The 115,343-nt window shown below is 60.8% G+C and carries 96 protein-coding genes, 2 tRNA genes and 1 riboswitch (1 of these 99 running past the window's edge); of the genes, 78 read left to right on the top strand and 20 right to left on the bottom strand.

Going from position 1 to position 115,343, the window contains the following annotated elements; genetic code table 11:
• On the bottom strand, nt 1–365 hold the 5' portion of the coding sequence (locus tag DWW12_RS00495; RefSeq protein ID WP_233505654.1) for a transcriptional regulator. 292 nt of this gene lie to the left of the window's left edge; only the first 365 of its 657 coding nucleotides appear in the window; the start codon lies at nt 363–365; its stop codon lies off the left edge, out of view.
• A gap of 351 nt (nt 366–716) precedes the next feature.
• Here DWW12_RS00495 and DWW12_RS00490 point away from each other — a divergent pair, with 351 nt between their 5' ends.
• From DWW12_RS00490 to xdh, 5 genes are all read left to right on the top strand, one after another.
• Nucleotides 717–2,111, top strand: a complete 1,395-nt coding sequence (locus DWW12_RS00490; protein WP_117854487.1) for a uracil-xanthine permease family protein — start codon at nt 717–719, stop codon at nt 2,109–2,111.
• Nucleotides 2,112–2,306: 195 nt separating this feature from the next.
• Nucleotides 2,307–3,662 (top strand): putative aminohydrolase SsnA, encoded by a 1,356-nt coding sequence (gene ssnA, locus DWW12_RS00485; protein ID WP_117854486.1) that lies wholly within the window; start codon nt 2,307–2,309, stop codon nt 3,660–3,662.
• A 149-nt stretch (nt 3,663–3,811) separates the two neighbouring features.
• Nucleotides 3,812–6,811 (top strand): putative selenate reductase subunit YgfK, encoded by a 3,000-nt coding sequence (gene ygfK, locus DWW12_RS00480; RefSeq protein WP_117854484.1) that lies wholly within the window; start codon nt 3,812–3,814, stop codon nt 6,809–6,811.
• Nucleotides 6,812–6,822: 11 nt separating this feature from the next.
• Complete coding sequence (locus DWW12_RS00475; RefSeq protein ID WP_055252516.1) at nt 6,823–7,302, top strand: 4Fe-4S binding protein; 480 nt, start codon at nt 6,823–6,825, stop codon at nt 7,300–7,302.
• A 12-nt stretch (nt 7,303–7,314) separates the two neighbouring features.
• Nucleotides 7,315–10,092 (top strand): selenium-dependent xanthine dehydrogenase, encoded by a 2,778-nt coding sequence (xdh, locus tag DWW12_RS00470; protein WP_117854482.1) that lies wholly within the window; start codon nt 7,315–7,317, stop codon nt 10,090–10,092.
• 375 nt (nt 10,093–10,467) lie between these two features.
• Here xdh and DWW12_RS00465 read toward each other — a convergent pair whose 3' ends face one another.
• Together DWW12_RS00465 and DWW12_RS00460 are read right to left on the bottom strand one after the other, a co-directional pair.
• The gene (locus tag DWW12_RS00465) at nt 10,468–11,679 is read right to left on the bottom strand and encodes an IS3 family transposase (RefSeq protein ID WP_158564331.1); all 1,212 of its coding nucleotides are present in this window, start codon (nt 11,677–11,679) and stop codon (nt 10,468–10,470) included.
• 171 nt (nt 11,680–11,850) lie between these two features.
• Nucleotides 11,851–12,849, bottom strand: a complete 999-nt coding sequence (locus DWW12_RS00460) for a hypothetical protein (protein WP_117854479.1) — start codon at nt 12,847–12,849, stop codon at nt 11,851–11,853.
• A gap of 650 nt (nt 12,850–13,499) precedes the next feature.
• Between DWW12_RS00460 and DWW12_RS00455 the strand changes: the two genes are divergently transcribed.
• The 10 genes from DWW12_RS00455 to DWW12_RS00410 all read left to right on the top strand — a co-directional run bounded on the left by DWW12_RS00455 (nt 13,500) and on the right by DWW12_RS00410 (nt 29,752).
• A complete protein-coding gene (locus DWW12_RS00455; protein WP_117655018.1) occupies nt 13,500–14,141 on the top strand; it encodes an SIMPL domain-containing protein in 642 nt (213 codons plus the stop codon).
• A gap of 359 nt (nt 14,142–14,500) precedes the next feature.
• The gene (locus DWW12_RS00450; RefSeq protein WP_158564329.1) at nt 14,501–15,160 is read left to right on the top strand and encodes a 3'-5' exonuclease; all 660 of its coding nucleotides are present in this window, start codon (nt 14,501–14,503) and stop codon (nt 15,158–15,160) included.
• 325 nt (nt 15,161–15,485) lie between these two features.
• Nucleotides 15,486–17,972, top strand: coding sequence for a hypothetical protein (locus DWW12_RS00445; RefSeq protein ID WP_117854476.1), 2,487 nt, complete (start codon nt 15,486–15,488; stop codon nt 17,970–17,972).
• A 218-nt stretch (nt 17,973–18,190) separates the two neighbouring features.
• Nucleotides 18,191–20,266 (top strand): class I SAM-dependent DNA methyltransferase, encoded by a 2,076-nt coding sequence (locus tag DWW12_RS00440; RefSeq protein WP_117854474.1) that lies wholly within the window; start codon nt 18,191–18,193, stop codon nt 20,264–20,266.
• Entirely contained in the window at nt 20,263–20,715 is a 453-nt protein-coding gene (locus DWW12_RS00435) for a hypothetical protein (RefSeq protein ID WP_117854473.1), read from the top strand. Before DWW12_RS00440 ends, DWW12_RS00435 begins: the two co-directional genes overlap by 4 nt.
• A gap of 5 nt (nt 20,716–20,720) precedes the next feature.
• A complete protein-coding gene (locus tag DWW12_RS00430; RefSeq protein ID WP_233544182.1) occupies nt 20,721–21,572 on the top strand; it encodes a restriction endonuclease subunit S in 852 nt (283 codons plus the stop codon).
• 2 nt (nt 21,573–21,574) lie between these two features.
• Complete coding sequence (locus tag DWW12_RS00425; RefSeq protein ID WP_117655013.1) at nt 21,575–25,000, top strand: DEAD/DEAH box helicase family protein; 3,426 nt, start codon at nt 21,575–21,577, stop codon at nt 24,998–25,000.
• Nucleotides 25,001–26,380, top strand: a complete 1,380-nt coding sequence (locus DWW12_RS00420) for an ISL3 family transposase (protein WP_117854470.1) — start codon at nt 25,001–25,003, stop codon at nt 26,378–26,380.
• Nucleotides 26,377–27,081, top strand: a complete 705-nt coding sequence (locus DWW12_RS00415) for a hypothetical protein (RefSeq protein ID WP_117854468.1) — start codon at nt 26,377–26,379, stop codon at nt 27,079–27,081. Before DWW12_RS00420 ends, DWW12_RS00415 begins: the two co-directional genes overlap by 4 nt.
• A gap of 547 nt (nt 27,082–27,628) precedes the next feature.
• Nucleotides 27,629–29,752 (top strand): DUF262 domain-containing protein, encoded by a 2,124-nt coding sequence (locus tag DWW12_RS00410; protein ID WP_117778538.1) that lies wholly within the window; start codon nt 27,629–27,631, stop codon nt 29,750–29,752.
• A gap of 66 nt (nt 29,753–29,818) precedes the next feature.
• Here DWW12_RS00410 and DWW12_RS00405 read toward each other — a convergent pair whose 3' ends face one another.
• Entirely contained in the window at nt 29,819–30,241 is a 423-nt protein-coding gene (locus DWW12_RS00405; protein ID WP_117655009.1) for a hypothetical protein, read from the bottom strand.
• An 8-nt stretch (nt 30,242–30,249) separates the two neighbouring features.
• Nucleotides 30,250–30,340: riboswitch (SAM riboswitch) on the bottom strand.
• Nucleotides 30,341–30,608: 268 nt separating this feature from the next.
• Here DWW12_RS00405 and DWW12_RS00400 point away from each other — a divergent pair.
• Nucleotides 30,609–31,931 carry an ATP-binding protein gene (locus DWW12_RS00400; protein ID WP_117854467.1) on the top strand — a complete coding sequence of 441 codons (1,323 nt, stop codon included), beginning with the start codon at nt 30,609–30,611 and terminating at the stop codon, nt 31,929–31,931.
• A gap of 37 nt (nt 31,932–31,968) precedes the next feature.
• On the opposite strand, the gene DWW12_RS00395 is transcribed toward DWW12_RS00400, so the two are convergent.
• Together DWW12_RS00395 and DWW12_RS00390 are read right to left on the bottom strand one after the other, a co-directional pair.
• Nucleotides 31,969–32,955: a hypothetical protein gene (locus DWW12_RS00395; protein ID WP_117655007.1), complete on the bottom strand. Its 987-nt coding sequence runs from the start codon at nt 32,953–32,955 to the stop codon at nt 31,969–31,971.
• A 123-nt stretch (nt 32,956–33,078) separates the two neighbouring features.
• The gene (locus DWW12_RS00390) at nt 33,079–33,732 is read right to left on the bottom strand and encodes a transcriptional regulator (RefSeq protein ID WP_117583047.1); all 654 of its coding nucleotides are present in this window, start codon (nt 33,730–33,732) and stop codon (nt 33,079–33,081) included.
• A gap of 277 nt (nt 33,733–34,009) precedes the next feature.
• Here DWW12_RS00390 and dpaL point away from each other — a divergent pair, with 277 nt between their 5' ends.
• The 6 genes from dpaL (at nt 34,010) to hydA (ending at nt 41,385) form a co-directional block, all read left to right on the top strand.
• Complete coding sequence (gene dpaL / locus DWW12_RS00385; RefSeq protein WP_055252227.1) at nt 34,010–35,224, top strand: diaminopropionate ammonia-lyase; 1,215 nt, start codon at nt 34,010–34,012, stop codon at nt 35,222–35,224.
• A gap of 237 nt (nt 35,225–35,461) precedes the next feature.
• Entirely contained in the window at nt 35,462–36,847 is a 1,386-nt protein-coding gene (locus tag DWW12_RS00380; protein ID WP_117854466.1) for a YgeY family selenium metabolism-linked hydrolase, read from the top strand.
• 201 nt (nt 36,848–37,048) lie between these two features.
• The gene (gene ygeW, locus DWW12_RS00375) at nt 37,049–38,251 is read left to right on the top strand and encodes a knotted carbamoyltransferase YgeW (protein ID WP_055252229.1); all 1,203 of its coding nucleotides are present in this window, start codon (nt 37,049–37,051) and stop codon (nt 38,249–38,251) included.
• A gap of 14 nt (nt 38,252–38,265) precedes the next feature.
• The gene (gene arcC / locus DWW12_RS00370; RefSeq protein ID WP_117746609.1) at nt 38,266–39,216 is read left to right on the top strand and encodes a carbamate kinase; all 951 of its coding nucleotides are present in this window, start codon (nt 38,266–38,268) and stop codon (nt 39,214–39,216) included.
• Between the two features lie 177 nt (nt 39,217–39,393).
• On the top strand, nt 39,394–40,008 hold the full coding sequence (locus DWW12_RS00365) for a nucleotidyltransferase family protein (RefSeq protein ID WP_117854464.1): 615 nt from the start codon (nt 39,394–39,396) through the stop codon (nt 40,006–40,008).
• A 9-nt stretch (nt 40,009–40,017) separates the two neighbouring features.
• Nucleotides 40,018–41,385: a dihydropyrimidinase gene (gene hydA, locus DWW12_RS00360; protein WP_117854463.1), complete on the top strand. Its 1,368-nt coding sequence runs from the start codon at nt 40,018–40,020 to the stop codon at nt 41,383–41,385.
• Between the two features lie 79 nt (nt 41,386–41,464).
• On the opposite strand, the gene yqeC is transcribed toward hydA, so the two are convergent.
• Nucleotides 41,465–42,202: a selenium cofactor biosynthesis protein YqeC gene (gene yqeC, locus DWW12_RS00355; protein ID WP_117854461.1), complete on the bottom strand. Its 738-nt coding sequence runs from the start codon at nt 42,200–42,202 to the stop codon at nt 41,465–41,467.
• A gap of 102 nt (nt 42,203–42,304) precedes the next feature.
• Between yqeC and yqeB the strand changes: the two genes are divergently transcribed.
• From yqeB to DWW12_RS00235, 24 genes are all read left to right on the top strand, one after another.
• Complete coding sequence (gene yqeB / locus DWW12_RS00350) at nt 42,305–43,099, top strand: selenium-dependent molybdenum cofactor biosynthesis protein YqeB (protein ID WP_117854459.1); 795 nt, start codon at nt 42,305–42,307, stop codon at nt 43,097–43,099.
• A gap of 9 nt (nt 43,100–43,108) precedes the next feature.
• The gene (locus DWW12_RS00345; protein WP_117854458.1) at nt 43,109–44,152 is read left to right on the top strand and encodes an XdhC family protein; all 1,044 of its coding nucleotides are present in this window, start codon (nt 43,109–43,111) and stop codon (nt 44,150–44,152) included.
• Between the two features lie 127 nt (nt 44,153–44,279).
• A complete protein-coding gene (locus tag DWW12_RS00340) occupies nt 44,280–45,593 on the top strand; it encodes a uracil-xanthine permease family protein (protein WP_158558584.1) in 1,314 nt (437 codons plus the stop codon).
• Between the two features lie 321 nt (nt 45,594–45,914).
• The gene (gene rplE, locus DWW12_RS00335; protein ID WP_006235260.1) at nt 45,915–46,472 is read left to right on the top strand and encodes a 50S ribosomal protein L5; all 558 of its coding nucleotides are present in this window, start codon (nt 45,915–45,917) and stop codon (nt 46,470–46,472) included.
• 79 nt (nt 46,473–46,551) lie between these two features.
• Nucleotides 46,552–46,737 (top strand): type Z 30S ribosomal protein S14, encoded by a 186-nt coding sequence (locus DWW12_RS00330; protein WP_022094280.1) that lies wholly within the window; start codon nt 46,552–46,554, stop codon nt 46,735–46,737.
• Nucleotides 46,738–46,856: 119 nt separating this feature from the next.
• The gene (gene rpsH, locus DWW12_RS00325) at nt 46,857–47,255 is read left to right on the top strand and encodes a 30S ribosomal protein S8 (protein ID WP_006235262.1); all 399 of its coding nucleotides are present in this window, start codon (nt 46,857–46,859) and stop codon (nt 47,253–47,255) included.
• A 33-nt stretch (nt 47,256–47,288) separates the two neighbouring features.
• On the top strand, nt 47,289–47,825 hold the full coding sequence (gene rplF, locus DWW12_RS00320) for a 50S ribosomal protein L6 (RefSeq protein WP_117564182.1): 537 nt from the start codon (nt 47,289–47,291) through the stop codon (nt 47,823–47,825).
• Nucleotides 47,826–47,900: 75 nt separating this feature from the next.
• Nucleotides 47,901–48,269: a 50S ribosomal protein L18 gene (gene rplR / locus DWW12_RS00315; protein WP_006235264.1), complete on the top strand. Its 369-nt coding sequence runs from the start codon at nt 47,901–47,903 to the stop codon at nt 48,267–48,269.
• A 14-nt stretch (nt 48,270–48,283) separates the two neighbouring features.
• Nucleotides 48,284–48,808: a 30S ribosomal protein S5 gene (gene rpsE / locus DWW12_RS00310; protein WP_055252236.1), complete on the top strand. Its 525-nt coding sequence runs from the start codon at nt 48,284–48,286 to the stop codon at nt 48,806–48,808.
• 2 nt (nt 48,809–48,810) lie between these two features.
• On the top strand, nt 48,811–48,993 hold the full coding sequence (rpmD, locus tag DWW12_RS00305; RefSeq protein WP_006235266.1) for a 50S ribosomal protein L30: 183 nt from the start codon (nt 48,811–48,813) through the stop codon (nt 48,991–48,993).
• A gap of 3 nt (nt 48,994–48,996) precedes the next feature.
• Entirely contained in the window at nt 48,997–49,446 is a 450-nt protein-coding gene (gene rplO, locus DWW12_RS00300) for a 50S ribosomal protein L15 (protein WP_117854456.1), read from the top strand.
• A complete protein-coding gene (gene secY, locus DWW12_RS00295) occupies nt 49,440–50,726 on the top strand; it encodes a preprotein translocase subunit SecY (RefSeq protein ID WP_035137447.1) in 1,287 nt (428 codons plus the stop codon). The genes rplO and secY overlap by 7 nt, the downstream gene beginning before the upstream one ends.
• Nucleotides 50,727–50,744: 18 nt before the next feature.
• On the top strand, nt 50,745–51,371 hold the full coding sequence (locus tag DWW12_RS00290) for an adenylate kinase (protein WP_006235269.1): 627 nt from the start codon (nt 50,745–50,747) through the stop codon (nt 51,369–51,371).
• A complete protein-coding gene (gene map, locus DWW12_RS00285; protein WP_117854455.1) occupies nt 51,368–52,156 on the top strand; it encodes a type I methionyl aminopeptidase in 789 nt (262 codons plus the stop codon). Before DWW12_RS00290 ends, map begins: the two co-directional genes overlap by 4 nt.
• 104 nt (nt 52,157–52,260) lie before the next feature.
• Nucleotides 52,261–52,479 (top strand): translation initiation factor IF-1, encoded by a 219-nt coding sequence (gene infA, locus DWW12_RS00280; protein WP_035137443.1) that lies wholly within the window; start codon nt 52,261–52,263, stop codon nt 52,477–52,479.
• Nucleotides 52,480–52,629: 150 nt separating this feature from the next.
• Nucleotides 52,630–52,743 carry a 50S ribosomal protein L36 gene (gene rpmJ, locus DWW12_RS00275; protein ID WP_006363204.1) on the top strand — a complete coding sequence of 38 codons (114 nt, stop codon included), beginning with the start codon at nt 52,630–52,632 and terminating at the stop codon, nt 52,741–52,743.
• A gap of 14 nt (nt 52,744–52,757) precedes the next feature.
• A complete protein-coding gene (gene rpsM / locus DWW12_RS00270; RefSeq protein WP_022094275.1) occupies nt 52,758–53,132 on the top strand; it encodes a 30S ribosomal protein S13 in 375 nt (124 codons plus the stop codon).
• Between the two features lie 14 nt (nt 53,133–53,146).
• Nucleotides 53,147–53,551, top strand: a complete 405-nt coding sequence (gene rpsK, locus DWW12_RS00265; RefSeq protein ID WP_006235274.1) for a 30S ribosomal protein S11 — start codon at nt 53,147–53,149, stop codon at nt 53,549–53,551.
• A gap of 19 nt (nt 53,552–53,570) precedes the next feature.
• A complete protein-coding gene (gene rpsD, locus DWW12_RS00260; protein ID WP_006235275.1) occupies nt 53,571–54,167 on the top strand; it encodes a 30S ribosomal protein S4 in 597 nt (198 codons plus the stop codon).
• A gap of 32 nt (nt 54,168–54,199) precedes the next feature.
• The gene (locus DWW12_RS00255; protein ID WP_117854453.1) at nt 54,200–55,141 is read left to right on the top strand and encodes a DNA-directed RNA polymerase subunit alpha; all 942 of its coding nucleotides are present in this window, start codon (nt 54,200–54,202) and stop codon (nt 55,139–55,141) included.
• Nucleotides 55,142–55,171: 30 nt separating this feature from the next.
• Nucleotides 55,172–55,639 (top strand): 50S ribosomal protein L17, encoded by a 468-nt coding sequence (rplQ, locus tag DWW12_RS00250; protein WP_006235277.1) that lies wholly within the window; start codon nt 55,172–55,174, stop codon nt 55,637–55,639.
• A gap of 93 nt (nt 55,640–55,732) precedes the next feature.
• A complete protein-coding gene (gene truA, locus DWW12_RS00245) occupies nt 55,733–56,557 on the top strand; it encodes a tRNA pseudouridine(38-40) synthase TruA (protein WP_117854451.1) in 825 nt (274 codons plus the stop codon).
• 160 nt (nt 56,558–56,717) lie between these two features.
• On the top strand, nt 56,718–57,758 hold the full coding sequence (locus DWW12_RS00240) for a glycosyltransferase (RefSeq protein ID WP_199570606.1): 1,041 nt from the start codon (nt 56,718–56,720) through the stop codon (nt 57,756–57,758).
• 132 nt (nt 57,759–57,890) lie between these two features.
• Complete coding sequence (locus DWW12_RS00235) at nt 57,891–58,328, top strand: arginine repressor (protein WP_006235280.1); 438 nt, start codon at nt 57,891–57,893, stop codon at nt 58,326–58,328.
• A gap of 184 nt (nt 58,329–58,512) precedes the next feature.
• On the opposite strand, the gene DWW12_RS00230 is transcribed toward DWW12_RS00235, so the two are convergent.
• A complete protein-coding gene (locus DWW12_RS00230; protein ID WP_117854450.1) occupies nt 58,513–60,729 on the bottom strand; it encodes a transglycosylase domain-containing protein in 2,217 nt (738 codons plus the stop codon).
• 162 nt (nt 60,730–60,891) lie between these two features.
• On the opposite strand from DWW12_RS00230, the gene DWW12_RS00225 reads away from it, so the two are divergent.
• From DWW12_RS00225 to DWW12_RS00210, 4 genes are all read left to right on the top strand, one after another.
• Nucleotides 60,892–62,868, top strand: a complete 1,977-nt coding sequence (locus DWW12_RS00225; RefSeq protein WP_158564325.1) for a U32 family peptidase — start codon at nt 60,892–60,894, stop codon at nt 62,866–62,868.
• Nucleotides 62,869–62,965: 97 nt separating this feature from the next.
• Entirely contained in the window at nt 62,966–64,177 is a 1,212-nt protein-coding gene (tyrS, locus tag DWW12_RS00220; protein WP_199570604.1) for a tyrosine--tRNA ligase, read from the top strand.
• A gap of 342 nt (nt 64,178–64,519) precedes the next feature.
• The gene (locus DWW12_RS00215; protein WP_117854447.1) at nt 64,520–66,340 is read left to right on the top strand and encodes an adenine deaminase; all 1,821 of its coding nucleotides are present in this window, start codon (nt 64,520–64,522) and stop codon (nt 66,338–66,340) included.
• A 205-nt stretch (nt 66,341–66,545) separates the two neighbouring features.
• The gene (locus DWW12_RS00210; protein WP_006235286.1) at nt 66,546–67,340 is read left to right on the top strand and encodes a Cof-type HAD-IIB family hydrolase; all 795 of its coding nucleotides are present in this window, start codon (nt 66,546–66,548) and stop codon (nt 67,338–67,340) included.
• Nucleotides 67,341–67,459: 119 nt separating this feature from the next.
• Here DWW12_RS00210 and DWW12_RS00205 read toward each other — a convergent pair whose 3' ends face one another.
• The 6 genes from DWW12_RS00205 to DWW12_RS00180 form a co-directional block, all read right to left on the bottom strand.
• Nucleotides 67,460–68,302 (bottom strand): Cof-type HAD-IIB family hydrolase, encoded by an 843-nt coding sequence (locus DWW12_RS00205; protein ID WP_117854445.1) that lies wholly within the window; start codon nt 68,300–68,302, stop codon nt 67,460–67,462.
• A gap of 86 nt (nt 68,303–68,388) precedes the next feature.
• On the bottom strand, nt 68,389–69,807 hold the full coding sequence (locus tag DWW12_RS00200) for a citrate synthase (protein ID WP_117854444.1): 1,419 nt from the start codon (nt 69,805–69,807) through the stop codon (nt 68,389–68,391).
• A 74-nt stretch (nt 69,808–69,881) separates the two neighbouring features.
• A complete protein-coding gene (locus DWW12_RS00195; protein ID WP_006235289.1) occupies nt 69,882–70,169 on the bottom strand; it encodes an ACT domain-containing protein in 288 nt (95 codons plus the stop codon).
• A 396-nt stretch (nt 70,170–70,565) separates the two neighbouring features.
• On the bottom strand, nt 70,566–71,273 hold the full coding sequence (locus DWW12_RS00190) for a site-specific integrase (RefSeq protein WP_255360342.1): 708 nt from the start codon (nt 71,271–71,273) through the stop codon (nt 70,566–70,568).
• Nucleotides 71,274–71,291: 18 nt separating this feature from the next.
• Entirely contained in the window at nt 71,292–71,543 is a 252-nt protein-coding gene (locus DWW12_RS00185; RefSeq protein ID WP_006235292.1) for a helix-turn-helix transcriptional regulator, read from the bottom strand.
• Between the two features lie 9 nt (nt 71,544–71,552).
• Complete coding sequence (locus DWW12_RS00180; protein ID WP_006235293.1) at nt 71,553–72,065, bottom strand: DUF2975 domain-containing protein; 513 nt, start codon at nt 72,063–72,065, stop codon at nt 71,553–71,555.
• A 551-nt stretch (nt 72,066–72,616) separates the two neighbouring features.
• Here DWW12_RS00180 and DWW12_RS00170 point away from each other — a divergent pair.
• The 16 genes from DWW12_RS00170 (at nt 72,617) to DWW12_RS00095 (ending at nt 92,794) form a co-directional block, all read left to right on the top strand.
• On the top strand, nt 72,617–74,839 hold the full coding sequence (locus DWW12_RS00170) for a hypothetical protein (RefSeq protein ID WP_117854440.1): 2,223 nt from the start codon (nt 72,617–72,619) through the stop codon (nt 74,837–74,839).
• Between the two features lie 5 nt (nt 74,840–74,844).
• Nucleotides 74,845–75,585, top strand: a complete 741-nt coding sequence (locus DWW12_RS00165) for an ATP-binding cassette domain-containing protein (RefSeq protein WP_117769450.1) — start codon at nt 74,845–74,847, stop codon at nt 75,583–75,585.
• A gap of 154 nt (nt 75,586–75,739) precedes the next feature.
• A complete protein-coding gene (locus DWW12_RS00160) occupies nt 75,740–77,554 on the top strand; it encodes an ATP-binding cassette domain-containing protein (RefSeq protein WP_117854438.1) in 1,815 nt (604 codons plus the stop codon).
• A gap of 1 nt (nt 77,555) precedes the next feature.
• On the top strand, nt 77,556–77,900 hold the full coding sequence (locus DWW12_RS00155; RefSeq protein WP_117854437.1) for a hypothetical protein: 345 nt from the start codon (nt 77,556–77,558) through the stop codon (nt 77,898–77,900).
• Between the two features lie 367 nt (nt 77,901–78,267).
• A complete protein-coding gene (gene rpmE / locus DWW12_RS00150; protein ID WP_006235303.1) occupies nt 78,268–78,693 on the top strand; it encodes a 50S ribosomal protein L31 in 426 nt (141 codons plus the stop codon).
• A gap of 307 nt (nt 78,694–79,000) precedes the next feature.
• Nucleotides 79,001–81,808: a preprotein translocase subunit SecA gene (gene secA / locus DWW12_RS00145; protein ID WP_117854435.1), complete on the top strand. Its 2,808-nt coding sequence runs from the start codon at nt 79,001–79,003 to the stop codon at nt 81,806–81,808.
• Nucleotides 81,808–82,956: a peptide chain release factor 2 gene (gene prfB / locus DWW12_RS00140; RefSeq protein WP_117854434.1), complete on the top strand. Its 1,149-nt coding sequence runs from the start codon at nt 81,808–81,810 to the stop codon at nt 82,954–82,956. Before secA ends, prfB begins: the two co-directional genes overlap by 1 nt.
• A gap of 166 nt (nt 82,957–83,122) precedes the next feature.
• Nucleotides 83,123–84,013: a YitT family protein gene (locus DWW12_RS00135; protein WP_117854432.1), complete on the top strand. Its 891-nt coding sequence runs from the start codon at nt 83,123–83,125 to the stop codon at nt 84,011–84,013.
• A gap of 207 nt (nt 84,014–84,220) precedes the next feature.
• Nucleotides 84,221–85,051 (top strand): transketolase, encoded by an 831-nt coding sequence (locus DWW12_RS00130; RefSeq protein WP_117854430.1) that lies wholly within the window; start codon nt 84,221–84,223, stop codon nt 85,049–85,051.
• A gap of 1 nt (nt 85,052) precedes the next feature.
• The gene (locus DWW12_RS00125; protein WP_006235309.1) at nt 85,053–85,994 is read left to right on the top strand and encodes a transketolase family protein; all 942 of its coding nucleotides are present in this window, start codon (nt 85,053–85,055) and stop codon (nt 85,992–85,994) included.
• Nucleotides 85,995–86,444: 450 nt separating this feature from the next.
• Complete coding sequence (gene ftsE, locus DWW12_RS00120; protein WP_117759469.1) at nt 86,445–87,665, top strand: cell division ATP-binding protein FtsE; 1,221 nt, start codon at nt 86,445–86,447, stop codon at nt 87,663–87,665.
• A complete protein-coding gene (ftsX, locus tag DWW12_RS00115; RefSeq protein ID WP_089572231.1) occupies nt 87,652–88,572 on the top strand; it encodes a permease-like cell division protein FtsX in 921 nt (306 codons plus the stop codon). Before ftsE ends, ftsX begins: the two co-directional genes overlap by 14 nt.
• Nucleotides 88,573–88,707: 135 nt before the next feature.
• The gene (locus DWW12_RS00110) at nt 88,708–90,843 is read left to right on the top strand and encodes a ribonuclease R family protein (protein ID WP_117854428.1); all 2,136 of its coding nucleotides are present in this window, start codon (nt 88,708–88,710) and stop codon (nt 90,841–90,843) included.
• A 177-nt stretch (nt 90,844–91,020) separates the two neighbouring features.
• Nucleotides 91,021–91,626 (top strand): recombinase family protein, encoded by a 606-nt coding sequence (locus DWW12_RS00105; protein ID WP_117773343.1) that lies wholly within the window; start codon nt 91,021–91,023, stop codon nt 91,624–91,626.
• A gap of 104 nt (nt 91,627–91,730) precedes the next feature.
• The gene (locus tag DWW12_RS00100) at nt 91,731–92,312 is read left to right on the top strand and encodes a VanZ family protein (RefSeq protein WP_158556474.1); all 582 of its coding nucleotides are present in this window, start codon (nt 91,731–91,733) and stop codon (nt 92,310–92,312) included.
• 122 nt (nt 92,313–92,434) lie between these two features.
• A complete protein-coding gene (locus tag DWW12_RS00095; protein WP_117854425.1) occupies nt 92,435–92,794 on the top strand; it encodes an arsenate reductase family protein in 360 nt (119 codons plus the stop codon).
• A gap of 72 nt (nt 92,795–92,866) precedes the next feature.
• Here DWW12_RS00095 and DWW12_RS00090 read toward each other — a convergent pair whose 3' ends face one another.
• Nucleotides 92,867–93,277 (bottom strand): hypothetical protein, encoded by a 411-nt coding sequence (locus DWW12_RS00090; protein WP_117763185.1) that lies wholly within the window; start codon nt 93,275–93,277, stop codon nt 92,867–92,869.
• A gap of 276 nt (nt 93,278–93,553) precedes the next feature.
• On the opposite strand from DWW12_RS00090, the gene DWW12_RS00085 reads away from it, so the two are divergent.
• The 6 genes from DWW12_RS00085 to DWW12_RS00060 all read left to right on the top strand — a co-directional run bounded on the left by DWW12_RS00085 (nt 93,554) and on the right by DWW12_RS00060 (nt 96,086).
• Nucleotides 93,554–93,627, top strand: a tRNA-Gln gene (locus tag DWW12_RS00085).
• A 17-nt stretch (nt 93,628–93,644) separates the two neighbouring features.
• A tRNA-Glu gene (locus tag DWW12_RS00080) sits at nt 93,645–93,721 on the top strand.
• A gap of 97 nt (nt 93,722–93,818) precedes the next feature.
• Nucleotides 93,819–94,736 carry a hypothetical protein gene (locus DWW12_RS00075; protein ID WP_117854423.1) on the top strand — a complete coding sequence of 306 codons (918 nt, stop codon included), beginning with the start codon at nt 93,819–93,821 and terminating at the stop codon, nt 94,734–94,736.
• Nucleotides 94,726–95,196 carry an SsrA-binding protein SmpB gene (gene smpB / locus DWW12_RS00070; protein WP_006235325.1) on the top strand — a complete coding sequence of 157 codons (471 nt, stop codon included), beginning with the start codon at nt 94,726–94,728 and terminating at the stop codon, nt 95,194–95,196. The genes DWW12_RS00075 and smpB overlap by 11 nt, the downstream gene beginning before the upstream one ends.
• Before the next feature lie 153 nt (nt 95,197–95,349).
• Nucleotides 95,350–95,853 carry a flavin reductase family protein gene (locus DWW12_RS00065; protein ID WP_117854422.1) on the top strand — a complete coding sequence of 168 codons (504 nt, stop codon included), beginning with the start codon at nt 95,350–95,352 and terminating at the stop codon, nt 95,851–95,853.
• Nucleotides 95,854–95,942: 89 nt separating this feature from the next.
• Nucleotides 95,943–96,086 carry a rubredoxin-like domain-containing protein gene (locus DWW12_RS00060; RefSeq protein WP_055251878.1) on the top strand — a complete coding sequence of 48 codons (144 nt, stop codon included), beginning with the start codon at nt 95,943–95,945 and terminating at the stop codon, nt 96,084–96,086.
• Nucleotides 96,087–96,475: 389 nt separating this feature from the next.
• Here the strand turns inward: DWW12_RS00060 and DWW12_RS00055 are convergent, their stop codons facing one another.
• On the bottom strand, nt 96,476–97,732 hold the full coding sequence (locus DWW12_RS00055) for an Nramp family divalent metal transporter (protein WP_117854420.1): 1,257 nt from the start codon (nt 97,730–97,732) through the stop codon (nt 96,476–96,478).
• A 523-nt stretch (nt 97,733–98,255) separates the two neighbouring features.
• On the opposite strand from DWW12_RS00055, the gene gltB reads away from it, so the two are divergent.
• From gltB to DWW12_RS00030, 5 genes are all read left to right on the top strand, one after another.
• Nucleotides 98,256–102,944, top strand: a complete 4,689-nt coding sequence (gene gltB / locus DWW12_RS00050; protein WP_117854419.1) for a glutamate synthase large subunit — start codon at nt 98,256–98,258, stop codon at nt 102,942–102,944.
• Nucleotides 102,865–104,349, top strand: coding sequence for a glutamate synthase subunit beta (locus DWW12_RS00045; RefSeq protein WP_233544180.1), 1,485 nt, complete (start codon nt 102,865–102,867; stop codon nt 104,347–104,349). The genes gltB and DWW12_RS00045 overlap by 80 nt, the downstream gene beginning before the upstream one ends.
• A gap of 370 nt (nt 104,350–104,719) precedes the next feature.
• Nucleotides 104,720–105,427 (top strand): hypothetical protein, encoded by a 708-nt coding sequence (locus DWW12_RS00040; protein WP_117797457.1) that lies wholly within the window; start codon nt 104,720–104,722, stop codon nt 105,425–105,427.
• A gap of 266 nt (nt 105,428–105,693) precedes the next feature.
• Nucleotides 105,694–106,782, top strand: coding sequence for a hypothetical protein (locus DWW12_RS00035; protein WP_124786025.1), 1,089 nt, complete (start codon nt 105,694–105,696; stop codon nt 106,780–106,782).
• Between the two features lie 296 nt (nt 106,783–107,078).
• Nucleotides 107,079–108,449 (top strand): amidohydrolase family protein, encoded by a 1,371-nt coding sequence (locus DWW12_RS00030; RefSeq protein ID WP_233544178.1) that lies wholly within the window; start codon nt 107,079–107,081, stop codon nt 108,447–108,449.
• 133 nt (nt 108,450–108,582) lie between these two features.
• Here DWW12_RS00030 and DWW12_RS00025 read toward each other — a convergent pair whose 3' ends face one another.
• The 4 genes from DWW12_RS00025 to DWW12_RS00010 all read right to left on the bottom strand — a co-directional run bounded on the left by DWW12_RS00025 (nt 108,583) and on the right by DWW12_RS00010 (nt 112,227).
• Nucleotides 108,583–109,056, bottom strand: a complete 474-nt coding sequence (locus tag DWW12_RS00025) for a hypothetical protein (protein WP_117716904.1) — start codon at nt 109,054–109,056, stop codon at nt 108,583–108,585.
• A gap of 146 nt (nt 109,057–109,202) precedes the next feature.
• Nucleotides 109,203–109,475, bottom strand: coding sequence for a metal-sensing transcriptional repressor (locus DWW12_RS00020; RefSeq protein WP_055285698.1), 273 nt, complete (start codon nt 109,473–109,475; stop codon nt 109,203–109,205).
• Between the two features lie 43 nt (nt 109,476–109,518).
• Nucleotides 109,519–109,740 carry a heavy-metal-associated domain-containing protein gene (locus DWW12_RS00015; protein WP_055310331.1) on the bottom strand — a complete coding sequence of 74 codons (222 nt, stop codon included), beginning with the start codon at nt 109,738–109,740 and terminating at the stop codon, nt 109,519–109,521.
• Between the two features lie 147 nt (nt 109,741–109,887).
• A complete protein-coding gene (locus tag DWW12_RS00010) occupies nt 109,888–112,227 on the bottom strand; it encodes a cation-translocating P-type ATPase (RefSeq protein WP_117854414.1) in 2,340 nt (779 codons plus the stop codon).
• Nucleotides 112,228–112,787: 560 nt separating this feature from the next.
• Between DWW12_RS00010 and DWW12_RS00005 the strand changes: the two genes are divergently transcribed.
• Nucleotides 112,788–114,998, top strand: a complete 2,211-nt coding sequence (locus tag DWW12_RS00005; protein WP_117854413.1) for a DEAD/DEAH box helicase — start codon at nt 112,788–112,790, stop codon at nt 114,996–114,998.
• Nucleotides 114,999–115,343: the final 345 nt, after the last annotated feature.

Raw genomic sequence — 115,343 nt, 5'->3', positions numbered from 1 at the left:
AGCTGCTGCGCCATGGCGTTGATGGAGCGTACGGTCGAGAGGTCGGTGTTGACGCAGAGCATACCGACGATCTCGTCATCCTCGCGGATAAAGAACGTCGCGGACTCCAACGTCTTGCCGCCGGCACCGCGCCCCTCGTAGCCCGTAATAAACGGCAGGTCGCGATACTTGGGGTCGTGCATGATCTTGAGCGCCAGATCGGTGGCGGGACCGCCGATCTTACGGCCGCTCACGATGCCGTTGCGAATATCGACGATGGCGTGGTCGGGATCCGAGAAATCGTGCAGCACGATTTCGCTGTTCTTACCGAGTATCTGCTCCAGGAAATCGACCATCGGCAAAAAGCGGCGTACGGTCTCGTTCACGGGCAACTCCTTTGGGTGAAATCGGAAGGTTCATAACAATTTTTTCTCATGGTAACACGCTACTCTTCATCTCGTATATCCGCAGGTACATTGCGTAATACAGACGAACGGTAGGAATTTGGCGGTAAACGGTTGACCAAAAGAAAAGTTAGATGTTATTTTGACCAGACACTTTCCTGACCTGCGGAAATGCATTATCTCAGCTGAAGAATAGTCTGATAACAAAAAATTATTATTGAGAATGAGAATCATCTTTAATACGATATGCAACGAAGGCACAACCTCAACCCCGCACTGCGTCACAATAGAGCGTTAGATGCGAAAACAACTATTTCGAGGATTGGTGGTCAAATGACCCAGGAGACGGTTAAGAACGGCACTGAAGCCCTGTTCACTCGTGAAGGCATGCCTCCCGTTAAAGAAATGATCCCGTGTGCCCTTCAGCACGTACTGGCTTCGTTTGCCGGTATCATCACCCCGGCTGTCATCATGGCCGGCGTCTATGGCTTTAATAGCCAGCAGAGTACCGACATCATCCAGGTCGCGCTCATTCTTTCGGCGATCGATACAGCCCTTCAGGCCTTCGCTCCCTTCCGTCGCATCGGCGGCGGTCTGCCCATCGTCATGGGCGTTTCGTTCGCGTTCCTGCCGGCCCTGCAGGCCATGGGTGCCTCGGGCTTTAGCTTTGGTGCGCTGCTGGGCGGCGAGATTGTCGGCGGCGCCGTCGCGGTCCTCTTTGGTCTGGCTTACAGCAAGATTAAGTGGCTGTTCCCGCCCGTCGTGACCGGTACGGTCATCTTCTCCATTGGCGTCTCTCTCTATCCCACGGCCGTCAAGTATATGGCCGGTGGCATGGGTATGCCGCTGTGGGGCACTCCGCAGGCCTGGTGCGTCGCTCTTATCACCTTCGCCGTGGTCTTTGCGCTCGCCAACTTTGGCAAGGGCACGCTCAAGCTGGGGTCCGTGTTCTTTGGCATGATCGTTGGCATGATCGTTTCGATCCCCTTTGGCATGATCGACTTCTCCAGCGTCGCCACCGCTCAGGTCTTCGCCCTTCCCAAGCTCATGCCCTACGCGCTCGAGTTTGATCCCGAGGTCTGCATTACCCTCGCCGTCGTGTTCCCCATGGTTGCCATCCAGGTTATCGGTGACGTCTCCGCCGCCTGCCTGGGCTCCATCGACCGTATGCCCACCGAGCGCGAGCTCTCCGGCGCTATCGTGTCCCAGGGCCTCACCTCTATGGTCGGCGGCCTGCTGGGCGGTCTTCCCACCAGCGCCCTTGGCCAGAACGTGGGCATCATCTGCTCCAACAAGGTCGTCAACAAGTGGGTCTTTGTGATCATCGCGGCCGTCTTTGCCATCGCCGGCCTGTTCCCGCAGCTCTCTGCCGTCCTTTCCGCTATCCCGCAGCCCGTCATCGGCGGCGCGACCGTCGGCGTCTTTGGCACCATCACCATGAACGGCGTGCGCATGTTCACCCGCGAGGGCCTCACGCAGCGCACTACCACCATCGTCGGTACCTCCGTCGTCTTTGGCCTGGGTATCTGGATGGCCAGCGGCTGCCTTGCCGGCGAGGGTATGCCCACCTGGGTGTCCACCGTCATCGGCTCCAATGCCGTAACCCCCACCGCCATCATGGCCATTGTCCTTAACCTGATCCTTCCGCAGGCGCCGGTCGTGGCTCAGCACATCGATGCTGCCAAGGACGCTGCCGTGGATCTGGTCTTGCCCGAGAGCAAGAAGTAGCCAATTCGGTGCTATTCGTCGGCGGACGCATCGCCTCGTCCGCCGACGTCATGCGGCGCCAAGCCGCACTTCAAAGGGTTTGTCCCTTTGGTGAAGCGTTGACGGGAGAGGGCCCGTTTCCGGTGTAGGCCGGCGCTTCGCACTCCGCCATGTCAGAGGTGTCAAACCCCGCCTCTGATGTCGAAGGGAGCATCCATGCTTCTGGTCGCTAACGGTTCCGTCTTTACCCGCAACGCTCAGGCCCCGTTCATCCCCAACGGTGCAGTCGCCATTGACGGAGATACGATCGTCGAAGTGGGCCCCGAGTGCGAGCTCAAGGTCAAGTACCCGGATGCCGAGTACGTCGACGCCCGGGGCAACCTCATCATGCCCGGACTCATTAACTGCCACACCCACATCTACTCGGGTCTGGCCCGCGGCCTTGCCATTAAGGGCTGCAACCCCACCAACTTCCTGGAGAATCTTGAGCAGCAGTGGTGGAAGATCGACGACAACCTGACGCTCGACGGCACCAAGGCCAGCGCCTATGCCACGATTTTGGACTCTATCCGCGATGGCGTCACCACGATTTTCGATCACCATGCGAGCTTCTGCGAGATTCCGGGTAGCCTCTTTACCATTAAGGATGCAGCTCAGGAGCTGGGCATGCGTTCGTGCCTGTGCTACGAGGTCTCCGATCGCCGCGGCCAGGAAAAATGCGACCAGGCCATTGCCGAGAACGCCGAGTTTGCCCAGTGGGCCGCCAAGGAGCGTCGCGATAACGACAACCACATGATCGCCGCCATGTTTGGCGGACATGCCACCTTCACGCTTTCGGACGAGACCATGGACAAGATGGCCGAGGCCAACAACGGCCTGACCGGCTTCCACATCCATGTGTGCGAGGGCATGAACGATGTGTGGGACTCCCGCCTCAACCGCGGCGGCATCAGCCCCGTCGAGCGCCTGCTGCAGCACAATCTGCTGGGTCCCGACACCATGCTCGGCCACTGCATCCACGTGACGCCTGCCGAGATGGATATCGTCAAGGAGTCCGGTACCTGGCTGGTCAACAATCCCGAATCCAATATGGGCAACGCCGTGGGCTGCGCCCCCGTGCTCGAGTTCTTCCGCCGCGGCATCCCCGTGTGCATGGGCACCGACGCCTACACCCACGATATGCTCGAGAGCCTCAAGGTCTTCCTGATCATTCAGCGCCACAACGCCGCCATGCCCAACGTGGGCTGGTGCGAGGCCATGACGATGCTGTTCGAGAACAACGCCAAGATGGCGAGCAAGTACTTCGATCGCAAGCTCGGTGTGCTCGAGGCCGGCGCTGCCGCCGATGTCATCGTCATGGACTACAAGCCCTTTACGCCGCTGAGCGAGGAGAATATCGACGGCCACATGCTCTTTGGCATGATGGGCAAAAACTGCCGCACCACCATCATCAACGGCCGCGTCCTGTACAAGGATCGCGAGTTCGTTGGCATTGATGAGGACAAGATCAACGCGTGGACCATGGCCGAGTCCAAGAAGCTCTGGAGCACGCTCAACGATCGAACCTACTAATTCACAAGTAGATTCGCGCGCGTCGGATGTTTCGCCGCATCCGACGCGCGCATAGGCGGCCTCCGCGGGGTCGCCGGCGCTGTGCTAGCGCTACACCGTATTTGCGCCCGCCGCGCGGTCTCGCCGGGCGTTACAGAGAGGAGCTCACTATGAGCGACATCATGAGGCCGATCCCGTTTTCGCAGCTGATGAACTGGATCATCGAGGAGCACAAGACCCAGGACGCCATCTTTGGCGTGCGTAAGATGGTCACGACCAACCAGGAGGGTGCGCTTCCCATTTTTGACGAGCGCATCGAGACTCCGTTTGGCCCGGCTGCCGGTCCCAATACGCAGCTGGCCCAGAACATCGTGGCCTCTTATGTGGCCGGTTCTCGCTTCTTTGAGCTCAAGACCGTCCAGGTTATGGACGGCGAGGAGCTCTCCAAGTGCGTCAACAAGCCCTGCATCGTGGCTCAGGACGAGTGCTACAACTGCGAATGGTCGACCGAGCTCGAGGTTCCGCAGGCCTTTGCCGAGTATGTGAAGGCATGGTTTGCCTGCCACCTGATCGCTCGCGAGTACGGTCTGGGCAGCCCGGACGGCTTTGTCTTCAACATGTCGGTGGGCTATGACCTGGAGGGCATTAAGAGCCCCAAGGTCGACGCCTACATCGAGGGCATGAAGGATGCCAGCGGCTCCGACGTCTGGAACGAGTGCCGTGCCTGGGCGCTTGCCAACCTGGACAAGTTTGAGCATGTCGACGCTGCGTTTGTCGAGTCCATCCCGGCGCGCGTCTCCAACTCCATCACCGAGTCTACCCTGCACGGCTGCCCGCCGGCGGAGATCGAGCGCATCGCGACCTACCTCATCACCGAGAAGGGCCTCAACACCTACATCAAGTGCAACCCCACGCTGCTGGGCTATGAGTTTGCACGTCAGCGCCTCAACGAGCTGGGCTTTGACTATATCGTCTTTGATGACACGCACTTCCGCGAGGATCTGCAGTGGGCCGATGCCGTGCCCATGTTCGAGCGCCTGATTGTCCTGTGCGCCGAGCGCGGTCTGGAGTTCGGCGTCAAGCTGACCAACACGTTTCCCGTCGACGTGACCAGGAACGAGCTGCCTTCCACCGAGATGTACATGTCCGGCCGTTCGCTGTTCTCGCTGACCATCGAGGCCGCCCGCCGCATTACCGAGCAGTTCGATGGCAAGCTGCGCATCAGCTACTCCGGCGGTGCCACGGTCTACAACATCCGTGCCCTGTATGACGCCGGCATTTGGCCCGTCACCCTGGCGACTGACGTGCTCAAGCCCGGTGGTTACGAGCGCTTTAGCCAGATGGCCGGCGAGTTTACCGACCTGGACGGCAAGCCGTTTGAGGGCGTCTCGCTCGAGGCCGTGACCGCGATCCAGACCGACTCGCTCACCAACCCGCTCTACAAGAAGCCGCTGCGCCCGCTGCCCGATCGCAAGGTCGCCGGCAAGAGCCCGCTTTCCGACTGCTTTACCACGCCGTGCCGTACGAGCTGCCCCATCCAGCAGGATATTCCCGCCTACCTGGCGGCTGTTGACGAAGGTCGCTTCGAGGACGCGCTCAACATCATCATCGAGCGCAACGCCCTGCCGTTCATTACCGGCACCATCTGCCCGCATCCCTGCGGCCGTGCCTGCGAGCGTGCGTTTTACGAGCCCGAGGGCGCCCAGATTCGCGCCAGCAAGCTCAAGGCCGCCCGCGAGGCCATGGCCGCCGTGCTGCCCAAGCTGCGCGCCCAGGCCATCGCCAACGACGGCGAGCGCAACGTTGCCGTTATCGGCGGCGGCCCGGCCGGCCTGGCGACGGCGTTCTTCCTGACACGTGCCGGCGTGCCCGTCACCATCTTTGAGGCCCGCGATTCGCTCGGCGGCGTGGTCCGTCACGTCATCCCCGAGTTCCGTATCGCCAGCGACGATATCTCCCACGACGCCGAGCTCTGCCTGGCCTTTGGTGCCAAGGTGCAGCTCAACGCCCGCGTGGAATCCATCGACGAGCTCAAGGCCCAGGGCTTTACCGACGTGGTCGTGGCCACCGGTGCCTGGATGCCCGGCTCTGCGGGCCTGGGCGAGGGCGCCGAGCTCGACGTGCTGGAGTTCCTCGAGGCCGCCAAGAAGGGCGAGAAACTTGAGCTGGGCGAGGATGTCGTGGTCATCGGCGCCGGCAACACCGCCATGGACGCGGCTCGCGTGGCCAAGCGCCTGGCCGGCGTGAAGAACGTGCGCCTGGTGTATCGCCGCACCAAGAAGCAGATGCCCGCTGACGAGGAAGAGCTCGATCTTGCTCTTGCCGACGGTGTTGAGTTCTGCGAGCTGCTGGCCCCCAAGGCGCTTAACGGCGCCGTGCTGACCTGCGACGTTATGGAGCTTGGCGAGCCGGATGCAAGCGGCCGTCGCAGCCCCGTCGCCACGGGCGAGACCGTCGAGCTTTCCGCCACCACGGTGATCTGCGCCGTGGGCGAGGGCATCGATGCCAGCCTGTACGATGCCGCGGGCGTCGAGCACGACCGTCGCGGCCGCCTTGCCGCCACCTCCACCGGCGTCGAGGGCGTTTGGGCTGCCGGTGACTGCCGTCGCGGTCCGGCCACCGTGGTCGAGGCTATCGCCGACGCCGCCGAGGTCGCCCGTGCCATCGCCGGCGTGGACTTTAACAAGTACGTCGACTGCAACGAGCAGGCCGGCCGCGAGGACACCTGCTACGAGCGCAAGGGGTCGCTGTGCCGTGACAAGCGCAACTGCACCAAGACCCGCTGCCTGGGCTGCGGCTCGGTGTGCGAGGTCTGCTGCGACGTGTGCCCCAACCGCGCCAACGTGGCAATTAAGGTGCCGGGCCTGGCCAAGCATCAGGTCGTCCATGTCGACGGCATGTGCAACGAGTGCGGCAACTGCGCCGTGTTCTGCCCCTACCAGGAGGGTCGTCCCTACAAGGACAAGCTCACCCTGTTCTGGAGCGATCAGGACATGGAGAACTCCGAGAACGAGGGCTTCCTGGCCGTGGACGAGGACCACTTTAAGGTTCGCATCGCCGGCACGGTTCGCACCGTCTCGGTCGATGCCGTCAACACCGGTCTGCCCGAGGCCGTCCGCCTGACCATCAAGGCCGTGCGCGACAGCTATCCGTATCTCCTTAAGAAATAGGCGAGTCTCTTATGGCCAAATCCATTCAACATAACGTGGCCTACGTTGCCTGCGGAAGCGGCTGTGCCTCCGCAGGCGGCGACGCCCGCTGCAGCGAAGGCTGCATTGGCTGTGGCGCCTGCGTCACGGCCTGCCCCCACGGCGCCATTGCGCTGGTCGATGGCATCGCCCGCGTTGATCGCTCCAAGTGCACGGGCTGTGGCCTGTGCGGCATGGCGTGCCCGCAGCGCGTGATTGCCTTCGTTCCCGGCTACCAGAACATTCTGGTGCGCTGCAACAACACCGATAAGGGCGCCATTGCGCGCAAGATCTGCGACACGAGCTGCATCGGTTGCGGTATGTGCGCCAAAAAGTGCCCTGCCGGCGCTATCCGCATCGAGGACAACTGCGCCCATATCGACGGCGCGGACTGCCTGTCGTGCGGCATGTGCGCCGTCGTCTGCCCGCATGGCGCCATTCACGACCGCACCGGCATCGCCGCCGGCGTGTAGAAGGGAATCACCATGGCACAGGAATTCACTTTTACCGTTAACGGCGTGGAGCGCACAACGACCCAAAACAAACCGCTGCTGCGCTACCTGCGCGACGACCTGCATATCCATTCCGCCAAGGACGGCTGCTCCGAGGGCGCCTGCGGTACCTGCACCATCCATGTGGACGGCGCGGCCGTCAAGGCCTGCGTGCTGACCACCGCCCTTGCCGCCGGCCGCAACATCGTGACCGTCGAGGGCCTGCCCGAGGACGTGCGCGAGGCGTTTGTGTACGCCTTTGGCGCCGTGGGCGCCGTGCAGTGCGGCTTTTGCATCCCCGGCATGGTCATGGCGGGCGCGGCGCTCATCGCCGAGGACCCCGAGCCCACCGAGGAGCAGATCAAGTACGCCATCCGCGGCAACGTCTGCCGCTGCACCGGCTACAAGAAGATTATCGAGGGCATTTCGCTGGCCGCTGCGGTGCTCCGCGGCGAAAAGCAGATCGACGAGGATCTGGAGCGCGGCGATGACTACGGCGTGGGCAAGCGCGCCTTCCGTATCGACGTGCGCAAGAAGGTGCTCGGCGAGGGCAAGTATCCCGACGACATCGACGAGCTCGATCAGCCGGGCCTGATCTATGCCAGCGCCGTGCGCTCCAAGTATCCGCGCGCCCGCGTGCTCTCCATCGACACCTCCAAGGCCGAGGCCCTGCCCGGTGTGGTGGGCATCCTGCGCGCCGAGGACGTGCCGGTCAACCAGGTCGGCCACCTTATCCAGGACTGGGACGTCATGATCGCCCAGGGCGATATCACCCGCTGCGTGGGCGATGCCATCGTGCTGGTGGTTGCCGAGGACGAGGCGACGCTCGAGAAGGCCAAGAAGCTCGTAAAGATCGATTACGAGCCGCTGGAGCCCGTGCGCAACATTGTCGAGGCCAAGGCCGCCGACGCCCCACGCCTGCATGACAGCTTCTTTGCCTTTGGCAACACGGTGGAGCTTAAGGACAACGTGTGCCAGAGCCGCCATGTGACGCGCGGCGACGCCGCCAAGGCGCTGGCAGAGAGCGCGTTCACCGTGACGCAGCGCTTTACCACGCCCTTTACCGAGCATGCCTTCTTGGAGCCTGAGTGCGCCGTCGCCTTCCCGTACAAGAACGGCGTCAAGGTGCAGTCGACCGACCAGGGCGCCTACGACACGCGCAAAGAGTGTGCCCACATGTTTGGCTGGGACAACGAGCCCGAGCGTGTGGTCGTCGAGACCATGCTCGTGGGTGGCGGCTTTGGCGGTAAGGAGGACGTTTCGATCCAGCACCTGGCCGCGCTTGCTGCCTATAAGCTCCAGCGTCCTGTGAAGTGCAAGCTCACGCGCGCTGAGTCGCTCGCCTTCCATCCCAAGCGCCATGCCATGGATGGCACCTTTACACTGGGCTGCGACGCCGAGGGCAACTTTACCGGCCTGGACTGCGAGATCAACTTTGACACCGGCGCCTACGCGTCGCTGTGCGGCCCGGTGCTCGAGCGCGCCTGCACGCATGCGGTCGGCCCCTACAAGTACCAGAACACCGACATTCGCGGTTTTGGCTACTACACCAACAACCCGCCCGCCGGCGCGTACCGCGGCTTTGGCGTCTGTCAGTCCGAGTTTGCACTCGAGAGCCTGATCGACTTGCTGGCAGAGAAGGTCGGCCTGGATCCGTGGGAGATTCGCTACCGAAACGCCATCGAGCCGGGCGAGGTTTTGCCCAACGGCCAGATTGCCGACTGCTCCACGGCGCTTAAGGAGACGCTGCTCGAGGTCAAAGATGCCTACTATGCGCATCCCGGACACGCCGGTATCGCCTGCGCCATGAAGAATGCAGGCGTGGGCGTGGGTCTGCCTGATGCCGGCCGCTGCAAGATTCGCATCGAGGACGGCGTGGCCGTGGTCTATGCCGCCACGTCCGACATCGGCCAGGGCTGCAACACCGTCTTTTTGCAGGACGTTGCCGAGGCCTGCGGTCTGCCGCTTCGCTGCATTGCCAACGGCGAGTGCTCCACCGAGAACGCTCCCGACTCCGGCACCACGTCTGGTTCGCGTCAGACGGTCGTGACCGGCGAGGCTGTGCGCGGCGCCGCTTTCCTGCTGCGCGATGCCATGGTTGGCATCGAGGCCGGCAAGCCTGCGCCCGCCGCTCCCGTGAGCGCGCATGGCGACGGCGTCAAGATCGAGTACAACGACGGTCGCGCCTATCAGCTGCGCGCGCAGGAGCTCGTCGCTGGTCAGGGTATGCATCCTCAGGACCCCGCGACCGCCATCAAGGCGCTCGAGGGATGCGAGTTTGGCTACGTGTATCTGGAGCCGACCGACAAACTGGGCGCCGACGTCCCCAATCCCAAGAGCCACATCTGCTACGGCTTTGCCACGCACGTGGTCATTCTGGATGATGACGGCCGCGTGAGCGAGGTCTATGCCGCGCACGATTCCGGCAAGGTGGTCAACCCCATCTCGATCCAAGGTCAGATTGAAGGCGGCGTGCTCATGGGTATGGGCTATGCGCTTACCGAGGACTGGCCGCTCAAGGACTGCGTGCCCCAGGCAAGGTACGGCACACTCGGGCTGTTCCGTGCGCCCGAGATTCCGGATATCCACGCCATCTACGTGGAGAAGGACGAACTGCTGCCCGTGGCATACGGCGGCAAGGGCATCGGCGAGATCGCAACGATCCCCACGGCGCCCGCCGTGCAGAACGCCTACCGCGCGTTTGACGGCAAGCTGCGTCCGGATCTGCCCATGGTGGATACGCCGTACAGCCGCGCCCGTCACCGCGGGTAGGGTAGAGCGCGGATGGCATTTCTGACGGGCTGTTCGCGCTCACCATCAACTGCATATGCTGTGCCTTTGGCCCCGGCTCCATCGCGAGCCGGGGCCTTTTGTTTGGAGCGGAAACTGTGTCCCGGAATAGGCGCTCAGAATGGGATGCGCTTTCCGGTTGGAGCTTCAAACGGAAAGTGCATCCCGGAATCCGCGCCTGGAATGGGACACACTTTCCGGAACAGCCCTCAACCGGAAACTGCGACCCGGAATCGATGCTCAGAATGGGATGCGCTTTCCGAATCGCCTTCAGGCGGAAATTGCATCCCATTCCGAGTCTTCATTCTGGGACACGCTTTCCGCAAGGAGCGGAACTGCGGACGATTTCCTGGACCGTCACGCGGCCCTTCCCAGCGCGGCGCGGAACTCGGCCGGCGTGCGGCCGCCGAGCGCATCGCTGCGCCTCTCCGTATTGTAGCGGCCGATCCAGCCACCGAGCTCCTCGATGAAGCGGGCGGGGGCCCAGCCCGTCCAGTCCCTGCCGTGCCAGAACTCCCTCTTGAGCAGGCCGAAGAAGCCCTCCATCGCCGCGTTGTCCGGGCTGCAGCCCTTGGCGGACATGCTCCTGGTGAGGCCATGCCCCTCGCAGATCGAGATCCAGCCGGGCCAGCGGTAGTGCCCGCCGCGGTCGGAGTGGATGACGGGGCCCTCGCCGGGCGCGAGCAGCGCGCAGGCGTCCTCGAGCGTCGAGTTGGCGAGCGCGGCGTCCGGGCGCTCGCCGGCCCTCCACGCCACGACCGAGGAGTCGAAGCAGTCCCTGATGGCCGACAGGTAGACCTTCCTGCCGGAGGGCAGCCTGAACTCGGTGATGTCGGTGAGCCACAGGAAGTTCGGCAGGGCCGAGCGGAAGTCGCGCCGCACGAGGTTCGGCGGGGCCGGCGTCGGCTCGCCCGCGTAGGAGCTGTAGGCCCTCCTCTTCCTCCTCATCCACCTGGGGACCAGGCCCTCCTCGCGCATGATGCGGCGGACGACCTTCTCCGAGGCGCGGACGGGCTCGTCGAGCTCGCGGAGCCTGCGCACCACGAAGCGGTAGCCGCGCGCGCCGTCGCCGTCCTCCAGGAACACGCGCCGCACGAGGGCCCTCAGCGGCGCCAGGCGGTCCGGCCTGGCGATCGCGCGCCGCTGGTAGTCATAGGAGCTCCTCGATATCCTCAAGAAAGCGGTGAGTTCTCTCAAGGACCACTTCCCCGCAGGCCTCAGGCGGTCTATCACCAGGGTCTTCTCCCTGTTCGACATCCCGTCGAGGCTCGCGGCTTTTAAAACGTCGTTCACCGCCCTGAGGACGGCGTTCTCCAGGACGAGGCGCTCTATCAAGGCGTCCTTGTCGTCCGGGTCGATGTCGGGGTACACCGGACCGTCCCCGACGACCTTCGGCAGCTCCATCTTCGCGACCGCCCTCCCGACGGTTCCGCCCGCGGCCACGAACCTCGTCCAGCGCGCGACGGCGCTCTTGCTCGGACCGTCGAGCTCCCGGGCTATCTCTCTGCACGAGAGCCCGGAGCGGCGGAGCTCCCCGGCCCTCTCTACTACGGCTTTACTGTATGTCATGCGGACTCCAAACCGGACCTTGACGGTCCAACTTTTTGTCCGCAGTCCCAGCTTCGTCGGGAAACCATGTCCCATTTTGAGCATTCAATCTGGGACATGGTTTCCGCGGGTGCTGCCAACCGGAAAGCGTGTCCCGGTTTGGCAGGCAGACGGGCATAAGCTCAGCAGCTCCTACAGGTCTACCTCGTTGAGCCATGTCGGCAGCGCGGTCTGCCGGATACCTGCCGTCTGCAGCTTTTTAGCGAGCATTCCTGCCGAGCGGACCTCGTTCATGGTAAAGCGCAGCAGAGGGTGACCGTAGAGCGATAGGTGTGCCTCGCGCTGTCGTTCGGCAACGAGCGCCTCGGCGGTGGTACGTCCGGCTAGCATGGTCTGGTCGGTATATTTGATGAGCCCGTCGAGCTCGCCCAGTGTGAGTTCCCGCGCCTGGCGCTCCCAGGCAAAGTCCGTTCGTATGGGCTTGGCCGAATCGAAGGGGTCCGTCAACTCGTATTGAAGCCAGTCGGGCGCAAAACCCGTCTCGATCATGACGGCGCGGGCGACCGATTCCCCGCCGCTCTCGGCGCGGGCATCGGCATATCGAAGCGTTGTGAGAGCCGTACGAATCGCGCGACCATTGCGGGCGGTCGCTCGTTGCTCGACGGCCTCCATCAACTGCTCTCGTGTAAGGCCGAGCTTTGAGATCGCCGAATCGGCAATGGGCATGCCGTCGGCAAAACCAGTTTGCAGCAGGCAATCTGTGGCCGTTTGGATGGGCGGCGTTACCGATATGCCGGATAGACGGATTGCTCCGGTCGGCTCGATCTGATGCCGCTGAATATGCGCGCCCGGGCGAGCCGACGGCTTGGTGACGCTGCAGACATGCACGACATTCAGGTGTCGCCACGAGACCTCGAGCCCCAGCAGGCAGGCGGCCGAAAACGAGCAGAACGTCCAATCGGGGTGGATGATCGCAAGGGCGCGAATAATCTCGCAATGACGCCGCGCCCGGTTGAGTTTATCCCAGCGCATTTTACGCGCGAACAGTCCCGGCATGGGCGAGACGACCATGTCGCCGATGCGCCGAAGGAGCGCTTTTCGGATCGCCGTGCTCGGGGGAATCAGGCAACGCCCCTCTTGTTCGGCTTGAGTAAGCAGTTGGTCGATGAGTTGGTTATTGCAATGGGTCATGAGCTACCGCCTTCTTTTTGGGTAGCAAAAACGTATCAGCCGCAACTTGCCGCCCAACTGACCAAAAGCTGACCAAAATCTAACCATGCAGGTAGATGGCCTGTTTTTGGCGACATTTTTACATCCGAATCGGTGGGCGGTAATCGGCGACCTTGAACGGTAGCTAGATATGAAGTCTTGGTAAGTTTCGGGACGTGTACTTTTTTGAAAAAGAGCAATCTATCTGCTGTTTTGTGTTTCTGGATTGCATGTTTGAAGGCATGTGATAAGGGCTGCGGATCGTCGTTTTGTATCTGCGGAAACTGTGACCCGGAATTGCCGCTCGGAATGGGATACGCTTTCCGGAACAGCCCTCAACCGGAAACTGTGTCCCAGATTTCGGCCTCAGAGTGGGATGCCGTTTCCGGATCGGGCCTCAAGCGGAAATTGCATCCCGGAATGAGCGCTCAGAGCGGGATGAACTTTCCCAATGGGGCCGCAGACGGAAACCGTGTTCCGGATTCGACGCTCAGAATGGGATTCGCTTTCCGGTAGGGGCTTCAAATGGAACATGCGTCCCGGGGCCCCACACGGCGTCGCCACACAACTTTGTGTCCGCACGGACGGCTATGTTTACTGCAACGTAGCCATTCGTGGAAAGGACGGATGCCATGGCAACGGATAAGACCGGTTATGTGAGCGTTGGTGCCCGGATCGAGGATAAGGTCATGCCCGATCGCGTGATCTTTAGCATTGGCTTTGGCGGCCGCTTTGATACCAAGGAGGCGTGCCTGGACGATTACAACGCCGATCGCGCCAAGGTCGCCGCCGCGCTGGTGCCCTTTGGTCTGGATGACGAGTTAACGTGTCGCCGGTACACCTGCTATGCGCAGACGACGCGCAAAAGGGCAATCATCGTGGGCTACGACTACTATGCGTACGGCACGGTTGCCGCGCCTGTCGATTCGATTGACTGTGCGGCTGTGTGGACGGCGCTCAACACCTGCGGATCGCATGCCGACATGAACATTCGATTTGAACTTGCGGATGAGCGCGCGGCGGAGGACGTCCTGATTGCCCGCGCTGTCGAGCGCGCCCGCGGTAATGCACAGGCGCTTGCTGCGGCGGCGGGGGCTAAGCTGGGCGGCATCAAGCATATCTCGTATAACAGCCGGCCGGGGGATTATGGCGGGGTGTACTGCGCTGCCATGGGCGCTCCCGATGGGGTATCCGGAGGCCTTGGGGAAACGGTGCTGGATCCGGAACCCATCGAGGTCGAGTGCTCCGTGGACGTGGAGTGGTGGCTGGAATAGCGGACGAGTCGGGTGGGCGTCGAGCCTTCATGACTGAAAAACCATTTGTTAAACCCAACGTCCGTGGGTAGAATAAAGTCGACGGCAGCCCAAGTGGTGAAGAGCTGGGCAGCGCCGTTACTTAGTTTAAGGGGTCAATGCCTTAGCGGCGTCGACCCCTCTTTTTATGCTTCGCACGCTGCTTGAGTGCCTCGGTAAGCCCGATAAGCGCCGTGAGGAGCGAGACCAAAGCGGTCAGGAGCTTCACGAAATCAATCAGATTGGTCATTTCATGTCCGCGTGGGCGCCTATTCTTACGGCAATGTAGCCGCCTATGTAGCTATGTAGCAAGCGGCAAGCAACGGAGAAAGGCCCTAACCTTGTCAGCTGAAAAGACGCCGGGTATCTCGGCTATCGATACGACGAACTTTGCGCGCCAGATCGTGCTGGACTTTGAGTTTGCGCCGGTGCCAAAGCAGCGCCAGCGTCGTGGACTGCGCAACGAGATTATCGAGGTCGGCGCCGTCAAGCTCGATTACCACGGCAACGTTATGGGCGAGTTCTCGCAGTTTGTGCAGACGGAATTTACCGAAGGCGTTGCGTTTCCCGTCCGCGAGCTTACGGGGATATCGGCTGTGGACACCGCGATGGCCGATCTGCTCTACGTGGTGATCAAAAGGCTCAGCGATTGGGTCGGTCGCTACTCCGCCCAGGTGGTTTGCTGGAGTGGGACGGACCGTCGACAGCTTTTGACCGAGTGCCAGGCAAAGCACATCGATCTTTCCGCATTTCCTACGGACTGGGCCGACATACAGGCGTTTTACACCTCGATCATGGACGTTGGCAGCCACGGGTGCGTCTCTTTGAGTGACGCGGCGACGTGGTTTGGCATCGAGTTCGACGAGTCGACGGGCCACGCCCACAGCGCCTTAGCCGATGCGCGCGTGACCGCCAAGCTGCTCAAGCAGATGATGGAGGGGGACTATCACGTGAGTCCGCGCGCCCAGGAAGTCCGCCAGCGGTGGGGGATGGGCGAGTGAGCCCAGACGCGCCTTTCCAGCAAGTGCCTCGAGCTGGGTGACCTGCTGCTGAAGCTGAAGGCGGAGGGGAGGTAGGAGGCTCATTTGGCGACAAGCGGACGGAATGGTTGCGCGAAGGATTCTAGGATCAGCAGCAGAAGACTGCGTTTGGGATCCTACTCAAGGACGCGCTGACACTCGCTGGGACCAAGCAGGTCAAGAGCGTGGACATCGAGATGGCTTCCATTATCGAAGAGCGGCTTGCTAACATGATTCGCTGGACGAATAGGCAGAGACCCGTGACGCTGCGTGCGTCATCGTGCACAATGAGGTGTATAGGCTGCCAGTGGCGAACTATCCCGACGAGGTTCTGAGCAACTGCATCACCGAGATTTTCGAATACTTCTACGAAGAGGGATTTGGCGGCGTAGAGCAATCTGATTTTACGCGTTTGCAGGAGGAAGCCGGTATGGCAGACGAACTTGTTTTTAGTGCTGGCGAGATAGTTTACGCCATGCCTCAACTGCCCAAAGTTACATCTGTGCCGCTGAACGGTAGCGCCGTGCTGGTTGGTTTTAAGGACGCTCCCGATGGGGAGGAGGTCCTCTTTGATTTTGACCCTCGGGCTGAAAGGGCTACGAAGCTCGACTATGAACTTGCAGCCGTTAGCGGGCTCCTCACGGGTGCGTTGAATATCCTTTGGCAGAAAGACTTCAACCTAGAGGGTGCCAAAGAGTGGAGCGACGAGAAGGTTGGCAAATTCGTTCTTACGATTGCCAAGTCTGCGGGTATGACAAAGGCGGATGCAACTCTAGAAGACGCTATTCGCTTTCTAGAGAAAGAGTTTCCTCTTGCCACGGACAAGCTGACTGCCGAGTTTGGCGGCGGGCTCCAACATCATCTGCGGGATTTCTCGCACCACCCGAGCTTGGTTGGCCTTGCGTGTTCGATCCTCTCGCAATTCACCTGCAAAGGCTATGGTACCGATACGGCCGGCCGGTTTGTCGCCTTTGACCTGCCTGCCGCCGCCTTCGATCCCGACTGCCCTCTTGTAGGCAGGAACGTTCCAGAGAAGATCGCGTTTGGCACTCTGTTCTGGGCGATGCATCTCGTGAGCGACATGGCGGGGTCTAGTTCAAACCCCGGTAAGGGGACGGGCATTCCCGGCGTCGTGCTGTCCCTGCTAAAGGAGCTCTCCTCCCTGCCTGTTTTTCAAGACATGCAGATTGCCTATAAGGGCGAGGATATTCGCATTCAGCAATGGATCTCAAAGCTGTTTAACGGAACGGCGTTCAAAACCGAGGACGGCAAGCCCATTCGCTTCGACCTTCGGACGGAAGTCGGCCTGCTCGATCAAGCTTTAAGCCAGGTGCCAGCAGTCGTGGCCAACGAGGTTATCGTTCGTTGTCTCTACATGCTTTCAAGGCTCAAGGCCGAGCTGGAACGTTGCGAAGTGAGCAAGGTTTCCGGCTTGCAAAAGCTCAAGGCTTCGCATTTCATGCCCTATAACAGCAGGGTTCTCACTCGCATGGTCACGGTTTCGAGCACTTCGTTCGTTTTGGTGAATCTAGCGACGGCGGCGGCCAGGGCGGGTATCGAATGCGAGGGGAACAAGGTCGTGTTCGCCCAGAAGCTCTTCTTGCGAATAAACTACGTTGGAGTTGGACGCCTTGCGTTTGCCCTCCATGCCGACTGGGGCTATATGGCGGAGGAAATGTCCGAGGCTTGGACTGAGCGCGCCAGGCGCCGCCAGGATATCTTCGATAGATTTCACTTTTATAGCCTAGATAGAGAAACGACGAGGATTGCCTTCTCGCTGAAGCTTGCCGCCATCAACTACGACTGCGGGAACGAGAAGAACGAAGTGCGCAAAGGGCAAAAGAGGAGCTGGGCCCGCGCGTGGCAGGATTCGGTCGCGGATGGCCTAGGCATTGATGCAGACGGCTACTTTTTGAGCGAGGAAGATGCGTACGGAGCCCTTGAGACAGTTTCGCGGCGGCGAGGCGGTAAAGTGCGTGCCTTGCTTGTTGCACAGGAGTTGGTTGAGTTTCGCCCCTATTCCCAGATGGGAGATGAAGAGAAAAAGGAATACAAAGGTTTGAAGGAGAGTGGATCTTGGGTTAAACACGAATTTCCCAGGAGACAAGACGCGGTTGATTTGGACGCCATACGTTCTCTCGAGAAACGTTGCGGGACACGCTTCCGCGAGCTTTCAGGTACATTGCCAAAGTTCTTGGTGGGCGGCGTCATTGTCGTGGCGGCGGCCGTAGGCGCAGGAGGGGCGGCCGCGGTACTCGCTCCGGATATTGCTGTCGGTATCTTCGGAGGCTCATTTGCCGGCCTTCACGGGGCTGCGCTTGTCAATGCGAGCCTTGCTGCAGCTGGCGGTGGGGCCTTGGCCGCCGGCGGCATGGGCATGGCCGGTGGCACTGCTTTGATTACGGGCGGCGGTGCCGCGCTTGGTCTATTGGGTTCCGGCGGCGTTGCCTTGGCGGCATCGATGGGGGAGGACTACGCGCAGTTCGTGCTCGTCGAATGTTCGAGGCTCCTTGCTTTTCTTGATGTGGCTACTGACCGCTGCCCGCATGAGGGGGCCATTTTGGTGCGGAAAGCAGCCGAGGCCGTGCAGCGCGGCATCGCTGGCATTGAAGAAGATGTCGAGAAGGAGAACGGAAAGGGAAATCGCAAGGATGGCAAGTTGCTTAAGCAACTGAAGAAGGGTCTTGGGTATTTGACTTCGACCCTTAAGCAGATCGAGAAGATGCAGAGGCGCCTTGGCACCGCCGGTGAGGGTGAGCCGCTCAACAGCTTGCCGGCATCGGGTGATGAATAGGTACACTGCATATTGATGCCCCGGGAATGGCCTCTGATATGAGTCGCCGGGGTTTATTTTGTTTGGGTATGTAAAATTACTGGTTGGGTCAATAAATCAGTGATTGGTGATACCACTTACCAGATTTGTTAAACTATTGGTTGGCCGAAAGCTCAAATCATGGCTTTCGGTTGTAAAATACATGGTTGGAATTCTATTTTTCGCAGAGAGGTCCAACCATGGCCGATAAGACCGCGTTCGACTACGTGAACGAGATATGGAGCATCGCGAACTACGTGCGTGATGTCATTCGCCCCGCCGACTACAACAAGCTCATCCTCCCATTCGCCGTGCTGAGGCGCTTCGAGTGCGCCCTCGAGCCGACGCGGGCGGCCGTGAGCAGACAGGCCGCCAAGGGGGTCTGGGACGACGACGACCCGAAGTACTGCGCCCTCTCCGGCCACTGCTTCTACAACGTCACGAGCTTCACACTCTCCAACCTCGGGGCGACGAAGACCTGCGACGCCCTCATGGCCTACATCAACGGCTTCTCCGCGAACGCCCGCGAGGTCCTGCAGCGCTTCGAGATGCGGCAGACCTGCGAGAAGCTCGACGAGAAGGGCATGCTCTACGAGGTGTGCACACGCTTCTCGGGCTTCGACCTCGGGTCCGAGACGGTCTCCGACCGCATGATGACCGACATCTACGAGCACCTCATCCAGCGATACGGCGAGGAGATCTCGCAGGACGCCGAGGACTTCATGACGCCCAAGGACGTCGCCCGCCTCGCAACCGCGCTGCTCTTCGCAAACGAGGACACGCTGCTCAACGCCGACAACGGCGACATCCGCACGCTCTACGACGGCAGCTGCGGCACCTGCGGCTTCATCTGCGACGCGCTCGACCAGCTCGACGAGTGGCACGACAAAGGGCACTTCAGCAGCCCAACCAAGATCGTCCCCTACGGCCAGGAGCTCGAGGACGCGACATGGGCCATGGGCAAGGCAGCCCTTATGCTGCGCAACATCGCCGGGGGCTCGGGAGACGTGCTCGACCAGATGACCGACCTGTCGGCCGGCATCATGCTCGGCGACACCCTCGACGACGACAGGTTCGAGGGACGCACCTTCAACTACCAGCTCACGAACCCGCCCTACGGCAAGGAGTGGAAGAAGGAGAAGGACGTCGTCCTCGAGGAGATGGGACGCGGCTTCGAGGGCAGGTTCGGCGCCGGCAAGCCCGACATTGACGACGGCAGCATGCTCTTCATGCAGAACGTCGCGGCGAAGATGGCGCCGCCCGAGGAAGGCGGCGGCAAGGCGGCCATCGTGCTCTCGGGTTCCCCGCTGTTCAACGGGGATGCCGGCAGCGGGCCATCGGGCATCCGCCGCTGGCTGTTCAGCGAGGACCTCGTTGACTGCATCGTGAAGCTGCCGACCGAGATCTTCTACCGCACGGGCATCGCAACCTACATCTGGGTGCTCAACAACCACAAGCCGGAGAACCGCAAGGGGTACGTGCAGCTCATCGACGCCTCGGAGGAGAAGACCGCCCTGCGCAAGAGCCAGGGGAACAAGCGCTACGAGGTCGGCGAGGACCAGGCCGCGTGGATCGTGCGCACCTACGTAGACGGGCACGACCACGGCAGGTCGGTCATCGTTCCCGTCGAGGACTTCATGTACCGCAAGGTGACCACGCAGCGCCCGCTGCGCGTTGTCATTGAGCCCTCGGCCGATGGGCTGGATGCCCTCTTTACCCTCAGCAAGCCCATGGAGAAGCTGTCGGACGCGAGCCGCGCCGCCATTCGCTCCTGGGTTGAGAAGAACGAGGGCGCCTCGCTCACATACAGCGAGGTCCTGGCTGCGACCGAGAAGCTTCACAAAGCGATCGAGAAGCCCAAGCCACAGAAGACGAAGCTCGTCGAGGCGCTCGTCAAGGTGTTCGGTCGGCAAGACCCCTCCGCGGAGCCGGCGGTCGATGCGAAGGGCAACCCGGTGTTCGACCCCGAGCTCAAGGACACGGAAAACATTCCAATCGGCATGGAAATCGACGACTACATGGCGAGCGAGGTGCTGCCCTACGCTCCCGACGCCGTGGTGGACGGGTCGGTAAGGGACGAGCCCAAGTTCGACAACAAGACGGGTCTCACGGCCAACCCGCTTGGCGACGGTGGGGTGGGCGTGGTCGGCACGTCGATCTCGTTCAACAGGTACTTCTACAAGTACGAGAGCCCCCGTGCCCCCGAGGTCATCGCGAAGGAGATTCTCGAGCTCGAGGACGGCCTCGGCTCGCTCATGAGGGGGTTCCTGGCATGAGGACGAGAAGGGAGATAAACAGTGCTGAGTGGTTCGGTGAGGTGCCGGACGGCTGGAACATGGTGCCGTTGCCGAGGCTTTTTATGAGCAGCAAGGGAATGACCGTCACTAGGGCTGACTTAGTTGACGAAGGAGCTCCCGTCGTCAATTACGCCCAAGTGCATTCGAAGTTAAACAATAGATTCGGTATCCACGAAGAGCTCATAAAGCACGTCCCTACGGGCATGGTTCCAAAAGGGCTGAAATATTCCGAGAAAGGTTCCTTTATCTTCGCCTGCACATCAGAGGACCTTGCCGGGGCGGAGACTGCATATACAACGATTCTGAGCGGCCGGTTAATCCCGGAGGCGATACCCTGCTCCTCTCTCCGGTTGACGAGGTTGAGAATAAGTACCTTGCATATCTTTTCTCTACCGACATGTGGCGCTGGCAGATTCGGCGCGACTTGATCGATGTGAAAGTTTTTCACGTTAACCAAGGCAACCTGCACGAGACCTACGTCACAGTCCCGCCTTGTGATGTCCAACGCCGTATCGTCTCCTACCTCGACGAGCGCTGCGCGGCCATCGACGATGACGTGAAGAAGCGCCAAAAGGTCATAGAGAGGCTCAAGGAGTACAAGAAGTCCCTCATCGCGCATGCTGTGACAAAGGGCCTCGACCCAACCGCAGAGATGAAAGACAGCGACATTAAGTGGGTAGATCAAATTCCCTCTAATTGGCAGACCTCCAAGCTCAAAGCTCTATTTCAAATTACAAAACGAATTGCCGGGGTTGAAGGATTGACAGTTCTGTCGATTACACAAGATGGAATTAGGCCCAAAGATTTCAGCACAGGAAAAGGGCAATTTGCTGAAACATACTCACATTATCAACTCGTACATCCTGGCGATTTTGCGATGAACCACATGGACCTCTTAACAGGTTGGGTGGATATATCTCGCTATGAAGGAGTGACAAGTCCTGACTACCGAGTGTTTTCAGCCCGTGACCTTGCGGTAAGCAACCCGAGTTACTACCTCTACCTCTTCCAGATGTGCTACCTCAATCGGGTGTTTTTCGGTTCAGCAAATGGAGTTGCTGACAAGGGGCGCATGCGACTACAAACCAACGCATTTAACAACTTCGTCGTTCCTTTACCACCTTTAGAAGAGCAAAAAAGGATAGCGGCCTACCTCGACGAGCGCTGCGTGGCCATCGACGAGGCAATCTCACGCCAGGAGCAGCTCATCGAGAAGCTCGGCGAGTACCGCAAGTCCGTCATCCACCACGCCGTCACCGGCAAGATCGACTGCACGGAGGCATAGCCATGACAAGAGTCGACATAGACAGTGCATATGAGCGCCGCGACGTCGAGTACAGCGGCCGCCGCAAGATTCACCAGGAGGATGCCTTCGAGCGCTACATCTCCCGAAAGGTCGCTGCCCTCGGCGGCGCGGGCTGGGCCCTCTCACCTGACGATACGGGGTTCGACCCGAACGACGCACTCGTGTTCGACGACTTCGTCGCCTGGCTCGAGGCCACCGCGCCGGAGAAGCTCGACAAGATGCGCCGAGAGAAGGGCGCGAGGTGGGAGGACCAGCTGCGCCGCGCGCTCGTGAAGAGCCTGGAGAGAAACGGTACCGTTCTCACGCTACGCAAGGGATTCCAGGTGGCCGGTTACCAGACCATCGAGTGCATGGCTGGCTACCCGGACGACGAGCGCGTGCCCGGGGCGAGGGAGCGCTACGACGCCAACATCCTGCGCTTCATGCACCAGGTTCACTACCAGACCGCCGGGAGCAAGTCTCTCGACTTCGCTCTGTTCGTCAACGGCATCCCCGTCGCCACCGGCGAGGTCAAGACCGAGCTCACCCAGACCGTGCGTGACGCCATCGACGAGTACGTCGACGAGCGCAGGCCCATAGAGCCCGACGGCGGCAGGAAGAACTCGCTGCTCATGTACAAGAGGGGCGCCGTGGTCCACTTCGCAGTCTCCGAGGACGAGGTCTGGATGTGCACGAACCTCGGCCCCTTCCCGAGCAGGTCGGCGAAGCCCCGCTTCCTCCCGTTCAACCTGGGCCGCGACGGCGGGGCCGGCAACCCGGACGCGCCCGAGGGCGAGTACAGGACCCACTACCTCTGGGACACCATCCTCCAGCGAGACAACTGGCTGTCCATCTTCGACCGCTTCGTCTTCGAGGAGATCGAGGACAGGCAGGACGCGACGGGCCGCTGGCGCAAGACGGCGACCCAGATCTTCCCGCGCTACCACCAGTTTGACGCAGAGAGGAAGGTCCTGGCCGACGCGCGGGAGCATGGGGCGGGACGCCGCTACCTCATCGAGCACTCGGCCGGCTCCGGCAAGACCGAGACCATCTCCTGGGCCGCGCACGACCTCGCGAGGCTCCGCCGCGCGGACGGAGAGAAGATGTTCTCCAGCGTCGTGGTGGTCACCGACAGGCTGTCGCTTGACCAGAACATAAAGAAGACCATCTCCCAGCTCTCCAAGGTGACCGGTCAGGTCGTCATGGTCGGCCGCGACGAGAGGGGCAGCGCCGTCGCCGACGGCTCCAAGAGCTCCCAGCTCGTCGAGGCCCTTCGGCAGAAGAGGGAGATCGTCGTGGTCACCATCCAGACGTTCCTTTACGCGTGGCCGGACATCGCGGCGCTGCCCGAGCTTGACGGCTCCGGATTCGCGGTGATCGTCGACGAGGCGCACAGCTCTCAGGAGGGCAGCTCGGCGGCGTCCCTCAAGACCGCCTTCAACGCGGCGGCGGACAAGCTGAAGTTCGAGAGGATGCTCGACTTCGATGAGGACTCGGACGACGGCGGGTCGGTCATGGATGCCTACTTCGCCCAGATGCAGGCGAGCAACCTCATGCCGCCGAACGTCTCTTTCCTCGCGTTCACAGCGACCCCAAAGGCCGAGACAAAGACCCTGTTCGGCACGCCCACGGGCGAGGAGGACGAGGACGGCAATCCGGTCATGGGCAGCTTCCACCTCTACCCGATGCGGCAGGCGATCGAGGAGGGCTACATCATCGACCCGCTCTCGGGATACGTGCCCCTGCGCACCCTCACGAGGATCGAGGACGAGTCCGAGGACGCCGACGGCAGACTCGTCGACGAGCGCCGCGCCAGGAGGAAGATCGCCAAGTGGCGCTCGCTCCACCCGACGAACGTCATGGAGAAGGCCAAGTGGATCATCGACCACTTCGTCGACAACGTGGCTCCGCTCCTGAACGGCGAGGCCAAGGCCATGATCGTCACCTCCGGGCGTCCCGAGGTCGTGCGCTACAAGTACGCGATAGAGGCGTACCTCCGCGCCCGTCCGGACCTCGACCCCGCCAAGGTCGAGCCGAAGCTGCGCTTCAAGGTGCCCGGCGAGCCGCTCGTCGCCTTCTCCCAGAAGGTCCTGGGCGACAGGTGCGTCCTGCCCGAGGACGAGTACCTCGAGGACAACCCGTTCGCCCTCATCGAGCGCGGATACGAGTACACCGAGGCCAACATGAACCCGACCGGGCAGGGCCCGGTCGAGAGGGCGTTCGACCGCCCTGAGAGCAGGCTGCTCATCGTGGCCAACAAGTTCCAGACCGGGTTCGACCAGAAGAAGCTAGTCGCCCTCTACGTCGACAAGCCGCTCGGCAACGCCATCGAGATCGTGCAGACCTACTCGCGCGTCAACAGGACGTGCTCCGGCAAGGACGGGGTCTTCGTCGTCGACTTCGTGAACGACCCCGAGACGGTTCTCGCCGCCTTCAAGACCTACGACAAGGGCGCGACGATGAGCACGGCCCAGGACCCGAACATCGTCTACGACCTGAAGGACGCCCTCGACGCGGCCGACGTGTACGCGACGCGAGACGTCGAGGGGTTCAAGGAGGCGCTCTACAGGTCCAAGGGCCTCGCAGCCGGTGAGGAGAGCGATGCCTACAGGACCGCCCTCTATTCCGCCGTCTCCGGGCCCGCCGAGATCTTCCGCGAGAGGTTCGCGGCGGCCAGGGACTCCTACGAGACTTGGCTGGAGTGCGCCAACCGGGCGGAGGCGGCCGGCGAGGCCGAGGGGACGGAGAGGGCCAAGAGGAGCGCGGACGAGGCGGCGGGACGCGTCGCGGAGCTGATGACCTTCAGGAAGAAGCTCTCCAAGTACTGCTCCGCCTACACGTTCCTGTCCCAGGCGCTCGACTTCGGCGACCCCGACCTCGAGGTGTTCTACAGCTTCGCAAAGCTGCTCGGCCACAGGATCGCGGGCACCTCGCTCGACGACGTCGACGTGCGCGGCCTCGTGCTTCGGGACTTCCGCATATCGGCCCAGAAGGTCCCCGAGGGGGTCGAAGGCGGCGAGCTCATGCCGATGGGCGCTGGCGGCTCAGGCACCGCGCCCAAGCGCGACACTATGGCGAGGATCGTGGAGAGGCTGAACCGCACGTGGGGCGACGAAGGTGACCCCCTCGTGAAGGCCCGAGCCGTCAACGCGGTCTCCGATGCCGTGGCGGCAGACCCCGTGACCAACACGCAGATCACGAACACGAGCAACACGAAGGAGGCCGTCCTCGCGGACGGGCGCCTGCGCAACATCGTCATCAGGGCCCTCATGTCGATGATGAGCAACGAGCTTGGAGACCTCGCCGAGCAGGCGCTCGACGACCCGCAGGCGATCGAGCCCCTGGCCGACCAGGTGTACGACCTCATCTCGCAGGGGAAGCGCTACGACATCGCCGAGCTCGCCTCCTACCTCTCGAGGGGAAAGTAGATGGGCGTGGCAGGCTACGTCGAGGAGCTGCTTGGTGTCCGGGACTGCGAGCTCATCGGCAGCGCGACCAAGGTCGATTGCGGTAGGAGGCTCCAGCAGTTCGACCTGAGATACCGCGGGCCCGCCCCCGCATCGTGTCCCGAGTGCGGCGGGACGCTGCACAGCCACGGCGCGAGGACCGTCGGCGTTGTGTCGACGCCACACCTGGGCATCCCGACGAGGCTCGAGATAGGGTTCCCGCGGATGCGATGCCCGGAGTGCGGCTACGTGTGGCGCCCGGCGATAGGCGGGATCGACGAGAGTCACCGGATGACGGAGGCGGCATACGCCGACATCGCCCAACGCTCGCTCAGGCTCACCTTCCGCGAGGTCGCCGAGGAGTACCCGCTCTCGCACGTCACCGTGAAGAGCGTCTTCGAGGACTACGTCCGCGAGAACGCCTCGAGGCTTCGCTTCAAAGTGCCGGCGTTCCTGGGCATAGACGAGAAGAACCTCAAGAGGGTCGGCATGGTGACCGTGATCACTGATCTCGAGCACAGGACGGTCTTCGACATGGTGCCCGGCAGGACGCAGTCCGACCTCGACGCCTATTTCTCCTCGTTGGAGGGCCTCGAGCGCGTACGATGGGTTTCGAGCGACATGTACCGGCCGTTCTGGAGGAGCATAGCCAAATACACCCCGAACGCGACATGGGTCATCGGCCACTTCCATGTCGTGAAGGGAGCCAACGAGGCCTTGGACGCGGTCCGCAAGGGCCTCCAGGGAGCTCTCGACAGGAAGGGTCGCCTTGAGCTAAAGAAGGGCCTCGCCTACGTCCTTAGGAAGCGGACGCGCGACCTCAGCCTCTACGAGGCGTCGGCCCTAAGGGCGCTACGGGAAGACTCCTCCTACTCGACGCTGATGACCGCGTACGACCTCAAGGAGGACTTCTTCGGCATTTACGACGACCATCCGTCCTCACGCGAGGAGGCTGAGGCGGCGTTCGACGCCTGGATTCGGGAAATTCCCGATGGCAGGGAGTTCGATCCGTTCAGAGCCCTTGCTCGGACCGTTCAGAATCACCGCGAGTTCATCTTCAACTACTGGGAATGCCCCAGCCGTATCTCGAACGGCTACACCGAGTGCGCGAACCGGCTCATAAACGAGACGGACATGAGAGGGCGCGGATACTCGTTCGAGACGCTCCGGGCAAGGACCCTCTACCGCAGGCAGAACCTCGACCGCATCATCGCGAGCAACGGGCTCACGATCGGCCCTCGCATCGATGCACCCGGTCCGCTCTTCGTGACCGAGCCCGACCGCGAGGACGAGGCCGTCGATGAGTTCATAGACCCGAGGTCGGGAGTGGAGGTCGACGCAACGACGGGAGAGATGCTGTGAATTCGAGGCTCGACGAAATTGCAGCCTGGGAGCCAAGGCCTTCAGGCGGCCTGAAATGCGATGCCAACGAATACGGCTTTCCGACCGTAATCCATCGCACACCAAGCAGGCTCGTGGAGGAATGCGAGAAGGCCTTCGATGCGGGGCTTCTCCTCGCGGCACTGAACCTCGTCGTGACCATACCGGACGTCTGCGCAAAAGCCGTCGGCATGCGATACATCGACTGGTGCGTTAAATACCTGGAGCTTCCCAATACCGGCGAAAAGATGGCGGCAGAGCGAAAAGACGAGAAGAGTCAAAGTGAGATAAGCGAGGAGTTCGACGTTATAGAGGCGCGAGGTATATTCACAGCTTCAGACCTCTATCAACTGCGTTGCGCCGTTATCCATGCGGGATCATCAGTCATCGAAGGCAGCGGGGAGGATTATAGTCCTTATAAGGTTATCGGGGTATGCGTTCACGGCGGCGCTCATGGGATCGTCGCGAGCTATGGCCATACCGGGGCGGGTACGGAGAACCTGAAGGGGTGCGCATACGATTGCGTCATCAAGCTCGAAGGCCTCGTCTCCCTCATGGCCAAGGGCGTTGTGTCTTTCCTCGAAGAAGATCCCGAGCGGGATTGCGAAAGGACCATCAAGTCGGGGATAGACCGCAGAGGCGTGACGGATTTTAGATCGCTAATCCAACGGCCCGTTCGTTAAATATGTGGTTGGAGTTGTGCTAATACCATTTGTAAAATAAATGGTTGGAACTTGATAGCCCGGTTCTTACTTTGCCAACCGGTAATTTACTAACTTCCAACCATTTATGTTACATGCCCTTTTGTTTTTAACGCAAGCTTTATGCCGGTGAGCTTGTGTTCGATGCCACTTGTCGAGGCTGAGTGCAGGTCGGCGACTTGCTCGATGTCTGATTTGCCCTTCGATCAGTTCTTGTCGAGCCCCTTTGGGCGGGAGAGGCAGCGATCTAGATATCCGCTCTTGGCATATGAGACAAGAAGCCCGTAAGACTGTGGCAATGTCAAAAGGCATACACAAGTGTCAGTCTTTTGACATCGTATGATTTTGGGGAGTGGCGTGCAGCGATCGCGCGCCACCATGACGGCGTAAGTGTTTGCTTTCGTTGTAGAATCTAACGATATGAGCATCCCGGTTGCTTCAGTGCTTCGATGCTCTCGTCTTTAGCGCCCTCCGCTCAGTGGAGGACTGACTGCAAACGGCGTAAACAAGAAAAGGGGAGCAAGCGCAAATGAAAGCAACCGAGGCAAATCTGCTCGACCTTATGGGCGTGGCGAAGATGCAGTTCGTCATTCCCGTGTACCAGCGAGTTTACTCGTGGAGTGTAAAAGAGTGCGAGGTGCTTTGGGATGACGTCATGCGAGCGGGTCGTGATGGCGTATCGCACTTCGTGGGGTCGATGCTCTATATCCCCGAGTCCGAGAGCTCTGCCACGAGCATTTCGCGCGTGCTTCTGATTGACGGACAGCAGCGCATGACGACGTTTTCGTTGATGATCGCTGCCTTGGCTGAATATCTGGAGGATAATCCCGACAAGGCCGGCTTCCTTGGCGATCTCAAGATCTCAGCGCTGCGGAAGAACTACCTCTTTAACGATGATGACTACAACGGTCTGGCGCGCTACAAGCTAGTGCTCTCGCAGGACGATAAAGAGACGCTGTTTTCCATCGTGTCTGGGTTTCCCATGCCAGATGAAAAATCGGATCGGATCGTCGAGAACCATGTGTTCTTCCGCGAAAAGATGCGCGGGAAATCATTCGACCCTGCAAGGCTTTGGGCGGGGCTAAACCGCGTGCAGGTCATCGACACAAAGCTCACCGCTGGCGTCGATAATGCCCAGCTCATATTTGAGTCCATGAACTCCAAGGGCAAGCCCCTCATGCCCATCGATCTCATACGCAACTATGTTCTTATGTCGCTTCCTAACGACGAACAGACCAAGCTCTACGAGGGCTACTGGCATCCCATTGAGCGTCTGTTTGGAAAAGGGGGCGAGAGCGAGTTTAACGCCTTCATTTGGTACTGGCTGTGGCTCAAGGTTCCCAATAGGCAGCCAAAGGAGAATGAGGCTTATTACGAGTTCAAACGGTATTTTACCGATGACTACGACGGAGACACCGAGAGTCTGCTCAAGGAGTTGCGCGAGTATGCGCAAAGGTATGCCAGCCTGTTCCAAGACAAAGAAAAGGACGCTGACCTACGTCGGGTGTTCAGCAGAATCGTAAGCCTTGATGTGAGACAGATCAGGCCTCTTTTGATGCTGCTCTACTCGGTTTACGAGAGAAATAGGCTAGACCGCAACGCGTTCCTTCGCATCTGCGAGACTATCGAGTCGTTCCTGTTCAGGCGAGCGGTTTGCGGCAGGCTTACCACGGGCCTAAATAATTTCTTTGCCGGCATGTATCGCAACCTTGAGCAACAGGACGATATAGAGGAGTATGTTACGGCGATGCTTCTTATCCATAGCAGCGGTATGACTGCGTACTTTCCAACAGACGAGCATTTTGTCGAGGAGTTTAAGACGCGTGACTGCTACAATCGCTTCTCCAAAAAGCGCTATTACCTGGAACGCATGGAGAACTGGCACCACCCGAAGGAGTCCATCTCGGCTGACGATTACCAGATCGAGCACGTCATGCCCCAGACGATCGATGATGAGCACGGCTGGAAGGAATCGCTTGGCGAGAACTGGGAAGACATCCACGACAGGCTGTGCAACAACTTGGGAAATCTAACGCTGACGGGCTACAACCAGGAGTACTCAAACCGGTCGTTCTCGGACAAGCTCAATCTTCCGGACGTGGGGCTTAAGTGCAGTCCGCTCCACCTGAACAAGTCGATCGCCTCGCATGAAAAATGGGGCGAGGAGGAGATTAGGCAGCGTGCGGACGAGCTGGCGAAAGAGGCGTGCGAGATATGGAAGTACCCCGATCTTCCGGCAGATGTCGTTGACAAGTATCGCCCCTCTCGCGGGGAGTCTGACGAGGCTCCTGTCTGGACTCTGCAGGAGAATCACCCAACTTTTGCCGAAGGCGGACTCAACCAGAGGCTTTTCGATGAGGTGTGCGAGTCCGTTCTGAGTGGTAACCCTTCGTGGGAGTCCTATATAGCCAAGTACTATGTGGGCTTCAGGTCGGGCAAGCGAAAATTGCACGCCGTGCTAGAAGGCAGGACCAGCAATGGTGGCTGGATTGCCGTTGGCCTGGCAAAGAGCGTTGACGATCTGACGGATCCAGAGGGCCTGTGTCAGGACAAGCGCTCACAGGGCGGATTTGGCCCGGGTCTACCGACCTATGTCGCACTTCGGAATGCCGATGACATTCCCGCGGTGCTCGATCTTATAAAGCAGTGCTAGGCAAGGGCCGGGAATCTAATTCTCGGCCCTTGCTATCTCGGAATTGCCGATGGCTTATCTGCCCACCTAAACTCCCGCAATCCCACGCGCCGCACTCAACAGCTCGTACTCCCTCTGGCTCCACTGGCGCAGTTCAGCGGCGTCGACGGCGTCGCGGCACAGGTCCAGGAACACCTCGGCGCCCTCGCAGAAGCACTCGCGGGCAAAGGCGCCCGATCCGTCTGCAACGCACGCGCCGTCGGCGAAGAGCTTCCAGCTGGACGGCTCACGCGAGTCATTTCCGAGCAACTTGATCTGCAGCACGTGAGGGTCTCCGGCAACGCAGAGCTCTTCCTCGAGCGCCTGCACCGTAAAGCGCATCTGATGGGAGAGACTGCTCTTGACCATGGCCGAGGCATAGCCGCTCGGCTCGTCCAGAAGATGCATTCGTTTTGGCTTGGCTACCAGGTTGTGGAAGTTGCGCTCACTGCGCACGGAGAAATTGTCCATACGGACTCCTTTCATCGATGTTGGCAGGGCCACCGTGCCTCTTGGCCGGTTGGCGTCGGGATCGTGGAGCCAACTCTCTACCCCGACTCTGGATAAAACGTGCCCGCTCCTTGCAGGCACGGTGGAGTCTATCAGCGCGCGCGGACACAAATCAAGCGCGCTTGCGAAATGACGCGCGGGCGGCGCTTGATTTCGCCGGCTGCTGTTAGGCTTAAATTCGAAAAAATGTCGAAATATCCCGTGTAAAAGTACGGAAAAGTGTCGTGATACACACTTTAAAACCTCGAAAAAGTGTCGAAATGAGCACCTAGCAACCACGGAAAAGTGTATCCTAGTGCTAAAACAGCACGTAATAAGGGGTACGCTTATGCTGCAGAGAAAAGCGAAAGCACAGTTTGAATCTTGGCTTGCCTCGTCGCCTAACAAGGCTCTTTTGGTCAAGGGCGCCCGACAGGTGGGAAAGTCATATTTGGTCAACGTCTTTGCAAGCGAATCGTTCGAAAATGTCGTGACGTTCGACCTTATCGCCGACGCGTCCGTGCGCGATTCGTTTTTGGCGGCAAAAAGCGCGGATGACCTGCTTATGCGCATGTCTATTGCTGCAACGCAGCCGATGGTTGCGAACAAGACCGTTGTGGTTATCGACGAGGTGCAGCGATGCCCCAACGTAGTGACGTTTATCAAATACCTGGTCCAGCGCGGCGACTTTCGATACATCCTTACCGGATCGCCCCTTGGCGTTGAGCTCGAGGGCATCGATTCCCTGCCGGTGGGGTATGTCGAGCAGGTCCAGATGTACCCGCTCGACTTTGAGGAGTTCTGCTGGGCAAGCGGCGTTGCTGCCGGAGCGTTTGACATGCTCAGGGGTTGTCTAAAGGACGAAAAGGAGCTCCCCGGCTATCTGTATGACCGCTTGCTCAATCTGTTCCATCAGTATGTGGTGGTGGGGGGCATGCCCGACGCGGTCAATTCCTTCTTGGCGACGCGCAATGTCGACGAGGTTCGAAACATCCATCGCGATCTTCACGCCCTGTATCGCGATGACATCGCAAAGTACGCTCCGCCTGAGCTACGCTTGGTTATTCGCGATATCTATGATCTGATTCCCAGCGAGGCCGGCTCCAAAAACAAGCGATTCAAACTGTCATCGATTAACGGTGTCAAACGTTTTTCGCAGGTGACAGATCATTTTCTCTGGCTATCGGAGGCGGGTGTCGCGCTTCCCGTGTATAACGTAGCGGCGCCCGTGGCACCCCTTTTATTGGGGGAGCAACGAAATCTGTTCAAGCTGTTTTACTTGGACACCGGAATGCTCATGTCGTCGTATTCCAAAAGGGTCGCCCAAGGAGTTTTTGATGGGGAGGCGGAAGACGCCTTTGGCATGAACATGGGGGCGGCGTTTGAGGGCTTCGTTGCCCAAGAGCTCAAAGCCCACGGATTCAGATTGCGCTACTTTACGTCTAAAAAAGTCGGCGAGCTCGATTTTGTGGAGGAGACGCTCGATGGGGAGGTCCTTGCCATCGAGGTCAAGTCGGGCAAGAGCTTTAAGTCCCATGCGGCGCTCGACAACGCGCTCGCGACGAAGGGCTACGGAATCGATCGCGCCCTGGTACTTGCGGAATGTAATCTTCACCGCGATGGTGACGTGCTGTATCTGCCCATCTTTATGGCAGGGCTTTTGGAGCCGTAACATGCCGCCGGCTCTTCCGGCCCTCCCTTAACCCTCGCTACTCGTCGTCTCCGTCGTTGGGGTCGCCCTTGAGGGTGTTGATGTCCAGGTACTCGTCATCGTTCTCTTTTTGCTGGGTCTCCGACTCCGCTTGGGTGGGGCCGGAGAACAGACGGAATCCCTCAAACGCAATGACGCCGAGCAGGGCAATGACAATGGCGATAAAGGCAACCTTGACTGCCTGCGGAAATTCCGAGAAATGCAGTGCCTTTTCCTCGGCGTAATAATCGGCGAAGCGCTCTTCGCCCGTGCTTTTGGTATACGCCGGCGCGGACGCGGCCTCCGGGTCATATTCCGGTGCAGGCGTGGCAGCGTACGGATCGTTGAGATAATCGCTCGATGCGGTGCCATAATCCTCGGTCTCGATGCGATCGGTGCCAGCATAGCCATCGGAATAATCGGAATATGCCGCACCGCCCTCATAGTCCGCGGCGCTCGTGTTGGCGGCAAAAAGCGGGTTAACTGGAACGTCGAGCGCCGGCATGCCGGTAGAGGTCTCATCCAGATCGGCTGCAGCCCAGGAATCGTAGGCAACCTGATGGGCAACGGGCTCATCGAGCCTTGTGACCGGAGACTTGCGTGCCGCAGGAACAGGCAACTGCTGGGCGCTGTACATAACGGTGCTGTCGGCCGATTTGTTCCGCGTCGCCGCAGCGAGAAATGCCGCCGTCTCGGACGGGTCGCTTGCGGGGCGGGGAGTGGGCGTGGGCGCCGAAATGGGTGCGGGCGTAGACGCGGGCGTCGAAACAGGCGGCTGCGCAGGAGTCGGCGCAGATGCGGGCTTAGGCGCAAGTGCGGAATTGGGGCTTGACGGGCGAACCCCACCGCCCATGAGTTCGTCGGCGGTCCACGGGCGATCATCCATCACGTCGTCAAGGCTCAGCGAAAACAGGTCGTCTTCACCCTCATCGAACATGCGGTGCACATGTCCACCAATTGCCGGAATCAATCCGCGACCGGTGCATGATGCCTTGCTCAACGCCATTCTGTTCCACCCTTTCGAAATACTAATGACATCGATTATATGGAACTTTCCAAGCGGCTCGGTCTTGGATTCATGCTCTCCAGAACTCGCGCCCAAAAGGGGAGGGGCAATCTGGGCGAGTGCCTACTTGTCGTCGGCCGCCGCCTTGGCCTCATTGAGGTAGCTATAGAAGCTGTACTTGGAGATGCCAAAGAACTCGCAGGCGCGCTCGCTCGACTTGGAAATGAGGAAGGCGCCGCGACGGTCGAGGTAGCCAATGGCACGAATGCGCTCGTCTTTGGTCATGAGCGCCGCGGGCTTGCCCACAAACTGCTCGCACTCGTGCAGCAGGTCCTCGAGCAGGTCGCCGATGTTCTTGGTAATGGGCTCGGGCTCGGTGTAGCCCGTGCCGCCGGTGCCGGTAAAGGCGTCGAGCGAACGCTCAAAAGCCTTCATAAGCGTAATGTCAAAGTTAATGCCCAAAATGCCGACGGGCTTGCCCTCGTCGTTGCGGATAAAGATGGTCGAGGACTTGAGCAGCTTGCCGTCGGTGGTTTTGGTGAGGTATGGCTCGCGGTCGTGCACGTCGGTGGTGCCCTCGTGCATGGACTCAAACACAATATGGCTGGGGCCGTCACCCAGTTTGCGCCCGCTGACGTGGCCGTTTTCGATCACTACGATGGAGTGGTCCACGTCCTCGGTCTCCAGATCGTGGACGACGACTTCGCAGTTGGGGCCAAATTGGAGCGCCAGGCCGTGTGCAAGGCGCTTATAAAACTCAATCTGTGCGGGGGTCATGGGTGCCTTCCTAAAAATTAGTTTGGGCACACTTTGCCATAAACCACACTTGTTCGCAAATAACGAAAGCGTCGCTGCGTTATGTGACCGTTCGGCGGCGAAAAGGTACCGATTACGGCAACAAACAATTTGTTAGGTTTACCAATCAAAAAGTGTGATAGAACAGTGCTAACAAACTTTTTGTTTGGCATCCACATAAAAGTTCAGTCGCATGAATGGGAATGGGCTGAAACGCGTATGCGGGGGCCGGCAAGAGAGGACTTAAGGAGTTCACCGTATGGCCGATAAGATCCAGTGGGCGGGCAACACGATGCCCAAGAGCGATGACAAGCACTTGGGAATCATGAGCCTCGACCACGTGAAGAAGGCCCGCGCCTTCCACCAGTCGTTCCCTCAGTACACCGTCACTCCGCTTGCCCGCCTGGATGGTCAGGCTGCGCGCCTGGGCCTTTCCAACCTGTGCGTTAAGGACGAGAGCTATCGCTTTGGCCTCAACGCCTTTAAGGTCCTGGGCGGTTCGTTTGCCATGGCCAACTACATTGCCGACGAGACCGGCAAGGACGTTGCCGAGTGCACCTTCGATTACCTGACCTCCGATCAGCTTGCCAAGGACTTTGGCCAGGCCACCTTCTTTACTGCCACCGACGGCAACCATGGCCGCGGCGTGGCATGGGCTGCCAACAAGCTGGGCCAGAAGGCCGTCGTGCACATGCCCAAGGGTTCCACCAAGCCCCGCTTTGATAACATCGCCGCCGAGGGCGCCACGGTGACCATCGAAGAGGTCAACTACGACGAGTGCGTGCGCATGGCCGCCGCCGAGGCCGACGCCTGCGAGCGCGGCGTCATCGTTCAGGATACCGCCTGGGAGGGCTACGAGAAGATCCCGTCCTGGATCATGGAGGGCTACGGCACCATGGCTTCCGAGGCTGCCGAGCAGCTGCGCGAGATGGCCATCAACCGCCCGACGCACGTCTTTGTCCAGGCTGGCGTGGGCTCGCTCGCCGGCGCCGTGGTGGGCTACTTCACCAACCTGTATCCCGATAACCCGCCCACCTTCGTCGTGGTCGAGTGCGCGCCTGCCGCCTGCCTGTACAAGGGCGCTGCCGCCGGCGACGGCGATCCGCGCATCGTGGACGGCGACATGCCCTCCATCATGGCCGGCCTGTGCTGCGGCGAGCCCAACATCCTGGGCTGGGATATCCTGCGCAACCACACCACCGCCTTCGTGTCCTGCCCCGACTGGGTCACCGCTCGCGGCATGCGCACTCTGGGCGCTCCCGAGAAGGGCGACCCGCGCGTCATCTCTGGCGAGTCCGGCGCTGTGACCACCGGTCTGGTCGAGACTCTCATGCTCGATCCCGAGTACGCCGAGCTCAAGGAACTCATCGGCCTGGACAAGACGAGCTCCGTGCTCTGCTTCTCCACCGAGGGCGACACCGATCCGGATCAGTACCGTCGCATCGTCTGGGAGGGCGAGTACCCGACTTGCTAGCAGACTGACCTGTCCGGAGGCAGCCGGAGGACTTTACTCCCTGCTCGGACAGTCCTGCTCGCACGGAGAGCACATTAAGTGCTCTCCGGCTCGTGCGGAACTCGCGACGGAGCAAAGTCCTCCGTCCGCCTCCTATGGTTACTTGCTTGCCGGGTGCTCAACCTCACGCTGCTTGGTACAAGTGATCTATCTGAAATATCTACCTGTAGGTAAACCCTTGTAGAAAGGTTGACTGTTATGACTAAAGAACTCGATTTTGATGCCATTAAGGCTGCTGCTGAGTCCCATCGTGCTGATATGACTCGCTTCCTGCGCGCTATGATCTCTCACCCCTCTGAGTCCTGCGAGGAGGGTGAGGTTGTTGCCTGCATCAAGGCCGAGATGGAGAGCCTTAGTTATGACGAGGTCAAGGTCGACGGCCTGGGCAACGTTATGGGCTTTATGGGCGAGGGCGACAAGATCATCGCCATCGACTCCCACATCGACACCGTCGGCATCGGCAACATCGAGAACTGGGATGCCGATCCCTACGAGGGCTACGAGACCGACGAGATCATCTACGGCCGCGGCGGCTCCGACCAGGAGGGTGGCATGGCTTCTGCTACCTATGCTGCCAAGATGATGAAGGACATGGGCCTCATCCCCGAGGGCTACAAGATCATGGTCGTCGGCACCGTCCAGGAAGAGGACTGCGACGGCATGTGCTGGCAGTACATCTACAACAAGGACGGCATTAAGCCCGAGTTTGTCATTTCCACCGAGCCCACCGACGGCGGCATCTATCGCGGTCACCGCGGCCGCATGGAGATCCGCGTCGACGTTCACGGCACCTCCTGCCACGGTTCCGCTCCCGACCGCGGCGACAACGCCATCTACAAGATGGCCGACATCATCGCCGACGTCCGCGCCCTCAACAACAACGGCTGCGACGAGTCGACCGACATCAAGGGCCTCGTCAAGATGCTCGACCCTAAGTACAACCCCGAGCACTTCGAGGACGCCCGCTTCCTGGGCCGCGGCACCTGCACCGTCAGCCAGATCTTCTACACCAGCCCCAGCCGCTGCGCTGTCGCTGACTCCTGCGCCATCTCCATCGACCGTCGTATGACCGCCGGTGAGACCTGGGAGTCTTGCCTGGACGAGATCCGCAACCTGCCGGCCGCCAAGAAGTACGGCGACGACGTGAAGGTCTCCATGTACATGTACGACCGTCCGTCCTGGACCGGCGAGGTTTACGAGACCGAGGCTTACTTCCCCACGTGGATCAACAAGGAGACCGCTCCGCACGTCAAGGCCCTCGTCGACGCCCACAAGGCCATGTTCGGTGACGAGCGCATCGGCTGCGAGCCCAGCATGGACAAGCGCACCGGTCGTCCGCTGTGCGACAAGTGGACCTTCTCCACGAACTGCGTTTCCATCCAGGGCCGCTATGGCATCCCCTGCGCCGGCTTTGGCCCGGGTGCCGAGTCTCAGGCTCACGCTCCCAACGAGGTCACCTACAAGGACGACCTGGTCACCGCTGCCGCCATGTATGTGGCTGCCCTGAACCTCTACGATCCGAGCCAGGCCGATGGCGACGCCACCGTGTTCCGCGCCGGTCTGACCAACAACAAGATCGATTAGTCCCATTCCTCGATCTTGTTGAGCCGGGGACAGCTCGTGTCCCCGGCACCCCCTGTTGACTTGGGGCCCGCGGTCGTTATCTCCCATGCTTCCTCAACGGTAGCGGGTCCTCGTCATAGTGCTCTGCATGTTCTAGCCACACGCGCATGCCGGAGCACATCTACTCATTGCAATCGTTTCATCTTTGGAAAGGATATTTACATGGACGCCAAGTTTACCGAGCTCGTCGAGCAGCTGAACGGCCTCGATTTTAAGGGCATGTACGGCAGCGACTTCCTGCACACCTGGGACAAGACCACCGATGAGCTCAAGGCGCTCTACATCGTCGCCGACGCCCTGCGCGAGCTGCGCGAGAACAACGTTTCGTCCAAGATCTTCGATTCGGGTCTGGCCGTCTCCCTGTTCCGTGACAACTCCACCCGTACGCGCTTCTCCTTCTCTAAGGCAGCCAACCTGCTCGGTCTTGAGCTGCAGGACCTGGACGAGAAGAAGTCCCAGATCGCTCACGGCGAGACCGTCCGCGAGACCGCTACCATGATCTCCTTCATGGCCGACGTCATCGGCATCCGCGACGACATGTACATCGGCAAGGGCGACGCCTACATGGCCGAGGTCTCCGAGTCTGTCCAGCAGGCCTACGAGGACGGCGTTCTGGATCACCGTCCCACGCTCATCTCCTTGCAGTCCGACTCCGATCACCCCACGCAGTCCTCTGCCGACATGCTCTACCTCATCAACGAGTTTGGCGGCCTCGAGAACCTCAAGGGCAAGAAGGTTGCCGTCACCTGGGCCTACTCGCCCTCTTACGGCAAGCCGCTGTCCTGTCCGCAGTCGCTGATCAGCCTGCTGCCCCGTTTTGGCATGGACGTCACTTTGGCCCACCCCGAGGGCTACGACCTCATGCCCGAGGTCGTCGAGCGCGCCAAGGGCTACGCCGCCGAGTCCGGCACCACCTTTAAGCAGGTCAACACCATGGCCGAGGCCTTCGAGGGCGCCGACATCGTGATCCCGAAGAGCTGGGCTCCGTTTGCCGCCATGGAGAAGCGCACCAACCTGTACGCCGAGGGCGACGACGCCGGCATCGCTGCACTCGAGAAGGAGCTGCTCGCTCAGAACGCTACGCATCAGGATTGGTGCTCCACGACCGAGCTCATGGAGAAGACCGCCAACGGCCAGGACACCATCTTTATGCATCCGCTGCCCGCCGACATCTCTGGTGTCTCTTGCGAGCACGGCGAGGTCAACGCCGACGTCTTCGACATGCACCGCGTGGGCATGTACAAGGAGGCCAGCTACAAGCCGTACGCCATCGCAGCCATGATGTTCCTGCAGAAGGTTGCCGATCCCGCCGCTACCCTCAAGGCCCTCGACGAGCGCAACACCGCCCGTTGGTTCCAGGCCTAAAGCTGGGCTGAGAAATGGCTAAGCGTATTGTTGTCGCCCTGGGTGGAAACGCCCTCGGCGCCAACCTTCCCGAGCAGATGGAGGCCGTCAAGACGACTTCCAAGGCTATCGTCGACCTGATCGAGGAGGGCAACGAGGTTGTCGTCGTGCATGGCAACGGTCCCCAGGTGGGTATGATCGCCAACGCGATGGCCGAGCTCACGCGCTCTAACCCTCAGAAGTACGTTCCCTGCCCGCTGTCCGTTTGCGGCGCCATGAGCCAGGGCTACATTGGCTATGACCTGCAAAATGCGCTGCGCGAGGAAATGCTCGACCGCAATATCGACAAGGGTGTCGCCACCGTGCTCACCCAGGTCGAGGTTGCGGCAGACGACCCGGCCTTTGCCGACCCGGTCAAGCCGATCGGTCCGTGGATGAGCGAGGCCGAGGCCAAGGAGCTGGAGGCCGACCGCGGCTACCAGTTCATCCACGACGAGAAGCAGGGCTTCCGTCGTGTGGTGGCTTCGCCCAAGCCCGTGAACATCGTCGAGCTCGACACCATCAAGTCGCTCGTCGAGTCCAACCACGTGGTGATCTCCTGCGGCGGTGGTGGCATTCCCGTCACCAAGGCCCAGGGCAACCACCTTAAGGGCGCTGCCGCCGTCATCGATAAGGACTTTGCGGCCGAGAAGCTCGCCGAGCAGCTCGATGCCGATGCCCTGATTATCCTGACGGCCGTGGAGAAGGTTGCCATTGGCTTTGGCACCGACCACGAGCAGTGGCTCGACACGCTGACCGCGGCTGACGTAAAGCGTCTGTCCGAGGCCAACGAGTTCGGTCGCGGCTCCATGCTGCCCAAGGTCCAGGCCGCCTCGACGTTTGCCGAGAGCAAGCCGGGCCGCACGGCGCTCATCACGCTGCTCGAGAAGGCGCGTGACGGTCTTGCCGGCAAGACCGGTACCACGTTTACCGGCGACGCTGAGTAGGCATATCTGCACCATTGAGGAGGGTGCCCTGCGTCGCGGGGTGCCCTCCTTTGTGCTATGGGGAGCCAAGAGGCGTTCGCTGGAAAACGAGTGCGTGCCTGTTCCGACGGAGTGTGAGCTTGCTATGGTGGGTATAGCAACTATGGTGTCCAAGGCAGCCAGGGGAGGTTTGCGGAGATGAAACTCGGTTGCGTCATTATGGCTTCGGGCGAGGGCAAGCGGTTTGGCTCTAACAAGATGCTCGCCGATATCTATGGCGAGCCGCTGATTGCCCGGACCATCGATTCGGTCCCCGGGGGCTTTGATGTTGTGGTTTCGACGCGTTGGCCCGAGGTCGCCCATATTTGCGAGGACAAGCATTGCCCGTGCGTGCTGCACGATGGCGAGCTGCGCAGCGAAAGCGTCCGTGCGGGCCTTTCGTGGGGAGTCGAACGCAACTGGAAAGGTTGCCTCTTTTTGCCGGGCGACCAGCCACTTGTGAGTTCGGATTCTTTTGAGGCGCTCGCCGGTGCTTTTAAGGCCAACGGCGGCGTCGCGCCCGTGCGTCTTGCCCTAAACGGCGAGCCGGCCTCTCCGGTGCTGTTCCCCGCGAGCTTCTTTCCCAACCTTATGGGGCTTAAAGGAAAGGACGGCGGATCGTCGCTGCTGCGCGGCCGTGCCGATGTCCAGCTGGTCGAGGCGCGTGCCTACGAGCTGTGGGATGTCGACACCGCCAAGGGCCAGCGCCGCGTCTCGGAGCATATCGCCGCCTGCTCGTATTTTGATCGCGTGGCCAACTGCATCAATCAATAAGGAGCAATTATGATCATCATCAAAAACGGCGCACTCGTGACGCCCCAAGGGCTTCGCCGCGCCGATCTTGCCATGGATGGCGATAAGATCGTACGGATTGCCGCGGCGATTGAGCCGGCCGAGGGCGATACCGTCGAGGATGCTGCGGGCTGCTGGGTGTTCCCGGGCTTTATCGATGGGCACACGCACATGCAGTGCTGGACCGGCATGGATTGGACAGCCGATAGCTTTGAGACCGGCACGCGCGCGGCTGCCTGCGGCGGCACGACGACCATTGTGGACTACGCGACGGCCGATCGCGGCGTGACCATGCCCGATGCCTTGGTCGAGTGGCATCATCGCGCCGACGGCACCTGCACCGCCAACTATGCCTTCCATATGGCGCTTGCCGAGTGGAATGAGCGCAACCGCGCCGATCTTTCGGCCATGCGCGAGGCGGGCGTGTCGTCGTTTAAGACCTACTTTGCCTACGACCATCTGCGCCTGGACGATGCCGAGACGCTCGAGGTGCTGGAGGAGCTCAAGCGCGTGGGCGGTATCCTGTGCGTGCATTGCGAGAACGGCACGTTGGTCAACGCGCTGCAGAAGCGCGTGTTTGAGCAGGGTATCCACGGGCCCGAGGGCCATGCGCTCAGCCGTCCGGACGTGTGTGAGGCCGAGGCCGTGAGCCGCCTGCTGTATCTGGCGCACTTGGCCGGGGACGCTCCGGTCAACGTGGTGCACCTTTCGACCAAGCTGGGGCTCGAGGCCATTCGCGCTGCCAAAGCGCACGGGCAGAAGAACATCTATGTCGAGACCTGCCCTCAGTATCTGATGCTCGACGACACCTGCTATCTGGAGCAGGGCGAGGACGGCTTTGCGGGCGCCAAGTACGTGATGAGCCCGCCGCTGCGCCATGCCGGTGACCGTGCCGCGCTGCGCGAGGCGCTTGTGGCTGGCGAGATCGATACTATTGCGACCGATCATTGCAGCTTTAACCTGCACGGGCAAAAGGACCGAGGACGCGATGAATTCCGCGCGATTCCCAACGGCGGGCCCGGCGTGGAGCATCGTCCCGTTGCGATTGCCACGAGCTTTGAGGGACAGCTGGGTCCCGAGGATCTGTGCCGCTTGATGAGCGAGAATCCGGCGCGCGTTTTTGGCATGTATCCGCGCAAGGGCTGTCTTGCCGAGGGCGCCGATGCCGACGTGTGCGTGTGGGATCCGTGCGCGCGTTGGACGATCAGCGCCGCGACGCAGCATCAGGCCGTGGACTACACGCCGCTCGAGGGCTTTGAGGCACATGGCCGCGCCAAGGCCGTGTTTGTGAACGGCGTGCTGGCGGCACGCGACGGCGAGCCCACCGGAGCCCAACCCGGCCGCTACGTGCCCCGCTAACGGGAAGACCGCCGGGGTAGCTAATTTGGGAGATGATTTTTTGGGACGGGGTAGCAAAAAGAGCCCCGTCCCAAATTTGCTACCCCTGGAGGCTGGTGGCGATGAGGGGGCGGTTGAGGGCTGCCTCGAAGCGATCTGCCATTGTTGGGTCGGCAAGCGTGTCGGCTTGGTTGAGCATGATACGGGCATTGTTGAGGTTCAGCATCTGCAGCTCGGCATTGAGCGCCATAGCGACGCGCTCTGGGGTGGCGGTGTCGGTGGGCTCGCAGCCGCAGCGCTCGCAGAAGAGCTCGGGGCGGTGGACAACCTCGGCGACGGGCTTGCCCAGCCCCGAGGCGCCGACGACCCAGACAACGTTTGTCGCGGCGGCGGGAATTACCGGCTCCCAGGCGGCATGTGCCTTGAGCGGGAGTCGCTTGCTGCCATCTGCCTCGGCCAACACATAGTCAAAGCGCTGCGCCAGCTCGTTGAGCGGCTCGGCGGGGGCGGAGAGCTTGCCTGTCTCCGGGTTCAAAACACCCGCCTGGCAGATACTTCCTCGGACAAGTCCCGCGCATGCCTCGCAGGTGCAGCCGGGAACATGCAGAGCCCCCGGCTTCCAAGGCGCGGCGTCCAGGCGACGGCTCGACCCGTCCCACGGCACGCCGGCGACGGGGAACATGTGCGTGGTGGTGCAGAGGAGCACGCGGCCGCCAGCGCGCATAAGCTCAAGGCCGAGCGTCTTTAGCAAGGTCGACTTGCCGCCACTGCCGATAATCGCGGTAATGCCCGGCTCGATCCTGAGCGCAGAGGCAAGATTGCCGCCAACCGTTTCCATCTGTTCACCGCCGTATAATACTGTGATAATAAATAATCATCAGAGTAGCGGTCGAACCGCTTTTGCTCTGCTCAAACCGTAGCACAGGGAGGTGCCCCGGGAATGCTCGTTTATGTTCGCGGCGCCGGCGATATCGCCACGGGCGTCGCCGCTCGCTTGGTGCGCTCCGGCGTGTCGGTCGTTATGGCCGATATCGCGGTTCCCACGTGCATCCGCCGCACAATCAGTTTTTGCGAGGCCATTCGCCTGGGCGAGGTCGAGGTCGAAGGCATTCGCGCTCGCTTGGCACAGACGCCGGCTGAGGCGCTCGAGATTACCCAAGCGGGAGACGTCGCCGTTGTGGTGGACCCTCAGGCCAAGATGCTCGGCGAGCTGAAACCCGCTGCCGTGGTCGACGCGATTCTGGCCAAGCGCAACTTGGGCACCACGCGCGACATGGCGCCTGCCGTTATCGCCGTGGGGCCGGGCTTTACCGCGCCGGTTGACTGCGACGCCGTGGTCGAGACCATGCGCGGGCATTTTCTCGGCCGTGTCATTACCCAAGGTTCGCCCCAGCCTAACACGGGCGTGCCGGGCATTATCGCCGGCTATGGCAAGGAACGTGTTATCCACAGCCCCGCCGCCGGCGTGTTTCGGTCCGACCGCGCAATCGGCGACATCGTGAGCGCCGGAGACGTGATTGGCTACGCGGGCGATACGCCCATGTGCACGCAGATCGATGGCTGTCTGCGCGGGCTTTTGGCGAACGGCGTGCAGGTGACTGAGGGCTTTAAATGCGCCGATGTCGATCCGCGCGGCGACGCCAGCTACATCAACTATATTTCGGACAAGGCGACATCGGTCGGCGGCGGCGTGCTCGAGGCACTCGCTATGCTCACCGATGTCTTTAGAGGATAGAAGGCGGCAATGGAAAAGCTCGATGTTGTGAATGCGGCGCTTGCCGCACTGCGTGCTGGCGAGACGTGCGAGCTCGTGGTCGTGGCCGGTACGGCGGGGTCATCACCACGCGGCGTGGGCGCCTGGATGGCCGTCTTTGCCGATGGCAGCCAAGCGGGCACCATCGGCGGCGGCAAGATTGAGCTTTTTGCGCTGGACGAGGCGCGCGAGCTGCTGGCCGCAGGGCAATCGCGTCTGGTCCGCTACACCATGGGCGGCGAGAACTCCGATACCGGCATGATCTGCGGCGGGGCCATCTGCCTGTGCTACCTGCATCTGGACTCGACCCAGGCACCGTTGTTCCAGTCGGTTGCCGACGTCTTGGCCTATCGGCGCATCGGCGACTTCGTCATCGACTTTGAGCCGTTTATCGCGAGCGCGCTCGAGGGCGATGTGGTTGAGTACCATGGCGAGACATCGCGCCATACCATTGCCGGCTGCCCCGAGCTTTCGCTGGTGGAGGAGGGGAGTAAGGTCACCTACACCAACGCCGCCTCCGAGATTCCCCCGGCGCACATCGAGACGCTCTGCCCCGAGGGCCTGACCTATATCTTTGGCTGCGGCCACGTGGGCGCTGCGACGGCGCGGGTGCTCACGGCGGCGGGCTTTGCCGTCGTGGCTTGCGACGACCGCCCCGGCACGCTGACCCCCGAATGGGTGCCCGGCGTCTACGACCGTCGTCTGGTCGATTATAAGAACCTGAGCGAGCTGTGCCCCATCGGCCCGCGCGACTTGGTGGTCGTCGCCACGGCGGGTCACAAGTCCGATATCGACGTGGTGATTCAGGCCATGCGCGCTAAACCCGCCTATCTGGGCTGCCTGGGCTCGCGCCGCAAGACCGCCTTTGTGCGCGCCCGCCTGGAGCAGGAGGGCTTCACGCAGGGCCAGATCGACGAGCTGCACCTGCCGATCGGTGTCGCCATCGAGGCCGAGGACCCCGAGGAGATCGCCATCTCCATCGCCGCCGAGATGATCCACCTGCGTCGCACCAAACTCGTCCCCCGCAAGCGCTAGTCGCATCCCAAATGAGCTGCCCCAGCCCTCTGCCGCATGCGGGTCAAAATGCTACCTGTGCCATATGCCCTATAATGTCCGACCGTTGAGCGGCATGGGGCCGCTGCCTAGGGTATGGGAGGCGCAAATGGCAGAGTCGGCAGCAGGGGATGCCCTGTTCGAGCGTACGGGAAAAGTTTCGTTTGTGCAGGTATTACCCCATGCACTGCAGCATGTGCTGGCGGCATTCGCGGGTATCGTCACGCCCGCCATCATTATCGCGTCGGTCTGTGGCTTTACCCCTCAAGAGGAAGCCGCTGTCATCCAGGCGTCGCTCGTCCTCTCGGCGATTGACATTTTCCTTCAACAGTTTCCCATAAAAGGTGTCGTCGGTTCGGGCCTGCCCATTGTGATGGGTGCGAGCTTTACCTTCGTGCCGGCGCTCAAGGCAGTCGGTCTTGAGCTTGGTTTTGAGGCCGTACTGGGCGCCCAGGTAATCGGCGGCGCGCTCGTCGCGCTCTTCGGCCTACTGTTTAGGCGCGTGAGTTTTCTGTTTCCGGCCCCGGTGCTTGGCACCGTCATCTTTGTCATTGGCCTGTCGCTATGCCCAGTGGCAGTTGCCTCCATGGCGGGCGGGGAGGGCGCGGCCGATTTTGGCAGTGTCACCAACTGGGCCGTCGCACTTGTGACGTTCGTCGTCACCTTTATGGCTGGCAACTACGGCAAGGGCGCGCTTAGGCTGGGCAGCATCCTGGCTGGTATCTGCGCGGGCTTTGTTTTGGCTGCGGTGTTGGGCATGGTCGATTTCTCGGCCATCGCGACCGCCAGCTGGTTCGCCCCGCCGGCCCTGGGCGCCCATCGCCTGGTGTTCGACCCGGCCGCGTGCGCCGTTGTGGGCGTTGTCGCCATTGTCAACGCAGTACAGGTCATGGGCGAGTTTGCCGCCGTGTCGTCCGCTGCGCTCGATACCCCTGCGACCGATAGCCAGATCTCGGGTGGCCTGATCGCCAACGGCCTGGTCGGTATGCTGTCAGGCTTTTTTGGCGGCGTCCCCACGGCAACCTTTGGCCAGAATGTGGGCATTATCGCCGAGAACAAGGTCGTCAACCGCATGGTCTTTACGCTTGCGGCTGCCATCCTGCTCATCGCGGGCCTGCTGCCCAAGTGTGCGGCGGTGCTCACGTCTATTCCGCAGCCGGTCATCGGTGGCGCCACGATTGGCGTGTTCGCGACCATCGGTATGAACGGTGTGGTCATGTTTGCCCGCCACGGCCTGTCTCAGCGCGATACCACGCTCATGGGTCTCTCTATCGCCTTTGGCACGGGCATTGAGCGCACGGCCGGCGCGCTTGCCGGCGCTGGATTCCCCGCATGGGTCGGCACCGTTTTTGGCGGATCCTCCATTGCCGTCGCCGCGCTCGTTGCTGTGATCCTCAACCTGGTCCTCCCGCGCCAAAAATAACGCCCCATATATGAGTTGCGGTGGAATAGGGACTGTTTAAGCCTTTTAAGCCATCAAACAGTCCCTATCTCACCGCAACTGCTGTTTTCCTCCGTGCCCTAGGGATCAATTTGTGCGGGGGAGTTGTGGAGTTGTGCAGGCAGACGAGGTTTTTCTGGAAATACGCACCCAATGCGCGTATAGTACCGATTGTTTTGTCGGCTCCTGCTGCGTCGAGTCCAAACCGCGAAATGCCATGAGCGGCGCGGATGCAGCCAGGAGGCACGAGGACAACCCATCGTGGCCACGCCCCGTGCTTAAAACCCCAAGAAGGAGTGAACAATGGCAGAAGAGAAGTATGTGCCGCGTCTGAAGACCAAGTACAACAACGAGGTCAAGCAGCAGCTTCAGGACAAGTTCCAGTACGAGAACGTCATGATGATCCCCAAGTTTGAGAAGATCGTCGTGAACATGGGTGTCGGCGAGGCCGCTACCGATTCCAAGGCCATCGACGGTGCCGTGCGCGACCTGCGCGCCATCACCGGCCAGCAGCCGATGATCACCCGTGCCCGCAAGTCCATCGCTACCTTCCGCCTGCGCGCTGGTATGCCGATCGGCTGCAAGGTTACCCTGCGTGGCGACCGTATGTGGGAGTTCTTCGATCGTCTGACCTCCGTCGCGATTCCCCGTATCCGCGACTTCCGCGGCATCTCCGCCAAGAGCTTCGACGGCCGTGGTAACTTCTCCATGGGCGTCACCGAGCAGCTCATCTTCCCCGAGATCGACTTCGACTCCGTCGATCACCAGCGTGGTATGGACATCACTTTCGTGACCACCGCCAATACCGATGAGGAGGCCAAGGCCCTTCTGGACGCCTTCGGTTTCCCGTTCAAGAAATAGGTTCACCTGCCCTATGAGCGCCGTTCCCAGAAGGGGGCGGCGCTTGGGGCGAACAATACTCTATGTGAGGAGGATATAAGTGGCTAAGACATCGATGATCGTCAAGTGCAATCGCAAGCAGAAGTTCTCTACTCGTGAGTACACGCGCTGCCAGCGCTGCGGCCGTCCGCACTCTGTGTACCGCAAGTTCGGCCTGTGCCGTGTCTGCTTCCGCGAGCTTGCACTCAAGGGCGAGCTTCCCGGCGTTAAGAAGGCCAGCTGGTAAGTCACTACCAGCGTTTCAAGCATCCGTTTGGAACAGGGAAAACGCGCTAGTTAGGCTTTGCCGTTAAGGGCGGCGAAGAACCAAGAGCACGTGTTCATCAAGAACGAAGGAGAATCTGTATGAACCTTACAGACCCGATCGCAGATATGCTTACGCGCATCCGTAACGCTAACTCTGTGAACAAGGCCACGGTCTCCATGCCGAGCAGCAAGAAGCTCGTCGAGATCGCTCGTGTTCTGCACGAGGAGGGCTACATCGAGGGCTACGATGTCGAGGACACCGTTCCCCAGAAGACTCTGCACATCACGCTTAAGTATGGTCCCAAGAAGGCTAAGGTCATCAACGGCATCCGCCGCATTTCCAAGCCGGGCCTGCGTAAGTACACCGGCGTTGCCGACATGCCCCGCGTCCGCGGTGGCCTTGGTACCGCCATTATTTCCACCAGCCATGGCGTTATGACCGACCGCGATGCTCGCAAGCACAACGTCGGCGGCGAGATCATCGCTTACGTCTGGTAATTCGCTCGGTAGGTAGAAGGAAAGGAGATCACCGTGTCTCGTATCGGTAATAAGCCTGTCCAGATTCCCGCCGGAGTCGAAGTGGCAGTCAACGGCAACAACGTTGTCGTCAAGGGCCCCAAGGGCCAGCTCGAGCTCGATGTCTTTGAGAAGCTCGCTATCAACATCGAGGACAACGTCCTCACCGTTTCCCGTCCCGACGACGAGCGTGAGACCCGTGCCCGCCACGGCCTCACCCGTGCCCTCATCCACAACATGGTTGTTGGCGTTTCCGAGGGCTTCGAGAAGAAGCTCGAGCTCGCCGGCGTCGGTTACCGCGTGCAGCAGAAGGGCAAGAACCTCGAGTTCTCCCTGGGCTTCTCGCACCCCGTGATCGTCGAGGCTCCCGAGGGCATCACCTTCGAGGTTCCCGACAACACCCACGTGAACGTCAAGGGTATCAACAAGCAGCAGGTCGGTCAGATCGCCGCTGAGATCCGCGGCCATCGTCCTCCCGAGCCTTACAAGGGCAAGGGTATCCACTACGTTGGCGAGCACATCCGCCGCAAGCTGGGTAAGGCCGCCAAGTAGTCGTAACCGACTCACTCGCATAAGACCAGCACCCCGTCAGGTGCTGGCAAGATCAACCTTTTTAGGAGTTTACGTATGAACAAGCATAAGGCGAAGCTGGAAGGCCTCAAGCGTCGTCAGCGTCGTGTTCGCGGCAAGGTCTCGGGTACCTCCGAGCGTCCGCGTCTTCGCGTGACCCGTACTAACGCCAACATCTATGCCCAGATCATCGACGACAGCAAGGGCTCCAGCCTGACGCTCGTCTCTGCCTCGACCCTCGAGGCCGAGTTCAAGGGCACCCACACCTCGAACAAGGAGGCTGCGGAGAAGGTCGGTCAGCTCGTTGGCAAGCGTGCCATCGAGGCCGGCATCACCAAGGTCGCCTTCGATCGCGGTGGCCGTATCTACCATGGCCGCGTCAAGGCCCTCGCCGACGGTGCTCGTGCCGCCGGTCTCGAGTTCTAGGAGGTATGTAGCACATGGCTCGTAATCAGAAGCAGCAGCGCGAGGCCTCCGAGTTCGAGGAGCGCGTCGTTTACATCAACCGCGTGTCGAAGACCGTCAAGGGTGGTCGTCGCATGAGCCTCGTCGCTCTCGTCGTCGTTGGCGACGGCAAGGGCAACGTCGGCGTTGGCATGGGCAAGTCCGCTGAGGTGCCCCTGGCCATCTCCAAGGCGTCTCTCGATGCCAAGAAGAACATGTTCCACGTGCCGGTGACCGAGCAGGGCACCATCCCGCACGAGGTTCTCGGCCACTTTGGTGCCGGCCGCATCATCATCAAGCCCGCTGTCGAGGGTACCGGCGTTATCGCCGGCGGCGCTGTGCGTCCCCTCTTCGAGCTTGCTGGCATCAAGAACGTCCTGTCCAAGTCCCTCGGTACCGACAACGGCCTCAACATCATCAAGGCTGCCGTCGAGGGCCTCAAGGAGCTCTCCAGCCCTGAGGACGTCGCGGCTCGCCGTGGCCTGACGGTCTCCGAGATGTTCGTCGGTAAGGAGAACTAAGCATGGCTGACACCATCAAGATCAAGCAGGTCCGCAGCACCAACGGTTGCAAGCAGGACCAGGTCCGTACTGTCCGTGCCCTCGGTCTCCACAGGATCCGCGAGGTTCGCGAGATTGCTGACAACGAGTCCGTCCGCGGCATGATCTTCAAGGTCAAGCACCTTGTCGAGATTGTAGAGGAGTAGCAAATGCAGCTTCACGATCTTACTCCCGCGCCCGGTTCCACCAAGAACCGTAAGCGCGTCGGCCGTGGCAATTCTTCGGGTCACGGCACCACTTCTGGCCGCGGCCAGAAGGGCCAGGGTTCCCGCTCTGGTGGCACCAAGGGTGTCGGCTTCGAGGGTGGCCAGACTCCGCTGGCTATGCGCCTGCCCAAGCTTCCGGGCTTCCGCAACCCCCGTCGTATCGAGTACACCGCTGTTAACGTTGAGCGTCTCGAGCGTAAGTTCGAGGACGGCGCTGTAATCGACGGTGCCGCTCTTAAGGCCGCTCGCATCACCAAGAGCGAGTTCGAGCCCGTCAAGGTGCTCGGCAATGGTGAGCTCACCAAGAAGTTCACGGTCAAGGTCGACAAGGTCAGCGCTTCTGCGCAGGCCAAGATCGAGGCCGCTGGCGGAAAGGTCGAGCTGCCGTGCTAAATGGTCTTAAGAATGCTTTCCGCATCAAAGAATTGCGCGAAAAGATTCTTTTTACCATAGCTATGCTCGTCGTGTACCGCATTGGTGCGCACGTTCCTGTGCCCGGCATTCCCTTCCAGGGGATGCTGGGCCTTTTCTCGACCGATAACAATTCGGTCGCCGCAGGTGCTATGGCCCTCCTGAATCTTTTCTCTGGCGGCGCGTTGAGCTATGTGTCGGTGTTTTCGCTGGGCATCATGCCTTACATCACCAGCTCGATCATCCTCCAGATGCTCCAGGCCGTCGTGCCTTCCCTGCATGAGCTTGCCCGCGAGGGCGAGGTCGGTCAGACCAAGATTACGCAGTATTCGCGTTACCTCACCCTGGCTCTGGCAATCCTCAACTCCGTGGGTTACCTCTTCCTCTTTAAGAGCTTCGGCATCAGCTTCAATGGCGCCGGCGCTCCCGAGATCATCTTCGACCTCATGATCGTCGGTACGCTCACCGCAGGCGCTATGCTGATCATGTGGATTGGTGAGCTCATCACCCAGCGCGGTATCGGCAATGGCATGTCGCTGATCATCTTTGCGAACATCATGGCCGGCCTTCCGCAGGCTATCTTCTCCAGCACCGAGGGTAATGCCGGTGGCATCATCACCATGGTGATCATCTGCGCCATCATCCTGCTGGTTATCCCGCTGATTGTTTTCCTTGAGCGCGGCCAGCGCCGCATCCCGGTCTCCTATGCCAAGCGCGTCGTGGGCCGTCGCATGATGGGTGGCCAGACCACCTACCTGCCCATCAAGGTCAACACCGCGGGCGTCGTGCCGATCATCTTTGCCTCGGCGCTGCTGTACTTCCCGGCTCAGATTGCCGTGTTCTTCCCCGGCATCGGCTGGATTCAGGCAGTTGCCTCTGCGCTTTCGACCGGTTGGCTCAACTGGGTGCTTAACGTTGTCCTCATCGTGTTCTTCGCGTACTTCTACACCTCCATGGTGTTCAACCCCGATGACACGGCCGACAACCTTAAGAAGCAGGGTGGCTTTATTCCGGGCGTCCGTCCGGGTAGGGCTACCGCGGCCTACATCAAGAACGCGCTCAACAAGATCACGCTTCCCAGCGCTGTCTTTTTGGCGCTCATCGCCATCGTGCCTTCGATCATCTTCTCCTTCACGGGTAACCATCTGATCCAGGCATTTGGCGGCACGTCCATCCTCATCATGGTCGGCGTCGTGCTCGACACGGTCGATAAGCTCGAAGGCCAGATCAAGATGTATGATTACGATGGATTCTTTAAATAGGCTAGAGGAGGATTGCTCATGAACCTCGTATTGCTCGGAGCTCCGGGTGCCGGTAAGGGCACCGTCGCACAGGAGCTCGTCGCCGAGTTTGGCGTCGCTCACATTTCCACGGGCGACCTGCTGCGTGCTGCCGTCAAGGGTGGCACCGAGCTTGGTATTCAGGCTAAGAAGTACATGGACGCTGGCGAGCTCGTTCCCGACCAGCTCGTGATCGACCTTGTCAAGGAGCGCCTTGCTGCCGATGACGCCCAGCAGGGCTTCATCCTCGACGGCTTCCCGCGCAACACCGCCCAGGCTGTGACGCTCGATTCTGAGCTCTCCGCTATGGGTCGCGAGATCGACTGCGCCCTTCTGGTCGACGTGGCCCCCGAGGTCATTATCGATCGTCTGTCTTCGCGTCGCACCTGCCGCGCCTGCGGTTACACCGGCACCGCTGCCGATGCCACCTGCCCCAAGTGCGGCGGCGAGATGTATCAGCGCGACGACGACAAGCCCGAGACCATCAAGAACCGTCTCGACGTCTACGAGAAGTCCACGAGCCCGCTCGTCGACTACTATCGTGGCCAGGGTCTGCTCAAGTCGGTCAACGGTGACCAGGCTCGCGAGACCGTGTACGGGGATGTCAAAGAGGCTCTCGGTCTATGATCAAGATTAAGTCTGCAACGCAAATCGAGCAGATGAAGAAGGCAGGAGCGCTATCTAAGATGGCGCTCCGCCACGTTGGAGCCATGGTTCGTCCCGGCGTTTCCACCTTTGAGCTTGATCAGCTCGCGGAGCAGATTATCCGCATGCATGGCGGCACCCCGGCCTTTAAGGGTTACGGCGGGTTCCCGGGAACCATTTGCGCATCGATCAACGATGCTGTGGTCCACGGTATTCCCAACCCCGACATGATCCTGCGCGATGGCGATATCATTTCCATCGATACGGGAGCCGTTGTCGACGGTTGGGTTGGCGATAACGCTTGGACGTTTTTCGTCGGTAATCCCACGCCCGAGGCCAAGGCCCTGTGCGAGGTTACGCGCGATTGCCTTAAGGCTGCCATCGAGCAGGCTGTCCCCGGTAACCATATCGGGGATGTTGGTTATGCCGTTCAGTCTCTCGCCGAGTCTCACGGCTATGGCGTTCTTCGTGACTATGTTGGCCATGGCATTGGCCGCGTGATGCACGAGGACCCCAACGTTCCTAACTATGGAAAGAAGGGGAGGGGCGTTCGCCTCCAGGCCGGCATGGTCATTGCCATCGAGCCGATGGTTACGATGGGTTCCAACCATGTGAGCACGGGCTCCGACGGTTGGATTGTTACGACCAACGACCACCTGCCCGCCGCGCACTACGAGAACACCGTCGCCATTACCAATGACGGTCCGGTGATTCTCACCACGGATGCCCAAGGTGCTTGGTGTTCGCTCCAAGGCGGAGAAATGTAACAAGTTCCACTTAGTTGTGGAGCCATTACGAAGTTATTACGATGCGTGCATACGTGTTGTAAAATACTCAATCGCTGTCGTTTTCTAGAGAAAGATGATTGCTTGTGAAGAAGGAAGACGCAATTGAGCTCGAGGGTACGGTAAAGGAACCGCTGCCCAACGCCATGTTTAAGGTCGAGCTCGAGAACGGTCATTCGGTTCTATGCAACATTTCTGGCAAGATCCGAATGAATTACATCCGTATTCTCCCCGGTGACAGGGTTGTCGTGGAGCTTTCCCCGTACGACCTGACCCGCGGCCGCATCACCTATCGCTACAAATAGCGGCACGCATACACGCACTCCATTTCCGACTGCAGGCTTAGCTCAACCTACGGTCGGATTGTGTGTGAAGACCAGCCATAGTTTTAAACGCCTGCGGCTGGGCGAGTAGATAGTAGGGAAGTAGTTTGAGCGCTACCGAAAGGAAGAACGATGAAGGTACGTCCTTCGGTCAAGAAGATGTGCGATAAGTGCAAAATCATTAGGCGCCATGGCAAGGTCCTCGTCATTTGCGAGAACCCCCGTCATAAGCAGCGTCAGGGTTAAGAGAGGAGACTACGTTGGCCCGTATTAATGGTGTCGACCTCCCGCGTGAGAAGCGCGTTGAGATCGGTCTGACCTACATTTACGGCATCGGCCGCACCACTGCGACGAAGATCTGCGTCGAGTGCAACGTTAACGTGGATACGCGCGTTAAGGACCTCACCGAGGATGAGGTTAACGCCATCCGCGATTATATCGATAAGAACCAGATCATGGTTGAGGGCGACCTCCGCCGTGAGCGCAACCAGAACGTCAAGCGCCTTATGGACATCGGCTGCAACCGCGGCCTTCGTCACCGCAAGGGCCTCCCGGTCCGCGGCCAGCGCACCCACACTAACGCTCGTACCCGCAAGGGCCCGAAGCGTCAGATCGGTGCTAAGAAGAAGAAATAAGGAGCGCTAGATAGATGGCTACTGCTAAGAAGAACGTTCGCGCTGCCCGTCTGAAGCGCGCGGACCGTAAGAACATTTCCGTGGGCCAGGCTCACATTCGTTCTACGTTCAACAACACGATCGTTTCGATCACCGATCCCCAGGGCAACGTCATTTCCTGGAAGTCGGCTGGCCAGGTGGGCTTCAAGGGCTCCCGTAAGTCCACGCCGTTCGCTGCCCAGATGGCTGCCGAGGCTGCTGCCAAGCAGGCCATGGAGCACGGTATGAAGAAGGTTTCCGTCTTCGTCAAGGGCCCCGGCTCCGGTCGTGAGACCGCCATCCGCTCCCTCCAGGCTGCTGGCCTCGAGGTCTCGAGCATCCAGGACAAGACCCCCATTCCGCACAACGGCTGCCGCCCCAAGAAGCGTCGCCGCGTGTAACTGAAAGGATCGTATCAATATGGCAATCGACAGGACTCCTGTTCTTAAGCGCTGCCGTCAGCTCGGGATCGATCCCGCTGAGCTCGGTTACAGCAGCAAGAAGGAATCTATCCGTCAGCCCAAGCGCCGTCGCAAGGAATCTGAGTACGGCATGCAGCTGCGCGAGAAGCAGAAGGTCAAGTTCATCTATGGCGTTCTGGAGAAGCAGTTCCACGGCTACTTCAACAAGGCCCGCAAGATGAACGGTGTCACCGGTGAGAACCTCATGATCATCCTTGAGTCTCGCCTCGACAACGTCGTCTTCCGTCTTGGCTTCGCCCGCACCCGCAAAGAGGCTCGTCAGTCCGTCCGTCACGGTCACTTCACCGTGAACGGCAAGCGCGTGGACATCCCGTCCTACCGCGTCAAGGCCGGCGACGTCGTCGCTGTCGGCGAGAAGTTCCGTGACCTCCTCCCCATCAAGGAGGCCCTGATTTCTTCCGAGCGCTTTGAGGTCCCTGGCTGGCTCGAGGTCGATATCGAGAAGCTGTCTGGTAACGTGCTCGCTCTGCCGACGCGTGAGCAGATCAGCGGTGATATCAACGAGCAGCTCATCGTCGAGCTCTACTCTAAGTAGTCCATCCGGGCTGCTGAGGCTGGAGGTAATACATGTCAGAATTCATTAGGCCTCAGGTTCAGGTCGAAGAGATCAACGAGACGTCTGCTCGTGTCTCCGTCGAGCCGCTCGAGCGTGGCTACGGCGATACGCTGGGTAACTCCCTTCGCCGCGTACTTCTGTCCTCGCTCGAGGGTGCCGCCGTCGAGGCTATTCAGATCGATGGTGCACAGCACGAGTTCATGACCATCCCTAACATGGTCGAGGATGTCACCGACATCGTCCTGAATGTCAAGGGTCTTGTCTTCAGGGCTCTCGGCACGACCGACGAGGCGACCGCCACCCTTTCTGTTGACGGCCCCTGCGAGGTCACCGGTGCGGACTTCTTTATTCCGTCCGAGTTTGAGCTGGTCAACCCCGAGCAGCACATCGCTACGCTCACCGAGGGTGGCCATCTCACCATGAGCATGCGCATCGGCTATGGCCGCGGCTATGTTTCTGGCGAGGCCAACAAGCGCGACAACGATCCCATCGGTGTGATCCATGTCGACTCGCTGTACTCGCCGGTTTCCCGTTGCGCCAAGCTCGTTGAGGCTTGCCGTGTCGGTCAGCACACCGACTACGACCGCCTTGTCCTCGAGATCGAGACCAACGGCTCCATCGCCCCGCGCGACGCCGTGGTCCAGGCTGCCAATATCATCAACCAGCATATGGCCGCCTTTATGAACCTTGCCGAGACCCCCGAGGTCGAGGAGGAGGCTTCGATCTTCGCTCCCGAGGTCACCAACGACAACGCCGAGCTGGACAAGCAGATCGAGGATCTGGACCTTTCCGTCCGTTCCTACAACTGCCTTAAGCGCGCCAGCATTCACTCTGTCCGTCAACTCGTTGAGTTCTCGGAGAACGATCTGCTCAACATCCGTAACTTCGGTGTTAAGTCGATCGAGGAAGTGAAGGACAAGCTTGAGTCCATGGGCCTGAGCCTGAAGGCTTAATGCTTCGCATATTTGAGGAGAAACTAGACCATGCGTCACAACGTTAAGAAGGGCCTGAAGCTCGGCACCGATGCGAGCCACACCAAGGCCATGAAGAAGAGCCTTGCTAAGGCCCTCTTCGAGAACGACCGCATCAAGACCACCGAGACCCGCGCTAAGGCGCTGCGTTCGGTCGTCGATCCGATCATCACTTGGGCCAAGAAGGGCGACCTGCACTCTCGTCGTCTGGCTATCGCCAAGCTCGGCGATAAGCAGCTCGTTGCCGAGATCTTCGACAAGGCTGCCCAGGGCATGTGGCAGGACCGCAACGGCGGTTACACCCGCATCATGAAGCTCGGCAACCGCAAGGGCGACAACGCTCCCATCGTTATCATGGAGCTCGTCACCGAGCCTTGCACGCCTAAGGCCAAGAAGGCTGCTCCGGCCCCCAAGAAGGCCGCTGCTCCCAAGAAGGTCGAGGCCGTCGAGGAGGCTCCTGCTGAGGAGACCGCTGAGTAGACTTTCCGTCTGCATAGGCTATATTCGAGGGGTACGTTCGCGTACCCCTCTTTTTTTTGTCGCGATACCGTTGCTTGTTTGTTGGGAGCGCCCATGACTGCGCCGTCTGATTTCAATTCGATTTCCGAGCTTGACGCCACACTCGTATTTCGTGTGGCCTATGATGGCTCGTCGTATAGCGGATTTGCCGAGCAGCCGGGACAGACGACGGTTGCTGGTGAGCTACGTCGAGCCATCGAGACGCTGCTTCGCCGCCCGATCGATCTGACGTGCGCGGGGCGTACCGATGCCGGCGTGCATGCCGTGGCTCAGTACATCAGCGTGCCCGTTACGGACGCTGAGCTCGCTTGTACGCGCCGTAGGTGGCTGCGGGCCATGGATGCCCTGCTGCCCAAAGATATCGCCATAAACGAGGTCTACAGGGCCCGTAAAGGCTTTTCTGCACGCTTTGACGCGCATTCCCGTACGTATACATACCGTATTGCCGATCGCGATGCGCGCCCCGTGCTGTCCCGCGGTGCCGTGTGGTGGCATCGCTATCCCTTGGATGTTGAGGCTATGTCTTCTGCCTGCCCCGCGCTGCTGGGCGAGCAGGACTTTAAAAGCTTTTGCAAGGTTGCCTCGGCCGTTGGCAAGCCCACGCATCGCTGCGTGATGCGTGCCGAATTTGGCCATGAGGTTGCGTTTGGCGAGGACATCCTGACGTTTACCATCGAGGGCAATGCGTTTCTGCATTCGATGGTCCGTACGATCGTGGGCACGCTTGTCGAGATTGGCATGCATCGCCGTGAACCCGAGTGGATGCGCGAGGTTATCGATGCTTGCGACCGTACCGCTGCGGGCCCCACGGCGCCTGCCTGCGGCCTTACGTTTATGGGCGTGGATTACGATCCCGCCGAGCTTGTCGTGCTCGACTAGGGGGGGCTTGACGTGTCGTGCGTCGACACCTGTCATCTGTGGGCTGCGCGTGTGCAACATCTGTTCTTGGCGTGCAATGCAACCGGTGTCTCATTGCTTTTATTGCCGGGGTGTACCATGAACCACGGTTTGATTCATTGCTGTCGAGAGGACGGATAATTTGGTTCGACGTGGTTCGCATCCGCGACTTTCGGTGATCCTTGTGGTAGAAGGTTCGCCCAGCTATGCGATGCGTGCGCTCGAGAGTATCCAGAACCAAGACCTCTACGATTTGCAGATTGTCGTTGTCTGCCGCGATGCTGCGCCCGGTGTGCGCCATTCGCTTCAAGTTGCTGCCGACAGGGACATCCATATTGATTTGATTGACGTCGAGGACGCGAAGCGCGGCGCTTGTCTTCGTGCCGGTTTTGATGCCTCGCGCGGCTCTCAAATCATCGCCATGAACGCCGATGAGTGGTTTGCTCCGCAGGCCCTTTCCAAGATGGTCGATATCGCGTGCGATACTGCGGCAGACATTGTGCTCCCCTCGGTGTCGCTCGATCGATACGATGCGCATCGCGAGCGTCATTCGCGCGTCTTGGATGCTGCCTCTATTGCCATAGAAGACGAGTCTTCTATGGTGACTGGGCTGCCCCAGTTGATTTTGGGCGGCCTAGTCGCTCAGACCTCTGGCGTGATGTATAGCCGTCCGCTGTTTGAGGCATGCCTGTCGCGCGGCAAGGCGTACCGTACGGTTGAGTTTATGGCTTATGCGCTCTCGCAGGCACGATTCGTGTCCGGCTGCGGCGACGCTTGTTTCCACGCGGCGGCACCTAAGCTTACAGATGCCTTTGATCCCACCATGTATGCCAGGATATCCGATGACACTCGAGCGCTCGACGAGCTTGCGGACTCACTCTCGGAAGCAGATAGCGGTGGTCGGCTCAAGCTGGCAAGCCAAAAGTTCTACTTTGCCGGACTGGTCGCCTGCATCGAGAATTTGTGTCTGAGCCCGCATGGGGTGTCGTCAATCGAGCGTTCCGCCCGCATGCGTGATATGCTCGAGGCGCCTCGAACCCGTCAGATGGTCGCCGCGCTCAAGGATAACCATCGGGGACTCGGTCTGTTGTTTGGGCCGATCGCCAGCGCCAAGCCCGCGCGCTGCGTGATGTGTACGCATCTGGCAGCTTTTCTTAACCGGACGGGCGCAAAAACCGCCTAAACGGCTCATTACGAAACAAACTTGCATAGAATTGTTTCGAAATGCGTTCTTATACACAAAAGCCTTCAAATAGCGTTAAACTATTCAATCACTGATTGATTGTCTCCGCCATCTTTTGGAGAGAGGGTTTGTATGGCTAAAAAACGCAATGGGCGCCAGGATGCCATTAGAGATATTGTGCGCAATAAGGATGTCCGCACGCAGCGCGTGCTGGTCGATGAGCTCCGTGCTATGGGCTTTGATTGCACGCAGGCGACTGTCTCTCGCGATATTGCCGATATGGGGCTGCGTAAGCTCCCTGAGGGCATCTATGTTCTGGCAGAGGACCTGCACCTGCAGCGTATGGTTTCCGAGCTCGTAACGGGCGTTCTGCGTACTGATAATCTGGTTATGATCAAGGCTCAGCCTGGCACGGCTTCCGGCATCGCCGCCGCCGTTGATGCGGCAGAGTTACCCGATGTGCTTGGCTCGCTTGCCGGCAACGATACGATTTTGGTTATTGCCCAGACGGCCGAGGACGGCGAGCGTCTCGAGGCGCTGATCAATAAGTTGAGCAATTCTCGCAAGTAGGTGTGCGGGTCGTGCGCTCGGCATTGTGTGCGCTGACATAGTGGCTTGTAAGGGGCATCGACGTTGGTCGGTACCCCTTTTTGTTTGCCGGTATAAAGACCGCCCACCAGGTCGCTTCAAACTAAAAGGCCCCGAGCAGTTCAATAAGCTGCTCGGGGCCTTGTTGGCTTTAGTCGCGTACTTCTTAGCCGACCGTATCGTCAGGCGTGGGCGAGGGGTCGGGAGTGGGCGTAGGCGTAGGCGTAGGCGTAGGCGTAGGCGTAGGCGTGCCGCCATCGCCGCCGGTTGAACCACCAGTGGGGCCACCCGTCGAGCCACCGGTCGTACCGGTGCCGCCGGTGGTGTCGCCGCCCGTGGTCTCGGTGGTCGTGGTCGTCGTGGTAGTCGTTGTGGTGGTTTCCTCTTCCTCTTCGTCCTTGTCCTTGTCGTCGTTCTCCGACTTCTTGGTGTTGTTGGTGCCGTAGAACTTCCAGACGCTGTTGTTCTTGTAGGTGGGCGCCGTTCCGGTCGCAAACTCCTCGCGCTCGGTACCGGTCAGAACGGTGTTCATAAACCGCTTAAAGACAGGCAGGTTGGTGCTGTCGCCCAGCAGGTCCGTGCCGTACTTTTGGATGGGGATCTCGCCCGCGGAATAGCCGGTCCACAGGGCGCACGCCAGCTGCGGGGTATAGCCGCAGAACCACAGGTTGGTGGTGTTGTCGGTGGTGCCCGTCTTGCCGGCATAGGGCTGGTTGACACTCAGAGCGCCGGCAGCACCCGTACCGCTGCCCTTCATGACGCCGGACAGAACATCGGTGACCGCGGCGGCCTCGCCCTCGGTAAGCACCTGTGAGGGATTGTCGGTGTGCTGGTACAGCACCGAACCGGTACGAGAGTCAATCTCGGTGATGGCGATCGGCTGGCGATAGTAGCCGCCGTTGGCAAACGTCGCGTAGGCGGCGGCCATCTCGAGCGGCGAGATCGAGCCGGTGCCGAGCGTCATGACGGGAACGTCCTCGATGTTGTCCTTGGCGGGGTCGATGCCGAGCTTTTTGACGAGCGAGATGATCTTGCTGTTACCGACGGCTTCCGCCACCTGGATGTAGCCGGTGTTGGAGGAGTATGCCGTCGCCTGCTTAAGCGTGATGTTGCCATAGCTCTGGTTGGCGTAATTTTGGACCTCGGTCGTGGTGCCCTTGGCCCTGAGCGGCGAGTTGCAGTTGAGGGTGACGTTGGGGTTCATGCCGTTTTGGATGGCAGTTGCCAGCGTAAAGGCCTTAAAGGTGGAGCCGACGGGACGCTTGGCCGTGGCATGGTTTACGTGGTTCTCGTCGGCGTTGTAGTCGTAGCCGCCCACCATGCACTTGATGTAGCCGGTCTTGGGGTCGACGACGACCATGCCCATGTCCAGGCCGTCAAGCGAGAGCGTGTCGAGCTGCTCGCGGACGGCATTCTCTGCCACCTGCTGCATCGTGGGGTCGATGGTGGTCTTGACGGTCAGGCCGCCCTTAAAGAGCACGTCGGTCGAGAACTCCTGCTCCAGTAGCTGCTTGACGTAGGAGACAAAGTAGGGCTGCGAGTATACGTCGACGCCGCTGCCCGAGATTTCGGTCACGTTGAGGGTGATGGGCTCGGCCTGTGCGGCATCGTGCTCCTCCTGGGTGATGTGGCCCAGGCGCAGCATGTTGTCGAGAACCTTGTTGCGGCGAGACAGTGCCAGATCGGGGTTGACCGTGGGGTCGTACTGCGAAGGCGAGTTGGGAAGGCCGATGAGCAGCGCGGCCTCGCTGAGGGTGAGGTCGGCGGCGCTCTTGGACAGATAGGTCTCGGCTGCGGCCTCGATGCCGTAAGCGCCGTGGCCGTAATAGATGGTGTTGAGGTACATCATGAGGATCTCGTCTTTGGAGTACATGTCCTCCATCTTGATGGCGATGTAGGCCTCGCGCACCTTACGCTCAATGGTCGAGTCGAACTGCTCCTCCTGCAGGATGGTGTTGCGCACAAGCTGCTGGGTGATAGTCGAGGCGCCTTCGTGCCCGCCACCGAGGGTTGCCACCGCAGCACGCGCGATACCCCACAGGTCGATACCGCCGTGCTCGTAGAAGCGCTCGTCCTCGACGTCAACGGTGCCCTGCAGCACGTAGGGGGAGACCTCGTCCTTGGTGATAGACTTGCGGTTTTGCGTGTAGAATTTCGCGATCTTGTTGCCGTTGCAGTCGACGATCTCGGTGGGCTCGCTCACCAGATACGCGTTGGCGTCGGTGTAGTCGGGCAGATCGGACAGCCAGCGGTTGACGTTGCCGACCATGCCGATGCCAAATGCCACGCCCGCAATCAGCAGAAAGCCCAAAAACGAGAGCAGGATTATGGGCAGAGCATGCGTCTTTGAACGGCTGCGTCCCTGTCGTTGGCGAGGACCCATATATTGACCTCCAGGTATGTCGTGCCAGACGGTGGATGTGCCGTCGGGGCAGGATGGACATAAGTTATTACACGATAAACCAAACGGGGCGCGCGAGGCCTCGTGTATGCTGGAAGACGGCATTTTTCAGAGTGAATGCATACCTTGGTAAGGAGTTTGTCGATGGCGATTCGGACGATGGGGCCGAGCGGACAATACGAGACTGGATTGGATGCTGCCGGTGCGGCGCTGCCCGAGCTGCTGGCGCCGGCGGGCGGACTCGACCAGATGCTTGCGGCCATCGCCGCGGGTGCCGATGCCATCTATGCGGGGTTGGGCGGCTTTAACGCCCGTGTGAGCGCCCATGGCTTTACGGATAACGAGTTTGCGCGCGGCTGCGCCGTGGCGCATGCCCATGGCGTGCGTGTGTACGTAACGCTCAACGTGTTCGTGTTTGACGATGAGTTGTCCGACGCGGTGGCGTTGGGAGCTCATGCACTGGAGCTGGGCGCCGATGCTCTGATTGTCGCCGATGCCGGGTTGGCCTGCGCGCTGCGCGCGGCGATTCCCGGGGTCGAGATTCACCTGTCCACGCAGGCGGGCGCTCATAGCGAGGGTGCCGTGCGGCTTGCCGCCGATGAGCTGGGGGTCGAGCGCGTGACGACGGCACGCGAGCTGACGGTCGACGAGATTGCGGCGCTATGTGCCACGGGCGTGCCCATCGAGGTATTCTGCCACGGTGCGATTTGCATCGGCTATTCGGGGGCGTGCGAGTTCTCGGCCTTGCGGCGTGGGCGCTCGGCGATGCGCGGCGACTGCACGCAGCCGTGCCGTCTGGCGTACGACCTAGTGGACGAGGCGGGGCAGAGTGTTGTTGCCGTCGAGGGAGACCGCCTGCTTTGTCCGCGTGACTATCTGGGTATCGCGCACCTGCCCGAGCTTGTTGCCACCGGCGTGGCATCGCTCAAGATCGAGGGACGCATGAAGAATCCCGATTACGTATTCAACGTGGTGAGGGTGTGGCGTCGGGCACTCGATATGCTGTGCGACGGCGCGTGGGACTCCGGTGCCGTGGAAGAGCTTGAACGCGAGCTGGGAAGGTCGTTTAACCGTGGGTTTACCGATGCTTACCTGCGGGGTCGTTCGGGTGCCGAGCTCATGAGCTTTGAGCGCGCGATCAACCAGGGCGTGCGCGTGGGCCACTTGGTGGCGGTGGGTCACGAAGAGGTGACGGTTGAGCTTGATGCCGCCGTGGCGGCGGGCGATACGCTCGAAATCCGATTTTACCCGGGTGCCGACGCGCGTCCCGATGTGCCCAAGCGCTGGCCACAGGTGCCTTGCCCCGTGGATGCCGCTGCGGGGGAGCGCATCGTCGTGCATTGCAAACGTAAGGTGGACGCGGGCTGCGAGGTCTATCTGATTCGCAGCGCCGGCGTGTTGGATCAGACGGCGGCGGTGTTGGAGCGCATGCGGGCCGAGGCGGATGCGATTGCGCCCGTTGCGCGTGCCGTTGAGGTGCTGCCCTTTGAGGGCGCTGCGGTGGATGGCGGTGCGTCGACGGAGTTGGCGGGGTCGGCGGGGCCGGCAAAGCGCGAGGATTTTGCTCGTATGGTCTTTGCCTGGGAGCTGATGGATGTGGGTCCGCGCGATGAGCGAGATCTGTCCGATACAACGGTGGTGCTCGACGAAGTGTGCCGCGCGGGCGACGCCGAGCGGACTCGGGCGCTTATGCAGCGTGCCGGGCGCGTCGTCTGCCGCAATCTGGGACAAGTGGCGATGGCCCGCGAGCTGGGCACAACGTTTGACGTGGCGGCGCCGGTGTTCTGTGCCAATCGGGCCACGCTTACCTGGCTGCGCGGACTCGGTGCGGGGCGGGTGTGCTTGTCGGCCGAGTTGCTCGGCAATGATGCGGAGCGTGTTGCCGAACTTGCCGCTTGCCCCGGTGTCTTGGGGCCTGTCGATGCCGACCGTCCCGAGCTCATGGTGTGCGAGCACTGCTTGCTGACTGCCGAGGGCGCCTGCGCCACGGATGCAACGGGGCAGGTCCGTTGCCGTGACTGCTCGCGCCGTCAGCAGACGCGCTTTTTGGTCGAACGTGACGGCACGCGTTTGCCGGTCGTTATCGACGCGTGCGGCAGGACGAGGATTTTCCTGTCGTAGGTGCCGCGTCGCGCTGTTTTGGTTATTATTAGTGGGTTTATGAACTTCCAGCACCGCCGTATCCGGTGAGGGTGCTATAGCAAAAGGAGGATACCCAATGCTGTCTGTTGACGAGCAAATGCGTATCATCACCTCGGGTGCAGCGCAGATCGTCCCCGAGGCCGACCTTCGCAAGAAGCTTGAGAAGGGCGAGCCCCTCAACATCAAGCTCGGCGTCGATCCCACCAGCCCCGACCTGCACCTGGGCCATGCCGTGCCCCTGCGCAAGATGCGTCAGTTCCAGGACCTGGGCCACAACGTCACCCTTATCATCGGCAACGGCACTGCGCTGATCGGCGACCCCTCGGGCAAGAACTCCACCCGCCCGCAGCTTTCGCAGGAGCAGATCGAGGCCAACGCCGAGACCTACGTGAGCCAGGCCATGAAGATCCTGGACCCCGAGAAGACCACCATCGTGCACAACGGCGACTGGATCCTTTCGATGGACCTGGCCGGCCTGCTGCAGGTGTGCTCCAAGTTCACCGTCGCCCGCATCCTTGAGCGCGACGACTTTACTAAGCGCTACCAGTCTCAGACGCCGATTGCCCTGCACGAGTTTCTGTACCCCGTGATGCAGGCCTTCGACTCCGTTCAGATCAAGGCCGACGTCGAGATGGGCGGCACCGACCAGCTCTTCAACCTGCTCGCCGGCCGCGAGCTCATGGAGAAGATGGGCATGGAGCCGCAGATCGCGCTTACCATGCCGCTGCTCGAGGGCACCGACGGCGTGCGCAAGATGTCCAAGTCCTATGGCAACTACATCGGCCTGACCGACACTCCCAAGGATATGTTCGGCAAGACCATGTCCATCCCCGACGAGATGATCGGCAAGTACTATCGTCTGGCCAGCTCGCTCGCCCCGGCCGAGGTCGACAAGATCGACGCCGCCTTGGCCGATGGTTCTGCCGACCCCTACGAGCTCAAGCGCGCATTGGGCCGCGACCTGTGCGATACCTACCACGGTGCTGGCGCCGGCGACGAGGCTCAGGCCGAGTTCGACCGTGTGTTCAAGGAGGGCCAGCTTGCCGACTTCCCCGAGAAGCACGTTGAGCTGACCGTCAACGACGAGGGCCTGATTTACCTCGCTGGCCTGCTCAAGGACCTGGGCCTTTCGGCCAGCGCCGGTCAGGCCCGCCGCGACATCGACGGCGGCGGCGTCAAGATCAACGGCAAGGCTGTGGCTTCCAAGAGCTACAACATCGATCCGAGCGCCCTCAAGCTGGGCGACACCCTCTCCGTGGGCAAGCGCAAGGGCTTCAAGTTGGTCTAACGAGCGAGTTGACCTCACAAGTGCAACAAGGCCGCAGCCGGGATTTCCGGCCGCGGCCTTGTTTAGTTACGCGGTTTTACCAAATACGATTCGCTCGCTGTCGTTGCCAAAACATCGGCGCTGCCGTTGTTGGCACTTGGGGACGTTCCTTTTGTGCCGGCACTTTGGGACACTCCTTGTCATTGGTACAAAGCAACCTGCCCTCATTGCGCCAAGCGGCGTGTGCCGTTAAGCGGAGGGGGTGTATTCCCGACCCATCGTTTGGGCATACAATGGCTATTGTCTTGCTGCGGTGAAGGCCTGTCCGCTCCGCAGCTGTTTTCTACGGTTAAAGGAGAAGGTATGTCCGTTGAGGTCATGAGGTCTGTGATCGAGGCCGCCGAGGGCCGCGTGCCCGTCGACACGCTGTTTACCAATGCGCAGATTGTCGACGTGTACGGTCAGCGCGTGGCGCCCGGTAGCGTTGCCGTCAAGGACGGTGTGATCGTCGGCGTGCTCTACGACGGTCGCGACGATGCCGCTGGCACCTACGAGGCAACTGAGGTCGTCGACTGCCAGGGTCGCTATCTCGCTCCCGGTTTTATTGACGGGCATCTGCACATTGAGTCCTCGAACATCCGTCCCGCCGAGTATGCTCGCATGGCCGCGACGCGCGGTACTACCACCGCCATTGCCGACAGCCACGAGATTGCCAATGTTGCCGGTCTCGACGGCCTGCGCTTTATGATCGAGGATGGTCGTCGTGCGCCCATCTCCATCAAGTACATGATGCCTTCGTGCGTGCCCGCACTGCCCGACGAGCAAGCGGGCGCTGTGATTACCGCCGCTGACATGCAGGCGTTTTTTGCCGAGCATCCGGGCGATGTCTTTGGTCTGGGCGAAATGATGAACCTGCCGGGCGTCTTTATGGCCGACCCCGAGACCTGTGCCCGCATCGATGCTGCCAACCAGACGCCGTCCAAGCAGGTTGACGGCCACGCGCCGCTCGTTGCCGGTATGGACCTCAACGCCTATGCCGCAGCGGGCATTATCGCCGACCACGAGTCGACGATTCCCGAGGAGGCGCTCGACAAGCTGTCCCGCGGCATGTATGTGATGCTGCGTGAGGGCACGTGCAGCCACGACCTGGCCAATTTGTCTCCGATGCTGCTGGAGAACCCTGCCCGCGCCCGCCGCTGCTGCTTTGCGACCGACGACCGCGCTCCCTCCGATGCTCTTTCGACCGGCATGATCGACAATGTCTGCCGCGTGGCCATCGAGGCCGGCATCGACCCGGTGGTCGCCATCTCCATGGCGTCCCTTTCCACGGCTGAGGCATTTGGCCTGGACCACGGCTGTCGCGACCCGCATGAGCTCCGTGGCGCGATCGCCCCGGGCAAACGCGCCGACCTGCTGTTGCTCGATGACCTGACGTTTGCCAAGGCTCCGCATCGCGTATATGCCGCCGGTGCTCTGGTGGCGCAGGACGGCACCTTTGTGGGCGAGATCGCACCCGAGATGGCCGAGGTTGCGGCCCTTGCCGATGAGCTGCGCGCCTCCGTTAAGCTGCCGAAGCTTTCGCTCGACGTGTTTGACTATGCCTTTAAGCCGGGCGAGGCCGTGATTGACGTGGTGCCGGGTAAGGCCATCACGGGCATGGCTCGCCCCGAGAGCGCCGAGGGCCTGCGCCGCATTATGCTGATCGAGCGCCACGGCCGCGGCGTGTCACTGCAGGCCGAGGGCGCCGACGGTGATGGTCCTGCGGGCCTGGGTCTCGTTGGCAAGCACATTGGTCGCGGCTGGGTGCGCGGCTTTACCATCACGGGCGGTGCCATCGCCTCGACGATTGGCCACGATTCGCACAACGTGTGCGTGGTGGGCGACAACGCGGCCGACATGATGGCTGCCGTCGAGGCTGTTGGCCAGGGCGGCCACGTGCTGGTACGCGATGGCGAGGTCGTAGCGCGCATCCCGCTGGCGCTCGGTGGCCTGATGAGCGAGGGCACGGCCGAGGATGTCGCCGCGCAGCACGACGACTTTATGGTCAAGGCGCGCGCCATGGGCATCGAGCCGCCGCTCGACCCCATCATGGGCATCATCTTCCTGCCCCTGCCGGTGATCCCGACGCTCCGCATCCGCCCCGAGGGCATGTTCGACGTCACCACCTTCACCTACGCCGACTAGTCATCGGGGACGTTCTTAAACGACTAGTCGTCGGGACACTCTTCCGTGTGTCGCCTGCCGCCGCGGTCGTGGGCTCTCTGGCACGCGTGAGCTATTTGCCAGGTCTATGTAACGTTTACGCCCGCGGAGTCTTATTTGAGCTCCCTTTGGGTACGTTGGAATCGGATACACGTTCGATTCCAACAAGCCCGAAGGGAGCTTTTCTATGTTTAAACTGATTGCATCCGATATGGACGGCACACTGCTTGACGAAAACGGCCAGGTGCCTCCCGAGACCTACGAACTGATTCTGGCGCTACACGAGCATGGCGTGCATTTCGCCGCATCGTCAGGTCGTCGCTACGATCGCCTGTGCGAGTTCTTTGCGCCCGTTCGCGACAAGATGGACTTTGTCGCCGCTAACGGCGCCCAAGTCTACGCCGACGGTAAGATGGTAGACCGTGAGGTGTATTCCCACCTGGCGATTCGAAGGCTCGCCCAAGCCGTCAGGACGTTTCCCAATCTGCATCTTGCGCTCTTTGACCGAACCAAGTCCTTCCTGCTCGATGACGAGTGCAAGTTCGTGCGTGAGGTCGATAAGGACCTTCCCAATGCCGAGCGTATTTGGGAGCTGCCCGATCCCAGCGTAAATATCATCAAAGCGAGTATCTTTTGCGACGACAGTGCGGTTATGGACAGTGCGTACGTGCTACAGCGCGAACTTGGTCAGCTCTTTACTTTTGCGCCTTCGGGCAACGCGTGGATCGATGCCATGCAGCCCGGTGTGTCGAAGGCCTCGGGTATCGCGCAGCTCGCGGAGCATTACGGCATTGGTCGCGACGAGGTCATGGCGTTTGGCGACTCGATGAACGACTACGAGATCATTCGCTTTGTCGGCACGGGCTGCGCGATGGAAAACGCGCGCCCCGCGCTTAAGGCGGTGGCCGATCGCGTGGTGGGGTGCAACCGCGACCACGCCGTCCAGCAGGAGCTCCGTCGCGTGCTGGAGAGTCTCTCCTAATCCGGCAGATGGGGACGTTCCTTTTCTGCCGACAGTGGGGGACAGTCCTTGCAGCTTTTTCGTGAAGGCTGTCCCCAACGACTGGTCATTCAAGAACGTCCCCAATGACCAGACGATGACTAGGCGAGGGCGTCCATGATGGTGCGGGCGACGCCGTCGTGGTCGTTGTCGTATTCGGTGATGGCGTCGGCGGCCTCGCGATCTTCGGGCTCGGCGTTGATCATGGCCATGCCATGGCCCGCTGCCTGCAGCATGGGGATGTCGTTGATGTTGTCGCCGAACGCCCAGGCGTCGGCGAGACGCTCGCCCAGATGCTCACACAGCCACGTGAGGGCCGTTCCCTTGGTGGCGCCTTCGCCCATAACCTCGATATTCATGGCGTACGAACGCGTGACCTCAATGCCTCCGAGCGTGTCGAGCGCCGCCGCGATGGCGTCGCGATCGGCGGGGTCGTGCCAGTACATAGCGATGCGTTCGAGCGTCTCGACCTCGTCGATCTTGCTGTCGATATTCATGTCGATCGGCGTTCGTGTGCGCTTGAGCGAAGCCGCGATGTGGGGGTCGCCGCCACAGAACTCATCCAGACGCCCGTATAGCGAGCGGGGGAGGAAGCACTGCCCATCCGCGAAGATATCGAAGGTCACATCGTGGCCGGCGGCAATGCGATGGATGCGGTGGGCAATGCCACGGTCGAGCGGACGGCTCAAGATGCACGTGGCGCGCGAGGCGTCGGTGGGCGTATCCTCGTCGAGCTGCCAGACGCTGGCGCCGTTGGCACAGACCGCGTAATGCACGGCGGGATGGGCGAGAATGGGCTCAAAGATGCCCGACAGTGGACGTCCCGTGCAGGGAACAAACTCGATGCCACGACGTGCGAGCTCGTCGAGCATCGCCCAGGTGGCATCGCTCATTTGCTTATCGCTCGTCAGCAGCGTCCCATCCATATCGGAAAACACAATCATTTGATGCAGCCCTTTCTACTGGCATAAAAAGCGTGGCCGAGGGCTTGGGTCCCTGGCCACGCTCGAGTTCTATAACGGTTCGCGTCCTAGCGGTCGGCGAGCGGCTTGTACTCCAGCGGCTCGATCACCGGACGATAGGCCGGGCGAATAATACGGTGCGCGCAGAAGAGCTCTTCCATGCGGTGCGCCGACCAGCCGGCCATGCGGGCGACGGCGAATAGCGGCGTAAAAAGCGTCTCGGGCACGCCGAGCATCTTGTAGATAAAGCCCGTGTACAGGTCGATGTTCGCGCAGATGGGCTTGGTCATGCCGTGGTCGCGCATGACCTGGGGTGCCAGGCGCTCGATGCGCTCGATGAGTGCGAACTCTTCGCCCAAGTCCTTCTTGGCTGCCAGTGAGCGCGCGTAACGGCGGCACACCTCGGCACGCGGGTCGCTCAGCGTGTAGACGGCGTGGCCCATACCGTAGATGAGACCCGTGCCGTCGAAGGCCTGCTTGTCGAGAATCTTGCCCAGGTAGGCTGCAACCTCGTCCTCGTCCTCCCAGTTGGAGACATGCGCGCGGATGTCCTCGTGCATAGACACGACCTTGGCATTGGCACCGCCGTGGCGCGGGCCCTTGAGCGAGCCGATAGCCGCGGCGTAAGCGGAATACGGGTCGGTTGCCGAAGAGGACAGCACGCGGCAGGCGAAGGTGGAGTTGTTGCCGCCGCCGTGCTCGGCATGCAGCATGAGCATCACGTCGAGCAGCATGGCTTCGTCGCGGGTGAATGCCATGCCGCCGCGCAACACCTGCAGGATAGTCTCGGCGGTGGAGAGGCCGGGTGTGGGGTGCGGTACATGAACCTCGGAGCCGCGGCGCTTGGCGACCGAGGCCATATGCGCGAAGGCGGCGATGCGGGGGAGACGGGCGAGCATGGAGATGGCGACGTCGATTTCGTGCTCGGGTGTAATGGCGTCGGGCTCGGCGTCGAAGGCGTAGAGCAGCAGCACGGCGCGCTGAAGCACATTCATGATGCTCGACGACACCGTGGTCATGGGGAACTCGCGGACGTATTCGTCGCTCAGATGTCTAAAGGCGCCCAGGCGCTCGCAAAAGCCGTCGAGCTCTTCCTTGTTGGGTAGCGAACCCGTGATAAGCAGATAGGCGACTTCCTCGTAGCCGTAGCGATTCTCGGTCTGGGCATTGTTGACCAGATCCTCGATGCTGTAGCCGCGAAGCGTGAGCTTGCCCTGATCGGGCACGACCTTTCCGTCGACCTTGTTGTAGCCGTGCACATCCGAGATGCGAGTGAGGCCCGCGACCACGCCCGAGCCGTCGGCATTGCGCAGGCCGCGCTTGACATTGTGCTCAACAAACAGGCCCTCGTCATAAGGGTCGGTCGGCAGGCCGTGGTAGAGGTTTTCGCTCTCAGACGAAATCTGGCGGCTTGCTTCGTAATCCAAGACCAGACGGCTCAGGTGGTCGTCGAAGCGGTAGTAGATTTTCTTGGCGTCGTAGGCCATGTGCGCTCCTCTCCGGGCCATGTGGTGACGTTGCGCCTGGGCGCACGTTGGGCCGTCTCCACGCAGCCTGTTCGCTACAGGCGGTACATAAAGTTAAAGACGTCCTCGCGCTGGATGGACACGTTGACGCCCGAAAGCTCGCCGGCCTCGGCCAGGGCCTTCTGCAGCTCGGCGAAATCGAGCTTGGACTCAGCGGTGTCGGCCAGCATGGTCATGGTGAAGATGTCCTCGATAATGGACTGCGTAATGTCGCGGATGTCGACGTTGGCCTCGCCCAGGACACGGGTGACGCCGGCGACGATGCCGGGGCGGTTCTTGCCAAGGACGGTGATGACGATACGGGAGGACGAGATCTCGGCCATGGGAAACCCTTTCGCGTGGTCGCGGCGCGCGCGGGGCGCTCCGCTACGGTACAGTGTTCATCATTGTACCTGTCTGGCGCAAAAAAGGCGCGCTCGCTGCGGCGTTACATGCCTGCAACATGAGCGTAAGGGGGAAGGCCGCACGGGGAAGAGCCGTCTGGCGCGTGTCCGGCTCGTGTTGGGTTGATTTCCGATCTCAGCCGAACACATTGAGCGGACAGGCCGTTCCCGCAGTCAGCCGAACGCCTCCGACGGCTGATTCCGAACTGGAAGCGGAGGGCATCCCCGCCCTTCGGTAGGGGATACCGCTCCGCGGCGCATGCCGCGGGCGGCGCCCCTATCGGACCACCGTGACCTCAGTTGGGATGGGCCCAGCACTGCCGCGTACTCGGTGAGCTAGAGCCAACTGTTCGTCTTCACGTCGCGTATGGCGATATTTCGGTCGTCCGGCTCGGTGATGCCGTAGCCGAACGCCTGGAGCGTCTCGATGGACTCCTGGATCCTCTGTTGGAACATGGGACCCGGATCGACCCTCGGCCCGAGGTGCCCGCGCCAAAGGCACGGCGTGGCGCGCAGCATGTTATGGATTTTGGAGATGGGCTCGATGTCGGCGTAGACGTTGAGCGTCGCCATGGCGTCCTTGTGGCCGAGGATCGATTGGAGCGCCTTGATATCGCCGCCTTGGCGGATCCACTGCGTTGCGAACGTGTGGCGAAGGCCGTGGAACGTGATCAGCTCGTCGTTGGTGCCCATGAGGCCGTTGGTCTCCGAGAACGTCTTGAACGCCCTGCGGATATAGCTTGTCGTCGCGAAGGTCGCGCCCGGCTCCGACAGGATGTAGCAGTCCCCGATCTCGACCGCCCCGGTAAGGCCGCGCAAGCGCAGCTTTCCGCAGTCGATCTCGTGGGTCTCCTTCAGGAAGGGGAGTAGGCCGACCGGGTCGATGGGGATACCCCTGGCGTCATGGGTCTTGGTGTCCTTGATGAACGAACCCATTCCCTTCGCGTACGCCACCGAGTGTCTGATCGAGATCAGGCCCGTCTCGAAATCCACATCGCACCACCGAAGGCCGCAGACCTCGCCGATTCGCATCCCCGTGTGCAGGGCGAGTACGACCGCCCTCTAATCCTCGGCGGACCAATCGAGTCCGAACTCCTTTCGGGCATCCTCTTCGCTCATGACTTCGAGAAGGTCTCCGGGTTGGCAACGAAGGGCGAGGCATAGCTGCTCGAGTGTGTTGAAGCGAATGCCGCGAATATGCCCTTTTTTAATACGGGACAGGTTCACGGGCGTGGTTCCAATCCTTTCGGCAAGTTCGTTCGAGGAAATCTTTCGCTCGGCCATGATCTTGTCGAGGCGAACAATTACGGGCATGGCGTTTCCTTACGCAATCTCGTCGGAGTCGAGGTACAGCTCTCGGGCGTACAAGAAGAGCTGGGAAAGCATGAACAGGACGATGCCGAGAACCAGAGAGGTCCAATCGAATGATGAAGCGATCTCTTGGGCGCCGACGGCCCCCTCGCCGCCAAACATCGAAACGGAGGTTTTGAGTGAGCCGGCGTAGAGGCTGGTGGCAGCTTGAACAACGAAGAGAATGCCGAGCACCTTCAAGCATGTCGCAGACCCTTTCTTGAAGGGGTCTCCGCTCTTGATCGTCCACACGAGAACGGCGCTGAGGATGGTCGTAGCGATACCGATGACGGCAGGGACCAATGTCGAGATCGCAAGGGCTGGATACGCGGGGGAGTCTGCAATTACAGGGTTGTCGAGCACTTCGATTGCTGGCTTTAAGGAGAACGCCACTTGTGCGATGGCGGTGGCGCAAAGGGTCGCAGAGGCTATCGCACATGCGATGCGGAAGGAATGAAGCCGGGGAGTGCGATTGTCGGAACTCATAATAACCTCCGAAGAATTTAAAAAACTCAGGTTACTTTTTAACAGTTTATGTTAAATTGACTTTGCCGGCAAGTAATCACAGCATACTGCAACCGAAACCCCTCTAGATTGGAGAGGATTATGTTCAGTACTGTTAAGTCGTGTAAGGTCTTGGTTTTCCTCGGCCTCGCTCTTTGTCTGTTGCTGCCGGGAGCCCCCGCTTTTGCGGATACCCCGATGCCTCCTTCCCAGGAGAGCAGCCAGTGTGCCCTCGTTGAGCCCCTCGGGTATACGGACGACGTCGTCGATACCTACTGGAGCTACAGCTGTCCTCGCGGCGTAAGCGGGCACAGCATCTCGATGTTCAACATCTCTTACAAGACGATCTCCTACCGAAATGGCTATCGCCGATCCGCGCATCATAGGGATCCCGCCTCGCTGCAATGTGCTCCTGTGGTGTTCTTGGCACAACTGATAAATGGCAATTTGTCTATAGCACCTACTAGATGCGAGGAAGGGCCGAGCATTTTGTTCGGCCCCTCTGTTCCGACTGGATGAGGTTAAGGTTGGCGATGAATATGCTCAAAATCTCGAAGGCGATCTTTAGGTCGCTTCTCTCCTCCAGGTCGCTCTGTGTTGTCGTTGTTGCGTTGATGGTTCTTTGTGCTCTGCCCGTCTTCAGGAGCGCGGCTGGCATCGACGGACGGGTCGAATACCTCGAGTCGGGAATAACCCGTGTTGAGCAGGAATTGTCAGCATCCTATGCGGATGCGCTTGTGAATGCGGGGGAGGACGGTGTCTATACCTCTTCATCAAGCATGCCCGCGCTTCTGTACCCTCTTGCCGCGGGACGTCTTATCTTGGCACCGCTCTCTCCCCTACTTCCGTTTCTGCAGATATCGGATGGAGAGTACACCTATTATGACGGATCGAAGGAGTACTTGCTATGGGTCGCAACGGCCGTTGCCGTCTCGTTCCTTGCCGCGCGTCTTAACAAACGTGAAAAGCTCATCATCCAGGCACCGATGGGCGAGCTGGGTAGACTTGTTGCATCGAGCGTATGGGCGAGTGTTTTTGCAATGCTTGCCGTCCTCGCCATCAATCTTCCAGGGATAATCGCCGCGCTTGTGAAGAATGGCCCGGGCTCGCCGTTCTATCCGATAGGCTACATTCAATATGCGACTCCGGTTATCAAACCGGCTTGGCTGGTGTTCGCGCAGACGGCCATCTTGCAATTCTTGGTGGCAGCGTTCATCTCGCTTGTCGTTCACCTTGCCGTGAAGATTGCCAATAACCCTACGCTTGGAATCGTGTTCGTATGTGCCCTGATGGGGGTGACGATGGTTCCCGGGTATTACGGAAGATCCATCGCTTTACGTGAGTTCGCCCTGTTGAATCCCCTTACGTATGCGAACACTGAGTTGACCGTCGGCGCCTATAGCCCGTACCCGACAACGCAGATAGTGAATCTGCCTGGACTTTGCTTCGAGCGTGGCGCGATTGCCCTCGTATGCGCAATCGGGATCGAGGTGCTGGCAATTAGCCTGCTTTGCGTTGCTGGAAAGAGCGGCTGCGCGTGCCCGATATCCCCGATTTGTCTTGAGAGAGGTTCCTTCACTGCATCGAGAACGGCAGCTCGTTCGAGCGCTTGTGCCTCCGCCGTTGCATACGTAAGAACGATGGGGAAACTGCTCCTGCGTTCTCCTACCCTCGCCGTATGCGCGATTGCAATGTCGACGACGATGCTGGCCCCGGCTCTGGTCGAGATGTTTCCTGACGCTGATAACGTTTCCGCTGTTCGGTATAGGGATGGGGAGCTCCGTTCAATAGATCGGTATCTAGAGCAGAACGCTGCGAATATGGACGTCGAGGGCAAAGCGGCCCTGGAAGACATGCGGGATGCTCTTTCGGGTTTCGTGTACGCGCCTATGCCTGCGGAGGGGTTTCGAAGCCTTGCGACGTACGAGCGCGCTCGAGGTGAGCTGGGCGCGGCAGATGCGACTCTCCTGCAATCGATCGGAATCGAGCCGGAGACTCCTTCTCGTGCGGAGGCGCGCGCCCTTCTGCTTGAGTCGATCGCGAGCTTGCCGGACCCCAAGGTTTACGAGTTAAGTACGAAGATGCCCCCATTAATCCTCCTTTCGTATCTCCAGGCAGCGCTTCCCTCCTTATTTTTGCTGTTGCCCGTGGTTGTCACATCGCTCGCGTGCACCCACCTGCAGTGTCGTTCCCTTCTGGTTCTCCAGATCCCCGCAACAGCGCATGTGCGTTTTCTGACGGCTGTTGCGCTGGCTCTCCTGCTTGGCTTGGTGCTGCTTTTGGTGTCGATGGTTCCCGCTGTCGTTGTGTCCGTGATTAAGAACGGTGCGGGTGGATCGGAGTATCCCGTCGCTCTCATTCGGGCGGGAGCTTCGACAACGTCCATGGTGGGGGAGGCGGTGTTGTGCAGTATTCCGTTGCTGGTCATGGCATACGGCGTGATTTCCGTCGTCGCTGCGTTGACAGCAGCGATTAGCCGCAACCCCGTTGTCACCGGAATGGTTTGCGCGGTTCTCTTGGTGTTGGGTTCGTTGAGCGCTCATGTTGAAAGCGTGGGCATGGGCGTCGCGCTGCTGGCTCCATTCGCCTCGTTTGATCCCGCTTCCCAGGTGGGGACGATTGGGTTCCTTGGGCGAGGGACGAACGCGATGCCTTTTGGAGAGGTCGTCGGCGCATCGGGCGCTCTGCTGGTGGTCTTGGGCGCCGTATCTCCGTTGATGGTGCGCCTGAGTGTTCCAAAGATCGAAAGGGGATGATCTCGATGATTGACCTTCAAACGCTGACGATCTCTTATGGAAAGAAGGTGCTCGTAGATTCGGTGAACGCTGAGTTTGCCCCGGGTACGGTCTACGGTCTCGTCGCTCCGAACGGGCATGGAAAGACGACGTTGCTGCGTGCGATGGCAGGTTTGCCGGGTCCTCGCGTGGACGGGAGCATCGTTCTGGATGAGGTGCAGGGTACGGGTGCGAGAGAGGTCCGTTCTATGATCTTCTATGCACCTGGTGAGGGGACGCTGCTGTATCCCGGATTGCGTGCGGAAGATCACCTCAAGATGGTTTGCGATATGTGGCCGCATGCTCGCGATATCGAAGAGATAGTGGAACAAACGCAGATAGGCGAGTTCGCGAAGATGAGGATCCGCACTCTGAGCCAGGGCATGAAGCAGCAGCTTACCCTGGCGATTGCGTATGCGACGGGCGCGCGGTACCTTCTATTAGATGAGCCCATGAACGCGCTCGACCCCAGCAGGGTGGACTTGCATTCCGAGATTCTCAGGAAGCTGGCCGATTCTGGTACGTGCATCATCATGTCATCCCACATCTTGGATTCGGTCGATAGGCTGTGCGATGAGATTCTGTTTTTGAAGGATGGGAGGCTCATTAGAAGCATTCCGCAAGATGATGCTGCGCCGAAGTCTCCTGGATCCCATTTCGCAAAGCCTGCCGGACGCGCCGAGGGTGCGCTAAGCACGTATCGGCGACTCTACGAAAAGGGCGGGTAGAAATGCAAGTTAAAAATCTATGTGGCCAATGTGATACCGTTGAACCCGCATATCGATACCGCTCAGCCATTCGCCTCGCCCCCCGTCGCACGCATCTTCATTCGGTCTGTCATTATTAATCTAACGATGCTTTGAGGAACGTAGGTGCTTCTAAATGTACTGTCGACTTCTTCTCAAACTAATCCTAAGAGACAAGGCCGTATGGATTTGTACGCTCGTTCTTGCCGCGGCCTTCTCCATCCCCATTGCGTTCAATTCACCCATCTACGGGCCCTTCTTTATGAAACAGGGCATGCAGAGCTTTGTCGACGCATTCAATACGCGCGCGCCCCAGGCCAGCGGCACAGACCTATCTCCAGAGCAGCAAAATGACGCGGAGCTTGCAAGATACGCGAACGCCGCCCTTGCCGCTCAAACCGACGCCGCCTTTCTCGATTCTGCCGAGAGCTACTACGCGCTCATGGGCGAAGGCTTCCAATCCGGGTCCATCGTGGGAGACCGAGAGACCAATGACGCGGCACTCGCATATTGCCGTGCTCTGAGCAGTTCCGGCATCACGCACATTCCAGCCTCCGCAAGCGATCTGCCATTCCTTTCCTTCCTGCCTTACGCCATTGCCATGGTGCCGTCTTTCCTTCCCTTCATTCCCTTCCTTCTCTCGTCGATACTCCTGCTCGGGGCCACAAGGCCTGCGACCCTGGCGGCGAAGGCGCCCGTGCCCAAATTCCGGCGCCTTATCCAGATCGTGTTTTCGATAATCGCCGCGGGGACCGCGATGCTCCTCGCCGGCCTTGCACCCGGGGGCATTTACGCCTTGGCCCTAAACGGCTTCGGGCAAATTGGGTACCCGATCGCCTTCTTCCATGACGGCGCGCTTACCACCACGACTGCGGGAAACGTCTTCACAGCCCTGCTTATCGCGCTTCTTGCGGGCGGAACCTTGATATCCGTTTGTTCCGTCGTCCTATCGACCGCAACGAGGCGCGTCCTCGCGGGCCCCCTTACCTCCGTGCTGCTTGTCGCGGCCCCGGTATTCCCGTTACTGTCCGATTCGGCACTGGAGCATAACGCCGCGCTCAATCTCCTGCCGCTGGCCGTATTCTCGCCTATCGAGGCAACGGGTTACGTAGGATGCTTCCCGACAGAATTCATTGGCTCCGGTTCGGGCGGTGCATCGATGCTTGCCGTGGCCCTGATATACGTCGCGGTCTTTTTTGCGGTCGGCGCCGTTGCGACACGTTCGCCCAAACAGTCTGGACCCGCGAAAAAGCGCCATGGGCTCGAGCTTCTGGACGTGAGCGTGGGATACGGAAGCACGACGATACTTTCAATCGGGTCGCTTTTCTTGAGCCCGGGAACGGCGGCGGGCCTCGTTGCTCCCAACGGCTCGGGGAAAACCACCTTTCTTGAAGCGCTGTCGGGCCAATTTCCCACCCGCATCCGCTCGGGAAGCCTGGCGGCAGACGGAATCTGCCAACGTCGATCAGCCGAATTTGCAGAACTCGTCTACCTGAGCTCTTCGGGCAGCGCGGATCTTTACCCCACGCTATCGGCCCTCGAGCACCTTGCTTTCGTTAGGGAGGCGTGGAAATCGGCCACCGACATCGACTCGCTCTGCAGCTCCCTCGGAATCTCCTCATATCTCGACAGGCCGACCCGTAAACTCTCGACAGGAATGAAGCAGCAGGTAAAGCTTGCCATGGCGATATCGACCGATTGCCCGTACCTTATCCTCGATGAACCGCTGAACGGCCTCGATCCGGGAAAGCGGAAAACCTCCTGCGACGCGATGCGCAGCGAGGTGGCGCGGGGACGAAGCGTGCTCATTTCAAGCCATCTGCTCGACGACCTGGCAGACCTCACCAACTCGTTCTACTTCATCGAGGCCGGCACGCTCGTGGAAAAGATCAAGTCGTCCTCGCAGACGCTCAAGCAGGAATACCTCGATACATACGAAGGAGGTGAATGACATGAAACTATTTGAACAGCTGAAGTCCAATGCGTCGCGCATGGCTGTCTACGCCATCCTCGTGGCAACGGCTTTATGCGGAATCGCGGCACCCGTCTATGCGCTCAACGGGGAGAAAGGCGATGTCGAACCCGCGTACATGGCTTCGACGGTTAAGGACCGGTACAAAGCCTTCTCTGGAGACACGTTTTACGTAGCAGAGTACGACACGATCTACCGTCAGCTTCGCTACAACAAGGGCTACGACTATCTAGGCGCAGAGGCAATCAGCTATACGTCGGGTTGGTACCGCTCCAGCTATGGACACATAACCCAGTTCAAGTGTAACTACCGTGTGTACAACTAAAGCAACCGGCCGGGACGAGGGGTGACGCAAAAGCGTCGCCCCTCGTTTTTAACCATGTCAACTGAACCTAGTTCAGTTTGGTTGATTTCCGATCTCAGCCGAACACATTGAGCGGAAAGGCCGTTCCCGCAGTCAGTCGAACGTCCCCGGGGCCCTTCTCAGGCCCCGGGGACGGCATTTTCCCAGTTGAAGGAACGGTGGAGATGTGCTTCGATGGGTCAGATTCGTGTCGTTCCGAAAAGACCGTGAACCTTTTGTGGGACACGCGGCGCCGTGGTACCATAGCCGAGTTTGTTGTCTTGGTCGGAAACCAAGACGCCTTATGCGCTGATCGGTAACCAGCGCCTGACCAATAAGGAGTCCTACCATGAAGCAGGGTATCCATCCCCAGTATGTCGAGTGCACGGTGACGTGCTCCTGCGGCAACACCTTCAAGACGCACGCTACCGTGTCCGAGATGAAGGTCGAGCTTTGCAACGAGTGCCACCCGTTCTACACCGGCCAGCAGAAGTTCGTCGACACCGGTGGACGCGTCCAGCGCTTCGCCGACAAGTTCGGTGGCGCCGCTGCCGCCCAGCTCAAGAAGGCTGAGGAGGCCAAGGCTGCCAAGGCCGCCAAGGCTGCCGAGGCCGAGGCCGCTCGCAAGGCCGCCGCTGAGGCTAAGGCCGCCGAGAAGGCTAAGCGTGCCGCTAAGTTCGCCGAGGAGGCTGCCAAGCAGGCTGCCGAGGCTCCCGCAGAGGCTCCCGTCGAGGAGGCCGCTGCCGAGGCCGAGACCACCGAGGCTGCTGAGTAAATAGCTCGCCGAGCAAACACTCGCATTCATGGCATAAGGGCCGTGCATCCATTTGGGTGCGCGGCCCTTTTCTTTTTATTGGTGCAAGCTAACCTGTCCCCGTGGCACCAAATGGCAGATAGACGGCGTTTGCTCAGATAAAACTTGCCAAAATAAACCTGTCCCATTGTGGCAGGTTGGTCATAGTTATTACGTGGCGGTCGAGGTCGACCGTATAGGCCGTGCCTTGTTTGGCTAAAGTACAATCATCTGTGTTTAACTCGCCCGCAGCTGCACGGCGTGGGCGATGGCCAAAAAGGAAAACCACATGGGATTCATGTCAAAGCTGCTGTCCTTTGGATCCGATAAGGACCTTAAGCGCTACTACAAGATCGTCGACCAGATCAACGGTCTTGAGCCCCAGTTTGAGAAGATGACCGAGGAGGAACTCCGCGGCCAGACCGATAAGTTCCGCGAGCGTTACGCCAACGGCGAGTCGCTCGACGACATGCTCCCCGAGGCTTTTGCCACCGTGCGCGAGGCTTCCAAGCGCATCACGGGCATGCGTCACTTTGACGTACAGCTCATCGGCGCCATGGCGCTGCACGAGGGGCATATCGCCGAGATGAAGACCGGCGAAGGCAAGACGCTCGTCTCCACGCTGGCCGGCTACCTCAACGCTATTGCCGGCAAGGGCGTGCACGTCGTTACTGTCAATGATTACCTTGCCAAGCGCGACTCCGAGTGGATGGGCCGCATCTACAAGTACCTGGGCATGACCGTCGGTCTGCTCCAGAACAACATGCCGCTCGAGCTCAAGCGTCCGGCCTACCAGGCAGACGTCACCTACGGCACCAACTCCGAGTTCGGTTTCGACTATCTGCGCGACAACATGGTCACCCGCCCCGAGCAGCGCGTACAGCGCGGCCACAACTACGCCATCGTCGACGAGGTCGACTCCATCCTGATCGACGAGGCACGTACCCCTCTCATCATCTCGGGCGCCGGCACCAAGTCCGCCAGCACCTACAAGGACTTCGCGCGTGCCGTGCGCGGCCTTGAGCGCGGCGAGGATGTCTCGCACGACATGCTCACCGCCACCGAGGACGTCGAGCCCACGGGCGACTACGTCATGGACGAGGCCAAGCACACTATCGCCGCCACCGAGCGCGGCCTTAAGAAGATTGAGCGCCGCCTGGGTATCGATGACATCTATGCCGATCTCTCCGGTCAGCTGGTCAACCACCTGCAGCAGGCGCTGAAGGCCCAGTACATGTTCCACCGCGACAAGCAGTACGTGGTCACCAACGGCGAGGTCAAGATCGTCGACGAGTTCACCGGCCGCATCATGGAAGGCCGCCGCTACTCCGAGGGCCTGCATCAGGCCATCGAGGCCAAAGAGGGCGTGCTCGTGCGCGAGGAGAACCAGACGCTGGCCACCATCACCTTGCAGAACTACTTCCGTCTGTATGACAAGCTCTCCGGCATGACCGGTACGGCACTCACCGAGGATGCCGAGTTCCGCGAGATCTACAAGCTACCCGTCGAGGTCATCCCCTCCAACAAGCCCGTGCAGCGTGTTGACCACGAGGACCTGGTGTACCGCACCATCCAGGCCAAATACAACGCCGTTGCCGACGACGTCGAGCGACGTCACGCCAAGGGCCAGCCGGTCCTGGTGGGCACCGTCTCCATCGAAAGCTCCGAGAAACTGTCGGCCGCCCTTACCAAGCGCGGCATCGCGCACGAGGTCCTCAACGCTAAGCATCACGAGCGCGAGGCTCATATCGTTGCCCAGGCCGGACGCTACGGCGCCGTGACCATCGCTACTAACATGGCCGGTCGTGGTACCGACATCCTGCTGGGCGGCAACCCCGACGAGCTGGTGCGCGAGCGCCTTGAGTACGAGGGCCTGACCATGGAGGACGTGACACCCGAGCAGCTCGAGCAGTTTAACGCCGAGGCCAAGGAGACCTGCAAGGCCGAGCGCGAGCGCGTGCTTGCCGCCGGCGGCCTGACCGTCATCGGCACCGAGCGCCATGAGTCCCGTCGTATCGACAACCAGCTGCGCGGCCGCTCCGGTCGTCAGGGCGATCCGGGCGAGACTCAGTTCTACCTGTCGCTCGAGGACGACCTCATGCGCCTGTTCGGCGGCGACAAGATGGACCGTGTCTCCAAGATGATGGTCACCGCCGACATGGGCGACGACATGCCCATCCAACACAAGATCATCTCTAAGGCCGTCGAGAGCGCCCAGCACAAGGTCGAGAGCATCAACTTCTCCATGCGCAAGAGCGTCCTCGAGTACGATGACGTCATGAACAAGCAGCGCCAGGTCATCTACGCCGAGCGCAACAAGATTCTGGACGGCAAGGATCTGACCGACCATATCACCGAGGTCATGCACGACACCGTGTACCGCTGCGTGCAGGAGTTCTGCACCAAGGACAGCCACGATGGCGAGCGCGATCTCGAGGGCCTGCGCAAGTGGGTCGTGGAGCTCACCGGGCATATCGATACGCCGAAGTTCCCCGACGAGGATTACGAGGCCCTGGCTGCCGATGTCCTGGCCTACGTCGAGAAGTGCTACAACATGAAGGCCGAGCGCCTGGGTGAGGACCTCATGCGCGAGCTCAACACCCAGGTCATGCTGCGCGTCATCGATACCCGCTGGATGAACTACCTGCAGGAGATGGACTACCTCAAGACTGGTATCGGACTGCGCGGCTTTGGTCAGCGCGACCCGCTGGTCGAGTACAAGACCGAGGCTTATGGTGCCTTCCAGATGCTCGTCGACACCATGTATGAGGATTACCTGCGCACCGTCCTGCGCATCGAGATCAAGGCCGCCCCGCACGCCGTGGAGCACAAGGAGGACCCCGCGCTCGAGGGCGCGCGCTTCTCCGGCCCCGCCGATGTCGATGGCGATAACGGCAACTCGGTGCTGCGCAAGCAGGCACAGGTGCAGGCCCGTACGGCCGTCCAGGGAGGCCCGGCTGCCGTCAACAACGGTGGCAAGGTGACCACCTACCGCAAGGACGAGAGCGACGACCCGTACGTCAACGTGGGCCGCAATGACCTTTGCCCCTGCGGCAGCGGCAAGAAGTTCAAGTACTGCCACGGCAGGAATCGTTAATGGCCGAGGCTTTAGAGATAACGCCCGCCGAGCTGGACGCGTTTGCGGACCGGCTCGGCGAGGTCGAGTCGTATCTTCATTTGGACGAGAAGCGCACGCGCGTGACCGAGCTCGAGGCCAAAAGCGTGGCCCCCGGCTTTTGGGATGACGCCGACGCCGCTCGCGCCACCATGGAGGAGATCGCTCGCGCCAAGGAAGATATCGCTGCCGTGGATACCGCGCGCGGCGAGCTATCTGACGCCCGCGCGGCGCTGGAGCTTGCCGAGGAGATGGGCGACGACCCCGATGCCGCCGCATTACGCGAGGAGGCTGCCGCTACGGCAGAACGCCTGGCCCACGCTATCGACGAGCTCGAGCTTTCGAGTTGGTTTACCGGTGAGTTCGATCACGGCGACGCGATTGTGACCATCAAGCCCGGACAGGGCGGCCTGGAGGCGCAGGACTGGACCTTCATGCTCTTCAAGATGTACATGAAGTACTGCCAGCGTCGCGGCTGGAAGGTCACCATTAACGACTGCCCCGCAGCCGAGGTCATCGGCATCGACCGTGCGACCTTTACCGTCGAGGGTAAGGACGCGTTTGGCATGCTGCGCGCCGAGGCCGGCGTCCACCGTCTGGTGCGCATTAGCCCCACCGACGACAAGAAGCGCCGCCAGACCACGTTTGCCGGCGTTGAGGTCATCCCCGTGCTGCCTGACGATATCGACATCGAGATCAGTCCCGACGATATCCGCGTGGACGTGTATCACGCGAGCGGCCCGGGCGGACAGGGCGTCAACACCACCGACTCCGCCGTACGCGTGACGCATTTTCCCAGCGGCATCGTTGTCACTTGCCAAAACGAGCGCAGCCAGATTCAAAACAAGGCCGCGTGCATGCAGATTCTCAAGGCCCGTCTGTACGAGATCGAGCTCGAGAAGCGCGCCGAGGCGCTCGACGAGATTCGTGGACCCAAGACCACGATCGGTTTTGGTAACCAGATTCGCAGCTACGTGCTCTACCCGTATCAGATGGTTAAGGACCTACGCACGGGCGTTGAGACCAGCAACGTCGAGGCAGTTCTTGACGATGGCGACCTGGACCCGTTTGTTATTGGCTACCATCGCTGGGCCACTGGCAACGCTGACGCAGAGATCCCATCTGCATAAACCGCCCGGTTTATGTGGAAATGGATAAAACCCTCCGAGCAGGGTGGTTTTGTATCCAAAGCAAACCCTGCGCAGGGGTGGTTTTTGTTCGGCGAATCGGTAGAATCGAATACAGCAAGAAGTTCGAAGCGCATCCGTTTGGGTGCGCTTTTTTGAGGGAGGTAGCATGGCATATCGTCTGGACATCAAGCGCATTCTATCGATGAACTTCTTTCACGACCTGCCCCAGATTATGTTGGGGTGCGCTCTGGCCGCTATTGCGACCGACCTGTTTTTGATTCCCAACGGCCTTGCTGCCGGTGGTGTTACGGGCCTTGCCACCATTATCCAGGCGGTCGGCGCATCGCGCGGCATATCGCTTCCCGTTGGTATTCAGACGATCGTGATGAACGCCTTGCTGCTGCTGGTCGTTATGCGCGAGGGCGGCATGTTCTACGTGGTGCAGACCGCGACGGGCTTTGTGCTGCTGGGCTTCTTTACCGATCTGTTCGCCCCGTTTGTAGCACCTCTGGCGGATGCGGACCTGATGCTCCCTGCCATGTGGGGCGGCATTATTACAGGCATCGGTTACGGCATGGTGCTGCGCGCCGGCGCCAACACCGGCGGCTCGGACACGATTGGCCAAATCATCTCGCGTAATACCTCGCTGCCCGTGGGCTCGACCGTCATGGCGATCGATGTTGCCGTATGCGCGCTGTCGGCTCCGGTCTTTTCAATCGAAAATGCACTATATGCAGGCCTTTCGATGGTCATTAGCGGCTACGTGATCGATGCCGTGGTCGATGGTGGCAACAAACGCCGTATGGTACTCATCATCTCGGACAAGTTCCCTGATATCGCTGCCGATATCATGTATGGCCTGGGTCGTGGTTGTACCAAGTTTAAGGCGACTGGCATGTATTCGGGTGTCGAGAAGCCGGTGATCATGGTCATCGTGAACCGTCGAGAGCTCAATACCCTCAAGACGATCGTGCGCGAGCGCGATCCTCACGCCATTGTGACGGTCGCCGACGTTACGGAAGCTTTCGGCGAGGGATTCAAGGACATTAGCGCGTAGGGCCGACCGCGTCCCATCCAAAAGACGTTCACATTGATAAACCGTTTCATCAGCGGTTCTGCCTGCTAAATTGTTCAAATAATGATAAAAACTCTGGTAAAGCCATCAGTTTCCAGCATAATGAATGACGTACGTGCATTGCGGCTGTGTTGGGATTACCTTCGGTGCCGTGCGCATTTTGTCTAATGAGGATGAAAGGAAGGCACAATGAGCGACGAAGAGCTCAAAAAGGTTGCCAACGAGGTAAGGAAGGGCATCGTCACCGGCGTGCACGCTGCCAAGTCCGGCCATCCGGGCGGTTCGCTCGGCGCTGCCGACATCATGACTTATCTGTACTTTGAGGAAATGAACGTCGACCCGGCCCATCCCCGCAAGGCCGACCGCGATCGCTTTGTGCTTTCCAAGGGCCACTGTGCACCTGGTCTGTACGCTGTGCTCGCCGAGCGTGGGTTCTTCCCCAAGGAGGATCTTGAGACGCTGCGCCACATCGGCAGCCACCTGCAGGGTCATCCCAACATGAACGACACTCCGGGCGTTGACATGTCCACCGGTTCGCTCGGCCAGGGCATCTCCGCCGCCGTGGGCATGGCCGTTGCCGCCAAGCACTGGGGCGATACTTATCGCACGTACGCCCTGCTGGGCGATGGCGAGAGCGAGGAGGGCCAGGTCTGGGAGGCCGCCATGTTTGCCGGCAACCAGCAGCTCGACAACCTCTGTGTGATCGTCGACCACAACGGCCTGCAGATCGACGGCCCCGTCGAGGAGGTCAACGACCCCATGCCGCTCGCCGACAAGTTCCGCGCCTTTAAGTTCCACGTGGTGGAGCTCGCCAACGGCAACGACTTCGACCAGATCCGCGCCGCCTTTGCCGAGGCTCGCGCCACCAAGGGGCAGCCGACCGCCATTATCGCCGAGACCCTGAAGGGCAAGGGCGTGTCCTTTATGGAGAACCAGGTTGGTTGGCACGGCAAGGCCCCCAACGATGAACAGTTTGAGCAGGCCATGGCAGAGCTCACGGCCGCCGGAGAGGAGCTCTAGGATGGCAGACGTCAAGAAAATTGCCACGCGTGTAAGCTACGGCGAGGCCCTCGTCGAGCTCGCCAACGAGCACGATGACTTTGTGGTCCTCGACGCCGACCTGGCCGCCGCCACGCAGACCGGTAAGTTTAAGGCCGCCTGCCCCGACCGTTTCTTCGATGTGGGTATCGCCGAGAGCAACCTGATGGGTGTTGCCGCCGGTATCGCAACCACCGGTCGCGTTGCCTTCGCGAGCACCTTTGCCATGTTCGCCGCCGGCCGCGCCTTTGAGCAGGTCCGTAACTCCATCGGCTACCCGCACCTCAACGTTAAGATCGGTGCCACGCACGCTGGTATCTCGGTGGGCGAGGACGGTGCCACACACCAGTGCTGCGAGGATATCGCCCTGATGCGCGTCATCCCCGGCATGACCGTTATCGTTCCTGCCGACGACGTCGAAGCCCGCGCCGTGACGCGCGCCGCCTACGAGTGCGACGGTCCGGTGTACATGCGCTTCGCCCGTCTGGCCTCGCCGGTTATTAACGACCCCGAGACCTACAAGTTCGAGTTGGGTAAGGGCATTGTCATGCGCGAGGGCGCCGATGTGACCATCATCGCCTGCGGCCTGATGGTCGGCGAGGCTCTCGAGGCCGCCGAGCAGCTCGCTGCCGAGGGCATCGACGCCGAGGTCATCAACATGCACACCATCAAGCCCATCGATGCCGACCTGATCGTCAAGAGCGCCACCAAGACCGGCCACGTCGTGACCGTCGAGGAGCACTCTGTGATCGGTGGCCTGGGCAGCGCCGTTGCCGACGTCCTGTGTGAGCAGTGCCCGACGCCGCTCAAGAAGATCGGCGTCAACGACACCTTCGGTGAGTCTGGCCCGGGCGCCGAGCTCCTGCACAAGTACGGCCTGGACGCCGCCAACATCGTGGCGACCACCAAGGAGTTCTTGGCCTAGGGCAAGACGAGGCAAAGCATCGCTTCGACAACCGCAAACAAGCCAGAACAGGGGCGTCCTCAAAGAGGGCGCCCCTGTTTATGCTGAATTTAAATTAGAGTCCTGCCAAGCAAAGTTCCCATGGGGAAACGGGCCCATCCCAACAAAGTGCAATTCAGACCCTTCCAACTTTGTATGCGCAGCATCTCAAGTTGGTGCGTCGGCCCCATAGTAGCCGCAGGCCGGGCGCAGGGTTACCTCCCAAATCTTTCCGCAGCGCAGGCCGGCGTTTGTCCGCAGCTCCGCAGGAGCAGGACAAATGCCGGCCATGCGCGAGGACGATTTGGGAGGTAACCCTGCGCCCGGCCGGTGAGACCCAAACCCCGCCATGCTTCTTATGTGCAGCAAAGCTAATGCTGCTAAAATACAAAGCGCTCATGTAGTTTAAACGCACGACGATAAGGAGCACCAGTGGGTAACCACTTCCGTACCTCCGGTGCGGGCGATGATGCCCCCAAGACGCAGACAGGCGTCCAGGGCAGCCGTTTCGCCACTCCGGATTCAGAGGGCCAGCCTGTTGCTCAGGCCCCCACTCAGCCGGCAGATCAGGCACAGCCGGCATCCGATCCCTTTGCCTACAATCCCACCAGCGATGTCGCGCTTTCCGGCACGGCGGGTTTTGAGCCCGTTCAGGCCGTGACCGCTCGCGTGGAGCAGCCTCAGGCTGGCGCCGCCACGCCGCAGCCTACCATGGCCGGCATTCCCGACCCCATGGCCCCTGCGACGCCGGTTCCTCAGCCTGCGCAGTCCGGTCTCTTTGCCGCTATTCCCGATCCCACGCAGCCTGCTGCCCCGGTGGTCGAGAGCGATCAGGCAGCCGAGGTCGCAAGCCTCGATAACGCGCTCAACAACCCCGATTTTACGTCGGTGTTTGCGCCCATCGATCCGCAGGCCAGCCGCAAGAAGATGGCCAAGCAGGCCGGTGTCGAGCCCGTCATCCTTATGGAGCATGTCACCAAGATCTATCCGGCACAGCCCAACAAGCCTGCACTTGACGACATCAACATTGAGATCTATCCGGGCGAGTTCGTCTTCCTGGTCGGTCATTCCGGCTCGGGTAAGACCACGCTGCTGTCGACGCTCAACCGCGACGTCAAGCCGACGAGCGGCCGCATCTTGGTTGCCGGTCAGGACCTCATGAAGATCAAGAACCGCAAGGTTCCGTTCCTGCGCCGCCAGATTGGCGCCGTGTTCCAGGACTTTAAGCTTCTGCCGCAAAAGACCGCCTACGAAAACGTGGCGTTTGCCCTGCAGTGCATCGGCAAGCCCAAGGGCGTCATTCGCAGCCAGGTGCCGGAGGTGCTGCGTCTGGTCGGTCTGGCCGATCAGATGGACTCGCTGCCCGACCAGCTTTCCGGTGGCGAGCAGCAGCGCGTCGCCGTCGCCCGCGCTATGGTCAACCGTCCGCCGCTGCTGATCTGCGACGAGCCCACGGGTAACCTCGACCCGGCGATCTCGCTGGGCATCATGAAGCTGCTCGAGCGTATTAACCGCACCGGCACCACCGTGATCGTCGCCACGCACGACCGCGAGATGGTCGATAGCATGCACCGTCGCGTGATCGCCCTCGAGGGCGGCCACGTTATCCGCGACCAGGAGAGGGGAGGTTACGGCAACTATGGCACCAACTAACGTGGGCTACTCCTTCAAAGAGGCAATCAGTCACTTCTTCCGTAACTGGACTACCTCGCTCGGCGCCGTCATCACGATCTTCCTTTCGCTGTTTATCATCGGCCTGTTCATCATGGGCTCCGCGATGCTGAACTCCGTGATCGGCACCGTCGAGGATCAGGTTGTCATCAACGCGTTCATTAGCGATGACGCCGATCAGGCCGATGTTCAGGCTTTTGAGGCCGAGCTTAAGACGTGGAATAACGTCAAGTCCGTGACCTATAAGGACAAGGACGACGCGCTGGCCGAGTATACGAGCAAGATGTCGGGCAACGCCGACGCCACCATGAGCGCGCTCGATGGCCAGAACCCGCTGCCGGCTTCGTTTGCAATTGAGATGGACGATCCGTCCAAGGTCGAGAGCACGGCCCAGAAGCTCAAGAAGAACGCCGACTTCCAGAAGATCGCGGATGACGGCGACGTCAACGCGAGCGTGCTGTACGGCCAGGAGGAAGTGAGCCGCCTGTTCCAGGTGACCAACTACATCCGCATCGCCGCCGTGGTGCTCGTTGGCCTTTTGACCTTTATCGCATTCATCTTCATCAACAACACGATTCGCCTGTCCATCACGGCGCGTCGTCGTGAGATTGCGATTATGCGTCTGGTCGGCGCCAGCAACGGCTTCATTCGCGGCCCGTTTATCACCGAGGGCGTACTGCAGGCCATTTTGGGCTCGCTGCTTTCCATCGGCGTTCTGGAGCTGCTGCGCAATCTGATGATTCCGCGTTTGCAGGAGAGCATCGGCTGGATGTCGTTTGCCCTGCCGATGCAGTACTACCTGGTGACCTATGCTGCGCTGATTCTGGTCGGCGTGATTATCGGTCTCTTTGGTTCTGCCATCGCCATGCGCCGCTACCTGCGCGTGTAGGCATGCCTGGAATTCATCCCTTCCAACGGGTCGTCTCTTGCGGGGCGGCCCGTTTTTTGATCCCTAGGGGACGGCAGGAAAACGGATCATTTGGGTAGACTCTTTGGAGTTCGCAATCGATAGTTAGGAGGCGCCATGGGGCGCAATAACAAGCATAAGCGTGGAGCTCGCAATAAGCGCGGGCCGGTGCGCAGCGAACGCCGTCCGAGCCTGACCGGGCGCGTGCAGCTCCATGAGCATAGCGCCTACGTTGTAACCGAAAACGGCGACTACAAGGTCATGGGCCGCGGTAAGCGCGAGATCATGGATGGCGATACCGTTGCCGTGAGCATTAAGAACAGCCCGCACGGTGAGCGGCGCGCCGTGATCGAAGGCGTGGTTGAGCGCGCAGCCATAAGCGTGGTGGGTACGTACCAGACCGCTGGTCCGCTCGGTGTGATCGAGCCGCTCGATTCGCGCCTGAAGGCCGACTTCTTCATTCTGCCCGAGGATACCTCGGCGGATCGTCTGGGCGTCCACCCGGGTGATGCCGTTGTCGCGCGCATTTTGACCTACCCGACGCGCCTGGAATCGGGCACCGTGACGATCGAACGCCGCATTGGCGGAGATGACGCGTCCGATTTGGGCGTTCAATACGTGATGGCGCGTTACGGCTATACCGATAGCTATCCCGAGGCCGCGCTGGACGAGGCCGAGGGACTTTCGCTCGATGTGTCCGCGGCGCTTAAGGACCCGCTCCGCCGCGATCTGCGCGACCGCTTTGTCATCACGATCGACCCGGTCGACGCGCGCGACTTTGACGATGCCATTTCGCTTGAGCGCACGCCCGAGGGTGGCTACAAGCTGGGTGTGCATATCGCTGACGTTTCTCACTATGTGGCTTGGGACGGGCATATCGATCTTGAGGCTCGCCATCGTACGACATCGGTGTATCTGGCCGATCGCGTGCTTCCCATGCTGCCCGAACGCCTGTCCTGTGACCTATGCTCGCTTCGCCCTGACGAGGACCGTCTTGCGTTTACCGTTGACATTGAGCTCGATGCGCAGGGTCGCGTGCGGCATTACGATCCGTACCCCAGCGTGATTCGCTCGCGTGTGCGTATGGACTATGACGGCGCCGAGGCGCTGCTGGTGCGTGCCGACGCTGTTGAGTATTCGGTGCTGGAAGGCGCCGCTGAGGATGTTGCGGCTGCTGAGGCCTCGCGCGAGGAGGCGCTTGAGCGCGGTCTTGCGTGCGAGGAAACTGCTCGCGGCTATAACGTCGACCTCGGCGATTTCCTTGTCGCCGCCAACGAACTCGCCGAACTTCGCCGTCGTATTCGTCGTGCCCGCGGCTCAGTCGATTTTGACACGGCCGAGATTCGCGCTCTATTGGATGAGGACGGAGTGCCCGTGCAGATTGTGGCGCGCGAGCGTTCGTGTGCCACGTCGCTTATCGAGGAAGCCATGCTACTCGCCAACGAGTGCGTTGCAGAGTGGCTGGCAGACCGTGATATCGAGGCCTGCTATCGCGTGCATGAGGATCCGAGCCCCGATAGCCTGCACGGTGCCGCCGTTGCGCTGGCGCAGCTAGGCATCATCGACGATCGCCGTGCTGCCGGTATCGCCCTGGGGAGTCCCGATGAGCTACAGGCTGCAGTTGATGCTGCCGCCGGTACGGCCAACGCACCGCTCGTCAACACGCTGCTTCTGCGCAGCATGCAGCGCGCACTGTACAAGCCGCGCAACGAGGGCCACTTTGCGCTCGCCGCGCCGTGCTACTGTCACTTTACGAGTCCCATCCGTCGCTACCCCGATCTGGTGGTGCACCGCGTGCTCAAACTGCAGTTGGCCTATGAGCAGCTCGGCGGCAAGGACGCCCTGGTCCGTACGCCGCGGCTGATCGGCAAGGGGCGCGAGTCGCTGCCGCGCATTCTGCCGCAGATCTGCCGCGCATGCAGCGATGCCGAGCGCGCGGCAGATGCCGCTAGCCATGCGACGCAAAAGATCAAGATTGCCCAGTACTATGAGGACCGTCTGGGCGAGCGCTATGCCGGAACCGTCTCGTGGGTTAGCAGCATGGGCCTCTTTGTGCGCTTGGACCTGACGCAGGTCGAAGGCTTGGTTTCGATCAAGAGCCTGGGCAACGAGTGGTTCGAGTTCGACGAGGATGCGCTTACGCTGACGGGCGCCGACACGGGGACTCGCTATGAACTGGGCCAGCGCGTGATTATCGAGGTCTCGCGCGTCAATACCACGCGTGGGCACTTGGACTTTAAGCTTATCCATTAGCCAAATCTCGACTCATGGCGGGAGAGCGGAGGGCGGTCTTTCGGGGCCGCCCTCCGCATTTGGATCATGGCTACCTTGCCGTCTGCTCGGCCGCCCGCTTACCTGCTATTTGAGAGGTAAAACCTACCAAAATAAACCTGTCCCTTTTTGGCAGGTTTACAAGAAAGCGGGGATGAGATGGCGACGGTGTATGGTTATGCGCGGGTGAGTTCGCGCGATCAGAATCTTAATCGGCAGCTGGATGCGCTGGGCGCCTATGGCGTGGGCTCGGCGAATATTTATGCCGACCATGCGAGCGGCAAGGACTTCGATCGACCGCGCTATCGCGAGCTGCTGCACGTCCTGGGAGACGGGGACGTGCTGGTGGTGCTTTCTATCGACCGACTTGGTCGTAATTACTCCGAGATTCTTGAGGAATGGCGTCGCATTACCAAGGAGCTCGGGGTTGCCATTGTGGTGTTGGACATGCCATTGCTTGACACGCGCGCCAGGGCAAGCGGCACGCCGGATGTGACTAATACCCTGATTGCCGATATTGTGCTGCAACTGCTGAGCTACGTGGCGCAGGTGGAGCGCGAGAATATCCATCGGCGCCAAGCGGAGGGAATTGCAGCGGCGCGGGCGCGAGGCGTCCGTTTCGGTCGACCTCGCAAGCCGTGCCCTCCTCAGTTTGATCTGGTACGGGATAGCTATGAGGCGGGTGATATTACCCGCAGCCAGGCAGCAAAGTGCCTGGGCGTGTGCGTGGGGACGTTTGATCGCTGGATGCGCGAGGCGGGGTAGGGGTTTGCGTCGCTTTGTCGCTTCCTGTTGCGATTCAAATTTTGATACGATGGCGATGTCATTTGGGGCTACACTCGCTGATATTCAAAAAAGGAGGTAGGCCCTTGGCGCGCGTAAAACAAATAATCGGATGGACCGCGATCGTTCTGTTCGCTGCAACGCTGGCGGGCATCTGGGTGCTGACGGAGCAAAATGCGGTGGAGACGTCGTTGCTGAGCGAGTCCACCGCGCGTGTGGTGGAGGGTCAGGCTACGGGCGTACAGGCTGCCGATGTCGCGGGTGAAGCTCAGACCGAGAACGGGATGACCGGGGGCACCGATTCGGCTGCTTCGAATGTCCGGTCTGGCCGACTTGCTTCCATTCGCATGTGGGTGGGCACGAACGTCCGTCGCGTTGCCCATACCGTAGAGTTTTTCTTCGTCGGATTGTTCGCCTCGGTGGTCGTGGTTTGCTTTTCCAGGCGTCCGTGGAGCGTATGCTCCCGTTGCGTGCCCGTGTTGCTCTTTTGCGCCGTCTGCTCCGTTGGCGATCAGGTACATAAGATCTTTGTTCCCGGCAGGCATTTCGACGTTATCGATTTAGGATTCGATGCTGCGGGCTATGTCACCGCCATGCTGTTGGTATTGCTGGCAGCGGCGTTGGTGCGCTATGCGACTCGGCCGATCGGCGCCCATGCGAGGCGCTAGCCTTAAGACGAGACATCGCGACTGCCTATGCTTCGACATTGACTACAATAACGGCTGCAATCGCGAGTGGTCGTCGATGTGCAGTTTTCCGGACACCTGTTTTCTCTAAGAAAGGAAATCCCATGGCGGTACTGTTTGTTGAATATCCCAAGTGCTCGACCTGTAAAAAGGCCAAGGCATGGCTGGACGAACATGGGGTTGAGTATATCGACCGCGATATCGTTTTGGACAATCCCACGGCTGATGAGCTTGCGACCTGGATTGCTCGTTCGGGGCTGCCGGTGCGGCGCTTCTTTAATTCGTCGGGCATGAAATATCGAGAGCTGGGCCTGAAGGCGCGTCTGGATGCGGGCATGACGGATCGGGAGTGCTACGAGCTGCTAGCGACCGACGGCATGCTGGTCAAGCGTCCGCTGCTGGTGGGCGACGACTTTGCGATTCCTGGCTTTAAGGAAGCGGCCTGGACTGAGGCACTGCTGTAGCGGCTGCGGAAAGTGCGACCCGTTTTGAGCGCTCGGGGCGGGACGTGTTTTCCATCGGCGGGCTCGCTCGGCTCAATCCTCGAGCTGTGCCCATTCGTGCGGATCGTAGACCTTTACGTGCTTGTTGGGCTTGCCGCTCCAGTACTCCTCGTCCATAAAGGGCAGATATGCCTGAACGCCGGGGCAGATAAAGGGAATCCGCTGCTGTTGCAGTCGCTCGCGCTGTCGCTGCTCCAGGTGCGCCTCGGATATGACGGTCGGCATACCGGACAGCTCGACGAGGCTTGCCTGGATTCGCTTAAGGTCGGGGAGTCCCGCGTGCCATGACATCCGCATGATCAAAAATGAGGCGCGGCGGTAGTTTGCCTGCATCACCGTGATGGCGGGGCGCAGTGTGGGATGGATTTTGTCCCGTTCGGGCCAAAGGTCAGCAGTGATCTCGAGGCCCAGGGTCTCCCATAGGTAATCAAGCTCTTCGTCCATGGCGCCTCGATATCTACGCGATCATTGATGCTTCGATTGTGTTGCCTGGTGCTATCGTTTTCGCGGTAGAATCTGCCAACGGTTGACGGCTACCGCTCGCGGCGTTTTGCCCTTCGTGTACAGCGGTCGGCTTCACAGGTCCTTCACGGGTTGGACTAAATTAGGCCAATTTGACTGAATTTTAAAAAAGTCAAAATTGGGGCTTGCGTCACGGCGGTACTTCCCGTATATTTCTTTCTTGCGCAAAGGCACAGCCGAGCGCAGCGATGCAGTCATTGGGATGTCGTCTAATGGCAGGACAGCGGATTCTGGTTCCGTCAATGGGGGTTCGACTCCCTCCATCCCAGCCATTGCATTTGCTACATATGGCCCGTTCGTCTAGCGGTTTAGGACGCCGCCCTCTCAAGGCGGAGATCACCAGTTCGAATCTGGTACGGGCTACCAAAATTGAACGCCCGGGCCTCGTAAGAGACCCGGGTTTTGTGTATTGACCGATTTTTAAGGCGCGCGTTGAGTCTGCCGCCCGGACCGAGGAGTTGTCATGGACCTGCCTATCAGCTTGGAAGACATCACGTATGCCGAGAACTATCTGGCGCAGGGAGACCTGGCTACGGCGACGCCGCTGCTGGAGCGTCTGGTGGAGCTCGCCGAGGAGTATATCGACGCTGAGTGCAAGACGGAGGAGAAGCGCCAGTACTTTAGCTTCGACAGCAAGTTTGAGCGCCTGGCCTATCGCCGCGTGGAGAAGGATCCGCGCGAGCTGGTGCAGATCGAGGTTCCCTTTGACCGCCTGTACTCCGACATGGCGTTTGCCTACATTCGTCAGCAGGATTATGTGAGTGCTCGGAATGCCTTGATGCAGGCCGTGCGCTGGGATCCCATGAACTGCAACTATCGCTTGGACCTGGCCGAGCTGTTCCGCGCACTCGAGGACAAACAGGAGTGGGCATCGCTCTCGTTCTCGGTGCTGGAGCGCGCGAGCGACGGTAAGCGCGCCGCACGCGCCTATGCCAACCTGGGCCAGTATTTCCTTGAGCCCGAGACCGAGAATGTCTCGGCCGCCGTGGGTTGTGCGCGCCTGGCGTTGCGTCTGGCGCCTGGCGATGCGCATACGACGCGCCTGCTCAACAAGATTCATACTGCCTACCCCGATGCCGCCGAGGAGAGCGATGAGCACGTGATGGGCGAGCTGAGCCTGCAAGGCGTGCCGACCTCGCCTTCGGCTGAGATTGCCATTTGCCTGATCATGTGTGCGACCGATGCTGCAAGCGATGGCGACAAGCAGGAGGCGACGCGCCTGACGGTGCGTGCTCGCGATTTGGTGGGCGAGGAGGCCTGCGCGGCGATTATCAAACTGGTGCGCGAGAGCGACGCCGAGCTCAATGCTGAGCGCAAGGCAAAGCGCGACGCCGCGGGCTCAAACGCCGATGGAGCCAAGGAGGCCGGCGATGCCCAGTAAGCGCGAGCGCAAGCTCATCTCCAAGAATCGCTCGGCACACCACGAGTACTTTATCGATGAGACGTTTGAGTGCGGCATTGAGCTGAGTGGCACTGAGGTCAAGTCGATTCGCGAGCGCGCCTGCCAGATCACCGATACCTTCGCGCTGATTCGTGGCGGCGAGTGCTGGCTCGTTGGCCTGCATATTCACCCTTATAGCCATGGTGGCGTGTGGAACCGCGATCCTGATCGCCGTCGTCGTCTGCTGCTACACCGCAAGGAGATTGACTTTCTCGACGGCAAACTTCGCAACCGTGGTTATGCGCTGGTACCGTTGGAGCTCTACTTTAATACCGACGGCCGCGTAAAGCTGCTGCTGGGCCTGGGCCGAGGCAAAAAGCTCTACGACAAGCGCGAGGACATGGCCAAACGCGATGTTCAACGCGAAATCGATCGCGCCCTTAAAGAACGCAACCGCTAGGAGCGAGTTCACGGGAAGGTGCCCTACCGCGCCCGCCCCGTCTTCCTTGCTGTTTTGCCATATATTTCCAAAAGACGGCGTCCGTTATGGGCTCCGCTTTTTATGGGTACATACAGCCTTAAGGTTCAATCCCGGGTTAGGGGAGTACTTGTTATGGACAAAACTGCGTTCTTTACCATGCCGAGTGGGCTCTATGTGGTGAGTGCCGCGGCCGACGGGCTGCGTGCCGGCTGCGTTATCAACACGGCGGTTCAGGTGACGTCCATGCCGCCGCGCATCTCGATTGCCGTGAACAAGGACAACGTCACCTCGGGTGTCATCGCATCGGCCAAAGCGTTCGCGCTGACCGTGATCGATCAGACCGCCGATATGCTCTACATCGGTAACTTTGGGTTCCGCACCAGCAGCGATTACGACAAGTTTGCCAAATACGAGACCCGCGAGACGGCTCTGGGCATGCCCTATGTGCCCGAGCACGCGGCGGCCCTGTTTGGCTGCCGTTTGATCGACACTGTGGATGTGGGCACGCATCTACTGTTTATCGGCGAGGTCGAGGATGCCGAGCGCTTGAGCAACGAGACGCCGCTCACCTACGATTACTACCATAAGGTCCTGAAGGGCAAGACGCCTCCGAAGGCGTCCTCGTATCAAGGCTAGAAATGTTTTAAAAATACTTGCATTATATTATTGAGAATCTATACTGATAAATGAAGTACATCACCAGTCACGTTCGAGAGGAGAACATCATGGCTGAGGAGAAGAAGACGTATAAGTTCGTGTGCGTCGTTTGCGGTTACGAGGTTGAGGTCGATACGCCCGAGCTGCCCGAGGATTATGTATGCCCGGTGTGCGGCGTCGGTCCCGATCAGTTTGAGCTCGTCGAGGAGTAGCTCGTCGGCACGCGGCTCACGGCAACATATAGCTCTGTCCAAGGGTCCCGGTCGGATATCCCGGCCGGGACCCTTTTTCTCCGCCCCCAAGGGATCACGGTTGCTGTTGGCCGATCCTGTCTGTTGTGAGTCCGGCCGACCTTTTGTCTTAATCTGTAACGTCTAACGGCTCAAAACGGGTCTTCCTGTTACAGATCGAGACAAACCAAAACCGTCCGGCAGAAGGTCTCAATCTGTAACATCTAACGGTGAAAATTGGGTCCACTTGTTACAGATTGAGACAAACGGAGCTGTCCCTCGGAATGATCTCGATCTGTAACATCTAGACATCAAAAGCGGCTCTAGATGTTACAGATCGAGACGTTTGCCTAGATAGGTGCCCCGCCCCATTACATCCCTGTCAACAACACGACATCGAGAATCGTCACGACGGCACTAATCCCTACGAGCAGCGCGTTGAGCGGGCGCGAATTGGCGTATTTGCCCATAACGCGGGGTGAACTGGTGAGCCGTATGAGCACAAAGACCGTAATCGGTAGCTGAAGCGACAGCAGTGCCTGACTCCAGATGAGACCTTCAAAAGGATTTGGGACGACCAGGCACGCCGTCACTGCGCCGACGAAACAGGCCGCCACCCCGATCGAGGAATGTCGGTCGTGGATATCGTATTCCTCGTCGAACATGCCCGCAGTGATGGTTCCCGCCGCCATGCCCGCCGTCACGCTACTCGAGAGGCCCGCGAACAGCAGCGCTACCGCAAAGATGGTCGAGCTCGCCGGGCCCAAGATGGGGGAGAGCGTGGCCGCTGCGACGGCGAGGTCGTCTACGACCATGCCGTGCGCAAAGAAGGTCGTTGCGGCCAGGATGACCATGGCCGAGTTGATTGCCCAGCCCACGCCCATCGAAAAGAGCGTGTCGAAGAGCTCGTAGCGCAGACGCTCTTCGATAACCTGCTCGCCTTGGCCTTCGAAGTGCATGGATTGGATGACCTCGGAGTGCAGAAAAAGGTTGTGGGGCATAACGACCGCACCCAGGACACTCACGATAATCGCGGCAGAGCCAGTGGGCATACTGGGCGTGATCCAGCTTGCGGCGGCTTGCGGCCAGTCGACCTTGACTAGTGCAAGCTCGGCCAAAAACGAGAGTCCTACCACGCCTACGAAGGCGATGATCCAGCGTTCGGCATGCTTGTAGGAGTTCGTCATGAGCATCGCCATCGATACTGCCGCCACGATGACGCAGCCCGCGCGCACGGGCAGCCCAAAGAGCATTTGAAGGGCAATCGCGCCGCCCAGGACTTCGGCCATGGCGGTGGCGATGGTCGCGAGATAGGCGCTGGCGAGCACCGTACGCCCGACGAAGCGGGGGAGGTAACGTGTCGTGGCCTCGGCAAGGCAGGCGCCCGTGGCGATACCCAGGTGCGCCGCGTTGTGCTGCAGCACGATGAGCATAATCGTGGACAGCGTGACGATCCACAGCAGTGCGTAGCCAAACTGCGAGCCCGCGGCCATATTGGAGGCCCAGTTGCCCGGGTCGATAAAGCCGACGGTCACGAGCAGCCCGGGGCCGATATGCCGCGCAATGTCTAGGCCTCCGTGACCACCGGTGCGTCGGGAGCCAAAGTGTTGTTTGAGATGGTTGAGCATGGTGCGCTCCTGTGTGCCGTTTGCTTGACGCCGCAAAGGATACCCGTTTTAAGCTTAAAAGTTAACCAAGACTAATAAAATTGTTGTATTTGAATGGGATGGTGAAAGGGGGCTGCCGAAATGTCTCGATCTGTAACAACTAGGGATGGAAATTGGGCCTAGGTGTTACAGATCGAGACAGGAAGAAATGGTCCTATGTAATCTCTCGATCTGTAACAGTTTGCCGCCAAAACCGGCCCTTCGTGTTACAGATCGAGACATTCGGAACTGTCTCTCGAAAACATCTCAATCTGTAACAGTTAGTCGTCGTAATTGGGCCTTACTGTTACAGATTGAGATGTTTGAAGTGGTGAGCTAACAGGCCGAACTTGGGGCCTATGTTGTCGCCCTTGAGGTCGGCGGTGTCCACTCGTAGGGCGTGCGTTACGCGATTGTTTCGAAACGGGTGGGAAACACAACGGGCCGGCGATGCTCCTACTATGCCTATTCAACTGACTGTCTAAATATCTAGGGGAGGATCGCGATGCAGGCAGATTCCGCTCAGCAGCAGGGCCTTTATCGCCCCGAATTCGACCATGATGCATGTGGCATCGGCGCGCTTGCCGATATCAACGGTGAGCGCCATCACCAGATTCTGGACGACGCACTGTCCATTCTGGTCAACTTGGAGCACCGCGGCGGCACGGGACTCGAGAAGAACACCGGCGACGGCGCCGGCATCCTGTTCCAGGTTCCGCATCACTTTTTTCGCAAAGAAGCTCAAAAGTGCGGTCAGATTCTGCCAGCAGAGGGCGACTATGGCGTGGCCATGCTGTTCTTTCCGCAGGACGACAAGGGCGTAGAGGATGCCCGCCGCGTGTTTGAGGAGGGCTGTGCCGAGGCCGGCGTGCCGCTGCTCTTTTGGCGCGAGGTGCCCGTCGACCCGCACGACCTGGGCGAGACGGCCCGCGCCTGCATGCCCACTATCCTGCAGGCCTTCCTGGGCCGTCCGGACGACACGCCCGCCGGCGATGCCTTTGAGCGTCGCCTGTACGTGTGCCGCCGCACCATCGAAAAGAAGGCCGATGCCGAGTTTGCCCTGCGAGACAAGATCTTCTACGTGTGCTCCATGAGCTCGCGCACCATCGTGTACAAGGGCATGCTGGTCACCACGCAGATGCGCCGCTTCTTCATCGACCTCAACGACGCCGCCGTCAAAACGGCCGTGGCGCTCGTCCACTCGCGCTACTCCACCAACACCACGCCCAGCTGGGAGCGTGCGCACCCCAACCGCTTTATCATCCATAACGGCGAGATCAACACCCTCAAGGGCAACGTCAACTGGATTCGCGCCCGCGAACCCAACCTGTACAGCCCCGTGCTGCAGCACGATCTTGAGCGCGTGATGCCCATCATCAACCGCGAGGGTTCCGACTCCGCGATTCTGGACAACGTGCTCGAATTCTTGGTCATGAACGGTCGCCCGCTCACGCGTGCCGCGTCCATGTTGCTGCCCGAGCCGTGGGACCACAACGATAGCCTGAGTGAGGAGCGCCGCGCCTACGACGCTTACCAGTCCATGCTCATGGAGCCCTGGGACGGCCCGGCGGCCATCGCCTTTACCGACGGTCGCACGCTGGGCGCCGCCCTCGACCGCAACGGCTTGCGCCCCGCCCGCTACTACGTGACGCGCGATGGCCGCTTTATGCTGGCAAGCGAGGTGGGCACCATCGAGGTGAGCCCCGAGAACATCCTGACGAGCGGCTGCCTGGGACCGGGCCAGATGCTCGAGGTCGATTTTGCCCGCGGCCGCGTGATCTACAACGACGAGCTGCGCGCCCGCTATGCCAAGGAGAAGCCCTACCGCGACTGGATTGCCGAGGAGACACTGACCGTCGACGCGCTCGATGAGCCCGCCGCGCCCGTGCCCGCCGAGGATGCCGAGGTGCCCGCCGCCGTGCGCATGGCCAAGCTCGGCTATCACTGGGATGATGTTGACGAGGTCGTGCGCCCCATGGCCCAGCAGGGCAAGGCCCCGCTCGCCTCGATGGGTATCGATGCGCCGTTGGCCTGCCTGTCCAAGAAGACGCGTTCGTTCTTTGACTACTTCTATCAGCTGTTCGCTCAGGTCACGAATCCTCCGATCGATGCCCTGCGCGAGCACATGGTGACTTCGACCACGCTCTACCTGGGCAACCACGGCAACCTGCTCGAGGATTCCCGCACGGCCTGTCAGCTGGTGCGCTTGGAGCGCCCATTGCTCAACGAGGAAGAGTTCGAGCATATCTGTGCCATCGACCGTGTTGGCTTTAAGACCCGTCGTTTCCGTGCCGTCTACCGCCGCGATGCCGGCGAGGGCGCGCTGCAGGCTGCGCTCAAACAGCTTGCCGAGGACGTTGAGGCTGCGGTCCGCGACGGCGTGAACATTGTGGTGTTGAGCGATCGTGCCGCTGCGGGCGAGGTGCCCGTGCCGTCGCTGCTCGCCGTGGGCTGCGTGCACAACCACCTGATCCGCGCCGGCGTTCGTACTTTTGCCGACATCGTGGTGGAGTGCGGTGACGCCGTGTCCCCGCACGACTTTGCGGCACTGGTGGGCTACTCCGCGAGCGGCATCTATCCGTACAACGCACATGCGTGCATCCGCGATCTGGCGGCACGCGGCGACCTGGACGTGACGGCCGAGCAGGGCATCGCCAACTACAACAAGGCTGCGACCGCCGGCATCGTCTCCATCATGTCCAAGATGGGCATCTCCACGGTGCAGAGCTACCATTCGGCGCAGATCTTCGAAGCCGTGGGCTTTACGCCGGAGTTCGTCAACGCGTACTTTGCCGGCACGGTGAGCCGTGTGGGCGGTATGGGTGTCGAGGACGTTGAACGCGAGCAAAACGAGCGCTACGACGCCGCGCTCGCTATCCTTAAGAGCCCGGCTCCCGATCAGCTGCCCACGCTGGGCCTGACCAAGTGGCGCCCGCTCGGCGGCGAGGAACACCTCATCGACCCCCAGACCGTCTACCTGCTGCAGACCGCCTGCCGTGAGGACAGCTACGACACCTTTAAGGAGTACAGCGCCCGCCTGCACCGCACCGGCCGTGCCGTGCGTCTGCGCGACTTGCTCGACTTTGATGCCAGCGGCCGCACGCCGGTTTCGCTCGACGAGGTCGAGCCCGCGCTCAACATCGTCCGCCGCTTTAACACCGGCGCCATGTCGTACGGCTCCATCAGCAAGGAAGCACACGAGTGCATGGCCATCGCCATGAACCGCCTGCACGGCCGTTCCAACTCGGGCGAGGGCGGTGAGGATCCGCGTCGCGAGACCCCGCTGGCTAACGGTGATTCCAAGAACTCCGCGATCAAGCAGGTGGCAAGTGCGCGCTTTGGCGTGACGAGCCGCTACCTGTGCAGCGCCTTCGAGATTCAGATCAAGATGGCCCAGGGCGCCAAGCCCGGCGAGGGTGGCCACCTGCCCGGCAAGAAGGTCTACCCCTGGATTGCCGAGGTCCGTCAGTCCACGCCCGGCATCGGCCTGATCTCGCCTCCGCCGCACCACGACATCTACTCCATCGAGGACCTGGCAGAGCTGATCTTTGACCTTAAGAATGCCAACCCTGGCGCGCGCGTGTCGGTCAAGCTGGTCAGCGAGGCCGGCGTCGGCACCATCGCAACCGGTGTGGCCAAGGGCGCTGCCGACAAGATCTTGATCAGCGGCCACAATGGCGGCTCGGGTGCCGCGGCGCGCGATTCCATTTGGCATGCTGGCCTGCCGCTGGAGCTCGGCCTTGCCGAGGCCCAGCAGACGCTGCTGCAAAACGGCCTGCGCTCCCGCGTGGTGCTCGAGGCCGACGGCAAGCTCATGGACGGCACCGATGTCGCCGTCGCCTGCTTGCTGGGCGCCGAGGAGTTTGGCTTTGCGACCATGCCGCTCATCTCCATGGGTTGCCTCATGCAGCGTGACTGTCAGCAGGATACCTGCCCGGCCGGCATCGCCACGCAAAACTGCCGCCTGCGTCACGGCTTCCGCGGTAAGCCCGAGCACGTTGAGCACTTTATGCTCTTTGTGGCCGAGCAGCTGCGCGAGGTTATGGCGAGCCTGGGCTTCCGCACCGTCGATGAGATGGTTGGCCATCCCGAGTGTTTGTGCCAGATCGAGGTGCCGGGCAACCGCAAGGCTAACCTGCTGGATCTGTCGCCCGTGCTGGCAAGCGCGACCTGCGAGTTCGGTGCCCATATTCCGGGTGCCGACGGTCGCCACTTCCTGCCGCAGATGGCTGCCGACAGCGAGCTCGACAAGACGCTCGACTCCACGTTGTTCGTGCCCTACACGGCCAATGCCCGTGCGCACCTGCGCCCGATTCGTTTCCATGCCGACATCGCCAACGTTAACCGCTGCGTGGGCACCATTCTGGGCAATGCGGTGACCAAGGCGCATCCCGAGGGCCTGCCCGCCGGCTCCATCACCATCGATTGCGATGGTTCGGCCGGTCAGAGCTTTGGCGCCTTCCTGCCGCGCGGCATTACGCTCAACGTGTGCGGCGACGCCAACGACTACTTTGGCAAAGGCCTTTCGGGCGGCGAGGTGTCGGTGCGCCCCAACCCGCATGCGACCTATAAGTTCGACGAAAACATCATCGTGGGCAACGTTGCGTTCTTTGGCGCCACGAGCGGCCGTGGCTTCATCAACGGCCTGGCCGGCCAGCGCTTTGGCGTACGCAACTCCGGTGCCACCGTGGTGGTCGAGGGCTGCGGCAACCATGGCTGCGAGTACATGACGGGCGGTCTGGCGCTTATCCTGGGTGAGGTCGGGCAGAACTTCGCCGCCGGTATGACGGGCGGCGTGGCCTATGTCTTTGACCAGTACGGCACGCTCGATGCCCGCGTGAACCACGAGAGCGTTGAGCTCAAGGCCTCGACGGCCGGCGAGCTGGCACAGATTCGCGAGCTCATCCAGGAGCACGTGGACGCGACGCAGAGCCCGCGCGGCATCAAGCTGCTCTACAGCTTTGAGACGATGAGCAAGCACTTCGTGAAGGTCATTCCGACCGAGTACGAGCGTGTGCTGGCGATTGTCGCCGCCGCCGAGGCCGTCGGCAAGACGCATGCGCAGGCAGAGGAGCTGGCGTTTGACATCGTGACCGGTCGCGCGAGCGCTGCGGATGTCGCTCGCTTCGATGCTGCGGGCGGTGCTGCGGGCGGTGCTGCGGGCGCTGCGTCCCGTGGAGGAGCGCAGTCATGATTTTGATCCCCTGTATGTGGAGCTCGATGACGACGCACGTCGCGCCCAGGCGAGCCGCTGCATGATGTGCGGCGTGGCGTTTTGCCAGATGGGCGCGAGCTTTGGCAAGGCACGTCCGAGCGGCTGCCCGCTGCACAACTTGATTCCCGAGTGGAACGAGCTGGTGTACCGCGGCCGCTGGGATGAGGCTGCCGAGCGCCTGTCGCTCACCTCGCCCATGCCTGAGTTCACGAGCCGCGTGTGCCCGGCACTGTGCGAGGCCGCGTGCAACCTGGGCTCGGTCGACGGCCAACCCACGACGATTCACGATAACGAGCGTGCGATCAGCGACCATGAGTGGGCCAACGGCGGCCCACGTCGCTTTGAGCCGGCAGGGGAGGACGCGCCCTCGGTCGCCGTGGTTGGTTCCGGCCCGGCTGGCCTGGTGGCAGCATGGGAGCTTGCACGTCGCGGTGCCCGCGTGACGGTGTTTGAGCGCGACGACCGCCCCGGCGGCCTACTCATGTACGGCATTCCCAACATGAAGCTCGAGAAGTCTGCGGTCGAGCGTCGTGTGGCGCTCATGCGCGAGCTGGGTATTGTGTTCGAGCTGGGCGCCGACGTGAGCGATCCCAAGGTTACCGCCAGGCTCGACGACTTTGACGCCGCCGTGGTGGCTGCCGGCGCCCGTGCTCCGCGTGGACTTTCGGCTGCGAACATTGATGCCCCGGGCGTGGTGTATGCCGTGGACTACCTGACGGCTTCGACCGTCTCGGTGCTCGATGGCGGCAAGCCCGCGGTGAACGCACGCGGCCTGGACGTCGTGGTCATTGGCGGTGGCGATACCGGCAACGACTGCGTGGGTACCGCCGTGCGTCAGGGCGCGCGCAGCGTGCGCCAGTTTGAGTTCTTGCCGGCTGCGCCCGATAAGCGCGCGGCAGGCAACCCCTGGCCGCAGTGGCCCAACGTGAAGAAGACCGACTACGGCCAGCAGGAGGCTATCGCTGCCATGGGCGGCGAGATGCGCGCTTGGGGCGTGGACACGCTCGAGGTGCTGCTGGACAAGAAGGGCGCGGCTGCGGGTCTGCGCGTGGTCGATCTGGATTGGTCGGCCGGCAAGCCCGAACGCATTGCGGGCTCCGAGCACGAGGTGCCGGCGCAGCTGGTGCTCATCGCCTGTGGCTTTACGGGTCCGGAACACAGCGTGTTCGAAGCTGTCGGCGTGCCCGTTGCCACGGCGGGCCGCCCGCTGCCCGTGATGGCTTCCGAGGGCTCACACCTTGCGGCCCGCGTGGATGGTGTTGCTGCGGATGCCGCGCCGGTGTATGTGGCGGGTGATGCCCGCAACGGCAGCTCGCTCGTGGTGAACGCCATGGCCGATGCCCTGGCCTGCGCAGCCGAAGTCGCCGACGCGCTGGAACTGTAAAGTAGTCACGGAGATACTCAACAATCGAATCGGAAAGGGCTGTCCCTAACTGCCGGCACTCGGGGACACTCCTTGCGGATTTGCGAGCAGTTTGCTCGTTTGTCGACGTACGGATGTTCATTTGTCGACTTCTCGGGCTGTGGTCACCTGTTGTTTCTGTGGTGGCTGCGGGCATCTGGCTCAAAAGGGCGGGTTGGCCGTCTATGTCTACCTGCGGTTTTGTTGCGGTGCGCATTTTCGATCAAGCTTTTCGTCAAGTGTTTGGTCAGTATCTGGTTTGCAGTCGGAGGCCTATTTTGCCCGCGCTGGTCGTGGCTGCCCACCTTCCTCGTAAGCTCAAATTGAGGTCCATCAGTTTGAGGAGGATGCCATGACTGACCACGCTTTTGACCGAGCAGAGCTAGCCGAAGCCGTCGGCAACGATATTGCCGACATGGCTCACTTTTGGATGCTGCGGAAGTTTCAATTCCTGGAGCCGGCGCGCGAACAGTTCGAGATCATTGTCGACCCGTGGCTCAGCTATTGCACTGAGCCTTCGCAAAACGAAATCATGGCCTACAACATGGCGTTTACCGATTGGCTGCTGTTTGAGCGCCCCTATCGCCATGGCAAAACGCTGCTCGAGCTGTATGTTGACGAGCCGCCGGCATCGCTTTCGCCTGCCTCGCTCAAGCGGCTCGAGCAGGTACGCGACACGCAGTATTTCTCGCGCTTTGGCATTTTGGACAAGAATCCTGCGTCCGGCATGGTCGTGCTGAAGGACACGCGCACCGATCATCGCTTTGATGTCTACGATCCGCATATCGTGCAGAAGGAGCACTGGAGTGACGGCGCGATTGCGGTGCGCCTCGCCTGCGTCGACGATGTCTGGCTTACGGCGGGACAGCTCTACCTGTATGACATCGCGCGGCTGAGCGATACGGCGGTCGATGGGCCGGGTGCGGTGCATCCGGAGGACCTGCAGGACGGCTTTGACACCTCGTGCATCAGCTTCTTCTTGCGTCTGGTCCGCGACATCATGGGCGCCCAGGGGCGGTACGTAAAGTCGCTCAACATCTACGAGCAGGAGTGGGGGTAGAGGATGGGCGGTTGTCGCCTGCCTTGCCTTCTGCCCTTTTGTCTCGATCTGTAACGTTTGGGGGCAAAACACCGGTCTACCTGTTACAGATCGAGACGAATGCTTGGGCGCCGCTGGTTTGTCTAAATCTGTAACGTTTAGGGGCCTGGAGAACGTCTAACTGTTACAGATCGAGACGTTTGGCACCTGGCTGGGGGGAATGTCTCAATCTGTAACATCTACAGTCCAAAAATCGTTCTTCTTGTTACAGATCAAGACGTTTGTCGGTGGAGGCAACGGTGACGATGGTCCATTTGTCCGATGTGGTGGTGATGGAAGTGTCTAATACCGTTTTCAAGCACAAGCATACGACTCGCAACACGTTGGCGCGGAATAGGATGCTCGCGCGACTCACGGAGGCGACCGAGCAAGGTGCGCTGCTCGCAACGCATGACAATGCCGAGCTCATGTGGCTGCGGCGTCATGTTGGAACCGACGATATCGCGGAACCCGAGCCGTATTTGTTCTGCTTTCAACATGATTGGGATGCGCTGACGCCGACGGAGCGAGCGCTGCGGGCCATCAAAGGGCTTGCGGAGTTTCATCCCGATTGGGCGTTTTGGGGCTATGACGCGGCACTTTTGTGGGGTCTGGAGGTGCCGAATGATCTGCTTGGGCCACGATATCTTGTTAAGACAGGTTGCTCGGTGCCGCTGAGTGCAGGATGTCGGCTGTTGCGTCCGCAGGCGGCGGGCGCACTTGAACAAGTCGACGGCGTGCAGGTGACGTCGTTTTGGCGCACGGTGGAGGATTGCCTACTGCGTGCACCGTTCTCCTACGGGTTGGCGATTGCCGATTCTGCACTGCGGGCGAAAGGCGTATCACGTGGGGATTTGTGCGAGCGCCTCCGCGCCGATTGCGAGGGCAGGCGAGGGTATCGCAGGGCACAGGTGATTGCGTCGTATGCGGACGGGCTGTCTGAAAACGGCGGCGAGTCTCGGTTCCGAGCATTCTTTATTGCGTACGGCTTTCCGGTTCCGGAGCTGCAGGTGGAGTTTCGCGACCCGCTCGATCCGAGCCAGGTGTTTCGCGTCGACTATTTTTGGCGGCTCGAGGACGGGACGTGTGTCATCGGCGAGCTCGACGGAAAGGGGAAGTACACCTTGCAGAGCGGCGAGGGTCGGGAGTCGGCTGACCCATTCGTGGCAGAGCGTCAGCGGGAATCTCATCTGACAATGCTCGGGCATAAGGTGCTTCGGTTTACGTTTGATGAGCTCAAGAATCCGGGGAAGCTGATCGAGAAAATGAGGCTGGCGGGTATTCCTCGGCAGGTTGAATTGGCTGAGGAGTGGAGATGCCAGTGGTATGGGCGCTGAGAGGTTTTGTCTCGATCTGTAACGTTTAGAGGCTGTTTGAGCTCGTAATTGTTACAGATCGAGACAAGCCGGTGAAACGTCGACCGAATGTCTCGATCTGTAACATCAAGGGGCCTAATAACCCTGTAGCTGTTACAGATCGAGATATTTCCCTGGTGTCGCTGGGGTGGGACTGCAACGTGTTCCGTCTCCCCACATCCCCTCTTCCTTCCGTTAACCGATGCGTCTGCAGCAATCCAGCGGGACTAGGTGATAATGGACAAATGTTCAAGTTAATCGTGAGGGAGGAGCTCGATATGGCATCTGCCGATCGTTCCACGTTGTTTATCAATGCGACCATTCTGGATGGTTCGGAACATATGGAGCCGCAACCCGATATGGCCGTGACTGTTGAGCGCGGCGTCATCACCTGGATGGGGCCGAGTGCTGTGGCGCAGGCGCCTGCAGGTGCCGAGGTTATCGACCTGGGTGGTGCGTATCTCATGCCCGGTCTCATCAATATGCACGTGCACCTGTGCGGCTCGGGCAAGCCTGTCTCGGCCGGCGATGCGGGAGCGCTGATGAAGAAACTCGATAATCCCGTGGGCCGTGCCATCGTCCGCCGCATCCTCAAGGGCAGTGCCCAGCAGCAGCTGGCAAGCGGCGTGACCACGGTGCGCGGCGCGGGCGACCCGTTGTTTGCCGACATTGCCGTGCGCGACGCTATCGACGCTGGCAAGTATCAGGGTCCGCGCCTGGTAGCGCCGGGAACGGGCGTCACGGTGCCGGGCGGCCATGGCGCGGGCTTGTTCGCCCAGGTGGCCAACAGCCCCGTCGAGGCAGCCGAGCAGGTGCGAGACCTGTATGCGCGCGGCGCCGACGTCATTAAGCTGTTCGTAACGGGCGGTGTGTTCGATGCGACCGAGGTGGGCGAGCCGGGCGTGCTGCGTATGCCGGTGGAGGTTGCCGCGGCGGCGTGCAAGGCGGCGCACGAGGTGGGCCTGCCGGCTATGGCTCATGTCGAGAGCACCGAGGGCGTGAAGGCCGCGCTTGAGGCCGGGGTCGACACGATCGAGCACGGTGCCCCGATGACGCCCGAGATCCTGGAGCTGTACCGTGGCGCCGCGGGCACGCAGCTTGAGGATCGTGCGCCCAGCGTTACCTGCACTATCAGCCCGGCGCTGCCGTTTGTGTTGCTCGATCCGGAGAAGGCCCATTCGACTGACACGCAAAAGAAGAACGGCGACATCGTGTGCTCGGGCATTATCGAGAGTGCTCGTGCGGCGCTGGAAGCTGGCGTTAAGGTGGGCCTTGGCACAGATTCGAGCTGCCCGTTCGTGACGCAGTACGACATGTGGCGTGAGGTGGCCTATTTTGCCAAGTACGTGGGCGTGAGCAACGCCTTCGCGCTGCATACGGCTACGCAGGTCAATGCCGAGCTCCTGGGGCTGGGCGGCGAGACCGGTACGATCGAGTGCGGCAAGGCCGCCGATATCCTGGTGACGCGCAAGAATCCGCTCGATGACCTGTGCGCTCTGCGTGAGCCGACGCATGTGATGTGTCGCGGTGATTTGGTACGCAAGCTCAAGGTGAAGCGTATTCCCGAGGTGGACGCCGAGCTCGACGCGATTATGGCCATGCCTGCCGAAGCGCTGGCTGAGGAGCTGGCCCGCGACGGTGTGGCGTAGATGTGACAAAGGGGCAGCTCCGTTGCCGCATACAAAAAGCCGAGGTCTCAACACGAGGCCTCGGCTTTTTTATCGAACAAATACTTAAGATTTGGGACAAACAAACCTGATTAATTTATCCCGCGTGCGGGCGTTAGGAGCGGGTTTCCATCTTGGCGTGGCACTTGGGGCAGGTGACGCGGATCTTGCCTTTGCCCTTGGGGACGGAGAGCATCTGGCCGCAGTTGGGGCACTTGAGGTATGCCGTAGTTTTGCGACCCTTCCACATCTTCTTGGCCGTGCGCTTGGCACGCTCAAAGTCTTCCTTGCTGGTACCGGCCGTGCGCGAGGCGTTGGCAGCCGCGGCGCCGCTACCCAAGCTCGCTACGAACTTGCCCAGGCCGGGGACGTTAGCGGTCGCGGCGACAAAGGCCGCGTTTTCCTTGCGACGTGCGTCGATGTTTTTGGACAGGCCGCGCAGCACGCCAATCACGATTACGGCGATGGCAATCCAGCTGAGCCACTGGATATGGGCTATCGATCCGATCATCGCGATGACGATGCCGACAAAGCCCATAACGATGGTGAGCTCATCGGCGCCATTGCGGCCCTTCATAAAGTCATTCATGCAAATTGCCTTTCGTTCGATATGCTGCACGCCTTTATACCCGATTTAGAGCAAGGGGGACAGGTCAATCTGCACCAAGGTGGTGCAAACATACCTGTCCCCGATGCACCAAGAAGGTGCAAAGCAGTCCGTCCCCAATGCCCCAATTACTTGGAGAGCTTGTCGACGACGCGTTCGATCTCGGCGAGCTTGGCGGCCTTGAGGTCTTCGTCGCCCGATTCGATTGCCGAAGTCACGCAGCCCTCGATATGCGCCTTGAGCACGTCGGCGTTGATGCGCGCAATGAGCGCCTGCGTTGCCATGAGCTGCGTGGAAATATCGACGCAGTAACGGTCCTCATCGACCATCCGCAAGATGCCGTCGATCTGGCCGCGTGCCGTCTTGAGCATGCGGGTTACCGATTTGTGGTCTGCCATCATGGCGGGTCCTCGTTTCTGGTCGGGGGGGGGTACGTGCGGGTCGTTACGCGGCGGTCACCGAAAGGGCGTGGAACTTCTCACCCGCGGCCTCGACAGCGGCGGCGAGCTGCTCGGCGGTCACGGTGTCGGCGCACTCCACCTGGACGGTCTGAGTCTCGTGATCGGCATCGGCGTCGGTCACGCCGGCAACGTTGAGCAACGCCGTCTCGACGGTGGCGTCGCAGTGGCCGCACATGAGGCCGGAAGTCTTGATTGTGTATCGCATCGGTATTCCTCTCTGTTGTGTCGGCTTTCCCAGGCACCCGACCTTGACCTTCAAGCCGTCGCTCGCGTACCAAAGTACGCGTCGCTCCTCTTTCAGGTCAATCTCTGGCACCTGGAAAACCCGTTCTAAATGGACGTAATAGTGAGCCTATTTTGCCACTTTAGGCTTAAAGGTTCGCAGGCGCAGCGCATTGCTTACGACGCACACGCTCGACAGGCTCATGGCCGCGGCGCCAAACATCGGCGAGAGCTGCCATCCGGTGAGCGGGAAGAACACGCCCGCCGCCAGCGGAATGCCGATGCCGTTGTAGAACAGTGCCCAGAACAGGTCCTGCTTGATGTTGCGGATCGTGGCGCGTGAAAGCTCGATGGCTCGGGCGACGTCCATGAGGTCGCTGCGCATGAGTACCACGTCGGCGCCCTCCTTGGCGATGTCGGCGCCGGTGCCGATAGCAAGGCCCACGTCGGCGCGCGCCAGGGCGGGGGAGTCGTTGATGCCGTCGCCCACCATGGCGACCTTGCCGCCCGCATCCTGCAGTTCGCGCACGTGGCGTTCCTTGTCGGCGGGGAGGACGTCGGCGATGACCTGCTCGCTGCTCAGTCCCACGCGGCGGGCGATGGCCTCGGCCGTCACGCGGTTGTCGCCAGTGAGCATGCGCACATCGACGCCGAGCTTGCGGAGCGCGGCGATGGCCTCGGCGCTCGTCTCCTTGACCTCATCAGCCACGGCGATGGTGCCGACAAGCTCGCCGTTCTTGGCAAAGAACAGCGGCGTCTTGCCCTCGGCGGCAAATTGCTCGGCAAGGCCGGCGGGCACCTTCGCGCCCAGCTCGACCATCAGGCGCACGTTGCCGGCAGCGATGACGTTTTGTCCCTCGCGCGCCGTAACGCCTCGTCCAGGCACGGCGGCAAAGTCCTCGACCGTGCGCGCCACGATTCCGCGCGACTCGCACTCGGCCATGATCGCCTCGGCCAGCGGGTGCTCGCTCGAGCGCTCCAGCGCGGCAGCGAGCTTCAGTAACGCCTTTTCACTCATAGCGGGCGAGCCGTCGGCGCGCGCGACAACCACAATGTCGGTCACGGCCGGCTTGCCGCGGGTGACCGTGCCCGTCTTATCGAGCACCACGGTGCCCACGCTGCGCAGGTTCTCCAGCGCCTCAGCGCTCTTAAACAGAATGCCCATCTCGGCGCCCTTGCCGGTGCCCACCATAATGGCGACGGGCGTGGCCAGGCCGAGCGCGCACGGACAGCTGATCACCAGCACGGCGACAGCGGAAGTGAGCGCCTCGTTGATGCTTCCGGTCAGCACCATCCACGCCACAAAAGTTACGGCGGAGATTACAAACACCACGGGCACGAACACGCCGGCGACTTTGTCGGCCATGCGGGCGATGGGCGCCTTGGTGGTGTTGGCGTCCTCGACGAGCTGGATAATCTTGGCGAGCGACGTGTCGGCGCCCACACGCGTGGCGCGGAAGGTAAACGAGCCCGTGCGGTTGACCGTGGCCGCGTTGACGGTGGCACCGGCGGTCTTTTCCACGGGGATGGACTCGCCGGTGAGCGCACTCTCGTCCACGGCCGAGCTGCCCTCGAGCACCACGCCATCGACGGGGATGGACTCTCCGGGGCGTACGCGCAGGACCTGGCCGGGAAGGATGCTGTCGACGTCGACGGTGGTCTCGGTGCCGTCCTCTGCCACGACGGTCGCGCTCTTGGGCGCCAGGTCGATGAGCGCCTCGATGGCGCCGCCGGTCTTGGATTTGCTGCGTGTCTCGAGGTATTTGCCCACGGTGACGAGCGACAGAATCGTGCCCGCGCTCTCAAAATAGAGGTTGTCCATGCCCGTCATCATGGCCTCGTGCACCTGACCTGCGGCTAGCTGGTCGGCCATGATGAACATGGCGTAGAGCGACCAGGCAATGGAAGCGGTGGCGCCGACGGCGATGAGGGCGTCCATGGTGGGCGCGCCGTGCACGAGCGACTTGAAGCCGTTGATAAAGTACGCGTCGTTGACGTAGACGATGGGGATGAGCAAGACGAGCTCGGTGAGGGCGAGCGTCATGCTGTGGGTGTGGTCGGTGAAGACGCCGGGCAGTGGCCAACCGAGCATGTGCCCCATGCCTATGTAGAACAGCGGGATGAGGAAGACGATTGAGACGATGAGGCGGGTGCGCATGGCAGAGGCGGCGGCCTCCAACTTTTTGGTCGGCGACTCCATATGGGCGGCGCCGGACCTGGCTTGCGTACTGCCGCTTTGGGCGGCGTCGGTGCCCGTGCTGACGGGTGAGGCCGAGTAGCCAGCGCGGTCGACGGCGGTGCAGATATCGTCGGGGGAGACCTGCGCAGGGTCGTAGTCCACCAGCATAGAGCCGGCGAGCAGATTGACCGCGACGCTCTCGACGCCGTCGAGCTTGCTCACGGCGCGGTCTACGTGCGCCTGGCAGGCGGCGCACGTCATGCCACCCACATCGAATTTATCTTGAGCCATGGCTTCTCCTTTCTGTAGTTTAGTGTTGGAATTGTTAACCAACCGATACTATACACCCATACCCCCTGGGGGTGTCTAGTAATAGTTGGAATGTATGACTTTTCATTACAGATGAGGGCGGCTGCTCAATCGTTGGCAGTCCCTGCCAAACATCTCAATCTGTAACATCTAGCAGGGAAAATGACCTCTAATTGTTATAGATCGAGATTTTGTTTTGCGAGGTTTGAGTTTGTCTCGATCTATAACAGCTGGACCGGTTTTTGCTGAGTATCTGTTACAGATTGAGACAATCGGTCCAGACCCGCCGCGTCCGCCTCGTCATCTGTGGTTTACGTGGGGGCATACGGAGTACGGGTATACTAACCGGCGGCGAATCTGCTCCATCGCTTAGGGCCGCTGCGTCTGGACGGCGCGTGATAGGGCTGCCAAAGCGATCGCCAGCGTGCTGAGCAACGTCCTCTCTGTGCGCACCTGTTTTTGTATGTATTAGCGCACTACCAAGCACGCCCGCGCGGCCGCATGCCGTGCCCATTGCGCGTGCAGATAAGGAACAACAACATATGCGTAATTCTGTATCCGACGTCACCGACGCCGAGATCCTGGACGAGACCCGCGAGGCCATGACCCAGGCTGCCTTCGATGCCGCCGATGAGGCCAATGCTGCCCAGGCCGTCGAGTCCGCTACCGAGAGCCTGCCCGCCTTTGACGAGCTGGGCCTTTCCGACGAGATGCTTCGTGCCATCGAGAACCTGGGCTACACGGCGCCGACGCCCGTGCAGGCCGGCTCGATCCCTGTGGTGCTCGAAGGCCGCGACCTGCTTGCCGCCGCCCAGACCGGCACCGGCAAGACGGCCGCCTTCTTGCTGCCGACCATGAACAATCTGGAGCACATCGCTCCGCCCAAGCCTGTGCGTGAGCGCGGCGGCCGCAACCGCCGTCGCGGCGCCAAGAAGCCCGAGGGCAACGGCCGTGGCCCTGTGATGCTCGTTATCACCCCCACGCGCGAGCTCGCCCAGCAGATCGACGAGGTCGCGAGCAAGATCGCCGACGTCACCGGCCATGTTGCCGTGACCGTCGTGGGCGGCGTGAGCTACAAGCCCCAGACCGCTGCCCTCAAGTACGGCTGCGACATCCTGGTCGCCACGCCGGGCCGTCTGGTCGATCTGATCGAGCAGGGCGCCTGCCACCTGGACGAGGTCAAGGTGCTGGTGCTCGACGAGGCCGACCGCATGCTCGACATGGGCTTTTTGCCCGCCGTCCGCCGCATTGTGCGCGAGACGCCGGCCGAGCGCCAGACGCTGCTGTTCTCGGCGACGCTCGACGAGGAGGCCGTGGGCGAGATCACCGACCTGGTGAGCGATCCGGCCCGCGTGGAGATCGCGCCCGCCACGTCGACCGCCGATACCGTCGATCAGTTTGTGTTCCCGGTGTCCATCGAGGCCAAGAACAACCTGCTGCCCGAGTTCCTCAAAAAGGAGGGCCCGGAGCGCACCATCGTCTTTATGCGCACCAAGCACCGCGCCGACAGCTGCTGCCGTCGTCTGGAGCGCAAGGGCATCAAGGCCGCCGCGATTCACGGCAACCGCAGCCAGGCCCAGCGTGAGCGCGCGCTTTCTGCCTTCCGTGATGGCACCGTCGACGTGCTGGTGGCGACCGACGTGCTTGCCCGCGGCATCGACATCAGCGATGTGCGCTACGTCGTGAACTTTGACGTGCCGGCCGAGCCGACCGACTACATCCACCGTATTGGCCGTACGGGCCGCGCCGGCGAGCTGGGCTGGGCCATCACGTTTGTGACCGAGCAGGACGTGGACGAGTTCTACGAGATCGAGAAACTCATGGACAAGACCGCCGACATCTACGAGGCCGGCGACCTGCATGTGGGTCCCAACCCGCCCGCGGTTGACCCCGAGCGCGACCCTGCCGCCTTTAAGGTGAAGAAGAAGACCAAGCGCGGCAAGTCCAAGAGCAAGAAGAAGCTCGAGCAGGCGCGTCGCGACGGCAAGCGCAACGGCGACGATTACGGCGATGTGGCCGGTCGTTCCAACCGCGGTCGCGACGAGCGCCGCGGCGACGGCGAGCGTCCGAGCCGTCCCAAGCGCGGCGGGAAGACCCGCGTGCGCGAGGGCGTTCAGGCTCGCGTGGACGAGGCTGTGGAGAGCGTGGCCCGCGAGGTGGCTGCCGAGGAGCGCGCTGGTGCTGGTGCCGCTGAGCAGCCTGCGCGCGGTAACCGTGCCGAGCGTCGTGCTAAGCAGTTCCAGGGCGAGGCGCATCGCCGCCGTCGAGAGGATGAGGATCGCGGTGGCCGTCGTCGTGTCGAGCGCGAGGACGAGGGCCGCGGTTCGCGCGGTGGCAAGCGCGGTGCGGGCGACCGCCGTCGTTCCGGTCGTGATGACGAGCGCGGTGGCCGTGATGAGCGTCGCGGCGGCGAAGGCCGTGGTTCGCGTGACGAGCGCGGCGTCCGTGGCGGCGAGCGTCGCGAGGGTGCTCGTGGCAACGGTGGCCGCAGCGGCGCCGGTCGTTCGAATGAGTCGCGCGATCGTCGCGACCCGCGTGCCAGCCGCGATCGTCGCGATGATTGGCGCAACTACGACGACACCCGCGAGGAGCGCCGTGGCGGCTATCGTGGTGGTCGCGGCGGCAACCAGTCCGGCTCTCGTGGCGGCCGCGCCGGCGGTCGCGATAACCGTGGCAGCTATGGCAATAGTCGTGGCGGCAAGCGCGGTAGCAGCTCCCGCCGCCCCGGTGACGGCGGCGGCAAGCGCAAGTAACACACCCGTCGCGCGGTGAGGCGAGATGAGTTTGGGCCCCGAGCAGATTATGCTCGGGGCCCTTTTTGTTTGCCGTATCCGATCGCTAGTTCAAATGTGATTTCCTCGGGAATGCATCTAGAGGATGCCGTGGGCCTGTTTCCTGCCATGCGGCAATGGGTCCCATGGGGTGCGCCGTGCATTTTTTGGAGTATTCTGTAGTTCGAGTTGTCTGCATATGATTCGACGTCGCCAACGGTGGTCTTCGGATATCCCTAGCGAGCGTTTTGAGCCAGATTTCGCCGTTTTCCGGAGCAGGGAGGTGGCGCGCGCAGACGTGGTGTAAGAGCGTCCCGAGGTCCGTCG

This window comes from Collinsella sp. AF14-35, from assembly GCF_003464565.1.
Taxonomy (GTDB): domain Bacteria; phylum Actinomycetota; class Coriobacteriia; order Coriobacteriales; family Coriobacteriaceae; genus Collinsella.
This window is presented reverse-complemented; position numbering and strand designations above follow the sequence as displayed.

Excerpts from the sequence above, each read along its gene's own strand:
- DWW12_RS00490 (WP_117854487.1), top strand. The coding sequence starts at position 717 with ATGACCCAGGAGACGGTTAAGAACGGCACTGAAGCCCTGTTCACTCGT.
- ssnA (WP_117854486.1), top strand. The coding sequence starts at position 2,307 with ATGCTTCTGGTCGCTAACGGTTCCGTCTTTACCCGCAACGCTCAGGCC.
- ygfK (WP_117854484.1), top strand. The coding sequence starts at position 3,812 with ATGAGCGACATCATGAGGCCGATCCCGTTTTCGCAGCTGATGAACTGG.
- DWW12_RS00475 (WP_055252516.1), top strand. The coding sequence starts at position 6,823 with ATGGCCAAATCCATTCAACATAACGTGGCCTACGTTGCCTGCGGAAGC.
- xdh (WP_117854482.1), top strand. The coding sequence starts at position 7,315 with ATGGCACAGGAATTCACTTTTACCGTTAACGGCGTGGAGCGCACAACG.
- DWW12_RS00465 (WP_158564331.1), bottom strand. The coding sequence starts at position 11,679 with ATGACATACAGTAAAGCCGTAGTAGAGAGGGCCGGGGAGCTCCGCCGC.
- DWW12_RS00460 (WP_117854479.1), bottom strand. The coding sequence starts at position 12,849 with ATGACCCATTGCAATAACCAACTCATCGACCAACTGCTTACTCAAGCC.
- DWW12_RS00455 (WP_117655018.1), top strand. The coding sequence starts at position 13,500 with ATGGCAACGGATAAGACCGGTTATGTGAGCGTTGGTGCCCGGATCGAG.
- DWW12_RS00440 (WP_117854474.1), top strand. The coding sequence starts at position 18,191 with ATGGCCGATAAGACCGCGTTCGACTACGTGAACGAGATATGGAGCATC.
- DWW12_RS00435 (WP_117854473.1), top strand. The coding sequence starts at position 20,263 with ATGAGGACGAGAAGGGAGATAAACAGTGCTGAGTGGTTCGGTGAGGTG.
- DWW12_RS00425 (WP_117655013.1), top strand. The coding sequence starts at position 21,575 with ATGACAAGAGTCGACATAGACAGTGCATATGAGCGCCGCGACGTCGAG.
- DWW12_RS00420 (WP_117854470.1), top strand. The coding sequence starts at position 25,001 with ATGGGCGTGGCAGGCTACGTCGAGGAGCTGCTTGGTGTCCGGGACTGC.
- DWW12_RS00410 (WP_117778538.1), top strand. The coding sequence starts at position 27,629 with ATGAAAGCAACCGAGGCAAATCTGCTCGACCTTATGGGCGTGGCGAAG.
- DWW12_RS00405 (WP_117655009.1), bottom strand. The coding sequence starts at position 30,241 with ATGGACAATTTCTCCGTGCGCAGTGAGCGCAACTTCCACAACCTGGTA.
- DWW12_RS00400 (WP_117854467.1), top strand. The coding sequence starts at position 30,609 with ATGCTGCAGAGAAAAGCGAAAGCACAGTTTGAATCTTGGCTTGCCTCG.
- DWW12_RS00395 (WP_117655007.1), bottom strand. The coding sequence starts at position 32,955 with ATGGCGTTGAGCAAGGCATCATGCACCGGTCGCGGATTGATTCCGGCA.
- DWW12_RS00390 (WP_117583047.1), bottom strand. The coding sequence starts at position 33,732 with ATGACCCCCGCACAGATTGAGTTTTATAAGCGCCTTGCACACGGCCTG.
- dpaL (WP_055252227.1), top strand. The coding sequence starts at position 34,010 with ATGGCCGATAAGATCCAGTGGGCGGGCAACACGATGCCCAAGAGCGAT.
- DWW12_RS00380 (WP_117854466.1), top strand. The coding sequence starts at position 35,462 with ATGACTAAAGAACTCGATTTTGATGCCATTAAGGCTGCTGCTGAGTCC.
- ygeW (WP_055252229.1), top strand. The coding sequence starts at position 37,049 with ATGGACGCCAAGTTTACCGAGCTCGTCGAGCAGCTGAACGGCCTCGAT.
- arcC (WP_117746609.1), top strand. The coding sequence starts at position 38,266 with ATGGCTAAGCGTATTGTTGTCGCCCTGGGTGGAAACGCCCTCGGCGCC.
- DWW12_RS00365 (WP_117854464.1), top strand. The coding sequence starts at position 39,394 with ATGAAACTCGGTTGCGTCATTATGGCTTCGGGCGAGGGCAAGCGGTTT.
- hydA (WP_117854463.1), top strand. The coding sequence starts at position 40,018 with ATGATCATCATCAAAAACGGCGCACTCGTGACGCCCCAAGGGCTTCGC.
- yqeC (WP_117854461.1), bottom strand. The coding sequence starts at position 42,202 with ATGGAAACGGTTGGCGGCAATCTTGCCTCTGCGCTCAGGATCGAGCCG.
- yqeB (WP_117854459.1), top strand. The coding sequence starts at position 42,305 with ATGCTCGTTTATGTTCGCGGCGCCGGCGATATCGCCACGGGCGTCGCC.
- DWW12_RS00345 (WP_117854458.1), top strand. The coding sequence starts at position 43,109 with ATGGAAAAGCTCGATGTTGTGAATGCGGCGCTTGCCGCACTGCGTGCT.
- DWW12_RS00340 (WP_158558584.1), top strand. The coding sequence starts at position 44,280 with ATGGCAGAGTCGGCAGCAGGGGATGCCCTGTTCGAGCGTACGGGAAAA.
- rplE (WP_006235260.1), top strand. The coding sequence starts at position 45,915 with ATGGCAGAAGAGAAGTATGTGCCGCGTCTGAAGACCAAGTACAACAAC.
- rpsH (WP_006235262.1), top strand. The coding sequence starts at position 46,857 with ATGAACCTTACAGACCCGATCGCAGATATGCTTACGCGCATCCGTAAC.
- rplR (WP_006235264.1), top strand. The coding sequence starts at position 47,901 with ATGAACAAGCATAAGGCGAAGCTGGAAGGCCTCAAGCGTCGTCAGCGT.
- rpsE (WP_055252236.1), top strand. The coding sequence starts at position 48,284 with ATGGCTCGTAATCAGAAGCAGCAGCGCGAGGCCTCCGAGTTCGAGGAG.
- rpmD (WP_006235266.1), top strand. The coding sequence starts at position 48,811 with ATGGCTGACACCATCAAGATCAAGCAGGTCCGCAGCACCAACGGTTGC.
- rplO (WP_117854456.1), top strand. The coding sequence starts at position 48,997 with ATGCAGCTTCACGATCTTACTCCCGCGCCCGGTTCCACCAAGAACCGT.
- DWW12_RS00290 (WP_006235269.1), top strand. The coding sequence starts at position 50,745 with ATGAACCTCGTATTGCTCGGAGCTCCGGGTGCCGGTAAGGGCACCGTC.
- map (WP_117854455.1), top strand. The coding sequence starts at position 51,368 with ATGATCAAGATTAAGTCTGCAACGCAAATCGAGCAGATGAAGAAGGCA.
- rpmJ (WP_006363204.1), top strand. The coding sequence starts at position 52,630 with ATGAAGGTACGTCCTTCGGTCAAGAAGATGTGCGATAAGTGCAAAATC.
- rpsK (WP_006235274.1), top strand. The coding sequence starts at position 53,147 with ATGGCTACTGCTAAGAAGAACGTTCGCGCTGCCCGTCTGAAGCGCGCG.
- rpsD (WP_006235275.1), top strand. The coding sequence starts at position 53,571 with ATGGCAATCGACAGGACTCCTGTTCTTAAGCGCTGCCGTCAGCTCGGG.
- DWW12_RS00255 (WP_117854453.1), top strand. The coding sequence starts at position 54,200 with ATGTCAGAATTCATTAGGCCTCAGGTTCAGGTCGAAGAGATCAACGAG.
- rplQ (WP_006235277.1), top strand. The coding sequence starts at position 55,172 with ATGCGTCACAACGTTAAGAAGGGCCTGAAGCTCGGCACCGATGCGAGC.
- truA (WP_117854451.1), top strand. The coding sequence starts at position 55,733 with ATGACTGCGCCGTCTGATTTCAATTCGATTTCCGAGCTTGACGCCACA.
- DWW12_RS00235 (WP_006235280.1), top strand. The coding sequence starts at position 57,891 with ATGGCTAAAAAACGCAATGGGCGCCAGGATGCCATTAGAGATATTGTG.
- DWW12_RS00230 (WP_117854450.1), bottom strand. The coding sequence starts at position 60,729 with ATGGGTCCTCGCCAACGACAGGGACGCAGCCGTTCAAAGACGCATGCT.
- DWW12_RS00225 (WP_158564325.1), top strand. The coding sequence starts at position 60,892 with ATGGCGATTCGGACGATGGGGCCGAGCGGACAATACGAGACTGGATTG.
- tyrS (WP_199570604.1), top strand. The coding sequence starts at position 62,966 with ATGCTGTCTGTTGACGAGCAAATGCGTATCATCACCTCGGGTGCAGCG.
- DWW12_RS00215 (WP_117854447.1), top strand. The coding sequence starts at position 64,520 with ATGTCCGTTGAGGTCATGAGGTCTGTGATCGAGGCCGCCGAGGGCCGC.
- DWW12_RS00210 (WP_006235286.1), top strand. The coding sequence starts at position 66,546 with ATGTTTAAACTGATTGCATCCGATATGGACGGCACACTGCTTGACGAA.
- DWW12_RS00205 (WP_117854445.1), bottom strand. The coding sequence starts at position 68,302 with ATGATTGTGTTTTCCGATATGGATGGGACGCTGCTGACGAGCGATAAG.
- DWW12_RS00200 (WP_117854444.1), bottom strand. The coding sequence starts at position 69,807 with ATGGCCTACGACGCCAAGAAAATCTACTACCGCTTCGACGACCACCTG.
- DWW12_RS00195 (WP_006235289.1), bottom strand. The coding sequence starts at position 70,169 with ATGGCCGAGATCTCGTCCTCCCGTATCGTCATCACCGTCCTTGGCAAG.
- DWW12_RS00185 (WP_006235292.1), bottom strand. The coding sequence starts at position 71,543 with ATGCCCGTAATTGTTCGCCTCGACAAGATCATGGCCGAGCGAAAGATT.
- DWW12_RS00180 (WP_006235293.1), bottom strand. The coding sequence starts at position 72,065 with ATGAGTTCCGACAATCGCACTCCCCGGCTTCATTCCTTCCGCATCGCA.
- DWW12_RS00170 (WP_117854440.1), top strand. The coding sequence starts at position 72,617 with ATGAATATGCTCAAAATCTCGAAGGCGATCTTTAGGTCGCTTCTCTCC.
- DWW12_RS00165 (WP_117769450.1), top strand. The coding sequence starts at position 74,845 with ATGATTGACCTTCAAACGCTGACGATCTCTTATGGAAAGAAGGTGCTC.
- DWW12_RS00160 (WP_117854438.1), top strand. The coding sequence starts at position 75,740 with ATGTACTGTCGACTTCTTCTCAAACTAATCCTAAGAGACAAGGCCGTA.
- DWW12_RS00155 (WP_117854437.1), top strand. The coding sequence starts at position 77,556 with ATGAAACTATTTGAACAGCTGAAGTCCAATGCGTCGCGCATGGCTGTC.
- rpmE (WP_006235303.1), top strand. The coding sequence starts at position 78,268 with ATGAAGCAGGGTATCCATCCCCAGTATGTCGAGTGCACGGTGACGTGC.
- secA (WP_117854435.1), top strand. The coding sequence starts at position 79,001 with ATGGGATTCATGTCAAAGCTGCTGTCCTTTGGATCCGATAAGGACCTT.
- prfB (WP_117854434.1), top strand. The coding sequence starts at position 81,808 with ATGGCCGAGGCTTTAGAGATAACGCCCGCCGAGCTGGACGCGTTTGCG.
- DWW12_RS00135 (WP_117854432.1), top strand. The coding sequence starts at position 83,123 with ATGGCATATCGTCTGGACATCAAGCGCATTCTATCGATGAACTTCTTT.
- DWW12_RS00130 (WP_117854430.1), top strand. The coding sequence starts at position 84,221 with ATGAGCGACGAAGAGCTCAAAAAGGTTGCCAACGAGGTAAGGAAGGGC.
- DWW12_RS00125 (WP_006235309.1), top strand. The coding sequence starts at position 85,053 with ATGGCAGACGTCAAGAAAATTGCCACGCGTGTAAGCTACGGCGAGGCC.
- ftsX (WP_089572231.1), top strand. The coding sequence starts at position 87,652 with ATGGCACCAACTAACGTGGGCTACTCCTTCAAAGAGGCAATCAGTCAC.
- DWW12_RS00110 (WP_117854428.1), top strand. The coding sequence starts at position 88,708 with ATGGGGCGCAATAACAAGCATAAGCGTGGAGCTCGCAATAAGCGCGGG.
- DWW12_RS00105 (WP_117773343.1), top strand. The coding sequence starts at position 91,021 with ATGGCGACGGTGTATGGTTATGCGCGGGTGAGTTCGCGCGATCAGAAT.
- DWW12_RS00095 (WP_117854425.1), top strand. The coding sequence starts at position 92,435 with ATGGCGGTACTGTTTGTTGAATATCCCAAGTGCTCGACCTGTAAAAAG.
- DWW12_RS00090 (WP_117763185.1), bottom strand. The coding sequence starts at position 93,277 with ATGGACGAAGAGCTTGATTACCTATGGGAGACCCTGGGCCTCGAGATC.
- DWW12_RS00075 (WP_117854423.1), top strand. The coding sequence starts at position 93,819 with ATGGACCTGCCTATCAGCTTGGAAGACATCACGTATGCCGAGAACTAT.
- smpB (WP_006235325.1), top strand. The coding sequence starts at position 94,726 with ATGCCCAGTAAGCGCGAGCGCAAGCTCATCTCCAAGAATCGCTCGGCA.
- DWW12_RS00065 (WP_117854422.1), top strand. The coding sequence starts at position 95,350 with ATGGACAAAACTGCGTTCTTTACCATGCCGAGTGGGCTCTATGTGGTG.
- DWW12_RS00060 (WP_055251878.1), top strand. The coding sequence starts at position 95,943 with ATGGCTGAGGAGAAGAAGACGTATAAGTTCGTGTGCGTCGTTTGCGGT.
- DWW12_RS00055 (WP_117854420.1), bottom strand. The coding sequence starts at position 97,732 with ATGCTCAACCATCTCAAACAACACTTTGGCTCCCGACGCACCGGTGGT.
- gltB (WP_117854419.1), top strand. The coding sequence starts at position 98,256 with ATGCAGGCAGATTCCGCTCAGCAGCAGGGCCTTTATCGCCCCGAATTC.
- DWW12_RS00045 (WP_233544180.1), top strand. The coding sequence starts at position 102,865 with ATGTCGCTCGCTTCGATGCTGCGGGCGGTGCTGCGGGCGGTGCTGCGG.
- DWW12_RS00040 (WP_117797457.1), top strand. The coding sequence starts at position 104,720 with ATGACTGACCACGCTTTTGACCGAGCAGAGCTAGCCGAAGCCGTCGGC.
- DWW12_RS00030 (WP_233544178.1), top strand. The coding sequence starts at position 107,079 with ATGGCATCTGCCGATCGTTCCACGTTGTTTATCAATGCGACCATTCTG.
- DWW12_RS00025 (WP_117716904.1), bottom strand. The coding sequence starts at position 109,056 with ATGAATGACTTTATGAAGGGCCGCAATGGCGCCGATGAGCTCACCATC.
- DWW12_RS00020 (WP_055285698.1), bottom strand. The coding sequence starts at position 109,475 with ATGATGGCAGACCACAAATCGGTAACCCGCATGCTCAAGACGGCACGC.
- DWW12_RS00015 (WP_055310331.1), bottom strand. The coding sequence starts at position 109,740 with ATGCGATACACAATCAAGACTTCCGGCCTCATGTGCGGCCACTGCGAC.
- DWW12_RS00010 (WP_117854414.1), bottom strand. The coding sequence starts at position 112,227 with ATGGCTCAAGATAAATTCGATGTGGGTGGCATGACGTGCGCCGCCTGC.
- DWW12_RS00005 (WP_117854413.1), top strand. The coding sequence starts at position 112,788 with ATGCGTAATTCTGTATCCGACGTCACCGACGCCGAGATCCTGGACGAG.